Source organism: Niastella yeongjuensis (genome assembly GCF_900110245.1).
In the GTDB taxonomy this organism is placed as follows: Bacteria; Bacteroidota; Bacteroidia; order Chitinophagales; family Chitinophagaceae; genus Niastella; species Niastella yeongjuensis.
Genome location: NZ_FOCZ01000013.1, coordinates 57,672 through 173,014 on the forward strand (window position 1 = coordinate 57,672; position 115,343 = coordinate 173,014).

Here is a 115,343-nt window from a genome sequence, read left to right on the forward strand (position 1 = left end):
GCAAGCCGCAGGCTTACAAACCCACATCGATAATATTGGCAACGTAAGGGGCCGCCTGCCTGCACGGTCACCGGAAGCCAAAACGCTGGTCATTGCTTCGCATATCGATACCGTGATCAATGCCGGCAAATTCGATGGCCCCCTGGGAGTACTTATTGGAATAAGTTTACTGGAGCAATTGATTCAGCAAGGCACATCCCTGCCCTTTCATCTTGAACTGATCGCCTTTTGCGATGAAGAAGGCTGTCGCTTTCACACCACTTACCTGGGTAGTAAAGTAGTAGCGGGTAATTTTGATAATAACCTGCTTCTAAAACAGGATGCTGTGGGAACCAGCCTGCAACAGGTGATACAAAGTATGGGTGGTAACCCGGCAGTACTACCACAGGATGCCATTGCAGCCAAAGACTGGCTGGGCTATTTTGAAATTCATATAGAACAGGGACCGGTACTATTCGAAAAGGATATACCCGTTGGCATTGTTACCGCTATTTCCGGGCAAAAAAGAGTTGCCATCACTTTCAAAGGTGAAGCCGGACATGCAGGCACTGTTCCCATGGATATGCGCAAAGACGCCTTGTGCGCCGCTGCAGAATTTATTCTGGAAGCAGAACGTTTTGCTGCCAGCCATCTGCAACCCGTAGTAGCAACGGTCGGTACCCTGCAAGTAACACATGCCGCCAGTAATGTAATCCCCGGCGAAGTGTTATGCACCCTCGATCTGCGCAGCGCCAATCAACAGGTATTGAACTCTTGCTACACTTACCTGGAACAACTGGGCTCCGCTATTTGCCAGCAACGCCATGTTGAATTCCTGTGGCAGCCAATTCAGGAAAGCCCGCCTGTTACCTGCAATACGGCCCTGAACTATTTACTGGCGCAGTCGGTTCAGCAATCGGGGTATGAAGTGATCAAACTGATAAGTGGTGCCGGTCATGATGCAGTGGCCGTAGCACCCGTGGCGCCGGTCGCCATGCTGTTCGTTCGTTGTTATAAAGGGATCAGCCATAACCCACTCGAAAACGTTGAACTAAAAGACCTGGCCGCCGCAGTACAGGTGTCGGCTGCATTTATACATTCGCTCATTCAAAAACATAACCGCGGTTAATATGGAAATTTCAGCGCTTACAAGATCGGTCGTAAAACAGAACCATGCCGTTATTTGTCCTGATGGCTATGTAAACAGCCAGGTACCCGGCTGGACGAACTGCACCGTCAATGTGATCATCAATGAACAAATGGGCGCTCAGTTATGCCAAACGTTGATCACTTTACAAAAGGAAGGCACACTCACCGGAACAACCAACCAATCGCAAATATTCTTTTATGTAATAGAAGGCAGTTGTCGGGCTACGGTAAACGGGGAAACGAAAGTATTGTCCAATGGACAGTTTGTGTATGTGCCCATTCAAAAGGAATATGTCTTTGATGAAGCCAGGCCCGGCACCAGGCTCCTCACTTTTCATAAAGTGTACGAACCTTTGCAGGAGGCGTCGGTACCAGTGACCCTCTTTGGCGATGCTGCCAACATACCTGGGCCCGCTTATCTCAACGATCCGGCACTGCGATTACAGGTACTGTTGCCCGACAACCTGTCGTTCGACATGGCCGTAAATATATTTACGTACGATCCCGGGGGACATTTGCCATTTGTAGAAACCCATATCATGGAACATGGTTTGCTGTATTTACAGGGGCAGGGTGTATATATGCTCGATCATCAATGGTACCCGATTAAAAAAGGAGATTCCATTTGGATGGCGCCCTACTGCCAGCAATGGTTCACAGCTATGGGCAAAGAACCGGCCGTATACATCTATTACAAGAACGTGAACAGGTTTCCAACGGTTATATAACAACCAAAATCATTGTCTATGACCATCGCCGAATTTGATCACCTCGATTTAACAGAAAAGAAAGCACTGCTGCATGCCTGTTGTGGAAGTACTACCTGGGTACACAATATGCTGTCTGCACTCCCTGCCGAAGACCTGGTAGATCTGCTCGAAATTGCCGAAGAACAATGGTACCTGTGCCACGAACCCGATTGGCGGGAAGCCTTTTCCCATCATCCAAAGATCGGCGACATAGAAACGCTAAAAGAAAAGTTTGCAGCCACTGCCCAATGGACTGAAGGAGAACAGGCAGCGGTAAAAGAAGCCTCACAACAAACCCTGCAACAACTGGCAGCAGGGAACCAGGCCTACGAACAACGGTTTGGTTATATTTTTATCGTTTGCGCTACCGGCAAATCTGCCGATGAGATGCTGCAACTATTACAACAACGATTGTACAACAACCCCGAAGTAGAGATCCAGATTGCCATGGAAGAACAACTCAGGATCACCCAATTGAGGCTGGAGAAACTATTTGGCATCACCGAATAAATCTTGATTGCACCATGAGCCAGTTAACCACTCACATACTGGATACTACCCACGGCCAACCTGCAGGCGGTGTACTGATCGTTTTATACCAGCAGCACAACAATGACTGGAAGGAAATTGTGCGCGGCATTACCAACCAGGATGGCCGCATCAACGACTGGCTGCCCAAAGAAGAGGTATTACCTGAAGGTCAATACAAACTCAAATTTGAAACGGGGGATTATTACAAACAGTTTATGATTGCTTCATTCTACCCGTTTGTGGAAGTGATCTTTTCCATTACCGATGGATCACACTACCATGTGCCGTTGTTGTTGAATCCGTTTGGTTATTCCACCTATCGTGGATCTTAAATCTACCTAATAAACAATCACATGAAATTGTCCATACCGGAAAAAGAGAAACAGGCGCTGTTGGATCAATTGCAAACGGCCAATCTCCAATTCCAGCAAACTTATCCGGGTGATAAACCCGACCGCCAGCCAGTGCATACCGTTTATGGCGGCGCCAATTTGTTTAAAGCAGACACCTGTACTAAAATGGGTGAAATAGCCTTAAAGAACCTGCAAACCTATGCACCCAATTTTGTAGTACTGGCGAATGTATTGCAACTGGCAGGCTGTGAACAGATGCCCCGGCATCAGAGCGAGATTGAAAGCCTTATCAACAAGCTGAATAAAATGCCTGCAGCCGATCTGAAGCAGGAACCAGCCTGGCTTTCCTATACCGTGTATAATAAGATCATTCAAAAGCTGCAAACGGAAGCAGTGGAGGATTTCAGAATAGACTTTGAAGATGGCTTTGGCAACCGGCCCGATGCCGAAGAAGATGCCACTGCCGTGCAGGCGGCGCAGGAATTGGCCACCGGGATGCAACATAAAACCATTTCCCCTTTTATTGGCATTCGCATAAAACCATTTACAGAAGACCTGAAGCAACGAGGGGTACGTACGTTAGATCTCTTTCTTTCTACCCTGCTTGAAAAAACACATGGGGTTTTACCAGCCAATTTTGTGGTTATGCTGCCCAAAGTAACCATCCCCGAGCAGGTGATTACCCTCGTACGTTTGTTTGAGTTGTTTGAAAAAACGCATCAATTAAAACCAGGTACCCTGAAAATGGAAACCATGGTGGAAGCCACCCAAATCATCATGGATGAGGAAGGACGCAATCCCCTATTACGGATCATAAAAGCCAGTGAAGGGCGGTGTATAGCAGCACATTTCGGGACCTATGATTATACGGCTTCCTGTGGAATAACGGCTAAATACCAAACCATGGCACATCCGGTTTGCGATTTCGCCCATCATATGACAAAAGTGGCCCTGGCTGGTACGGGCATCTTTTTATCGGATGGCGCTACCAATATAATGCCTATTGGTCCGCACCGGGGCGACGCCCTTAGTTTTGAACAACTGGCAGAGAACCGGGAATCGGTACACCAGGCCTGGCGAACCGGGTTTCATCATACCATGCATTCACTCATCAATGGCTTTTACCAGGGTTGGGACCTGAATCCCGCCCAATTGCCGATGCGATATGCAGCCACTTATAATTTCTTTTTGAACAGTTATGAAGAAGCCGTTTTCCGGTTAAAGACATTTGTTGAGCGGGCTGCCATTTCAACCCTAACCAAAGACATTTTTGATGATGCAGCCACCGGTCAGGGTTTGTTGAATTTCTTTTTAAAAGCCATGAATTGCGGAGCCATTACGGAAGAGGAGGCAACCGCTACCGGACTCACCGTCGATGAAATCCGCAGCCGGTCGTTTTACCGGATCCTGGAAGGCAGAAGAAATGCCAAATAGTAAAATACATAAAGCCGAATCAATGTCGTTTAATTAATTAAGCGAAAGGAGAGCTAAATCCCCTCCACCGGAGGGGCCGCAGTGTGCAGCACATAAAGACTGATGATAGGGGTGGGTATTGATTCGATTAACCGGAATGAAACACAGTAAATAATAACACTATAAACCCACCCTTACCCCTCCGAGGATTCCGAGGAGGGGATTTAAAAGCCGAATACCCATCGCAAACAAGTAGTTGCGCGATGGGTATTCGGCTTTTTTAGTTTGCCTTATTACAAAATTGGCACTAATTCTTCGCGAAAGGAGAATCTGTTCCTGATTAAATGCACGCCCCTGTTTTTTTGATTACGCACGGTATGTACGGAGAGCTGCATGCGCCGGGCAATTTCATGGCAATCAAGGCCTTTGCCATAACTCAGCACCATTACCTCTTTGCATTTTTCCGGCAGTCCGCCCACGATATGGTGAACCTGGCGTACTACTTCGGCATGGATAGCCTCATTCATTTCGTGCACTTCAATCTCATTCAATTGCTGGCGGATGTTTTCCCTGATCCGCGATTGGTAATGCACCTTATGGTTATGGTTAAGGCAGGCATTACGGGTGCTGATGTACAAAAAGGCTTTTGCTGAATAGATCGTAGGGAAATCACCTTTTTTTTGCCAAAGCTTTACAAATACATCAGTTACAATATCCTGGGCAATAGCAGCATCGTTAACCAGGCGGCGGGCAAAAAAAACCAGCGCCGGATGAAACAAATGGAACACTTTTTCGAATTCAGGAACCTGTTGCTGTTTAAGGCGCTTACTTTTCTCAGTCGCTAAATTGTCTGTATTCCTCATGATCATGTAGTTTTTGAAATGTCGCAAACGTTATATGTTCTTTCTATTAATGGTACCAATGGCATAAGCGGATATATGGAGGTTGATACAGTTTTCCTAAAAAGGCCCAGGAGAAATCCTGACAGGGATCAAATTCCCCCTAAAGGTTTTCCAATATGGCCTCTATAAATAAAAACACCAAGAGAGGCACATTGTACTAAATACAAGCAAAATATTTTTATTGTAATAGTTGCAACTCTAACTATTTATGTATTAGTCAAATTAATGCTGGTGGAGAAAAATAATGGTGGATTACTATTAAGAAATGGAAGCGGGAGGTGTTCTATTTAACGCTGTATGGTACCAGCAGAGGTGACTTTTAAGAAGATTCTAATTAGTAAGTGCATGGGGGTGAATACGCTAATAATAAACATTAATATTTTTACCAAGTCATACTTCACACCGGTTCATCCAATAACCAATAACGAAAATTTTTTATAAAATATATTATCTTTCTCCTACCTTAGCGCAGGAGCTGAAAGTGAGATCATGTTTATACCTCTATAATCTACATTTCCTTACTTCTATCCTTATTTCCTACTTACCTCCGGTTACATCTCAATAACCTTTCAAGAAAGTTTACTATTTACCTATTTACCTGTCTTATCGTTTAAGCCTGTCCGTGCCTAGATAAAAATTCGCCAATTGCGTTACTGTTCCTCTTTTGTCTTTTCTGGTGCAACAACCGGAACGGAACACTTATGCCTCACTGTGATCGGGTACAATCATCATTCTATACACTCAATGTTTTTACTGCTTTTTGAATAATAAAAGCAGCCAACATTATGAAACAAACGAAACCAGCCTTGCTGCTGTTGGCATTCGTAATCATGCTCACTGCCTTCTCTGTGGTAACACCCGATCTTAGATCCAAACCGACAATCAGACAGACAAATTATTATTGGTTTGATGCCTCTACCAACTGGCTTGGCCGGCAAGCAACCCTTGCCAGTGAAATTGCATTTACCGGCTATGATGAAGGCACATCAAACCCGAAGACCTTACAGGAAAAAGGATGGACGCCCGGTAACGTATCTGTAGACTCATGGGGCGTGCCTCATCCCCTCAATGGAACTCCTGACAAATTACTTTATTCTCACCCTTAATCCTTAGACTGAGCAGGCGTATCATGTTTCAGACGCAACAGAAAGCGGTTGCTCGCAGGACATGATACGCTTTTATTTTAGTCGCAGTCGATACACTTATTCATAACCGGGGTTTTGTTTCAGGTTAGGGGCATATTCTAGTTCGGATTGTGGGATAGGATACAACTGATCTTCACTTTGCCAATTACTTTTTCCACTTAGTACAGTATTTGCCCGGTTGGTTCGTTTCAGATCGAACCAGCGATGGCCCCATTCAGCAAATAATTCAATCCGCCGCTCCTGTGCAATTTTCTGTAAACATGTATCCACGCTGAGGCTGGTGGAAAACTCTGGTAAGCCGGCACGGCTACGGATGGCATTTAAATCCGCTACAGCTTCGGGTACGCGGTCCAGTTTCACCAATGCTTCGGCACGAATTAGGTATAACTCTGCCAGCCGCAATACCACATTATATTCTGTAGAAGGAGGTGGGGAAGAAAATACTTTAAATTTATTGGGATAATTATAAGTAGTGGTTCCTATTGTTACCGAATTTACCCATTTTGTTTTGCGCAGATCACCCACTTCAAAGGCACCGAGCAACTCTTTCGTCAACGTATAGCTGGGTCTCCCTCCAGGTGGCACAAACATGAATCCCTCTGGAGAGTTCATTTTGTCCTGCACAGGTACCCATTGAAAAATAATTTCATGGCTGGTATATTTAAAAACCTGGTCCAGGTCAATTACCAATGCAAATTGACCCGAACTAATTACTGCCGACGCCAACTCGGCGGCCTTACTCCAGTTTCCCTTATATAAATATACCCTGGCCAGCAACGCCTGGGCGGCATATCTGGTAGGCGTGGTGTTTGGCTTATCAGTCATCAACATTTCGATTGCAGCAGTAAGATCAACCACTATCTGGTCTAACACCTGGTTCATAGGTGTCCGGGGCAACATGGCATTTACATCAGCATTGGTCCCTAATGCCAGGGGCACATCCCCATATACATTTACCAGATAATGATAACATAATGCCCGTACAAATTGCACCTCGCCCAATAATCGGCTTTTCAATGTTTCACTAACGCCAGTAGATCGTTTCAATCCTTCCATACAGATATTACATTGGTAGATATAAGTATAGGCTGCTTTCCAGAGATTTACGTTGACTAATCCATTGCCTGGAAGAATTGAATTATTAGTAAACTGATCTTCCAAAATAAGTGTAGAAGTCCGCACAAGCTCATCTGCAGATAAGGCTGGAAACAAACTCATCCCACCGTTTAAGAAGACCTTGGGAGATTTCATAATAATTAGATACAACCCGGTTACAGCAGCCTGAGCCAGGGAATCGTTCGAAAAAACAGCCCCAGTAGTCAACGAGGCATCCGGTTCATCCACATGAACGAACTTTTTGCATCCGGCTGTAAGCAGACACAACAAACTGACGATACAACAGCATTTACAAATATTTAACCAGATCCGTTTCATACACAATATTTTAAAAACCTATTTCTATGCCTCCTGTAATGGTTCGCAATGGAGGTAGCGTAAGCATGTTCCGGGTTTCGGGGTCTGTTCCTTTATACGGGGTGATGGTAAACAGATTCTGGGTCTGCAGGTAGACCCGGCAATTTTTTAAGGAAACACATCTTAACCATTGGGTTGGCAACCGCCACGATAATTCGATATTCCGTACCCGGCAAAAGAAGGCATTATCGATGGTTCCATCAGAGACTATAAAATTATTGCTCGCGTTATTGATCTCATCATTCCCTCCTGTGGTCAGTTTTTGCACCGTTGCCTGATCAGGATGTAACTGCCAGCGGTCTAACACCAGGGTGGGTTGATTTACTGACATGGTTCCGGGTTTTAAAAGATAACCATTATTATATATGGAATATAAGTAGCCGTAGGCCCGCTGTTTCCGGAACTCTAAAAAAACATCCAGTTGCCAGCCCTTAAATTGCAAATTGTTTTGTATAGAGCCATACCAAACAGGATCAAAATTGCCAAGAATCCGATAATCTTCCGGGGAACTAATGTCTCCGCTACCATCCAAATCATTAAACTCAAATAAACCAGTCGATTTGTTAACCCCAGCGTAAGAAAAACCTCTTACCACCGAAAGTGACTGCCCAATGATCAGGTTCGAATAAGATGAAGCTTTCAGGTTAGGAAAGGCAATTAATTTATTGCGTGGAATTGTCAACAGCACATTACCAGACCACTGCCATTGTTTATTAAACTGTTTCTTAGCCTGTACTTGTATTTCCCAACCGGTATTTTGTACCACCGCCGGGGAATTCTTGGCAGCATAACTGTTAAACCCGGTAATCCCTGGTAATTTATAGGCGATCAGTTGATTGCTGGTACGGTTTCGGAAATAAGCCAAAGAGATCATCAACTGGTCCTTAAACAAACCCAACTCGAGGGCTGTCTCCAATTTATGGCTTACTTCCCAGCTGTAATTGCTATCAGCCAACTGCAACGGATTAATCCCTCTGTTACCCAAATAAGATCCCGGCAAATCCTGCCATTTATCCAGGTATTTATAATCACCGATCTGGTCATTGCCGGTAACCCCATAACTTGAACGCAATTTACCAAAGCTTAGAAATGGAATACCCGTCTTCAAAAAGGGTTCATTGGAAAAGATCCAACCCAGACCGGCGGACCAGAAATTGCCCACCTGTTTACCTGGGCCAAACCGGCTGCTGCCATCTGTACGACCTGTCAAGTTTATTAAATACCGATCACAAAGAATGCTGTTCAACCGCGCAAATATCCCGCCATACCGATACTCAGTTTTACTATCAGTAGGAATTATGGAATCAGCTGCGTTTATATTCCGCAATTGTGTATCGTCCGGAAAATTAAAGCCATCGATCTTTTTGATAGAATGCGTTTGTACCTGCATGGTGGTACCTACCAGGGCTGAGATTTTTCCTATACCCATATACCGGTTATACTCCAGTTGCGGTTCTGCGATCCAGCTGTTGTAAATTATTTTTCCAATATTAGAAACACCCTTGGCGCCTGGTGTAGCAATCGGGCTTTGACTACTGCCGGGTTGTATACTGATCTCATCTAACTGCAGCCGGTTATAACCAATACTTGTTTTAAAAACCAGGTTCTTTAAAAGCCGGTAGTTTATATCCAGATTTCCCAATAAATTATTCGTCTTCGATTCATACGTTTTTAATAAAAAAGACATGGGGTTTACAAAATCTAGATCACCTTGTGCCCAGTTCAACTTACCAGCAGTGTCATACAAAACCGGGGTATTAGGCGCCAGGTTTACCCAGCTAGTTAGATCGCTTATTATTGACTTATTTTTGTCGTTCATTGCAATAACAGACAAAACAATATTCAAATTCGAGTCCCTGTTTTGATAATGAAGGTTCACATTGCCTGATAACCTGTCATTCCTCAGATCACCGGGAAATACCGTTGTTTCCCGATGGAACGCAGTACCAATAAAATATTGTAATCGTTTTGAACCACCGCTTACAGAAAGCTGCGCATTACTGGTAACCGCTTCACCCCCGATCAGCATTTTCTTAAAATCGGTATACCGCGTAGTATCCCATACTACCAGGTCAGGTGCATTGATACTGTCTATCGCCAACCCATCATTCTCCAACGCTTCTTTTCGCATTTGAATGTACTGGGAAGTATTCATCATCTTAGGATATCGGGTGATCCTACTGAAGCCATGATTAATATTAAAAGTAAAAACAGGTTTGCCTGTTGCGCCCTTTTTTGTAGTGATCAGGATAACACCATTGGAGCCCCGGCTACCATAAATGGCTGTGGCGTCGGCATCTTTCAGCACCTCAATATGATCTATATCGCTGATATTAATAAAAGAAAGCGGGCTTCGCCCTGCATCACCCAACGCTGAACCAGAACCTACAGACTGCAGCAGATTATTATTGGGCTGATAAGGCACGCCATCTATAATATATAAGGGATCATTGGGTGGCAACTGGCCGGGGATTACACCAATGGAACTTTGCCCGCGTAACTGCACTTTGTAAGAAGAACCGGGTAACCCATTGCTTTGCGTGATCAGCAACCCGGGTACACGCCCTTGTAAGGAGGCCAGTGGATCAGATACCGGCTGGCGGGCAATATCAACACTGCTTACTTTATAAATGGAGCCGGTATTATTCCGTTTTGACGTTTTACCATACCCCATAACAAGGGTTTCATCCAGGCCCTGGATCTGCGGTGTTAAACGAATGGTAATAAAGGTGGGATCTTTTATTAGTTTTTGAACTGGTTCATACCCAACACTGCTAAAGGTTAACAGGGTATTGGGGTTCAGCGTGAGATTAAATTGTCCATCGTCTTTTGAGGCAATGGCGGTTTTGGTGCCACCTACCTGTACCGTTACTCCTTCTAACGGTTCACCGGATTCGTTAGTCACTACACCCGCTACCGTCCATTGTTCCGGTTTTCGATAACGGGCAGCAGAAGAATCTTCCGCCAGCGTGATCATATTGGTTACGATCACATATTTCAAATCAAGCCCTTTCAGCGCCTGCGCCATCACCTCATGAATGGTACCATTTTGCACATGTACAGAAACCCGGTCGGCATTTTGAGCGATATCCATTCTGTACACAAAAGTGAATTTACCGTACTGTTCCACCTGCTTTATTACTTTCTTAAGTGGAACATTATCCATTGAGATCGTATACTGCGCTTGCGCATGCTGCTGAAGACACCCCACGAAACAAAGCATAAACAAAATTCTTGTCATGTCTTTAAACTTGTGATTAGCTGTTGGCTAGTATTACAAATACACACTATTTAGATCCAGTTTAGAACCAGCCCCTGCCGGTTCAAAGGGCTTTAAAAGACACGTATGCTACGGAGTAACAATAATAGTCCGCCCTTCCACTTTAAAATGTACTCCGCCTGCAAACTCAAGCGCCTCCAATATCTGACCAATCGCTGTTTGTCTCATAACGGATAATGTATAATGACCTGTAACAGGTTCTTTGAACACTATTTCACAATCATACTGCCGGGCAAGTTGTAGCATAATCAATTTTATATCTAGATCATTAAATATTAAAAGATCTTTACGCCAGGCCATTACGTCCTGTAGATCTGTATACATTTCTACTTCAAGGTGGCCATCCCCGTTAACCTGCGCCTGTTGTCCGGGCGATAATATGGCCGTTTGCTTAGTCAACCCGGGTTGTAACCGATTGGCCACTTTTACCTTTCCTTCCAATAAGGTTGTTTTTATAACCGGTTCATCGCCATACGCATTCACATTAAAGTGAGTGCCCATTACTTCAATGGCAGCGCCGGCTCCTTTGGTTCCCGGAAGGGAGGTTACATTTACCACAAACGGCTTCCTTTCTACGCCGGCACCCAATTCCATAGCCAGGTGGCTTACTTCAAAATATACTTCTCCTGTTATCTGTACGATGCGTTTTTTACCAATAAACGCAGTGGGAAAGGTGATGCTTGAAGCAGCATTTAGCCAGGCTTTGCTTCCATCGGGTAATTCCACGGCAAATTTTCTTGCCCGCGGGGTAGTGATCGTATTGTATTCCAGCTCAGGTTGTGCATCCCCGGTTGACCATTCATACCGCACTTCATCCCCTCGTTTATATATAACTGATCTGTATTGCAAGGCAATATGACCATTTATGTTACTATCAAGGTACACGATGCGGCCATTGGCCAGCTTGAGTTCAACCCGGTGTATATCAGGAGCCAGGCTGTCGCCCAATCCATCTTTTGAAGGGTTGTCAACAGAAGTGATTTTTTTATCACGGTTTCGGTGCAGGAGTGAATATACGGCTATGCCGGTAAGCAACAGGCCCATAATAATGGCCACCAATTGCAGGGCCCTTAAAAAAGGTCGCTGTTTTTTGTGCGGAAACATCAACCTGATCTTTGCCCCTTCTTCGTTTATACCTGTACTATATAATTCAAGCAGGATATTAGAAACCAGGCACTGATTGCTCAAACGTTCAAACAACATCCGGTTCTCATCACACAGATCGCACCACGCCTGTAACTCACGTCGTTCGCGTTCGTTCAAAGAATCATTACGGTGCCTGCCAATGAGCTTAGCAATATGTTTAAGGGTTGCCACTGAGAAGGGTTTAATGCACAAATATGATTAACCGTTAGATATAACACATTGCCATACGTTCAAATACACATTTAACTGCTGCATACATCCATTGGTAAAATCGGGAAACGAGCTTTCATGTTTGAGCTGCCTGATCAGTAAACAGAGCCACCTTTTTGAAACATTATCTGAAGTTTATACCAGTGGTATTATAAGCCAGAACATTCAGTAAACATATGTACGGTATTGTAATGACTTAAAATACATATTCAGGACAAGGTTGATTGCATCGAACTTGATGGGACATAATAACAATGGGCAATCTCTGTATTCGTTTGGTTGGGGCGCTGCACGAGGATCAAATGTGCAGGCGTATACGAAAGTAGTAAAATTCTGGATTGGCGAAAAAAAATATGAAGAGCGGGTAAAGGTAAACATGTACCGGTTTACATTTTGTTGTTACTATTGTTGTTATCACCACCCAACATTTATGATTGTGTGCCATTTACAATTTGCATCCTGTCGCTATATTTTATTATCTCCTGCCTGCCATTCCCCGCGTACAACTTACCTTTTTCTTAAATTGCGCAAAATTCGTACATGGCTACAGATATTAAATGCCCGAGTTGTGGACACAAGTTTGCCATTGAAGATGCTGTTTCTGAAGATATTAAAAAAGAACTGCGCGAGAAGATGCAAGTCTTCTTAAAACAGAAGGAGGATGATTTTGCCAAAAGGGAAAAAGAGCTGATCCAACAGGTACAACATAAAGATGCAGAATATGCCAAAAAACTGCAGGAAGAAACGGTAAAACTGCAACAGTCGCTCGAAGTAGACCTTCGCAAAACCATTGCCACGGACTTCGAAACCAAATTGCAATTGCTGCAACAAACCAATAAAGACCAGGAAAATAAACTGGTAGAAGCCCGGCAAAAAGAGATTGAATTCCTGCAAAAAGAGCAGGTACTGAAAAATAAAGAAGCCGAACTGGAATTATCGGTTCAACGAAAACTGCAGGAAGAACGGGTGAAATTGTCTGAAGAACTGCGCAAGCTGGAAGAACAAAAAACGGCCACCCGGGAAAACGAATACCAGTTACGGTTGCGGGAACTGGAAAAGCAACTGGACGACCAGAAAAAGCTGGCCGAAGAAATGAAACGCAAGGCTGAACAGGGTTCCATGCAATTACAGGGTGAAGTACAGGAACTGATCCTGGAGGAAATGTTGAAATCAACCTTCCCCTTCGACCTGGTAAGTGAGGTAGGAAAGGGTATCCGTGGTGCCGACTGTACCCTCACCATTCGCAACAACCTGGGACAGGAATGCGGCAAGATCATCTTTGAAAGTAAACGCACCAAACATTTTGATAAAAACTGGATCGAAAAGCTAAAGGCCGATATGCGCAGCACGTCTGCCGATATAGGTGTGATCGTAACACAAGCCATGCCTGAACAGATCTCTACCTTTACCCAGCTCGATGGAATCTGGATCTGTTCTTTTACCGACGTGCTGGCCCTGGTGCATGTACTGCGGGATGGTATTATGAAAATTTTCATGGCTGCCAAAACGCATGAGAACAAGGGCGACAAAATGCACATGTTGTATGGTTATTTAACCAGCAACGAATTCAGTGAACAGTGGAAAGCCATCCGGGAAGGGTTCCAGGCCATGAACCAGTCCATTCAACGGGAACGCGAGGCCATGGAAAAGCTATGGAAGATGCGTCAAAAACAACTTGAAAAGGTGTTATTGAATGCAGCCCATATCAAGGGTTCCATTGAAGGCATAGCTGGGAACGATAATATTCAGTTAGATCTTATCGATGATACAGATACATTATTGGTAGACGAGTAGCTTCCGTGGTAGTATGAATCCGACGTCAGAGGTATGAGGTATGATGTATGAGGTACGAGGTATGAGGTATGAAATTTCACGAGCTTCTTACCCTCCTACTTCCTACTTCTTACTTCCTACTTCTTACTTCCTACTTCCTGCCTCCTACTTCAGTATTCCCCTCCGTCATAACCCAGGCCAGTGCCAGCTGATCAAATATTCTTGCTTCCACGGTCAGTTGAACGGGCTCCCGTTTTTGAAAAACAAAGGGGCATACAATGGTTTCATCTGCCTTGAAGGTAATGGGACCATTTAACTGCATGTGTTGCTTAAAATCGAGCTCCCCATGACCATACCATTTATAAATGGCTTCCTTGGCGCTCCACAACACGGTGGTTAGTTCCAGGTGAATTTTGGGCAGGTGTGTCCACGCGTTCAGGAACACCTTTTCATTATAATGCAGGAATTTATGCGAAATGGCTACTATACGGGAAGAAACCAGCTCGATATCTACCCCCACCCGGCTGTGACTGCTGACGATGGCCGCAGCAAAATTACCGCCATGGGAAATGGAGAAGTGGTATTGCTCGCTTTCCAGAAAAGGCTTACGGGTATCGGCTACCAGGATCTCTTCCAGGGGAAAATCAGCATACAAAGTAGGCAGTAAAAACCGGCCGGCCAGGTGCTGCAGCCGCTTATATGGATGGGAAACTCCCTTCTTCAGCGGTACTTTTTCCAGATAAAACGCCTCCGGCTCTTCTATACGCCAGATGCCCAATTTTGTATTTTCGTTAATATTATGTTGATAAAACAGTGCCACAGTAGCGTTTTAGATTTTACATTGCACCAATTTTCAAGCGGCAGCAAACAGTCGGCTAAATAACAATCAAATATAAACTAATCACATCACATGATCTTGTCGGATAAACGCATACTGGAAGAAATTGAGAAAGGCAGCATCCGCATTGAACCCTATAATCGTGAATGCCTGGGGAGTAATTCGTACGATGTGCACCTGGGTAAATACCTGGCTACCTACCGGGAACACATCCTGGATGCCAAAAAACACAACGAAATTGAGTATTTCGAAATACCCGACGACGGTTTTGTGCTGTATCCCCATGTATTTTACCTGGGCGTAACGGAAGAATATACCGAAACCCATGCCCACGTGCCGTTCCTGGAAGGAAAATCCTCTACCGGCCGCCTGGGGATCGACATTCATGCCACTGCCGGTAAAGGCGATGTGGGTTTTTGCGGAAACTGGACCCTGGAAATCTCCGTAAAACAACCCGTAAAGATCTACAAAGGCATGCCCATCGGGCAATTGATCTATTTCCCGGTTGAAGGGGAAATTGCCGTTAAATACAATCAGAAGAAAGACGCCAAATACAGCGGTCAACCCGACAAACCGGTTGAAAGTATGATGTGGAAGAATAAATTCTAGATCGCTTCTTTCCCAAACTTTTTGTAATAAGCCACCAGCCAGGCTACCACTTCATTGTAAGTTAATTTACCGCCTGGCTGATTATTGGCCTTCAGATACTGGCCATACAGGTGGTCGATGACTTCCTCAATGGGGTTCCGGTATTTCTTTACAAACTCCCTCAATTCGCGGTAGTCGGTTTTAATGCCCGGTGGCAGTTGCGCATCGAGCAGTTTGGCAGCTAACGAATCCTGGGCATACAAATAATACCTTGAATAGCTGTACAGGTCAAAATACACCGAGTACCTGAACAAGGCATCCTGCGAAGAACGGGCAGATAAATACCCCGCAAAATTGGCTTCATTTTCCTTGGCATATCCCAACTGGTGCCCAATTTCATGACAGGTGGTAAAAGGCTGAACAAACAAAGGCACTGTAGTATTTACCTGCGCCTCCCCGCTGAACGGGTTATAATACCCGGTATATCCCAGATAATTTCCCAGATAGCTGTATAAAGAAGGTTTTACCGAACTGAATGAATAAGTGAATTGCCCTTCCTTGCGCGCCAGCTGATCATATGCCGCCGTGGCTCCATTGAATAAATTCCTCTTGCGCAGCAAGCCTTCGCGGTTCACGCGGGAAGGGGAATCCAGTGCATTCAACCGCACCACTACCTGTTGCATAACATGAATCAGGTCTTCCTTGGAATAACGTTCTACTTTTAATCCTAACTGATAGGCCACCCCGCGGCGGTTGTAATTCATTCCCCATAATAAATTAAAAGCTACATATACCACCAGCACTATAAATCCCAGCTGTGCCAGGGCCTGTAACCAGTATTTCTTATTTGTTTGTTTTTTTACTACGCGCCGGATGGTTCTATACAGTGTTCTTATCAGCCATATAATGATCAGTGCGTAAAAAATATCCCCTACACTAAAAGGCAGCCAGCCAAATAAAATACGTTGAACCTTTGAAATAACAGGATAGAATCCTGATGCATAATATCGCTCTACTGCATCAGGGAATAAAGAAAAGATTTTAATGAAAATAGCCAGGCCCAATAAAACTAACCAGGCAGTTTTTTTCCTCCACATAGAATATTATTTTGCTATCAATAGCCCTCCGTATTACCCTTCCTTCCCCTTAAGTTATAAAATATTAACAACGCTACGAACCAGCTATTTACCACATTTTCTTTAAATTCACCACAACAATAGTACTATGAAAAGTTTAATTATTGTTGTTTGCCTGTTCGTAACCTGTTCAGTAAGCGCTCAGGATTATCCATTTATCAAAAATTTTGTGGATGGCACCATTATTCTGAAAGACGGAGCCCGCAAAACAGGATTGATCAGATGGTTTCCAGACCCATCTGAAAAACTCCGGTTTAAATTGAGCCCTGCTGACATCGAGGAGAAGTACCAGATCCCCGAACTACAGGGGTTTATCACCGACACCCTGCATTTTAAAATGTTATCGAACCTGGAGATCTACGGCGAAAATTATCCCCTGCTAAATAAGATGTCGAAACTGAAATACACTTTCGCTCAGATCATATATGCCGGCAAAATCAATGTTTATTACGTGTTGTACAATGGGTACGATGCCCTGCAGGGTGGTTTCGCCGCTTATCCCAATCTTATTTTCGAAAAAACGAAAGACGATAAACCGGAGTACGCCGCCTTTCCCGTATATACAAGAATGCGGGAAAAGCGATACGACCAGGCAAAAGAAAGGCTGCTGCCCTTCTTCTCGGAATACCCGGCCATACAGGAAAAGCTAAAGACCTTTAACCGGACAACCAGTATGTCGGGCTTTGTGGACATTTTAAAACAAATACCGGAAGTAAAAAATGAATAATCAAATTTTTGAATCCGTTGACCACTATATCGGCGATCTATTAGGACAGGAAGACGACGCATTGCTTGCCGCCACCCATTCATTAGCCGAAGCAGGCATGCCTGCCATCAGCGTATCGCCCAACCAGGGCAAGTTCCTTCAGTTGCTGGCCCAATTGTGTAATGCAAAAAACATCCTGGAACTGGGCACCCTGGCCGGGTACAGCACTATTTGGATGGCCCGGGCTTTGCCAAAAGACGGTAAGTTGATCACAGTGGAATATGACCCCAAACATGCTGCCGTTGCACAAAACAATATAAAACGGGCCGGCTTAACATCCCAGGTTGAGATCAGGACGGGTAAAGCGATTGAGATCTTACCGCAGTTGGCAGAAGCAGGTGCCGGGCCTTTTGATATGATCTTTATCGATGCCGACAAACCACCTTACACCGAATACTTTCAATGGGCGCTTCGGTTATCACGCCCCGGTACGCTCATTGTTGCCGACAACGTCATTCGCGATGGGAAAGTGCTGGATGAAAATAATACAGAGCCCGCCGTACAAGGCGCCAGACGTTTCAATGCCATGCTGGGCGCCAATGCCGCCGTTTCCGCCACCATTCTTCAAATGGTAGGTGTAAAAGAATACGATGGAATGGCCCTGGCGATAGTAAAATAAAAGCATATTAACTACACAACTACTACATGAATCTTGAGTTTAACCGCAACGAGGACGTTATAAAACGGGCCCTCAGCGAAATGAAACAACGTTTTGCACAAGTGGCCCTGGGTGGTGGTAAAAAAGCGATTGCCAAACAGAAAGAAAAAAACAAATTAACGGCCCGCGAACGCATCGATTACCTGCTTGACCCGAATACCCCATTTGTTGAGATCGGCGCATTTGCCGGCTGGGAAATGTATGAAGAACAGGGCGGCTGTCCCGCCGGTGGCACCGTTGCCGGTGTAGGCTATGTAAGCGGCCGGCAATGTGTTATCCTGGCCAATGACCAAACTGTAAAGGCCGGCGCCTGGTTTCCCATCACCGGTAAAAAGAACCTGCGCCTGCAGGAGATTGCCATGGAAAACCGCCTGCCGGTAATTTACCTGGTCGATAGTGCCGGCGTGTTCTTACCCATGCAGGATGAGATCTTTCCCGATAAAGAACATTTTGGCCGGATATTCAGGAACAATGCCCGCATGAGCGCTATGGGTATTACGCAAATTGCGGCCGTAATGGGTGCCTGCGTAGCCGGTGGTGCCTACCTGCCCATCATGAGCGATGAAACACTGATGGTAGAAGGCAACGGTTCTATTTTCCTGGCTGGCCCTTACCTGGTAAAAGCTGCCATAGGTGAGAATATCGATGCAGAAACGCTGGGTGGTGCGGTAACTCATAATGCCATCAGCGGTATTGCCGATTATAAATTCGAAACGGAAGAAGCCTGTCTCGATCAGGTAAAAAAGATCATGTCGAAACTAGGTCATACCACCAAGGCTGGTTTTGATCGCAGTACGCCAAAAGCGCCCAAAAAGAAAGCGGAAGACATCTATGGCATTATTCCCGCCGACCCTACCCGCCCCTACGATATGCTGCAGATCATTGAGCAAATAACCGACGACTCGGTATTCGAACAATTTAAACAGGATTACGGCAAAACCATTTTGTGCGGGTATGCCCGGATAGATGGTTGGGCCGTGGGCATTGTGGCCAATCAGCGCACCATGGTAAAAAGCGCCAAAGGCGAAATGCAAATGGGCGGCGTTATTTACAACGACAGTGCCGATAAAGCAGCCCGCTTTATTATGAACTGTAACCAAAAGAAAATACCGTTGGTGTTCCTGCAGGATGTGACCGGTTTTATGGTGGGCTCCCGCAGTGAACATGCCGGCATTATAAAAGACGGCGCTAAAATGGTGAATGCAGTCGCCAACTCGGTAGTGCCCAAGATCACCGTTATTGTAGGCAATTCTTATGGCGCCGGTAATTATGCCATGTGTGGCAAGGCCTATGATCCACGATTTATTTATGCATGGCCCAATGCAAAGATTGCCGTAATGGGCGGCGAACAGGCCGCCAAAACCCTGTTACAGATACAGGTAAGCGCCATGAAAGCCAAGGGCAGCGAAGTATCGCCCGAAGACGAACAAAAGTTACTGAACGATATAAAAGGCAAATACGAGAAACAAACCACGCCTTATTACGCAGCAGCCCGCCTCTGGGTAGATGCTATCATAGATCCGGTGCAAACCCGGGAAATTATTTCAGAAAGCCTGGCGGCAGCCAATCACAATCCGGAGATCCCACCTTTTAATACGGGTGTCATTCAGGTATAGTATCTTGCCGCCTCAAATAATAATCTGTATTCATTTTGGCAACTTCGAATAAAGAACTGGTTATTTATACTGATGGCGCCTCCCGCGGCAATCCGGGTCCGGGTGGCTATGGGGCTATATTGCAATGGGGCAGTAGCCGCAAGGAATTGTCTGGGGGTTACCGCCGCACAACCAATAACCGTATGGAGTTAATGGCCGTAATTGTAGCCCTGGAAGCCCTCACCAAGGATGGTTTGCACATTACCATTTACTCCGACAGCCAGTATGTAGTGAAAGCAGTTATGGAGGGTTGGTTAAAGAACTGGATCGCCACCGATTTTAAAGGGGGCAAAAAGAACAAAGACTTGTGGACCCGCTTTTATAAATTGATGCAAAAACACCAGCTTCGGTTCGTATGGGTAAAAGGCCATGCCGATAACCCATTCAACAATCGTTGCGATCAGTTAGCCACCGCCGCCGCAGATGGAGGAAATTTGTTGAATGACGTAGGTTTTGAGGGGTAGGTTGACCTGTTAACCTGTTAACACGTTGACATGTTAACAGGTTGATTGAGTTGAAGAACGAAGTAGGAAGTAAGAGGTAGGAAGTTGACAGGGTTGACGGAGTTGATAGGGTTGCCCCGCCTACGCCAGGGCTTCGGCCGGCGATGCGCGCAGCAGTGTATTTCTTTCTGCCTTCTGCCCTCTGCCTTCTGCCTTTTTCACGTTTGAAGTTTCACGTTTCACGATTCACGACTATGAGCGACTTTCAACAGCTATTGCCGAAGGAGGAGCCATCAATACCGGTAAGCATTACTGATTCGGGCAATGCCCAATTGTTTGTTGTTTTAAAACAATATAAGTTCCATAAACAATTATGCATTGAATTATACCAGGCGGAAACCACACAGGCGGGTAAAATAAAAAACCCGTTAACAGGTATCAACCCGCTGGATCTGACATTGACAACAACTGACCTGGCAGCGGTTAAATTCTTTTCTGCTGTAGCCCGTTTTCAAAACAATCCAACAGCAGCAAAAACAGCAGGTGATCTAGACGCGTTAAAAACGATCATCAAAAACCCATTACAGTTAGCTTTCTATTATCACAATCCAGCGTTTTCAGAAAATATAGTAGCCGGTTCCATTCAACCGGTAACCATGGGGCCACTGGCGCAGCATCTTTCCATATGGGTGCAATGGGCCGAACCTTTTTATGAATTAACCCTGCAGGCAACCATCGATGGAAAAGAATACAACTGGAGCGACCTGCGTATTAAATACGATTACTTCTTCCACCTGGGCGAAACGTTATACGCCATCGGAAACTTTCATTTGATAAATGTGGTACGTTTTTTTGCCCGTACCAATGGCCTTATTCGCATTCATGAATCGAAGTTCAAATCATTTCAGGAAACCATCTTAATTCCACTAGCCGATTACCTGCCCATTATGTATCCGGATACCCTCGCTCCCCTTCCGGAACAGATCATACAACCGGGTACCGGTGAGGGCCTGGAGAAAGTAATTTATTTAAGCGAGCTGGGCAATTATGTAATAATAGACCCGGTAATGAAATATGGGAATGTAGAAATTCCGGTTCGTACAAAAAGACAACTATACATAACCGATGAGGAGGGCAAAGTACAAACCATGTATCGGAACGAACCGGCCGAAACGGGTTTTTTGGCCCTGCTGATTAAACAGCATCCCGATTTTCTGGAACAGCTCGATAATGACCTGCGACATTTCTACCTGCATAAAAGCCGCTTTCTGGAGGAGGCATGGTTCTTTACCGCTTTTGAGGTATGGGAAAAGGAAGGCATTACCATTTATGGCTTTAACCAGATAAAAGGGAACAAATTAAACAGCCACCGTGCGAAGGTGAACATTAAAGTAACCAGCGGACTGAACTGGTTCTCTACAGATATAAAAGTAGGTTTCGGTAACCAAACCGCTTCGCTTACCCGGCTGCAACATGCGGTTCGAAATAAAAACAAATACGTACAACTGGGAGATGGTACACTGGGCATTCTGCCAGAAGAATGGATAGAAAAACTGGCTGACTATTTTACCTCAGGGGAAATAATCGACAACAACCTTATCACCCCTAAAATAAATTTCAGCGAAGTAAGAAAACTGTACGAAGACCAAATGCTCGATTCGCCGGTGAAGGAAGAGCTGGCTTTGTATACCGACAAAATAAACACCAACGCAACCATACAGGAAGTCTCCGTGCCTGCTGCGTTGAATGGATTGCTGCGCCACTATCAGCACGAGGGTTTAAACTGGCTGAACTTTATCGATGATTTTAACTTTGGCGGCATCCTGGCCGATGATATGGGTTTGGGTAAATCCATCCAGATCATCGCTTTTATTTTATTACAAAGAAGTAAGGTAAAACAAAATACCAATCTGTTGGTAGTGCCCACCTCCCTGTTGTTCAACTGGCAGGATGAAGTGCAAAAGTTTGCCCCTTCTATAAAAATATTAACGCTGTATAATGCAGACAGGCAGAAGAACACCAATGCATTCAATGAGTATGAAATAATACTCACCTCGTATGGCACACTGATCTCAGACATCACCTTCTTACAGCATTATACGTTCAATTACATTTTCCTCGATGAATCGCAGAACATTAAAAACATTGAATCGCAGCGGTACCAGGCTGCCCGCCTGCTGAAATCAAGGAATAAAATTGCCATCACCGGTACACCCATTGAGAACAATACGTTTGATGTGTATGCCCAGTTGTCATTTGCCTGTCCTGGTTTACTAGGCAGTAAACAGCACTTTAAACACATTTACTCAACACCCATAGACACCTTTAAAGTAAAACGACGGTCAATAGAGTTACAAAAGAAAATAGCGCCTTTTATTTTAAGAAGGACCAAAGCCGAAGTAGCCACCGAACTGCCCGATAAAACGGAGATGATCTGCTACTGCCCTATGGGTGAAGAACAACGTAACGCCTATGATACCTGTGAAAAGGATTTGCGCGATTTCCTTACCGATATCACCAATGAGGAAATCTCTAAAAACTCCATGCATGTGCTGCGGGGCCTTACCCGGTTACGACAGATCTGTAATTCACCGCAGTTGCTGAAAGATGAAAAACTGCAGGGTGACGGTTCAGCCAAAATAGAGATGTTGCTGGAACAGATTGAAAGCAAATCGCGTCAGCATAAGATCCTGGTCTTTTCACAGTTTGTAGGTATGCTTAACCTCATAAAAAACGAACTGGAGGCCAGGAACATTCCCTTTGAATTGCTGACCGGCAAAACAAAGAACCGGGAAACTGCCGTACATAATTTTCAGAACGAAGCCAGCATAAGGGTCTTCCTGATCAGTTTAAAAGCCGGTGGAACGGGTTTAAACTTAACCGCCGCCGATTATGTGTATATCGTTGATCCCTGGTGGAACCCGGCCGTAGAGAACCAGGCCATCGACCGCAGCTACCGTATAGGCCAGAAAAAGAATGTGGTAGCGGTTCGCCTCATTACCCCCGGCACCATCGAGGAAAAGATTGTAAAACTACAAAACACCAAAAAAGAGCTGTCGGACAAACTTATTAAAACAGCCACTTCCTACCTGAATGGCATTTCCAAAGCGGAAATACTCTCTCTGCTAAATGTTTAAGATGTACCTATAGTGGATTGCCTGGTGATTGCCTAAGTATTGCCTAAGTATTGCCTAAGTATTGCCTGGATATTGCCTTATGCACCAGGCAATACCCGTAGGGTCCTCAGGCTGTCCTCAGGCTGTCCCCCGGCAATCCCTGGGCACTACCCAGGCCATAATGTTACCATTCAACTACTATCAGGCTAGTATTGAATACCAACAGCTATACCCGAAGCACCGGGGATAGGGTCAAAATAACTGAAAACAAACTGACGCCTCACCCGGACCTAATTGGGAGAAAATCCCTTTGAGGTCCTTGTCAGGTCCCTGTTAAGTCCCTGTGATGTCCTTGTTAGGTGAAATTAGAACCGGGAACTGTCTCATCTACCAGCCATAAAAAAGCCCCCCGATACATCGGGGGGCGAATCAATATTTTATGCTAGTTATTTAGTGTACCGCAACAACCGGTTTAAGCGAACGGTGGTTGATAAAATACCAGCTGCCAAACAGCACGCCGCTGAACAAAACCGTACTTAACACACTGTATGGATAGAATGGTAACCCGGCAGTATAAGCGGCCATTAAACCACCAAACGTTTTGGGATACATATCATAGCCATTTAACCCGGTCCAGGTTAAGAAATTACTCAACAGGAAGAAATAAGTAGGTGCAGCCAGAGCGGTCAGTAATACATTCAACACAGTGATCTTTCTCATTAAAAATCCAAAGATGGTTACTGAGGCATAAGCCATATAATCGATCCACATGCCGGGATAAAAACCCCAGATGGGTGAAAGGCCCGCGGAATGCAGCCTCTGGTACAATACATCAGAAATAAACATACTCAGCAACGGCAATACGAAAGCCAGTGGTTTTCTGTCTTTCAAAATAGCACCGCTGAAAAATGCCAACGCCAGTTGCGGGGCAAAACCAAACGGACGGCTGGGAATTGCCCGGTATAAAGCAGCCACTATCACCATTATTACCAGTACCCAGATATCTGATTTATTGATTTTCATATCTATAAGAATGTATGTAAAGTTACATAAAATATAATGTGTTGCAATACCGGATTTATTGCGGCACGGTTGCCCTGAAAATCACGGCATTCTGCGATGGCTGCAGGGTAAACATGGCGCCTGCAGTGGCGAGCAATGTTTCGCCTTTGCCCAGTGCGATCTCACTGCTGCCGTCCGAAGCCTTTACAGCTCCTTCATACACGAAATAGATCTCGGCAGTAGCAGCGGTCAGGGATACCGGGATACCCGCTTTTTCTTCCAGCCGGCGCAATTCAAAGTCTGCGGCAGGTGTAGGAAATACGGTTTCACCCGTTACCGTACCGGCGATACCCTTTAAAACATTTGGAATAACCGGTTCAAACTTTGTATGGTGCATCAGCTCCGGAACATCGATGTATTTGTTGGTAAGGCCGCCCCGTAATACGTTGTCGGAATTGGCCATGATCTCCATGTTCTGTCCTTCCAGGTAAGCATGTGGAATGCCGGCATCCTGAAAAATAGCTTCCCCGGGTTTCAGGTTCACCAGGTTAAACAGGTAGATGGAGAAAATGCCGCGGTCAATTTTATTGGCATCGCAAAAAGTTTTAGCTGCCCGCGCTGCCCAGAAATCTTCCTGGCTTCTGTTTAAAAATCCTTTTTCGTATAAAGGCACAATGCGATCGAGCAAGGGTTGCAGATGCTCTTCTACTTCGTGCTGGTCCATGGTCATCACCAGTTCATACAACGCATGGTAATTCTTACCATCAAAAACCGGTACCAGGAACTGCAACTCGGGTGTTTGCATGAGTATGGTCACCAGGGCCTGGGGCGCTTTAAAGCCATGTAACAGCCAGAAATCGCTCAGCGCCAGCATCAGTTCAGGCTTGTGGTTATCGTCTTTATAATTGCGATTTGATGCGTTCAAAGGCGTGCCCTTCATATTCTCTGCCGCAAAAGCCGATTCAGCCGCTTTTTTGGAAGGGTGCACCTGAATGGACAACATATCTTTTACATCGAGCACTTTAAACAGGTAAGGCAACCGGCCGAAACGCTGGTTAACGGGCGTGCCCAATACAGCAGCCGCATCCTGCTTAATAAAGGCATTCAGCGGTTGTTTGCTACCGTCAGACAGTACTACTTCTGAAGGTACATTATCGTGAGCCCCCATCCAGTATTCGGCAAAGGGCTTTTTATCGGTATTGGTCAGGTGCAACAGGGCAGGAATAAAATCCATGCCACCCCAGGTGTAATGTTGAACCCTGCCTTCGAGTTTGAATATTTTAGTGTTATTCGACATAGAACTTCAGTAATTTGCAATTATACAAAAATGCGATGAGCTATCAGCATCATGACACCGGTAAAAAAGGGGAAGACATGGCTGTTGATTACCTGCAGCAGCTGAACTTTACCATTCTGGATCGCAACTGGCGTTATGCCCGGTTCGAGATCGACGTGATTGCACACAAAGAACAGGTGCTGCACATTATTGAAGTAAAAACCCGTACCAACCTCTTATTCGGTCATCCCGAAGAAAGCGTATCGAGGAAGAAAATAAACAACATGATCAACAGCGCCAATGCCTATATGCGCAAGAACCCGCAATGGCGGCAGGTACAGTTTAATATCTTATCCATTACTTTGTTAAAAGACCAGCCGCCGGAATTCTTCTTAATCGAGGATGTTTTTTTGTGATCCCTTCAACCGTTTTACGCCTTTGTTTCGCCCTCACCTCCGTTCACTTTCTCCATCATTCTTTCTACCAGCCGGAAGGTAGCCGGGCAATATTCAATGTTCTGTTTGAACACGTGCATGTAATCGACCATATGGCGGCGGGTATGGTGTGGAAAGCCGGAACAATCTTTTGGCCGCACTTCATAAATGGAGCACTTGTTATCTTTCAAATTCAGGAACTGACAGGGTTGTTTGGTGTTTATCCAGTCACCGGCCCGGTCTTTCTTCAACCATTTCTTTTTAAAGGCATCTTCCGTCATTTCCAGATGGGCTGAGATGCGTTTAATATCGGTATTGGTGAAGGTGGGCGTCATGGTTTTACAGCAATTGGCACAGGCCAGGCAATCGGTTTCTCCCCATACCACCTTATCAATTTCCACTGCCATATTATCCAGTTTTTTTGGTGGATTCTTTTCCAGTTTGGTCAGGAACCGTCTGAAAGCAGGGCGGTTAGCCTGCATTTTACGTTTCATCTTGAGAAGACTCATCAACATAGTGGCAATTGATTTTTAAAAGTGGCCAATGAACGGGATGCGTTATTTTTGAGCAACGAATATAGCAAATTTTGTTACGGGCCAACAGCGTTGTTGATGTGGCACAATTTTGCTTCAACCTGATACTATGTGGGACCCTTATAAAAAAGGATTCAAAGCTTTCTTACAACTGGAGAAATCGCTATCCGATAACTCGGTAGAGGCCTACCTGCGCGACATTGACAAATTGACCCAGTTTTTGGTGGAGAAGGACAATGTGCAAAGTCCGGCCAATATAACCCTGCCCGATCTGCAACAGTTTATCCGCTGGATAGGCGAGCTGGGCATGACGCCTACTTCACAGGCACGCATCATCTCAGGCATCCGTTCGTTCTATAAGTATTGTCTTATCGAGAATATTGTTACCAGGGACCCCACTACCCTGCTGGAAACGCCCAAATTAAAACGCGCCCTGCCCGATGTACTCACGTTCGATGAAATTGAAGCCATCATTGGCGAGATAGACCTGAGCAAACCGGAAGGCGGCCGCAATAAAGCCATTCTGGAAACCATGTACAGCTGTGGGTTGCGGGTAAGCGAGGTAGTGAACCTGAAAATCTCGGCCCTGTACCTCGATGTAGGGTTTATTCGCGTAACCGGAAAGGGTGATAAAGAGCGGCTCGTTCCCATTGGTGAATCCGCCATAAAATATATAACGATCTATAAAAGGGATATACGCGTGCATATGCCGGTAAAGAAAGGACATGAAGACATTCTGTTCCTGAACCGCCGTGGCGCCACACTTACCCGGGTTATGATCTTTTTGATGCTGAAAGACCTGGTTAAAAAAGCCGGTATTACCAAGAACATTTCCCCACATACTTTTCGCCATTCATTTGCTACGCATCTGGTAGAAGGCGGCGCCGACCTGCGCGCAGTTCAGGAAATGCTGGGACATGAAAGCATAACTACCACCGAAATATATACGCATTTAGATCGGGAGTTCCTGCGCGATACGCTGCAACAGTTTCATCCTGCATTTAAGGGGTGAGTTCAAAATTGGACGCTGCCGGCACCAATGTGTACTCACTATTTTTTTAGAGTATATATTATGGTTATAATTAAAGTATTTCTTAATTTAACGGTACAGAAATACAATTGCCGGCCGTATGAATTACGAGAAATATACTGAACTGTTTGTTTCAAGTGACTTTCTTGAGTATGAGTTTAAGAGTGTCGGACCAAAAGGGTCCATTCTCAAGATCATTCGCTTTACTACTTCCAGCAACGATGAAGCCATTTTTGATCTGGCATTGGGAAATAAAATGGCAGATGGAAATTTAGATGACCTGGCAAGGGATAACAATAAAGATAGAAATAAGATACTGGCAACCGTTGTAGCCGTTCTAAAAGTATTTTTTGATCAATATCCCGATAAATGGGTGTTTTTCAGAGGAAGCACTCCTGAGAGGACAAGATTGTATCGCATGGCGATCACGCTTAATTTGGAAGAATTAAATACTGATTTTGAAATAGTTGGAGCACTTACTGAAAACAGTTCCTATAAAGATGTTTCATTTCAGAAGGGAATAAATTATTATGGCTTTTATGTTCAGGGGAAAAGACGTAATTTTAGGAGAGAGTACAAAATATCGTTGTATGAAGAAAACAGAAGTACAGAAAGCAGAGATTGAAAAAAAACGGATTATTGAATTCGCCGCATCAATGGGAATTAAATTAACCGTGCAGAACAGACCTTCTGAAAAAAGGCCGATTCCCGAAAAATACAGAGGGGTCGCACATAATGTTAGCCCAACTGAATCTTAGTTTTTTAAACAGATAATCGCTTCACAAAGATATTTGAGCCATCCGCCACGGCGTGATGGCTTTTTGATTAAATGAAAAATACCGGCCTTTCGGCCGGTACAGAACCATGTAATAGAAAATAATCACTACTCATTGCATCCTGAGAAAACCCTATATAATGAAAAACCTGTTATTGTATTGATACCTTACACTGATACACATTTTTGATACCTGGCGCTGAGATCCGTACGCAATAAACACCAGGCGCCCAGTTATTTCGTGTGGGAATGGTAACCGTTTGTTCCTTTGTTGCCATTGTTAATGGCTGTACAATCATTACTTCGCCCTGCACGTTCAACAACTCCATTTTATACTCACCTGCCTTTTTTAAGGAAAGATCTGCTTTAATATTATTTCCTTTCACAACCGGGTTTGGATATATTTTGATATCATTTTTAAAGATCGCCGGCTTCCAGTCGTTTATTATTTTCTTTTTGGGTTTCTTATGAACAACAGAATATCCGCCCACTATTACTACATCGCCAAGGGTTGCCGTGATCTCCTTTAATTTTATTTCCTGCCAGTTTGTACTACTATCTATTGTCACCATTTTCATTTCATAACCAATATAAGAGACCGTTAATTCAACCGGTGTATTTCTATCAATCAATAAATTGAAACGCCCCAATGAATCAGTGTAAGAGCCTTTAGTTTGTCCCTTTACATGGTAATAAACACTGGCGCCTGCCAGCGGATTGTTAGCACTGTCAAGTACAATTCCTTTAATTTCTCTGGGAGGCGGCACAACAACAACTCCTATACCGCCCATCATTTCCGGTGCCCTTTCCGGAATCAGTACTTCCTGCTTTTTCTTCTTCACCGGTTTTACCTGCGCATTTGCTTCTGTGACCAGCAGGGTAGCCAGCATGATATTCCACACATAAGCCCAGGTAAAACGTTTTTTAATTACTGTTGGCTGCAGCTCCTTATTCAGTTGGTCGTTCGAGAAACGGCCACAGGTATGCTGAGATGCTTTTGAAAAATAATCCAGGAGCTCTTTATCGGTCATTAAGGTAAAATCAACTACTGTTTTCTGACACGAACCACAAAAACGCCCTTGTTCATTTGGGGTCATGTTCTGCCAGTTCTCGTGGCAGGGTTCGGATATCCGTATTTGTATGGATTTGGACATAAGGCACGCTTTTAAATTAGATGAAGATGGGTTTATAATTCCATAAAAGAAAAACGGCTTATTGTAACAATACCCGCGCTTCAAACACATTTTTCATTTTGGTTGACGAGATCCGGAGCCAGTATATACCAGCACTCCAATTCGTTTGTGTATACAAGTCGATCAGTTGCCCTTTTGTTTGTATGTACAAAGGTTGAGTAAGCATTACCTGTCCGGCTGTATTCAGCAATTCCAGGTTATACTTACCAGTCAGGGGCAAATTCAATTTTGCCTGAATGTTATTGCCACGCATAACGGGGTTGGGATATACCTTAATATCATTCTTAAGTGCAGCTGGTATCAAGGTATTGACAGCTCTTTTAATTTTTTCGACGTTTGTCAAAGAGTAGCTTTTGCTAACCGCTCCACCCCAAAATACACGTTTCGTTGTGGATGCATATGCAATAACAGTGGCTGTTTCCAATTCCTCAATAGCCGGCTTAATTAAGATCTGCACATTTTTCAAGTCAGCGATTTTATCCAATTGCATTGTTTGTTTCTCGTAACCAACACGGCTGACCTCCAGCTCTAAACCATTCTTATTGTCAACCTGCAATTGAAAATTACCTGAAGCATTGGCACTTGAGCCAATTTTGGTTCCTTTTATAGTGACACTGGTGCCCATTACCGGCAGGTTAGTCTGGGCATCCAGCACTACTCCTTTTACAGTAACCGGAATAACTGTTTCAACGGGATCTAACTTTGTGCTTGTCCAGCCAACAACCTGGGATCTTTCATTAATGGTAGTGTCAACCGGTTGCTTTTTGATCTGGGGTTTGCCCTGCGCGTATGTTTTGGTCACCAGCACCGAGGCCACCAATACATTCCACACATACGCCCAGGTAACCCGTTTCTTTGTGGGAGTTATGGTCATTTCCTTATTCAGCTGGTCGTTCGAGAAACGGCCACATACGTGCTGACTGGCTTTTGAAAAATAATCCAGCACTTCTTTATCGGTCATAACACTAAAATCCACCACTACTTTTTGGCAGGAACCGCAAAAACGGCCCTGTTCCTGTGGCGTCATGTTTTGCCAGTTCTCGTGGCAGGGTTCGGGTATGTTCAGGAGTAAAGATTTTGGCATACAGCAAGTATTTACAGGTAGATGTAGCCGCTGAAAGAATTACACACGCGAATTTGAAAAAAATGTAACCAATGCCTCCTGTAATCGTATTATTAAATACCTACGCTACTTACTGTATCTTTTGTTAATTTTAGCCGGCGGTGGCATTCATAAAGAACATACCAACCAATGAGTTACCAGATAAAGAGCTGGTGAACCTGTATCGCACTTCGCGCAACATGGAGGTGCTGGCTGTTCTTTTTCAACGGTATATGGACCTCCTGTACGGCGTTTGCCTGAAGTACCTGAAACAGCCTGAATCGGCCAAGGATGCCGTCATGCAAATTTTTGAGGAACTGGTGGCGAAACTGCCCAAACATGAGGTAGACAATTTTAAAAGCTGGCTGTACACCCTGGCTAAAAACTACTGCCTCATGCAGTTACGTACACCCAAAAACCTGAAAACAACGGAATTTAATCCAGACAGTATGCAATTAGAAGAAGAAATGCATCTGAATGGCATACAGCTGAAAGAGGAGAACCTGCAAAAGCTGGAACGTTGTCTGGAAACCTTATCAACAGAGCAAAAGAAAACAGTGGAATTGTTCTACCTGCAAAATAAATGCTATAAAGAAATTGCCGGTGAAACGGGTATTGAATGGAATAAAGTTCGCAGCTTTATCCAGAACGGGCGGCGCAATTTGAAAATATGCATGGAAAAGGGCGTGGAATTGGAAATGAAGAATGTGAAATGAGCAATTAAAAAGTAAAGCATGTATCTGGCACAATATAATGAGCGACCATAAGGAACATATCACCTATTCGGCAGCAGATATCCAACGATATGTGAAGGGGGAATTATCTGCCCGGGAAATGCACGCTATGGAAAAGGCGGCGCTGGATGATCCGTTTTTGGCCGATGCCATGGAAGGTATGCAGCAGGCTTTTGAGGAACACGATGAAAGCCAGGTGATAGGTCAGCTGCAGCAATTACAACAACAATTCCAAACCCGCACCACCCCGGCCGCCAAAGTAGTGGCGTTTAAGCCATTCCGGTACTGGCAGGCAGTAGCTGCTGCTGTGGTGGTGATCATCACCGGGGTTTGGGTCTATAGCCTGTTGTCCGATTCTTCCTCAGAAAAAAGTGCGGCAACCGTAATTGCCAAAACAGAAGAGAAGAAAACACAGGCTCCCGTACCCGCACCTGCTGTACAGGAGGAAAAAGAAACTGCGCCCCCAGAAAGTACCAATTCAGCACCGGTAAAAAGTGAAGAAGCAAATACTAAAAAAGAAGCAGCACCAGCGCAGGGGTTCCGTAATGCATCTGCCGATGCTCCCGTAACTGCCCAGGCAAAAATGCCGCCAGCAACACCTGTTGCAGAACAAAAAGAAGTTGCTTTATCCCGCTCCACATCCGCTGATACGGCTAATCAGGATGTTTCCTATTGGGGAAGAATGAAAGATGCAGATAAAGCCGATGCCTATGCAAAACAGGAAACGGCTGCATCACCGATGGCAGCAGCTGCGGCACCTGATTTGAAAAGAGCCCGGAAAGAATCGGTTTATAATAACAACAACGTATTCAGAGACCGGGAAACAGAACTGATCACGATCCCCAAAAACAATAGCCCTAAAAAAGCGGTAGGTATTAACAACGAGCTTTCCGGCATTATCAAAGGGGTGGTAACTGATCAAAACAGCAATCCGATTCCCAATGCCTACGTGCAGATAGCCAAAAACAATAATAATTTTGTTACTGATAAAGCCGGTTTCTTTAAAATACCGGTATCCGATTCAATAGTGGATGTGGCCGTTAATGTAACAGGTTATGGCACCCAGAATTTCAGACTGGAAAACAATGCCACCATAAACCAGTTACAATTACAACCGGCCAATGCAGCCATTTCGTCAAATGAGGCCGCCCGGTATAAAAACAGCCGATATAAAGCAGCCATTGCCAATAAATTGCCCAACAATATTGTACACGATGCAGAACCGGTTGGCGGCTGGGTAGCTTTTGATCAGTACCTCGAAAAAAACAAAAAAACAACGCTCAGCAAGAGTGCTTCTGTTGGTCAGGTGATCGTTTCTTTTGAAGTAAACAGAAAAGGGGTATTATCCGACTATAAAATTGAACAATCACTCTCAAAGGCATACGACGACGAAGCCATCCGGCTTATTTTGCAAGGGCCGGGCTGGACGTTATTAAAAAAAGTACGCAAAGCCAGGGTAACCGTGATCGTACGATTTTAATGCTCCGTTCATCCAACATTCCTCCTGTATATTTCTATTATAGCTTACTTTCGCGGCAAATTCATTCGTCATGAGAAAGACATGTTTGATTGTATGCTTGCTTGCATTTGCTATTGCTACCAACGCGCAATTAAAAACACCCGCTCCTTCGAGCACACAAACCATTAAGCAGGATTTCGGTCTCGGTTCTATTGAATTGTCATATAGCCGTCCCGGTATGAAAGGCCGCAAAATTTACGGTGACCTGGTGCCATTTGGTAAAGTATGGCGTACCGGTGCCAACGGTGCCACCACCCTTACCTTCACAGATGAAGTGATCATTGGTGGACAAAAAGTACCTGCCGGCAAATACGGTTTATTAACCATTCCCGACAAAGGTGCCTGGACCATCATCATCTCCAAACAGCTGGATGTTACGCAACCCGCTGCCTACAAACAAGAGAGTGATGTAGTGCGTGTACAGGCCAAACCCGTGGCAGTAAAAACAAAAGCGGAATCATTCACCATGCAATTCGCCAATGTTAAATCAAACAGCATTGAATTGCATATCATGTGGGACCTTACAGATGTAACTTTACCCATCACCAATGACATCGATTCCAAAATAATGGCTCAGATCGATGACGCCATGAAAACAGAAAATGATAAAACGCCTTATTTCTCTGCCGCCATGTATTATATGGAAAACGGTAAAGACCTGAACAAGGCTTTGGATTGGTTCAATAAAGCGGTTGCACAGAATCCCAAAGCTTTCTGGGCCTTTTATCAACGCGCTAACTGCATGGCCAAACTGGGTAAAAAACAGGAAGCCACTGAATCAGCCAACAAGTCAATTGAACTGGCCAAAGAAGCCAAAAATGATGATTATGTAGCCCTGAACACAAAATTATTGGCTACACTTAAGTAATTCTTTTTCATACTCTTAAAAGGGCCTCCCGGATACCGGGAGGCCCTTTTTTTTGGCTGGAATAAAACAATGTCCTAAATTACGTAATCAATTACATAATTAATTAAACAATGGACTTTTATAACAATGCCGGAAAGATGGCACTCGGCAGCCGGTTACGCCGGTTAAGTGATCAGATCACAGAGGATGCCGGCCAGGTGTACAAAATGTACAATGTATCATTACAACCTAAATGGTTCCCGGTTTTTCATGCGCTTTCGCAGGGCACCGATAAAACCATTACTGCTATTGCAGAGGAGATCGGTCACTCACACCCTTCCGTAAGTACTATTATCAGGGAAATGGTAAAACAGGGTATTGTACTTGAAAAAAAGGATAAACAGGATGGCCGGAAGAATGTGATTGGGCTTTCCAAAAAAGGAAAAGAGATCGTAAAAGATATTACCCCCCAATACAAAGATGTGACGGCAGCCATTGAAGACGCGCTGGCACAAACCCACTATGATCTTTGGAAGGCTATTGAGGAATGGGAGTTTTTATTAAACCAGAAGTCATTACTACGCAGGGTGCAGGAACAAAAAAAGCGACGCGAAAGCCAGGATGTACAGATCGTGGATTACACCGCTGCTTACCAGGAGGCCTTCAAACAATTGAATGAAGAATGGATCTCGAAATATTTTAAGATGGAAGCGGCCGATCATAAAGCGCTGGACAATCCACAAAAAAACATCATCGACAAAGGCGGATACATCCTGGTAGCCTTGTATAACAACGAACCGGTGGGCGTTTGCGCCCTGATAAAAATGGATGACCCCGATTATGAATATGAATTGGCCAAGATGGCGGTATCACCTGCTGCACAAGGTAAAAGTATTGGCTGGCTATTGGGCAAAGCAGGAGCCGAAAAAGCCCGTTCACTGGGCGCTAAGAAGCTCTATCTCGAAAGTAATACCATTTTGCAACCTGCCATTAGCCTCTATTACAAATTAGGGTTTCAGAAAGTGGTAAGAAGGGCAACACCTTATGAACGGTGTAATATTCAGATGGAGTTGGTTTTTTAGTTTATTAGTTATTGCGTTTTTAGTTTGGGTTGCGTTGGCGCTGTTTTATTTTTCGCAAAAAATAATATATGCGCCAGGCTTGCATATACCACCACGCAAACAGCGCCGACTACATTCAACCATAAAAACGAAAACAGGTTAAGGCTATAGACAACAATTACCGTTATTTCAGCTAAGATAGCACCGGTAAAAACAGCACTACCGCCTACCCTTTTCAGATAAAAGGCAACCAGAAAGATACCCAGGATAGTACCATAAAACCAGGAACCAAGGATGTTCACGGCTTCAATTAAACTGTTACCCAGGTTATAGCTGAACTGGGCTACCACAATACAAAACAGCCCCCAGATCAACGCATAGGTTTGCGACCAGCGGTATTCCTGCAAAGGCGTAGCTGCCTTCTTTCTAAGGCGTTTATGAAAATCAACCATAGTACAGGATGCCAGCGCATGTAAGGCCGCAGCTATACTACTCCAGGAGGCCAGAAAGATAATGGCTATGATAAGTCCTACCAGGCCATTGGGCAAATAGTCGCCTACAAACCGTAAAAAAATGTAATTGGTATCATTGCCTTCACTATCGGGAATGGTTTTCTTTACAATGTTCTGAATGGAATCACGCACCACCTGGGCCTGCTGTTGCTGCTCCTGTAATTTGGTACGCAACTGATCAACCGCCGGTTTATTATCCTGCTGTAACGCAGTTCCCAGGGCGGTTACTGTTTTTCTTTTCTCATCCTGGATCTGCTGGAACTGCTGGTCAGCAGCTGCAAATTCCCTGGCATTCACACTTTGCTTAACTGTTTTTTCCTGCGCCAGGTTAAAATAAGCCGGAGCTTTATTGAACTGGTAAAAGGCAAATAAAAAAACACCAATAAGCAGGATGCAAAACTGTAATGGTACTTTTACCAGTCCATTCATCAACAGGCCTATCTTGCTTTCCTGTTCGTTACGAGCCGTTAAATAGCGGCCTACCTGGCTTTGATCGGTACCGAAATAACTCACGGCCAAAAAGAACCCGCCTATTACACCACTCCAGATATTGTATTTGTCTTTCCAGTCGAATCCTTTATCGGTAACGCCCGTTGTAATTACATTCAACCGGCCCGATTTACCCCCTATATGTAATGCCTCTGTTATGCCTATGCCCTGTGGTAACATTTTCAGCGCCCACCAGGCGGCAATAAACATGGCAGCATAGATAATAATAAACTGCAGCTGCTGGGTATAGGCTACTGCCTTGGCGCCACCGCTTACGGTATAAATGATCAGCAGGCCACCCATGAATAAATTCGTAAACAAAATATCCCAGCCAAGCATGCTGTGCAACACAATCGCAGGGGCAACAATACTGATACCGGTTGAGATGCCGCGTGATAACAGGAATAAAAAAGAGGTCAGCAAACGGGTCTTTACATCAAACCGTTGTTCCAGGTACTCGTAGGCTGTAAATATCTTTAATTTGTGAAAAACGGGGACAAACGCTATACACACCACCACCATGGCAAATGGCAGCCCGAAATAATATTGTACGAACCGCATTCCATCGCTGTATGCCTGACCGGGCGCCGTTAAAAACGTGATGGCGCTTGCCTGTGTGCCCATGATACTGAGCAGCACGATCCACCAGGGCATTTGCCGGTCGCTTAATAAATATCCCTCCAGGTTTTTTGACGTACGGCTACGGTATACCCCATACACAATAATGAGTGTAAGGGTAAGTATAAGCACCGTCCAGTCTAACCGGGAAAAATTCATGCGAAATGTTTTGTGAACAAATAAAATAAAACCATCAGCAACAACAGAAACCCAATCACCAGCCAGTACCAGTAACGCCACTTTTTAAACACGGGTATTTTTTCCTGTTGTATGGGTGACATATAAATACGTTTTACTTGCTATTCTTTTTATTGGAAAAGATCATGACCACCATCATTACCAGTAATATGCCTAAAGCCAGTCCTATCGTTACTCTTTTGATCAGTTTGCCGAGAATAAGTCCTACGATAATAGCTATAATGAAAAACCATTCACGTTTTGATAATGAAGTCATCTAAAAACCCTTCTTTTTATTTAATGCAATAATATTGGCCAGTAACCTGTATGCACCGGGTACGCCAGCCGGCAACTCCCGAAAGAACACCAGACCGGTATACACAAATTTACCTTTACCATAATTGGCAACGATCAGGCTGCCTTTCTGTTCTTTTTCATTCGGATCGGCCATTGACAAAGGTGTCTCATAAGCGGAGTCTAACTGTTCGGCAAAGTAAATACCTCTTTCCTGTACCCAGTTCTCAAAATCCTTAGCGGTGATCTTGTTAGGATAGTTCAACACCGCATGATTGGGTAATTCGAAGTTAACAGTTGCTTTTTCATCGGTAACCCGGTTACGTGTAATGGCAAATTGATAAGGCCCTATTTTTGAAGTTACTGAACTGATATTGTTGGCGGTATTATACTGTACGATCAGGTTACCACCATTTTTTACATAATCCATCAATACCGCATGTTTTCCTTCCAGGTAGTCGTGTACATTGTAAGCACGTACCCCGGTGATCACGGCATCGAACTGACTTAATTTAAATGGCGTAAGATCTTTTTCTTCCAGTACGGTTACTTCATATCCCATTTGCCGTAAGGCAATGATCACCTTATCACCAGCGCCTTCAATATAACCGATCTTTTTACCAACCGTCTTGATGTCTATATTCAACACCTTAACGGCATCCTGATAAAAGTAATGGATATAAGGGATATGGTCGTACCGGATATTGTTCAAATTCAAATAAGCCGGTTGTTCTTCCGTTCCGTTTTTCAATTCAACAAAAGCCTGCACAAAATCCTGTTCTTTCTCTTTCAACATGCCGTTATCGATATTGAACATATACTGCCGTTGCATACCGGGTAACATATTAAAGTTACTATCGGTTTTGGTAGTGTTGTTATATGTAAGCCGTTTTGAAATGCGGGCCTTGTAGTCGGTAAATTTTTTATTGGCAGTTACTGTTACCTCCACCTCGGCAGCCTGTTTCTCCCCTTTTCTGAAAATAATAATGCTGGGTTCGGTAGTAACAGTCGAGGAAGGCACAACCACCAATGGTTCGTACAGCTCGCCTTTCACCGGGTCGGCGTGTTTATACAGAACAGGTTTTGTAAAGGAAAAAGTTGTTCCGGCTATTACTACATCAAACCGGGCCTGGTAAGGTGCATCGTTCTGCGGTTTGCCTATTAACTGCTGGTCATCTACAGTAAAAGAGCCATCGCCCATTTTATGTTCCAGCCAGTAGGGCTGTGAAACGGGCTTGGTAGTGAACACATAGAACGTTCTTTGCAGATTAATATTCCGGTTCTTGTCGAGGTCCATATTGATGGTAGTGTCCAGCACATCGAGGTTGATCTTACTCAATTGCATGGGCACACCCAGGCGGTTGTTGATGGCGATGCTGATCCTTACCGAATCACCTTCCACTGCCATTTCATTACCGGTGCTGGCTTCCAGCCACAGGCCGCTGCAGGCTTCTATCAGGCGTTGCACTTCTTCCGTCTTCTGTTTTTTCCAGTAGCCCTCTTTCAATGCCTGCAACGATTTGTATAAATTCACCAGGGCAGGCACCGACTTTTGCGGTTCCGCCAAAGAATAGTTTTTTAATAGGTCATCGATCTGTGCTTCTATGGCTGCGCCGCCTTCCACTTTCGACCAGCTCACATTAACGCCATCCATCAGGTCATTTTGTATCGGCTCTCCTTCCGTTAAGGAAAAATATTCCAGCTGGGTACCCCGGCTGCCTGGTACACCAAAGCCCTGGCTTTTATGCATACTGCGGCTTTCGGCTGCTATTTCACCATAACTTTTTCCTACCAGCGCATTGTAACCACCTACATCTATTTTCAGTTGATCGTTGCTGGTGGTATTGGTTCCACTGCCGAAGTTGAATGTGTTCCAGAAAATGCGTTTTACCTTCCAGGGTTGAACGCCATATTTAAATTGTTCGGGAAAGCGATTGGGATCAGCTGCTGCCTTGAAAGCTTCGTGGGCAATCACTGCTGAAGCGGAGTGATGGCCGTGTCCCGCCCGGCTGTCTTCGGGGAAACGGGTTATAATAATATCAGGTTGAAATTTCCGGATGATCCATACGGCATCGCTGAGCACTTTTTCTTTCCCCCATTTTTCCAGTGCCTCATCCGTGCTTTTGCTAAACCCAAAATCAAAAGCCCGGCTGAAGAATTGTTCAGCGCCATCGGTACGGCGGGCAGCCAGTAATTCCTGCGTACGGATCAACCCCAGGTCAATGCCCTGTTCGTCGCCAATGAGGTTTTGTCCGCCATCGCCGCGGGTCAACGATAAATAACCGGTGCGGTACAATCGTTCACGGGCCAGCCAGGCCAGTAAACGGGTATTTTCATCATCAGGATGGGCGGCCATATAGAGCACCGACCCTAATACTTTCAATTTTTTTAACTGCAGAAAAATATCGGCCGAAGTATAGGAAGGGGGCGTTTGTGCTGATACGGGTAAAACATACAGCAATGCCAGTAAAATCAGGAAACGCCCTGAGTAAAATTCATTCATTCTTATTGTTTTGAGCTGAAACCGGGGGCAAAATAACATAATGCAGATGAGTGTGCCAATCCGTTGGTAAATTTTAACAAACGGGTTACTGTCCTACCATAAACACGGCGTTGCTGAATAACAGTTTTCCATTTTCCCAAAAGCTTCTGAACAGCGGGTCATCGGCCAGGTAAATTACTTCTCCCTGCCCCATTTCCTGTACGCCAAACAACAACCCGTCTTTTAGTTGATCTTTCAGTTTTGAACCTACAAAACCCGCTACCTGGTTGTCTTTCCTGATCACGCCCACGTTCCAGCCCATGTCTTTAAAAAACTCGTAAATGGTGTTATCCTGTTTAAGTGTATAATACGTTTCATCGTATCCAAATGCCAGGGGATGGGAGTTATCCAGCTCCACTTTGTAAATGGAACCGGGATTGAACCCGGGTATAAAATCGCGCTCCCGGTTTTCATAGCGGCGGAGCATACTGTAATCATCTTTTTTGTCATCAGGCTTATCGCCTTTATCATCATCACTTTTCTTCATTTTAATGCCCCAGTCGGCAGCTGACAATTGGCCCACTGCACTTTCCAGCGCTATCAGCCGGCCTCCGCTGCTCACCCAGTCTCTCAGGGCGTCGTTCATCATTCTGTCTGCTAAAAAGCGATAATTGCCATCAGGCATGATCAGCACATCCAGCTCCCGCAGTATGTTCTTATTTAAGTCATTTGCCCAAATGATATTTACGGGATAGTTGATCTGCGTATCGAAATAATGCCACACTTCGCCCATGCTTAATGGCGATACGCCATCACCAGCCAGCAATCCGATTTTTGGAGCCTGCATGCCATGCACTTTTTCTGAACCAAAATCAAAACCTTTGTCAACAAAAGAGGAAGCAACGGCTGTATACCCGATACCTGCTTTTTGTGCAGCGTTGCTGATGATGCTGCCCAGCGATTCACCCAATGACTGATTACTGGTACGGGTGATAATGAGGGTGCCTTTATCAAAATCTTCATTGCCCGCCTTAAACGGTTGTTCGGCATAACGCACTTTTACTTTTTTCTGCATAATGGTACTTAAGAACTGTACACTGTTCAGGCCATTCCAGCGAATAAGCCAGGCAACGCTGTGCTCACCATTCAATGTTTTTATTTGCGGTTTATTTATTTCCGTTGTTTTTGTTAAGCCGGCAACATAGGTACTTAGGCCGTAGGTGGTAAGTCCATATACAAAGGGAACCGACCAGGCGGTAATATCATAGGTAACAGAGTCGCTCAGGTGAGAATTTCTTTCAAACAGTACTTTCAGCAAATTGGCATTGGGTTGATTGGCATTGATCACGATATCGAGGCTGTCTGTTTTTACCGGTCCTGACTTACCGGTAAAATAATTAATACCGGTATAGCTGGCGTTAACGGCCCTGCACCATTCTATGTTATTGCGGTTCAGCAATTGTTGCAGCCTCACTATCTTACACCCTTCATCGGCTTTTATTACATACGCTTTAAACTCGCCGGGCGGTGATGTGCGTGCTTTATCGTAATATCTTTTAAACTCCTGTACCAGTTTTGTCGCATTTTGCGCCGAAGCTTCAATGGTGCTCATACCGGTGGTGAAGTGGTGGTACAGGCGATCCCACAAGGTAAGGGTGTCGCCATCGCGGTTTATTACGGCAGCGCCACCGCGGCTGTGACCGCCTTGTTCAAAGGTCATCCCCACGCCGCCCCTATATAAGGGATAGGTATCGCCATAACTGGGGTAAAAAAGATCGAAGCGCTCTTTGGTAAAGAACAGCCAGCCGTTCTGGTCAAAATAATGGGCGTTGTTTTTTCCAATGATTGTTTGAAATTCCCGCTGCCAGGGTGTGATCACCTCGTGATAGGGCTCTGCCGCCGGGGCGAAATAATATGGATTGTTATACAATTGTTCATGATAGTCAACATGCACCTGTGGCAACCACATATTGTATTTTACAATTCGCTGCTGCGTTTCCAACTGTGTTTGCCAGGCCCAGTCGCGGTTCAGGTCAAAATAATAGTGATTGGCCCTGCCGCCGGGCCAGGGTTCTGCATGTTCGCGGGTAAAAGGCTGCGGATTGGGATTTACGCCAACCACTGAGTTGAACCAGTTTACGTATCGGTCGCGCCCATCGGGGTTAATACAGGGATCTATGATCACTACCGTATGCTGCAGCCACTCTTTTGTTTTTGTATTGGCCGGGTTTACCAGTTCGTACAAGGTGAGCATGGCGGCTTCTGAGGAAGAGGTTTCATTGCCATGCACATTATAACTCAGCCATACAATGGCCGGATTTTTATCATCAGGTGCGGTTTTATCTGCCGTGATGCCTGTCAGCCGCAGGTTATTCTGCCTGATCTCTTCCAGCCGAGCCAGGTTAGCGGGTGAGGTTACATATAATAAGAGCAGGGGGCGCCCTTCATTGGTAGTGCCATATTGTTCCAGCTTTACCATATCGGGGGCTGCTTCTGCTACCTGCCTGCAGTAATTAACGATGTTAAAATGGGGGGTATACCGGGAGCCTAATTTGTAGCCCAGGAACTGATCGGGCGATTTTACCTGTGCCAGAGCCAAACCCGAAATCACCAATAACAATACTAAGCAAGCAGGAATTTTCGTCATAATTGGAAGAATGTTCTGTGAAAATAACTAAAACGGGATTAAAAGAAAAAAGCACCTCACCAGTGGTGAAATGCTTTTATTTTCTCATGTGACCACTAAAAGTTTATAATGAACGCAAATTTCTTGCGCTAGTGATCATTGTGAATAGCAGATGTCACTAACTGACTTGTCTGCAGTATATGGAAGCGTCTGCGTAAATATTAGGGTTGAAAATATCCTTAGCCTGTCTGAAAAACATCATGATTGCAAAAACCCGCAAAACACATGGGAGATGAGATAACTGAGATATATGGAAGAATACTACACGCCGTGAACGATTGCGTTTTCTCATAAGCTCCTGTGGTTTGGACCCCGTAAACAGTTTTTGTTAGTGTTCTAAAATTAGAACATTTAACTCAATAATAAAAAAAACCAGTAGCTAATTTTGGTTTGTTAATTTTAGCTACTCAACTTTTTCTCAAATATGAAAGCTTCTTATTTATACACATTCCCGTTAGTATTGTTGTCCACGGCCTGTTTTGGGCAGCGAACTGCAATAGCAGCCGCAGTTAACCCATATGAATACACTATACAAAAAAAGATAACAGGTTCAACCGGCGCCGTTGTTTCGGCCCATCCGCTGGCCAGCGAAATTGGCATTGTCGTTATGAAACAGGGCGGTAATGCCATCGATGCCGCCATTGCCACCCAACTGGCCCTGGCAGTAGTTTATCCGGCAGCAGGGAATATAGGAGGCGGTGGGTTTACCGTTATCAGATTGGCAAACGGTTCAAATGTAACCATCGATTATCGCGAAAAGGCTCCGGCTAAGGCCAACCGTGATATGTACCTCGATAAACAGGGTAATGCACAAACCGAATTAAGCCAGAATGGCCATTTATCATCGGGTGTTCCCGGTACTATTGCGGGTTTATTCGACTGTATGAAATATGCCAGTCTGCCTTTTAAAAAATTGATACAACCTGCCATTGACCTTGCTGAAAAAGGATTTGTAATAACCGAGGCAGAAGCCAGAAGCCTGAATAGTCACCAGGCAATTTTTACAAAATACAATACCGTTACTCCTGTTTTTGTAAAACAAACCAACTGGAAGGCGGGTGATACCCTGGTTCAACGCGATCTGGCCAATACGTTAAAACGCATTCGGGACAAAGGTAAGGCGGGATTTTACGAAGGAGAAACCGCCCGGCTTATTGTAGAAGAAATGAAACGGGCCAATGGGATCATCAGCTACGATGACCTAAAAAAATACGAAGCCAAAGAACGCGAACCGGTTGTTTTTGACTACAAAACATATAAGATAATAACCATGCCGCTGCCAAGCAGCGGGGGCGTTCTGTTACCCCAAATGATGCATATGATCGAAGACAAACCGGTGAAAGAATATGGATTCTTATCGGCCCAGGCGGTGCAGTTGATGACGGAAATTGAACGCCGCGCTTATGCTGACCGCGCTAAATTTCTGGGTGATGTTGATTTTTACAAAGTGCCGGTAAAAAAACTCACCAGCAAGGCATATGCGGCAGAAAGAATGAAAGATTATAACCCGCAAATGGCCGGCACCAGCCAGGCAATTCAGGCCGGTACAATACCCGAAAGCGAAGAAACCACCCATTTCAGCGTATGCGATAAGAACGGGAACGCGGTATCAGTGACTACTACCCTAAACGGAGGTTATGGTAGCAGTACCGTAGTGGGCGGGGCCGGCTTTTTCCTGAATAACGAAATGGACGATTTCAGCATAAAACCCGGGGTACCCAATATGTACGGGGCAGTAGGCGCCGATGCCAATGCGATAGCTCCGGGTAAACGGATGCTCAGCTCCATGACACCCACTATTGTTTTGAAAAATAACAAACCCTATGTGGTGGTGGGCACACCGGGCGGTACCACTATTACCACTTCTGTGTTTCAAACGCTTGTTGATATCCTTGAATTTGAGATGAGCGCAGAAGATGCAGTGAATAAACCCAAATTCCATCACCAATGGCTGCCCGATCAGATAGATGTAGAAGCTGCCGTTCCGCAAGCTGTACGGCAACAGCTACAGCAAATGGGGTACAAGGTTATACAACGCGGTAATATCGGCCGTACAGAAGTGATAAAAATGGAGAACGGTCAAATAGAAGCCGTGGCCGATGGCCGTGGCGATGATTCTGCTGCCGGCTACTAGATTCGTACCTTACATCAAATTGTCATATATGAGCCCTTCATTAGGAACAGAATACCTGCAAACAACCATCAGGCGGCTACGCTATTACAAAATGCTGGGTGAAAAAACATTTGAACAGTTAACAGATGCCGATTTTCATTATGCCCCCAATGAGGCATCAAACAGCATTGCCGTTATTTTACAGCATGTATCGGGCAATATGCTCAGCCGCTGGTCCAACTTTCTTACCGAGGACGGGGAAAAGGCATGGCGGAACCGGGATGAAGAGTTTAAAGTGCACAATTATTCCAAACAGCAATTGCTGGAATTGTGGGAAAAAGGCTGGCAATGCTTTTTGGACGCCCTTACCGCCCTGACAGAAAACGACCTGCTAAAAACCATATACATCCGGGAAGAACCGTTGCTGGTAATAGATGCCATCAACCGCCAGCTGGCGCACTACCCGTATCATGTAGGGCAGATCCTGTATATTGGTAAGCTTATAAAAGATAACAACTGGCAAAGCCTGTCGATAGAAAAAGGCAAATCAGAAGACTATAACAAAAGTGATGGGATAAAAGATCCGGCGAAGAAGCATTGAAGCAAGTTTCAGGTTGCAGGTTGCAGGTTTCAAGATTCAAGTTTCACGGGCCGGACACCGGTTGCCAGTTACCGGTCTATGCATAATTCCCCAGAATTCGGAGAAATTAAAGGTCAGGAATCCGTTACCTTTAAACCCCTCGAATTCGATTAATTTAAACGCATCTATTCAAATAGAAGCATAAAGCCTGGAACATGCAGCATGGAACCTGGAACTTGCAACTTATAACCAGTAAGTAACCTTAATAATTTACCACTAACTTACTAGGAACCCAGCCTTTTTCTTTCTATCTTACCCACCTGATCCGGTCGTATCTCCCCGACCTGTACCATCCATTTACCCCGTTTACCTTTTTTGAACCATTTGGCCCAATTTTCGGTTAAAAACCAGTAAAATAACCAACCTTGCCAACCATTTTACGTATGTACAGTACTGCAATTGACGCAATGCACGTTTCCAGGTATGTTAAAGGCGCTGAAAAGTTGCTTAAAAACAATTCATTGGTATTGATTTTGCGCCATTTAGAAAACGGTTTTATTATTTTTACATTTAATAAGCTCCATCCCTGAGAAAGTTTTGGAAAATATCCCGGACCGTGCTGCTGGTACTGATCGCCCTGATCATACTGGTATGGCTGTCCATACAGACCACTCCGGTTCAAAACTGGCTGGTTAAACAGGTCACGGGCAAACTTTCCAAAAACCTCCACGCTACTGTACGTATCAAACACGTCGATTTCGCTTTATTCAATAAAATGGTGTTGCAGGGCACCCTCGTCAACGACCAGCACAACGATACCCTGTTGTATGCCGGCGCCGTAAAGGTGAACCTTACAGACTGGTTCTTCCTGAAAGACCGCGTAGTCCTCAGCTATATCGGGCTCGAAGATGCGTTCATTCAATTAAAACGCAGCGACAGTACCTGGAACTACCGATTTCTGGCAGACTATTTCAGCAGCCCGCAAAAAAAAGAGCCTAAAAAACAGGATAACATTGACCTCGACCTCGAAAAGGTAGAATTACGCAATGTGCAATTGAAACAGCTCGATGGCTGGCGCGGGGAAAACATGACCCTTCAACTTGCGTCCATGGATGTGAACGCCGACAAGATCAACCTGAAGAAAAAGATCGCCCACATCAACACCATCCATATCGAAAAACCGGTTTTCGCCATTTACAACTACGATGGGAACCGGCCCGATTCACTGCGACCAAAGGACGATACCACCGCCATCATAAACGATCCCAAACACCTGCGCTGGAACCCGGGCAACTGGGATATTGCCGTTAACCGGCTTACCCTGAATAAGGGCACGTTCTTTAACGATGTTTATACTGACAGAAAGCCCTATAATTACTTCGATGGCAACCACATCCAGTTTTCCGATATCAACGCCACCTTCGATAAAGTAGCTTTAAAACAGGATACCCTTTCGGCTGTTTTACGCCTTGCCACCAAAGAGCGCAGCGGATTCGTTGTTAAAAAACTCGCAGCCCGGGTTAAATGGCATCCGGAAGCTATGGAGTTTGCCCGGCTCGATATTCAAACCAATCGCAGCCACCTGCAGAACTTCTTTGCCATGCGTTATACCACCTTCGATGACATGAGCGACTTTGTTGACAAGGTGCGCATGGAAGGTGACTTAACAAATGCTGTAATAAACAGCGACGACATCGCCTATTTTGCGCCCGAACTGCAAAACTGGAAAAAAGAGATCCGGCTCACCGGTAAAGTAAAAGGTACCATTGAAAACCTGACTGCCCGCAAACTGATCATAGAAGCAGGAAAGGATACTTACCTCAATGGAAATATCCGACTGAACAGCATGACCAATTTCGATAAATTCTATATCGACTTTGAAGCAAATGAGTTCCGTACTACCTATCGCGATGCAGTCTCTATTATACCCGATCTTAAAGACATTACGCAACCCCGCCTCGATAAACTTGAATTCGTGCGCTTCAAGGGCAACTTCACCGGTTTTATAAAAGACTTTGTAACCTTTGGTACCCTTGAAACCAAACTGGGCGTAGTGGTAACCGACGTAAACATGAAATTCCCCGACAATGCGCCCACCATTTACACCGGCGGTATTGAAACCAGGTCTTTTGCCCTGGGCGAATTTCTGGATGCCCCCCAGGTAGGCAAGATCGACTTTAAAGGTTCGGTAAATGGACATGGGTTGAAGTCGAATTCACTCAATGCCAAACTCGACGGGTTTATCCGTTCGCTCGATGTAAATAATTACAATTACCAGAACATCATAGTAAAAGGAACGGTGGCCAAAAGGCTGTTCAATGGAGAGGTGATCAGCAACGATCCCAACTTAATGGCCCGCCTCAATGGGTTGATCGATTTCAGCCAGCAGGTACCCACCTTTAATTTCGACGCAGAAGTAAGCAAGGCCGATCTGCATAATATAAAACTAACCAGCGACAGTATTGAAGTAAAGGGTAAGTTCAGAATGAACTTCACTGGCAGCAATATCGATAACTTCCTGGGTACCGCCCGTATTTATGAAGCCTCCGTGCTAAAGAACAGCAAACCCATTTCGTTCGATTCATTAAGCATTGAATCGAAAGCCATGGGCACCAACAAAGCGATCACGGTGGTAAGTAACGAATTTGATGTTGCCCTGGTAGGTGAATTCTCTATCAAAGACCTACCCGATGCAGTAAGGTCATTCCTGAATAAATATTACCCCAGCTACATTAAGCCATCGCGCACCACCCTGAAGAATGAGAACTTCAGCTTTGTTTTCACCACCAAAAAAGTGGATGAATACATGAGCTTTATCGATAAAAACCTGAGCGGGTTTAACTACAGCACCGTTACCGGTAGCATCAACACCAAAGAAAACCTGCTCGACCTGAATGCAGAGGTACCGCAATTCGGTTATAAAAATGTGCTGTTTTATAACCTTAACCTGAAGGGCGCCGGTACTTACGATACCCTGGGGCTCACCAGTTCCATTGCAGATGTATACATCAACGACAGCCTGCATTTTCCGGGAACTGATCTGCGGGTACGGTCGGCGAGCGATATGTCACTGGTGCAATTGAAAACCGCTGCCAACCAAACGCTCAACTCGGCCGACTTGTTTGCCCGGGTTCAAACCATGCCTTCCGGTGTTCGCATCACCTTCAATGAATCGAACTTTGATGTGAACGGTAAAAACTGGACTATTGAAAAGAATGGCGAACTGGTATTGAGTAAGGAACTGGTATCGGCGGATGGCGTAAAAATTTACAACGGCCAGCAGGAAATACTGGTTACCACCCACCCTTCCGATGAAGGCAGTACCAACGATATAAAAGTAGAGCTCACCAAGGTGAACATTGGTGACTTTGCCCCCTATGTAGTGCCTGATAACCGGCTCGAGGGATTGCTGACCGCCAACGTAGACATCATCGATCCATTTGGCAAACTGTTGGTGGATATGCATGGTGATGCCGAACAATTCCGGCTCGATAACGACTCTATTGGCAAGTTGAAACTATCGGCCAGTTACAGCCAGCGCACCGGCAAGGTGAACTTTGGCACCGTTTCAGAAAACGACAAATACAATTTCGATCTTAAAGGCCTGTATGATCTGTCAGACACAGCCAATACAGCTCCGTTAGACATAACCAGCAATTTCAAGGACACTAAAATCAATTTGCTCGACAAATACCTGAACGACGTGTTCACCGACCTGAGCGGGTATGCTACCGGTCAGCTGCGCATTGTGGGGCCGCCCAACAACCTGAAATACCTGGGCCGCATGCAACTGCGCGACGGAGAATTGCGGGTGATCTATACCAACGTATTGTACAAAATACCATCGGCCGTATTTGATTTTAAAGACGGCTCCATCGACTTTGGCTCTTTTGCCTTCAAAGACGAATTCGGTAATACCGCTCATCTTTCCAAAGGCGTTTTACACCACCAGGCCTTTGACGACCTGTTTTTTGACTTTGCCCTCAATACCAATAAATTATTGGTGTTGAACACCAATAGCTCCACCAAGGACCCGTTTTTTGGAACCCTATATGCCAAGGCAAACGCAACCTTCAAAGGCCCGCTGGAAGACATGCGGCTCGATGTGCATGGGGAGCCGGCCGATAGTTCCAAACTCTATATCCGTTCCCAAACCGGCCGGGAAAGCGGACAGGCCAACTTTATTGTGTGGAAACAGTATGGTACAGAAATGAAAGCCGTGCGCAGCGCCGAAGAAAGCAACCTGCATGTATCCCTCGATGTAACAGCCAATAACCTGGCCAACATGTATGTGATCATCGATGAGTTAACCGGTGATATCATTCAGGCTAACGGCCATGGAAACCTTAAAATGGAAGCCAGTACAGATGGGGATTTCACCATCAATGGCGTGTACAATATCGACCGCGGTAATTATAATTTCAATTTTCAATCCCTGCTGCGTAAACCATTTAAATTACAGGAAAACGCAGGTAACTATATTCAATGGCGGGGCGATCCATACGATGCCAATATAAAGATCGTAGCAGAATACGAAGCAGATGACGTACGCTTCAGTGACCTGGCAACAGACGCCGTTTCGTATGCCAACTCAAATGTGAAAAAATACCGCGGTAAGGTAATTGTGGAAGCCGTACTCACCAAGAGCCTGATGAAACCTGATATTGCATTCGACATCCTGCTGCCACCCAACAGCCCGTTAAAAGATGACCCGGATGCCCAGAACATTCTGCAGCTCATCAAACGCGATGTAAACGAGTTGAATAAACAGGTGGCATTCCTGATCGTATTCAACAGTTTTGGCCCGGTATCGTCTGCGAGCAACCAAAGCGCGCTGGGTAATAATATCTTTAGTGGCGTGGTGGTGAACAGTATTTCCGGTGTACTGTCCGGTGCATTGAGTAAACAATTCTCCAGCATCTTTCAGAAACTGTTTAACGATAAAAGCATTAAGGTAAACTTCAATGCCCAGCTGTACAATGGCTCCAACCTGGTTGATAACATCGACCGAAGCGGCAGACTGAATATCGACCGTACCAACCTCAACTTCAATATTGGTAAAAGCTTTCTGAATGAGCGGCTCACCTTTACGTTCGGTAGCGCCGTTGACTTTGGTTTATCGGCACAACAGGTGCAGGCTACCAAAAACCTCCAGTTCCTGCCCGATATTTCAGCCGACTGGAAAATACGCCAGGACGGCAAACTCGTACTCACCTTCTTTTATCGCGACTCCTATAACTACCTCTCCGGTACCGGTGCCCGTCAAAACCGTTCCGGCGCCAGTATCAGCTATCGCCGCGACTTTGAACACCTGAGCGAATTGTGGCGGGCCGATAGAAAGAAAAAGATCAGGCCGCCATTGGTGAATGATACCTCCCGCGCAGATACAGGAAGCAATTAGCAATAAACGAAAAAAGCCATCCCGAATAAACGAGACGGCTATTAAAATGGCGCATTAAATTCAGTTTGGAAGAAATTAATAGGGCATTCGCCAAATCCCTTATCAACTTGTCAACTTATTAACCCTATCAACTATTTTTTCAGAATCTCGTGACCGAGTTTATCTCTTTTGGTAGTAAGGTATTTCTCATTATGCGGATTGGGCACCACCTCAATAGGAACAGCTTCTACAATTTCCAATCCATAGCCCAACAATCCGGCACGTTTTCTTGGATTGTTGCTCAGCAAACGCAACTTGGAGATCCCCAGGTAACGTAAGATCTGGGCGCCAATACCATAATCGCGTTTATCCATCGGAAAGCCCAGGTGCAGGTTGGCTTCAACGGTATCGAAACCGCTTTCCTGCAATTTGTATGCTTTCAGTTTATTCACCAGACCAATACCCCTGCCCTCCTGGTTCATGTATAAGATCACGCCCTTGCCTTCCTTTTCAACCTGTTCCATAGCAGCGTGCAGTTGTTCACCGCAATCGCAACGCATGGAACCCAGAATATCTCCGGTAAAGCAGGATGAGTGAACCCGAACCAACACAGGTTCGTCTTTTTGCCATTCCCCTTTTATCAAGGCCAGGTGTTCATTGGAAGTGCCTTTTTCGTTAAAGGCAATCAGTTTAAAATTGCCCCATTTGGTGGGCATATCAACCCGTACAATTTCTTCTATCAGCGAATCCGTTTTCAACCGGTATTCGATCAGGTCTTTTATGGAGATCAGTTTCAGGTCAAATTTTTTGGCAATTTCCTCCAGTTCAGGTAAGCGGGCCATAGAACCATCATCGTTCATGATCTCTACCAGCACACTCGCAGGCCTGAAACCAGCCAATCGGGCCAGGTCGTTACCAGCTTCGGTATGGCCGGCACGGCGTAAAACCCCACCTCTTTTAGCCCGCAGGGGGAATATATGTCCCGGACGGCCCAGGTCTTCGGGTTTGGTATTGGGGTCAATCAATGCCTGGATGGTTTTTGACCGGTCGTGAGCCGAAATACCGGATGTACAGCCATGTCCCAGCAGGTCTACCGATACGGTAAAAGCAGTTTCGTGCAGGGCCGTATTATTATTAACCATCAGGTCGAGTTGTAATTCCGCGCAGCGGTCCTCCTCCAACGGGGCACAAATAAGGCCCCGCCCGTATTTACTCATAAAATTCACTACCTCAGGGGTTACATTTTCTGCAGCGGTCAAAAAATCACCCTCATTTTCACGGTCTTCGTCATCCACTACAATTACCAGTTTACCATTTTTTATATCCTCTATGGCACTTTCTATGGAATCGAGCATGTTATCAAAATTTCGGCAAAGTTAAACAAAACAGGGAAGCAAACAGCCCGGCCAAATGAGCGGGAAAAAGCCGCCGGAAAACCAGCCTAACCTTTACCAATGCTTATAATCACCTGATTATTTGCTCTCTAGGACAGATATACAACGCGCCAGTGAACGAATTGTTCACTCAATTGGCTTTCATCTTCTTTACGGCTCCCTTCCTTTTGGGGTTGCCTCACCAACAACTGGCAAATAATATTTATTTGACGTTTAGCCTTCATGCAGCCTTTTAAGAATTTGGATTGCCTGTATGTCTTACGGATAAATTTGGGTTACACCATCAAACAGACCGAGCAATCATGGCAACATAGTTATCCGGGTGATGTTCAGTGTAGGTGTTAGCGTTAATGATCTGTCAACTAATGATTCACTTTGCCAATAACGATACTGTTACTTTCGAAGCCATTCATACGAAGCAGCAAAGCGGTGCATTTTTCAGGTTTATCAATTAATAAAAGTTACTACAACAATTATAAAAGGCCATCCAGATGAATCAGGCGGGCCTTTTTATGCGTACATTGTATTACCTAACCAACTGCTAAATGTCAGAATCTAACAATTGTAAGATTCTAACATTTGTAAGATTCTAACTGCTAAAAAGTAATTGAATAACTTCCGGTTAACAAGATCTCTAAAAATGTATATCAAATAGGGAGATTTAATTATTTGGTAATAAGCAGTAATGGATTAACGTAATAGCAGCCATGTTATTTTGCATCTGAATTAAAACCAAACAAGTTCAAAATGAGAAATTCCAAGGTTTTTCTATTAACCCTGCTACTGCTTTGTGCCAGCATGGCCATCAGTTATGCTCAGGTAACAACCAGTAACATGACGGGGCTTATTAAAACTTCAAAAGGCGAGGCACTTTCAGGAGCATCCGTTGTTGCCGTTCACAACCCCACCGGCACCAAGTATACAACATTAACCTCTAAAAACGGACGATTCAATTTAAGTAACATACAACCAGGTGGACCTTACACTATTGATATCAGTTATGTAGGATATTCCACTGAAAAGAGAGAGAATGTATACCTGAGTTTGGGTGAAACAGGTATCATAAATATTGAAATGGGCGAAACCACCAAGGAATTATCTACTGTAACCGTATCAGGTGCGCGGAGAATGCAGCCTGTTGCGAAAGGTGGAGTAGAGTCTGTTATTGGAAGAGATAAAATGCAAAACGCGCCTTCTGTAGGCCGTAACCTTGCAGATTATTTCCGACTGGTTCCACAGGCTAAAACAACCTTTGGCGGTGGTATTTCAATTGCCGGACAAAACAATCGTTACAACCAGTTAATGATCGATGGTGCAACCAACAACGACAACTTCGGTTTAAGTGACCAGGGTACTAACGGTGGTCAAACAGGTGCACCTCCCATTAGTATCGATGCCATTGAAGCCATTCAGGTAGGTATTTCTCCTTACGACGTTTCACTGGGTAACTTTACCGGCGGTACTATCAATGCTATCACTAAAAGCGGTACCAATCGCTTTACCGGTTCAGCATACTATGTTAACCGCAATGAAGGCATAGCCGGAAAGACGCCAACCGGTGATAAAGACAATGCAAAGAAACTGGCTGACTTCAAAAGCAATACTGTTGGTTTTACAGCAGGCGGGCCAATTATCAAGAACAAATTGTTCTTCTTCGTGAGTGGCGAAATACAACAAAATACCACTCCACAACCTTTCGACCCCGGTACGTTTGCTAATAAAAACTTCCAGGATTCTGTTGCACAGATCGTTGCAAAGCTGAAAAATGACTACAAGTACGATCCAGGTGAGTACCTGAACATTCCGGATAAATTAAAAAGTAATAAAATTGCAGGTAAATTAACCTGGAATATCAATAGCAAAAACCGCCTGAACGTTTCTTACCGGTACACTAAATCAACCAGGTATTTAACAAGCGCTACCACAAGTACTAAAGTAAACTTTTATAACGGCGGATATTTGTTCCCCAGTACCACCAATTCAGTATCTGCAGAGTTGAACTCAAACATTACTAATAACATTTCGAACAAGTTACTGGTTACTTATACAAAAGTATTCGATGATAGGGATCCGCTGGGTATGGAACTTCCCCGTGTTACCTTAAACTCAGCCAATGCTACAAGCTATGTGTTTGGAACCGAAAACTTTTCAACTGCCAACCAGTTAAAGCAGAACAACTTCAATGTATATGACGAATTCAAATATACAATGGGAACGCACCAATTAAAGGCTGGTATTGATGTTGAAGCAAGCAAATCTTACAACCTTTTCATCGGTAACTCCTTCGGATCATACACCTATGCCAGCGTGTTGGATTTCCTGACTGATAAGACACCTTCTGGTTACAGTCGTTCTTTTTCATTGTTGGATAACATTAACGGTGATGGTAGTGCAGCAGCGCCAACCTTCAAAACATTGCGTTTAGGTTTCTTTTTGGGTGATGACTGGAACGTAAGCAATAACTTAAAACTGAACTATGGCGTACGATTCGACAATTTCACCTATCTGGATAAACCCAATACCGATACCTTCTTCAACAACATGGCCGTCCCTGCCATTTCGCAATACTACGATATGCAAGGCGCCCGGTCAGGCCAAAAACCAAATTCGGTACTTAGCGTGTCACCACGTATCGGATTTACTTACTCGCTGCCTGCACAAAATATGCGGATAAGAGGTGGTGTTGGTTTGTTTACAGGCCGTGTACCATTGGTATGGCCTGGTGGCATGTATAACAACTCAGGTGTAACTGTAGGTGGTATCTCATTCAGCGCCAGCGCAACCAATCCTATGCCTGCCAAAATCAAATTCCAACCGGACGTAAACAGTCAATATACCCCACTAGATTTTGGGCAAACAGTTAAAGTACCATCAGGAGAAATAGATCTGATTGCCAAAAATCTCAAATTGCCGAAAGTATTGAAGACTTCAATCGGAGTGGATAAAACATTCGGTGATGGTTTTAATCTGTCTGCTGACCTGTTATTCCAGAAAAATATCAACGAGATTATTTACATCAATGCATTGGCTGCACCCGGCGGAAAGAATTCATTTGGCCAGGATGTTTATCTTACCAGTGCGCTTAAATATAATACCATTGATATGGACCCGAACACCGCAGGTGTTCAAAACCCATACAGCACTGGTATCTTTATCATCGAGAATGCCAAGAAGAACAAAGGGTATGCATACAATGCATCAGCAGTACTTGATAAAACTTTTGCCGGTGGCTGGAATGCCAATGTGAGTTATTCATATGGAGATTCTTATGCTCTTTTTGATGGTACCAGTTCACAAAACAGTTCGCAATGGCGCTATATGGAAACATCTACAGGCAGAAATGCCCTGACCAGAAGCCGTTCTGATTTTGCCCAGAAACACCGCATCAACGCATACGTTTCTAAAAAATTCGAGTATGCAGGAAACCTGGCAACAACTGTTACCCTGTTTTACAATGGTCAGTCAGGAACTCCTTTCTCATATGTTTACTCAAGGAGCATGCTATATGATTATGGAGGTATGAATGCCGAAACCAACGATCTGATCTACATCCCTAAAGATGAAGCTGACTGGGACAAATATGCCAAGGATTGGTCAGAGTCTAACGGAACTGTCCATACCGTACAGGAGCAATGGGAAGCGCTGAATTCCTTTATTGACAAGGACAAATATTTAAGCAAACACCGCGGAGAATTTGCAAAACGCAATGGTGGCAACCTGCCTTTCAGCCATCAGTTAGATCTTACTATCCGCCAGGACTTCATATTGAAAACCAAAGAGAGCAAAAACACGCTGTCAGTTCAATTTGACATGTTCAACTTCAGTAACTTCCTGAACAGAAACTGGGGCCGGATCTATGCTACACCTGGTGTAGACCAATACAGCTTGATAAGCATGGATGGATACACGCTTGTTAATGGCGTTTATCAACCTTCACTTTCTTACCGGAACCTTAGTAACAGAGCTCCCTATGATGTGTTGGATGTAAGAAGCAATGCTTACAATGCTTCACGCTGGAGAGGTCAGTTGACCGTTCGTTATACTTTTAACTAATAAGACTAGTTATAAATAAAAAGGGGCCCCGATTAAATCGGGGCCCCTTTTTATTTATAGAGAAAACAATTTCCTGTCTTTGACCTACAAACTATAAACTAAGCACTTTTTCTCCGCCAGCCCCATTTCAAAAATACGGGCAGCGCTTTCGCCCAGGAGCGGATATCGTGTTTGCCATCGGGCAATTGCAGGTAACGCATGTTTCTTCCTTCAAGCCAGCCCTTGGCCATCAGTTCGCGCATTACATCGATGGTATCGTCTATGGAGTCGATCACGTGATTACCATTGCGGTCTTCAGTTTCATCCAGTTCCCCACATTGAAAAAAGAATTTCAGGTTCGGCTGGTATTTTCCCTGCCTGATCTGGCGGTGCATCAACCGGTCGTTCGCTTCGCTAAAATCCTTGTCCTTTCTGTCTTTCGACCGCCACCACAAGGAACCGGAAAAAACGCCCACCCGGGAGAATATGTCGGAATGGTTCCAAACAAGGTCCAGCGCACTTAACCCACCCAATGAGAAACCTGCAAAAGCGGTTTCGCCAAAAACCAGGTGGGCATAACGCGCATGAATATAGGGCAATAATTCTTCTGTTATAAATTGGCGGTATAATCCGGCTTTTGCGCCGCGGCCTTTAAAATCGGGGCTGCTGATCATGCCATATTCCAGCATTCTTTCTTCACCGGCATGAATACCAACACACAACATTGGTGTAATGGCTTCTGTTTGAAGCAGGTAAGCAATCATTTTATCAAAACCCATGGCTTCAATATCCTGACCGTCATTTAACAGTAATAAACCTATCGGCTGATTTCCGGTATGGTTGGTGGGACCATAAAAATTGATCGTGATGGTACGTTGGAGCGCTTCAGATGGCAATTCAATCGTTTCTACCATTATACCCGTACTTACTTCTGTTTGCATAGCGCGGCAAAATTAGGTAAATATGTTTGAGGTGGAACGTTAAATGTAAAGGAATTGTAAATTTGGAAGCAAGGATGAGTGCAACAGCATCTGTATCACCCAAATGTGCTTGATATGAAAAAGATTGGAATTCTATTTGGCCAGGAAAGGACCTTCCCACTGGCATTTATTGAAAGCGTCAACAGCCGGAACACGCCCGATATTATTGCGGAACCTGTTCAAATAGATAAAGTAATACAAGGCGCTGCCGTTGAATATGATGTGATCGTTGATCGCATTTCACACGACGTTCCTTTTTATCGGTCCTATCTTAAAAACGCCGCCATTTGCGGCACCGCCGTCATCAATAATCCTTTCTGGGGAAGCGCTGATGAGAAATTCTTCAATAACTGCCTGGCTACCAGGATCGGTGTTCCTGTACCCAAGACAGTTATTCTGCCCTCATTTGAATTGCCCCCTGATACCAGTCCCGAGTCGTTTGCCAACCTCGTTTATCCATTGAACTGGGAACAGATCTTTGAATACGTTGGCTTTCCGGCTTATATGAAACCTTTTTCCGGCGGCGGCTGGAAGCATGTATACAAACTGCATAACAGGGAAGAGTTTTTTCACAATCACCGCGAAACAGGGCAACTGGTAATGCTGTTGCAGGAAGAAATTGTGTTTGAAGAATACTACCGCTGTTATTGCATAGGGGGTAAGTATGTGCACATAATGCCTTACGAACCGCGAAACCCGCATCACCTTCGATACAATTGTAATTTCAAACCATCACCCGACCGCCTCCACCAGATGTCAGCACTGGTACAACGCATCAACCTATACCTGGGTTACGATTTCAATACGGTTGAACTGGCCATTCGGGACGGCGTTCCCTATGCCATCGACTTTTGCAACCCGGTTCCCGACGCCGACCGGCCAAGCGTAGGCAATGATAATTTTGAATGGGTAGTTGAAACAGCGGCTACCTATGCCATTGAAAGAGCGCTCAGCCATGAACCCGGCAAAGACAACCTTACCTGGGGCGAATATACCCGGCGAAGCATACAACGGGAACTTATTGGGGAAATTTTAGAGGAAAAATTAGAAATAGAGGAATGAAGAAGAGTTAATAAGTTTGTGAGTTATTTAGTTCGTAGGTTATTAGGTTCATTAGCAATCGCGAGCTTAAAATAACTAAATAACTTAAAAACTAATGAACTAAAGAACTAAGAAATGGCAAATATCAACTTATCGCATTTTACGCTTGGCATTGAAGAAGAATATATGGTACTTGACCCGGTTAGCCGTGAGCTGAAAAGTCACCAGCAACGGATAGTTACCGAAGGACAGAAAGTGATCAGGGATAAAGTAAAAGCCGAAATGCACCAGGCTGTTGTGGAAGTAGGCACCGATGTTTGCCGCAATGTTGATGAAGCTTTTAAAGACGTGAGCAACCTGCGCCGCACCATTTCACATATTGCCGGCGACCTGGGTTTTTGGGTAGGCGCTTCAGGCACCCATCCATTCAGCCATTGGGAAAGCCAGTTGATCACCGATCATGCCCGGTATAAAGAAATACTGGATATTCTTCAGGATGCCGCCCGCAGCAATCTTATTTTCGGCTTACACGTACACGTAGGCATGGAAAGCCGGGAAATGGCCAATCATATTGCCAATTCAACCCGGTACTTTTTACCACATATATACGCACTCAGCACCAACTCTCCCTTTTGGGAAGGACGGAACACCGGCTATAAATCATACCGGACAAAAGTATTTGACAAATTCCCCCGCACCGGAATACCTGAAACCTTCGATACCATCGAAGACTATGACAATTTTATAAAGCTGCTGGTAAAAACCAACTGTATAGACAACGCTAAAAAAATATGGTGGGACCTTCGGGTACACCCCTTTTTCAATACCGTCGAATTCAGGATCTGTGATGTGCCATTAACGGTACAGGAAACAATAGCCATTGCCGCTTTATTTCAGGGAGTTTGTGCCAAAATATACAAACTGCGTTTACAAAACCTGAACTTCATTCAATACTCACGCGCCCTCATCAACGAAAACAAATGGCGCGCCAGCCGCTATGGCATCGACGGATTACTGATCGATTTTGGAAAAGAAGAAGAGATCAATACCCGGGTACTTATATATGAGTTACTCGATTTTGTTGATGACGTAGTAGATGAACTGGGCAGCCGGCATGCCATCAATTATATCACCAAGCTGATGGAAGAAGGCACTGGCGCCGACCGGCAGTTGAAGGTTTTTCAACAAACCAACAGCCTGGTGAATACGGTAGATTACATCCATAGCCAGTTTCTGGCAGGGATATAAACGCTGCCCAATTGCATTGTGATTTTATATAATAGGTAACTATACTACAATAATTATGCACAAACAGGCGTTAAAAGCGCCAATCCCGTCCCCAGACTCATAGGAAATTCCCGAAAAAAAATATCTTTGGTCAAAATCTGTTCCAGTATGAAAAGATTCCTGGTTAGCTGGCCTGTGCTGCTATTGGCAGTATTTGTAGTATCGTCGTGCGGTAAAGAAAAGAGTGTAGAAGAAGACGTATCGCAATACTATATCAAATGCAAAATAGGAAGTGTAGACAAGACATTTAAGTATGCCCTTACCGCTCAAAAGGTGGCCGTGAGTAGCACCGAAACAAATTATACCTTTTCCGGACAAGCGAATAAAGATCCCAACAACCTGGAAGGTGTGGGCTTTACCATTCGTTTCCAAATTCCGCCTGCAACGGGCACCACATACAAAGAAACCGATCCCACAAACGATTACTTACTGGCATGTATTTATAATCCTAATACGAATGACCAGAGTAAGATGTTTTCAAGTGATGGTGCTGAAGATAATCCTTTTCAGATCACCTTTACAGAGATCACTGCTACCAGCATAAGTGGTACTTTTTCGGGAAAGTTGTACCCCCTGACCAGCAGTGACCACACGGGCGATTCTGCCGTTCTTTCAAATGGTCAGTTTAAGCTGAAACTTCAATAGCAGAGAACAGCCTTAAGCCGTAAGCTATAAGTCGTTGCGGCAACGCCTACGTTATCAACCCTATCAACCTGCCGCTCCTTTTTTATCTACGCTAATATCCTATACTTAATCCTCCATTATCCTTTAATCCAACACCGGATAGCTGCAAGCGCAAGGATTCATTTATCAGAAAGAATATCTTTTCCGCAGCAGCCTGGTACTGTAATCCTTCCGGTCTGATGTTGGAAATACAGTTGCGTGACTCATCGGTTAGCCCCGGTGCAGGCCGGTAGGTAAGGTATGCCCCTAAACTATCGGGTGAACTCAAACCCGGCCGCTCCCCAATAAGCACCACAACCAGTTTTGCCTTTAACAGATGTCCGCATTCATCACCAATAGCCACACGCCCTTCCTGTACTATGCAAACAGGTGCTACCGATAACCGGGCGCTTTGGAAAAGCGGAAGTAATAATTTCAATACCGGCATGGCGTGTCTATTAATAGCAGTGGCAGATAAGCCATCGGCCAGCACCACACAAACATCATAACCGGTACTGTTGAATTCATGCAACTGCGTTATGGCAGTTGCATGCAGCCGCCGGCCCTTATCGGGGTATTGCAGGTATTCACTGCGGCTGGCAGCCTGGGTAGTGAAGGTAAATGCAGCCAGCTGCAACGATTGCAGCTCCTGCAACAAAACCGGTTGATCCAATACGGCGTATACAGCATCCCGTGCATTGGCATGCGCCAGCCTGAATGCCAACAGCGATTGCAATGGCTCTGCCGTTCCGGTTCTCCCCAAAGCAATACGAGCTGCTGTAAAAGTCTTCAATTCGCTCCAGGGATCAGATTGTACTATCGTTTTTTGAATGTCCATTCGGTCCAGTTCAAAGTTTAAAGTTTAAAGTCCAGAGTTCTTAGTTCTGGGTTCCTTGTTCTTTGTTTTCGGCTGGTCTCGTCCGCGAAATCCGCCTGCTGGCGGATTATGACTGTATTTCTTTCTGCTTCGCTCACCGAAGCTTTGGCGTAGGTGAGCCCTCTGCCTTTTTCCTACTGCCTACTGCCCTTCTAACAACTGCAACAATGCATGACGATCTCCCACCGAAATCAGAGCCCCTTCCTTATTCATAATACCTTGTGTCATCAACCACTGCTCAAACTCCGGTGCAGGCCGCAAGCCCAATGCTTTGCGTATATACAAAGCATCATGAAAAGAGGTGGACTGATAATTCAACATGATGTCGTCGGCGCCTGGAATACCCATTATATAATTACAACCCGCTACGCCCAATAAAGTAAGCAGGTTATCCATATCATCCTGGTCTGCTTCGGCATGATTGGTATAACAAACATCTACGCCCATGGGCAGTCCAAGCAACTTACCGCAAAAATGATCTTCAAGCGCCGCCCTGATGATCTGTTTGCCATCGAATAAATATTCAGGACCGATAAATCCAACTACGGTGTTAACCAACAAAGGCGAAAACTTTCTTGCTACTGCATAGGCCCTTGCCTCGCAGGTTTGCTGATCAACGCCACCATGCGCATTGGCAGATAAAGAACTCCCCTGCCCTGTTTCGAAATACATTACATTATTCCCCAGCGTGCCCCGCTGCAACGACAAAGCCGCTTCATGTGCCTCCTGCAATAAAGCCAGGTTCACGCCAAAACTTTTATTGGTCTTTTCTGTGCCGCCAACAGACTGAAATACCAGGTCGAGCGGCGCTTTTTGTTGCACCAGTTGTAAGGAAGTGGTAACATGACACAACACACAACTTTGTGTGGGAATAGTAAAACGTTGAATGATCGCATCCAGCATGTGCAACAGCGTTAGCACATGACCGGGTGAATCAGTAGCGGGGTTTATACCTATCACCGCATCCCCACTGCCATATAACAAACCATCCACTATACTGGCAGCAATACCTTTAGGATCATCTGTGGGGTGATTGGGTTGCAACCGCACCGACAAACGCCCTTTTAACCCCAGCGTATTGCGAAAGGCAGTAACCACTTCGCACTTACGGGCCACACTGATGAGGTCCTGGTTGCGCATTAGTTTTGAAACGGCCGCTGCCATTTCAGGGGTTAACCCCGGCGCCAGTTGTTGCAGGGTAACCGTATCAGCCGCATCGCTCAACAACCAGTCGCGAAACTGGCCCGTGGTAAAATGAGCGATGGGTGCAAAGGCAGCCGCATTATGCGAATCGATAATGAGCCGGGTAACCTCATCAGCTTCATAAGGAATAACAACCTCGTGTAGAAAGTTCTTCAACGGAACATCGGCCAGCGCCAGTTGGGCCGCCACCCGTTCCTTATAGTCTGCAGCAGCCAGTCCCGCCAATGCATCGCCCGATCTGAAAGGACTGGCTTTTGCCAGCAACGTGGTTAATGAATCGAATGTGTAAGTGTGGTGCTGTATGGTATAGCGGTAACTCATGTGTTAATTAGTTAAAGTCATTTCCTAAATACCACAAACAGGATCATTAATATGGCTAGTGCACCAAAGAAAATCAAAGACAACAACAGGTTGTACCAGACAATAGCTATCAAACAAACGAAGGCCAGTATCAAAGCAATCCAGGGAAACCAGGGATACAAAGGCACTTTGAAAGGCCGTTCCAGGGCCGGTTGTTTATGGCGCAATACAAATAAGCTGATCATACTGATGATGTACATGACCACGGCACCCAGGGCGCTTAATGTAATTACATCGCCGGTATTGAAAATACACAAAGCAATGATGCCAACAATACCGCCCACGATCATTGCCACATGCGGGGTTCTGTGCCGCGTGTTTACCCTTGCCAGCACCTTTGGCAAATACCCATCGCGGGCCACGGCATATAACTGGCGGGAGTAACTGATAATAACACCATGGAAGGATGACACCAGGCCAAACAAACCTATACCGGCAAATACTTTCGTCCAGCTGTTATGCTTTCCCAACACCGCGCTGATCGCTTCCGGCAACGGGTAATCAATGCGGGCCAGTTTATGCCAGTCGGTAACACCCCCGGTAAAGAACATGACCCCAAATGCCAGCAACACCAGGGTTACAATACCATAAATATAACCGCGGGGTATGGTACGCTGCGGGTCCTTCACTTCTTCGGCCACCATGGCTACCCCTTCAATGGCCAGGTAAAACCAGATGGCAAACGGCAATGCGGCAAAAACGCCGGCCCAGCCAAAAGGCATGGAATCGCGGTTAAAGTTCTCCCATTTAAAACCGGGCGCTACCACTCCCATAAACAACAGCAGTTCAGCCACCGCCAGGATGGTAACAATGAGTGAAAACACCACTGATTCCTTAATGCCCCAAAAGTTAATGATAGTAAACACAACATAACTGCCGATGGCTACTGCCAGTACCGGCAGGGCCGGTACCAGAAAATGCACATAGCTGCCAAGCGCAAAGGCAACTGCAGGCGGTGCCAGTAAAAATTCAACCAGCGTGGCATAAGCAGCGATCAGTCCGCCCATAGGGCCTAATGCCTTGTAGGCATAAGCAAAGGGTCCTCCCGCATGTGGGATGGCTGCGGTTAATTCTGTAAAGCTGAAAATAAAGGTTACGTAAAAAATGGTGACCAGTACGGTGGCAATCAAAAAGCCGCCGGTGCCGGCTACATCCCAGCCAAGGTTCCAGCCAAAATACTCACCGGATATCACCAAACCAACCGCCAGCGCCCACAGGTGCACTGGTCTCAATACTTTTTTTAATGATGGGTTGCCATGCATGCAATTAGTTTTAATTAGATAGCAGGAAACGTTTGAGGCAGCAACCGTAGATATTACTAAAAATACAAACTTTTGTGATTAGATTCGCTGCCTTAATAACGGACTGACGTTTGCATTCTTTTACTCCTTCAAAATATATTATCTATGAGATTGCTTCTGTACATTTCTTCATTCATCGCAATTACTTTAGTAAGTTTTACCAGTATGCAGCAGAAACAAAAGATCGTCTTTTTTGGCGACTCCATTACCCAGGCCGGGGTATCACCAACCGGTTATATAACAGTGCTGGGCAACCTGATCGCACAAAAAGGCCTGAAAGATCAATATGAATTAACAGGCGCCGGTATTGGCGGTAATAAAGTGTACGACCTTTATTTACGGATGGAAGACGATGTATTGGCGAAAAACCCCAACACAGTAGTGATTTGGGTAGGCGTTAATGACGTATGGCATAAGAAAGGCGGTACCGGTACCGATGCTCCCAAATTCGAACAGTTTTATAATGCCATCATTAAGAAATTACAGGCAAAAAATATAAAGGTGGTGCTGGTTACCCCCGCCACTATTGGTGAAAAAACCGATTTCTCCAACGAACAGGATGGCGACCTGAACAAATATGCCAACATCGTTCGCACCGTTGCAGCCAAAAACAACTGTCCCCTGGTTGACCTGCGGAAAACCTTCCTGGCCTATAACCTGGCCAACAATCCGGAGAATAAGGAAAAAGGCATCCTTACGGCTGATGGCGTTCACCTGAACGAAAAAGGCAATATGCTGGTGGCCGATGAAATGGCAAAAGTGCTGGTGAAATAACCATTCCCCCATTAATTTGTTAATGTATAAGCTGCAACATGACAATCACAAAATACGTTATGTTTGCAGCTTTACTATGAGTAAACCAAACACCATACGGGTGGCTCTTCTCGATCTGTATGAGGGCCACGTAAATGAGGGCATGCGTTGCATCAGGGATATTCTGCAGCAGTATGGTAAAGCCCATGGCATACACCTGGCAGTGGAAGAATTTAATGTGCGGCTTAAATGCGAGTTGCCTGATTTACACCACGATATCTATATTTCTTCCGGTGGCCCCGGCTCTCCCCTGGCAACCGACGCCCAGTGGGAACCTCTCTACTTCAACTGGATCCGCCAGATGGAACAATACAACCAGTTGACCCAGGGCCCTAAAAAACATGTTTACTTTATTTGTCATTCTTTTCAGCTGGCCGTCCGCTATTTTAAGGTAGCCCAGGTTACCAAACGCAAATCCACCGCTTTTGGCGTTTTTCCGGTTCACATGCTGCCCGGTGGTAAACACGAACCGGTTTTCAACAACCTCCAGGACCCATTTTACGCCGTTGACAGCCGCAACTACCAGGTGGTGGAACCCGACGAGGTACAACTACAGCGTTTAGGCGCTGCTGTTCTTGCCATTGAAAAAGAACGGCCGCACGTACCGCTGGAGCGCGCCATTATGGGACTGCGGTTCAATGACTATATGGTAGGCACCCAGTTTCATCCCGAAGCCGATGCACCCGGTATGAGCCGCTATCTGCAACGGGAAGACAAAAAACAAATGGTCATTAAAAATCATGGGTTCGAAAAATGGCAATCCATGATTGAGCAATTGAATGATCCCGATAAGATCCTGTTTACGTATTCGAATATTCTTCCAAACTTCCTAGATCTGGCTATTGAAACGATCAATGCAGGAAAGGCAGTGCGCAGCAGGCAGTAGGAAAAAGGCAGAGGGCAGAGGGCAAAGGGCAGAAGGCAGAAAGAAATACAGTGACAAGCTTCATCCGCCAAAGGCAAACACGCGCTGCCTCATGCAATTGTAGTAACCGAAAACTTAGAACCCAATAACCTATAAACCCAATAACATAAACTCGGAACTAAGAACTCAGAACTTAAAACCCAGAACTTCGTAACTTCAACGGCAAAACAGTTGAGTTATGGTTCCCGGAATACGGAAAGCGTTTAATGAGTCATTCACCGAGCAACAATACGAAGCCTTCTTAAAAGACCTGCACAGTAAATATCCCGGTGCCATTGAATTCAGGCTCTCAGAAACACCGGTATTTGTAGATAAGGAATTTGCTGCTAAAATGATCGATGCCTGCGAGCACATCATCGATGTGATCACCGATCCGGACTACAAAAAAATGACCGACGCCGCCATCCCACCCAATGAGTATGTTCCCAATGAAACCGATCGCTGTGAAATGCTTTGTTTTGATTTTGGCATTTGCTGGAACGAAGACAAACAACCTGAACCCCGCTTAGTTGAAATGCAGGGCTTCCCTACCCTGTTTGGCTTCCAGGTATATTATCCCGATCTGTTCAGGGAATATTTTCCCATACCGGAGAATTACAGCCAGTACCTGAATGGACATACCCATGATAGTTACCTGAAGCTTTTGAAAGAGGTGATTGTTGATGATGTACCGGTTGAAAATACCATTCTGCTGGAAATAAAACCTCATGAACAAAAAACCCGCATCGATTTTTACTTAACCCAGGAATATACCGGCATACAACCTGTTTGTATTACCGATCTGATCCAGGAAGGAAAAGACCTGTATTACCTGCGTGATGGTAAAAAAACAGCAGTAAAGCGCATTTACAACCGTGTTATCTTCGATGAACTGCTGGCAAAAAAAGAGGCTTTAGGAAAGTATTGCGATATTACCCAGCACCTGAATGTACAATGGGTGCCGCATCCCAACTGGTTTTACCGCATCAGCAAATACACACTGCCTTTTTTAAACCATCCTTATGTGCCCACTACCTACTTTTTGAACGAGATAAAACAGATTCCTTCAGACCTGGAAAATTATGTATTGAAACCCTTGTTCTCTTTTGCCGGACAAGGCGTTTTGATCGATGTTACCAAAGAAGATATTGAAAAAATAAACGATCCGCATAACTGGATCCTGCAACGAAAAGTGGAATATGCCGCAATCATTGAAACACCCGATGAGCCCGCAAAAGCCGAGATCAGGATCATGTATGTTTGGAAAAAAGGCTGGGACCGCCCCCAGCCCGTTATTAACCTGGCCCGTTTAAGCAAGGGCAAAATGATTGGCGTAAACTATAACAAAAACAAACAATGGGTGGGTGGTAGTACCTGCTTTATCGAACGATAAAAAAATAAATATGCAACACCTCTCTGCCATTAAGGGAAAAGAAATTGTACCAGGTTTATACGGCCGGTTTGTACATGGGGAAACCATGACGTTATCATTTGTAGATATTCAACAGGGTGCGCAGTTGCCTGAACACAGCCATCCGCACGAACAAATAACATATTTGATAGAAGGCGAACTCGAAATGGTGATCGGTGGCGAAAAAATGCTCCTGACACCCGGTATGGTACATGTTATACCCTCTAATGTACCGCATAGTGCTGTTGCCCTTACTTTTGTGAGAGTATTAGATGCCTTTTCGCCAGTAAGAGAAGATTACAGAGTTTAAGAAAAGTTATTAAGTTATTAGGTTCTTATGTTCTGAGTTAACCCAGGAACTTAAGAACCTAATAACATATGAACCTGATAACTATTCCTCTTCAGAAGCATTCTTCATCTTCCCCAACACCGCATACGCATTTTTCGTAACCACCTGCATATCTTTCAACTCAACAGCCTTTGAACTAATGGCAACCAGCTCCTTTTCACGAATTCCTGTTTCTACATCAACCAGTTGAAAATTGTTTTTGCCAATGGCCTTTACAATGTATTGCTGATTGCCATACCGCACTACGGCTTCTTCGGGCACAGTAAGTGCAGAAACGTTTTCTATATGAATGGTGGCATTCAGGAACATACCTGGCAACAGGTTGCCGGGTCTTTTAATAAAATGACAATGTATAGTTCCGCTGCGGTTAATATCTACATTACGGGTAACCAGTATCACTTCGCAATCGTACTCCCTGCCCGGCTCATCAACAAACGATACTTTCACCCGCTGCCCTGTTTTTATTTTAGGCATATCCTTTTCAAATACGGTAAGGGCTGCATGAATATCATCGGGGTTGATCAATTCAAACAGAACATCTGTGGCATTTACAAACTTGCCGATATTTACATTCACCTTCGACACAAAACCATTGATGGGCGAATACATGGGAACGCTGCGGGAAATGTTGTTCTCATTCAACGAACCCGGATTGATGTTGATCAGCCGCAGCTTTTCAGCAAATCCCTTCACCAGTACTTTTTGAGCAGTAAAATCAGCCTGCACCTGTTGAAAGGTTTTGGCCGCACTTACCTGTTGCTGGCTCAATTCTTTCTGGCGGTCATATTCCTGTTGTAGAAATCGCAGGCGTGCCTGCGCCATCAGGTAATCCTGTTGCAGTTGCACCAGGCCCTGGTCTTCAATAACACCAATTACCTGTCCTTTATTTATATGCATACCAGGTAACAACGTGGTATGTTTAAGATAACCACCCAGGGGAAAGCTTACTGAAACTATATTTTGCGGCGGCACATCCACCAAGCCGTTTACTTTCAATACATCGTTCAGATCTTGTGTTTGCACTGCGCCAATTTCAATATCGGCGTTTTTCATTTGCGCATCGGTTAAGGTAACGGTATTGGCGGCTGTTTCTTTTTTTGTTTCCGCCGGTTTATCAGCGGAAGCACAGGATGCACAGCACAATAAAACGCTTATATATAAAAACAGGTTCTTCATGTAGTGATCATTTTCCGGTTAGGTATTCCAATTCTATAATCGTGTTGTTCAGGGCATGTATCGCCTGCAGGTACCCCAGTTCAATATTAACAGCGTTGTTCATTTGCAGGGTCCATTCCACATAACTTACATCACCTTTTTCAAAACCCAGGCGGGCATTACGGGTAATCAAAGCAGCCTGTTGTAAACCGGCTGTTTCGTAATACTGTACCTGTGCCCCATATTTTTTATAAGCTTCCTGCAGTTGCTCCCATTGATTGGTAAGGTACTGACTGGTTGCATCTACTTCCAGGCGGGTAGTTGCTTCCTGCAACTGACCGGCCCTGATGCGCGCCTTTACAGCCTTATTAAAAATGGGCAGCCCTACACTCAGCTGGTAAATATTAAAGCGGTCACCGCCACTATAATATTTTTGATTAACGCCATCCTTTGTTTGATAGCCAATGATAGACTGATTGCTATACCCCACGGTGAACTCAGGGTTCAACCGGGCCTTTTCAATATTGGTTTGCGCAGCATTTACTTTTACCTGCTGTTGTTGCAATTGCACCGCAGGGTGGCTAATGACTGCCAGGGTATCTATCAATTGATCCTGTTCTTTTTTCAAAGCATGGTACTCGGGTAACAGTAGATCCTTTGTATTCAACAACCATTGCAATTGCTGTTGGTCCATTCGCAGATCGGCTTTTACCTGTTCCTGTTGCAATTTCAATTGCTGGATCTGCGTTTCGGCATTGCTTTTCTCCAGGATGGTGCTTTCGCCGGTCTTTAGCCGCAGGTTGGCAGCATCCAGAAACCTGCTGTAGATGGAGTCGAGCCGCAATAACAGCTTTTGCCGCTCCAGCAAATCGACCATATTATAAAACACGGTCTTTACTGCTTTCTGCAGTTCCTGTTGTTTCAACGCCACCTGTGTGCTGGCCACCTGTTCCAGCGCGCCATACAGTTCCTTTTGCCGCCGGTATACAACAGGCAGTTCAAACGATTGGTTAATATAGAACCGGGTATCGTTGTTCATACTGTTGATACCGCCATATTCCCCGCCTATCTGCGTGCGTGGCAGCTCGGTAGTAGCGGTTTGTAATTGCTTCCAGTACCCAATGCCCGAGCGGCTGGCCTTTAACGATAAGTTATTGGTACTGGCCTGTTGCAGCATTTGTTCCAACGGCATTGAGCGTTCTGTACCGGTTTGTGTAAATGCCGACTGGCACACCAACAATGCGATGATCATTCCGGCAACCTGAAGAGCAGGTTTTATTCGTTTCCGGTTTTCTACCCACAGATACAATACCGGCAACACCACCAGTGTAAGAAAGGTAGCAGTGAGCAATCCGCCAATAACAACCGTTGCCAGCGGCCGTTGTACTTCAGCTCCGGCGCCCTCGCTCAATGCCATGGGTAAAAAACCCAATGAGGCAACTGATGCGGTCATCAACACCGGACGCAATCTTATACGCGTTCCTTCCATAATAATTTGTTTTATATCCTGTATACCGTGCTGTTTCAATCGAATGAACTCGGCAATGAGCACAATGCCATTTAACACCGCCACGCCAAACAGGGCTATAAAACCAATACCAGCAGAAATACTGAATGGCATGCCCCGCATCCATAAGAACAGAATACCACCAATGGCAGACAGGGGAATTGCCGAGAAAATAAGCAGTCCGTATTTCACCTTACCAAAGGCGAAGTACAACATCACCAGTATCAGCAACAAAGCCACTGGTACCGCAATGGACAACCGCTTCCGGGCTTCGGTGAGATTTTGGAACTGCCCGCCATACACGATGTAATACCCGCTTTTCAGTTGTACCTGTTGCTTTATTTTTTTATCCAGCTCTGTTACCACACTTTCAACATCACGACCGCGTACATTAAAACCGGTTATGATCCTTCGTTTGGCATCCTCCCGTTGTATTTGATTGGGGCCATCTTTTATTTCAACCGCAGCTACCTGACTGAGTGGGATCTGGGCGCCGGTCGCAGTGGGGATCAACAGGTTTTGTACATCGCTTACATCCTGCCGTTGCAGGTTCTCCAACCGTACTACCAGGTCAAAGCGACGTTCTCCTTCATATACCAGTCCGGCGCTTTGTCCGGCAAAAGCCGTATTCAGCACCCGGTTGATGTCTTCAATATTCAATCCGTAATGAGCAATAGCCGTTCTGTTATAGGTAACCAGGATCTGTGGCATACCGGTAACCGTTTCAATATAGGTATCGGCAGCGCCTTTAACAGTATTTATAATGGCGCCCACTTTATTGGCATATTGAGCCAGTGTATCGAGGTCTTCTCCAAAGATCTTGCACACCACATCCTGCCGGGCACCGCTGATCAATTCATTAAACCGCATTTGTACGGGATACTGAAAACCGAACGTGGCTCCGGGAATTTCCTGTAACGCCTGTTGCATCTTTTCTGTCAGTTCATCAAATGTATGGGCGCTTGTCCATTCTTTTTTGTCCTTTAGAATGACGATCAGGTCACTGGCATCTATAGGCATGGGATCGGTAGGTATTTCACTACTGCCATTTTTACCCACCACTTTTTGCACTTCAGGAAACCTGCTTTTCAAAATACGGGCTGCCTGGGTTAATGTGTGTACCGAAGCATTGATATTACTTCCCGTAAGCAACCTGGTTTCAATGGCAAAATCACCTTCTTCCAGTTTGGGAATAAATTCTCCGCCAAGGCGGGAAAAGATAAACAGGCTGATCACAAAAGCAACTATGCTTCCTCCTATGATCAGTTTGGGAAAACGAAGCATTCTTTCCAGCACAAACTGATATGCCCTTTCAAAACGCTCCATCATGCGGTCGCTGAACGTTTTTTTGTGCGACAGCTTTTTACTGATGAACAGCGATGTGATCATGGGCACATAGGTAAATGACAACAGAAAGGCGCCTAATAAGGCAAAGGTTACCGTTTGCGCCATAGGCCTGAACATTTTCCCTTCAATGCCCTGCAATGAATAAATAGGCAGATAAACCACCAGGATGATGATCTGCCCAAAGATGGCGGCATTCATCATTTTGGAGGCGCTGTGCTGTACCTCGTCATCCATGCTGCTTTGGGTAAGCTTATTGATGGAGGAGAAATGTTTTGAATGGCTCAGGCGGTGCATCACTGCCTCTACAATGATCACCGCACCATCTACTATCAGCCCAAAGTCGATGGCACCCAAACTCATCAGGTTGCCGCTTACCCCAAATACATTCATCAATATAATGGCGAATAACATCGACAAGGGAATAACCGATGCTACCACCAGTCCGGCCCGCAGGTTGCCTAAAAACACCACCAGCACAAACACTACAATAAGCGCCCCTTCTATCAAATTTTTTTGAACCGTACCTATTGCATGGTTCACCATTTTTGTACGGTCAAGAAAGGGTTCTATCACCACGCCTTCGGGCAGGGTTTGTTGTATCTGTGCTACTTTGTCTTTCACGCGTTTTATTACTGCCGACGAGTTCCCGCCTTTCAGCATCATCACCACAGCGCCCGCCACTTCTCCTTTATCATTATACGTCATAGCCCCATACCTGGTGGCATTTCCCAAACTTATGGCAGCTACATCCCGCATCAGTACCGGGATACCGGCATCCATTGTTTTCACTACTATATTACCAATATCCTGTTCATTGGTGATCAATCCCTCACTGCGAATGAACAAAACCATAGGCCCCTTTTCAATATAGGCGCCACCTGTGTTCTGGTTATTTTTTTCCAGGGCAGTGAATACGTCATCGATAGTAAGGTTATGCGACTTCAGTCTGGAGGTATTTACAGCTATTTCATACTGTTTTAGCCGGCCGCCGAAACTCGATACTTCCGCTACGCCCGGGGTACCCAGTAATTGGCGGCGAATGATCCAATCCTGCATGGTACGCAACTGCATGGCATCATACTTCTGTTCGTATCCTTTTTTGGGTCTTACTACATATTGATAAATTTCCCCCAGGCCGGTTGTTACCGGCGCCAATTCAGGTTTGCCCAATTGTGGCGGGATCAGGCTTTGCACCTGTTGCAGCCGTTCGGCAATTTGCTGCCGGGCCCAGTATACATCAGCCTCTTCATTAAAAACAATGGTTACTACCGATAAGCCAAAACGGGAAATGCTTCGGATCTCTTTAAGACCCGGAATAGTACTGTTAGCCTGTTCAATGGGAAAAGTGATCAACCGTTCTACATCGGGTGCCCCCAATGAAGGCGAGGTAGTGATCACCTGTACCTGGTTATCGGTAATATCTGGAACAGCGTCTATCGGCAACTTTGTTACCGCATAGGTGCCCCATAATAAAAGCGTTAAAACAAATAAACCGATTACCAGCTTATTCTTTATGGAAAAACGAATAATTGCCTGGATCATTAAATACATTTTTATTCGGCAATCGTGAATCGGCAGTGGATACTGTACATGCAGTATTAACACTGACAATAGCCTCACGATTTACCCAATCGTAATACGATTGAACACATTGTTCAACATGAATAAAAAAACTGCTATGGAATTAAGCGCAACGGGGAGGTTGAAAAATGTCTGCTATCGATAGTAAGGTATGACTGTCTTCATCGTGCAGAATAAACTCATTTTTTATTTCGGTAGTGCGAACCGGCAGTTCAATAAATGGTATAGCCGGGCACTCACAGTTAAGGGCAGTGGTAACGGCACAACAATCGGCATGACGGAAGGGCAATTGATTGTCGCGCTGATAATCAGCGTCTATTATATATTGATGGATGTAATGTTCATTTAAAAAAGACAGCAGGGAAACAGATGGGTCCAGTTGCCGGTGCTCCACAAAATGTTGTATCAATACCGGTATTCGCAGAAACTGATGCATTTCTGAAAACGACAGCATATAAATACACATAAAAAATATGGCCACGGTCTTTTTCACTGGTCAAATGTACAAAACACCCGGCCATTTACGCTATCGCTAATTATTTTTTAACCTGGGTTAACGTCCACGTATCTTTACCATTAAGAACGTTTTATGCTATTAAACCGACCGTTTCCTTTAGATGCACCTTCCCGTCAATCGTTCCGGTATATTTTTTATGCCGCTCTTTGCGTATTCCTGATATTGGTATTATTAAAACCTTTTGGGCTTGATGAAATAAAAACGCCCTTATTACTATTTCATACTGTTTTGTATGCAGGGGTTACATTCATTTGTGTTACGGCCAACACGTTTCTGCTGCCCCGCCTTTTCCCGACTATATTTCGCGAAGAAAAATGGACTGTAGGAAAAGAACTGATACGTATGTGCTGGCAATTAATTCCCATTGCCATCGGTAACTGGCTGTTGACACATTGGCTTTACAAAAACTATTTATCGTGGCATAACCTGTTCAGCTTTTTGTGGATCACCCTGGTGGTAGGCATCTTTCCACTCTGGCTCAATATATTGTTAAAGCAGCAGCGGCTGTTAAAAAAATACCAGGCCGGCGCCTCCCGGCTCGATGAACAATTGAACCAACCGGTAATTCTCCCCCAGCCCGTCCTTTCTGTGCCGGAGCAGATAGTATTCACCAGTGAAAACGGGAAAGAGCAATTGTCGCTGCCGCCCGGCGAAATCAGATACATTACAGCTGCTGACAATTACGTGCGGATCTATTTTATAAAAGACAATCACCCCACCTCCCACCTGTTACGAAATACCCTGCGAAAAGCAGAGGAGGTATTATCAACCTTTCCCCAGTTTTTCCGGTGCCATCGGGCTTATATCGTAAACCTGAAAACCGTACAACATGTAAGCGGCAATGCCCAGGGCTATAAGCTGCACCTGAAAGATGTGGAGGAACTGATCCCGGTTTCACGTAACTTAAATACCCAGCTGACTGAAAAAGTGAGTCGGCAATAAACCCACCCCAACCTCCCCGGGGGGATTTCTTAAAACAAGCAGACTGCTGCACTTTCGTGAGCCCACTCACAACTAACAACTCACCACTCACAACCCCGCATTCCGTCCCAAACCACCCCAATTCATCCCTTGCATTTGGAAAACGCACTGATTTACAGCCATTTTTGTGAAGGTAACAAGGGCGTTGCCTTTCCCATTAAAACACACAATTATGACCAGCCTGTTTAATATTATGCTCATCCTGCACATCATCAGTGGTTTTACGGCACTGACCTGCGGCCTGTTTTCCATGCTTAACAAAAAAGGCGCACGGAACCACCGGCTTACCGGTAAGCTGTTCTTTTATGGCATGACCGGAGTATTTGTTACGGCTACTTATCTTTCTATTGTCAGAAATATTCCGTTCCTGTTTATGGTGGGCTTTTTTAGCTATTACCTTACCTGTTCGGGATACAGGGCCTTGTATCTGAAAAAACTGCATCTGCAACAGCAACCGGCCCTGCTCGACTGGACCATCAGCAGCATCGGCATGGCAGCAGGTTTAGCCCTGGTTGCATTCAGTTATAGCTGGTTCACCCAACGGGGAATGTGGGGAACCGTGCCGTTGTCTTTTGGTATTTTTTGTTGTATGAGCGGCTGGAAAGATATTCGTCGTTTTTACCAGCGGCCTGCTGATAAACAACACTGGTTCTTCACCCATGGCGGTAGAATGGGCGGCGCTTTTGCCGCAACCGTTACCGCGTTTATTGTTGTAAACGTAAAGATCGGTTCACTGACCTGGTTATTATGGATCTTACCGGGTGTTTTGATCGGCATTTGGATAAACGTCATTTTAAAACGATACCGCAAACTATTTACCGGAAAGAAAGCCGTTCCCCCTGCAACCCCGGCAGTCAATTCCTAGTTTACAAAACTCCAGAAGATACCTACCCGTATCTGCAAACCGGGATAGGGGTAGCCTGTGGTAGGCATGTTATTCAGGGTAAACCCACCGCCGTTTGCGATGTTGATGGTGTTCAGGTTTTCGGCCCGTAGGTAGGCGTTAAAGCTTTTGATCCGGAAGTGCATATAAGCGGCGATATCCGGACGCTCTAACCTTATCGTACTCACATTCTCATTGTAAAAGTATTGTCCAAGCAGCGGAGAGTACTCAGGTGCTTTATAGGGAGAAAAATAACGCAGTTCACCACCGAAACTGATACGCAGGTTTTTAAACCCAAGGGAACCATCATAACCAACCTGGTTACGGGTAGTAAAGAGCGGCAGGTTAACCGGTCCGTCACCTAACCGTTGCTGTAAGGTTACCCATGTTTTCCAGTTCCAGCCGCCACCAATGGGGAAGATCTTTTCACCCGATACCTGCAGCACGTTAAACAAAGAAGATGCCTGTGCTACCTGCATATACCCACTGTAATAGGTATAATTGGTAACCAGGAAGTATTTACCTGTTAACTTCAGTTTCAACTTGGGTTGTTCAAACTCTCCAAATAACAGGGTGGTATTCTCTTTTTTCAGATCGAGTTGTGTGGCAGTTGTATCCAGATAAAAAGTACTGAGCGGATTGAACATCCAGGACGGCGTACGGTTGGTGTTTTGGAAACCTACCTGTAAATAACCGATCTGTTTGCTGATCAGCCGGCGCAAACTGACGTACGCATTATAATCCCCGGCATTATTTCCGGCAACATAAAAATTGCCATATGCCAGGATGTCCCATTTCTTATTACGGCTGAGGTTGCGGTATTCGCCATGCACAAAGGTGTTGAAATAGCTTCTGGAAAAAACGCTGTCCTTCGTATAGATCGAATCCATCATTTCCCCCTTCAGCGTTTGCAAAGAGGCACCCAGTTTCAGGTATTGCTGCGCGTTCTTGGCATCAGGGAAAGTGTAAAATGAAAAATCATTCGTTAGATCCTTCCAGTATTCTTTGGCATAAATTTGTTCTGTGGTGGAGTCTGAACTTGACAGCTTCAAAAAATAATTGCTATCATAATAGGCACTGTCGGCATGCGTATCCTGGTAACGATTGTGATAAGTACTGTAGGCGATGGTATGTTCCAGTCGTAACCGCGGATAGAACAAAGGAATAACCGTGGTATCATTTACAACAAGGGAATCTTTCTGCCCAATATCGTACTGCTGCCTCATCATATAGGTAGCGTTGGTATACAGCCTGCCCGTAGCGATGGTAGTACTGAAAAAGTTACGGCTGCCGGGGTTATCCAGCCCCAGATTGGTGGGAATGTTCGACCGGTCATCAAAACTACCACCAGCCTTGTTTAAAAAGGAATCAGATACAATACCGCCATTTTCGCCGGATTGCAATTTGTTACCAACAATGACGATAAAGTTATTGTACCGTTTGTTTTTCGACTGGTACCAGGATGTAAAGCGGTAATTATTATGATTGGTATTCTGGTTCTGGTAAAAACCGGGTGAGTTAATAAGCCGGTATTCAAAACTCATATTCCAGTTAGGCTTCAGGTTCTGCGTGTGCATGAGCCTGATGAACTGTTCCGACTTCGAACCCAACAGGTAATTCAATTCCGCATATGGTCGCGTGGTATTATAAAAACGGGCGTCTTCTACTGTTAAGTTATAATCATCGAGGGAGTGAAAGCCATAGTCCCAGCCGGATTTCATTTGCGGTTCAAACAACAGGCTGCGGGAAGCATTTCCCAGGTTACCCAGGGTTACATGATACCAGGGCAAGCCAACCTTTTTTGCGAAATCGTACAGGGTGGAATCAAAACCCCGCATCCGGCTTGTATCGAGGTAACGGAAAAAGATAGTGATGGAATCTTCCAAACCGGTACGGTGCCCAATTGAATCACTGCCGCCCGATCCCATACTCATACCACTGAACCTGCCCTGCGCCTGTTGAAAAACACCACTCTGCGCTTTTGTAGAAGTTACAAAGCAGGTAAGCATGAATACAGTTCCCAGAAATATGAAAAGGACCCTTAACAAGTATGAACGATTATTAAACAAGGCGACAAATTAATAATTAAAAAACCGTTACCGGTTATAAGAAAGTTAATTGTGCTGACGAAAGCCAGGCGGTCAGCAAACCGACAGCGTCGGTATGTTATAATTCTGCTACCAGCTGTTTGAAGATAGTGGTCAGCTTTGGTTCAGCTTCTTTGGCAGCCTGCAACACTTCTTCATGCGTTATTATATTATCTTCTTCCCGTATACCAATATCGGTAATAACACTCACGGCAAACACCGGCAGCCCCATATGCACGGCAATGATAACCTCCTGTACGGTGCTCATACCAACTGCATCGCCGCCCAGGCGGTGAATCAGTTTATATTCTGCCCTTGTTTCAAATGTTGGGCCGGTAACACCATAATATATACCTTCCTGGACGTTGATCTTTTGATCAGCTGCAATCCGTTTGGCTTTCTTTATGATCTCCTTTGTATAGGGTTCGCTCATGTCCGGGAACCGGGGTCCCAGTTCAGCATGGTTCTTCCCTAACAACGGATTTATTACATTAAAACTTATGTGGTCGGTGATGATCATCAGATCGCCTACTTTAAATCCCGGGTTTACACCACCTGCTGCATTGGATAACAGTAAATGTCCTATACCCAGTTGCTTCATTACCCGGATAGGGTACGCAACCGCATCGGGGGTATATCCTTCATAAAAGTGGAAACGACCCGCCATTACCACTACTTTTTTACCGCTTAATTCACCAAATATCAGCTTGCCCTGATGGCCTTCTACCGTAGAAACCGGGAAATGGGGAATTTCATTGTAAGCTAATTCTTCTTCTATCTTTAATTCCTGTGCAAAATTTCCCAAACCGCTTCCTAAAACAATGCCCACCATGGGGGTGTGCGCATACCTGCTTTGGATAAAGGAAGTAGTCTCATGCAATTGCTGAAGTAAATCGGGCATAATGATTAAATAATATTAATGGCGTGATTACTGGTTGAAAATGCGTGCAAATCTAACTAAAAACTAAACACTTCGGCCCTTCCGGAAACGTTCCCGGAACTTTGTACACCGAACTGAGAACTAAGAACTCAGAACTTAATAACTTTTTTTACTACTTTCGCTAAAATTTTTTACGGCATGAATCTTCACGAATACCAGGCAAAGGAATTATTGAAAAAATACAATGTACCGGTGCAGGAAGGAATACCGGTTGACAGAGCCGACGCGGCCGAAGAAGCATATAAGAATTTAAAGGTTCAATTTGGCAACAACTTCGCGGTTGTTAAGGCACAAATCCATGCCGGTGGTCGCGGAAAGGGTAAAATTCAGGGAACCGAACAACGCGGTGTGGCAGTAGGTAAAAGTGCCGAAGAAATCAAAACTATCGCCTCCAATTTGCTGGGTGGTACCCTGGTTACCATTCAAACAGGCCCTGCAGGTAAAGTAGTGAACAAAGTACTGGTAGCTCAGGACGTATATTATCCTGGCCCTAACCCGGTAAAAGAGTTCTATTTATCAATTCTGCTCGATCGTACAAAAGGTCAGAATGTGATCATGTACAGCACTGAAGGTGGTATGGACATTGAAGAAGTAGCTCACAATACCCCCGACAGAATTTTCAAAGAGTGGGTTCACCCAAGTGGTGGTTTACAGGCTTTCCAGGCACGTAAAATAGCTTTCAACCTGGGTCTGAAAGGCGAGGCCTTCAAAAACTGCGTAAAATTCGTTACTAACTTATACAATGCATACGTTGGTTTAGACTGCGCTATGCTGGAAATCAACCCATTGTTCAAAACATCTGACGAAAAGATCATTGCCGTTGACTGTAAAATGGGTCTCGATGACAACTCCCTGATGCGTCATCCCGAACTGGAAGCCCTGCGCGATATCAGCGAAGAAGATCCTACAGAAGTAGAAGCTGGTAAATACAACCTGAACTTCGTAAAACTCGATGGTAACGTAGGTTGTATGGTAAATGGCGCCGGTTTGGCCATGGCAACCATGGATATGATCAAATTAAGCGGTGGTGAGCCTGCTAACTTCCTGGACGTAGGTGGTACTGCCAACGCTACTACAGTAGAAGCTGGTTTCCGCATCATCCTGAAAGATCCTAAAGTAAAAGCGATCCTCATCAACATCTTTGGTGGTATCGTTCGTTGCGACCGGGTTGCACAAGGTGTTATCGATGCCTATAAATCTATCGGCAACATCACTGTACCTATCATCGTTCGTTTACAAGGTACTAACGCCGAAGAAGCTAAAAAGCTGATCGAAGAAAGCGGTCTGAAAGTACAATCAGCCATTCTGTTGAGCGAAGCTGCTGCCCTGGTGGGTAAAGCGGTTGCTTAGTAGTAAACTGGTTAAACATATAAATAGAATCCCGTTTCGAAAGAGGCGGGATTTTTTTATTAGCAGCAAGCTGTAAGCCGTAAGCTTTAAGCTTTAATCAATACACCTCTCCCCGGCTACTGAACTTGTCAACGTCCTACCGCTTAATCCCTACTTCATACTTCTTTCCTTTATCAACGCTATCAACCCTGTCAACGTGTTAACTTATCAACTATTCTTCCTGCAAATGATGCTTCATAAACCCTATAACAAAACTCATCCATTTATGCGTTTTTTGCAGCAACTGTTGGTAAGCCAATGATTTAACTATTTCAGGCTTGTCTTCCAGGGGGTAGTGTGAATTGTGTTCTTTATCAATTACTTCAAAATGATTGACGATATAGCGATAATGTCCATCCACGATCTCAATGCTCATGTGCAGCCCCACCGGAACAATGGAAGGAGTTCCTATATCATGTAGTTTGGCCTTTATGGTGATGTAGCCCTTGCCGCTTATTACCACATTGGCAAGTTGCTTCACACTGGCCACCGTATCCCAATGCACCAGAAAGGGTTGGTTAAAGAAAGATTTAGCCCGCGCTATAGTGTAGTCTGTATTTTCGGCAAGGATCTCGCCATAGTATTGAAATTGGCCTGTTGAAGAACGCGGAATTTGGGCTACCGCATCAGATACCAGTATTATGGATAAACATATAGTAACTATACGCCGCATAATTCTTATACAAGTTAACATATTGTACGGATTGATGAAAGCCATTCAACACAATTGTGCCTCCCTCGCCCCGCAGCGCAAAGTCAGAACATCAGGCCCTCTATAAAAACAAATGTCCCCGCAACGGAAAGCGGGGACAATTTTTTGAGAGACGGTTTCTGTTCTCACAGGATAACTGGACTAGTTTTCAAGAGGACTCTCGGATCTTTTTGGTTTTTTCAAAAGGAACAATGGACTTTGGTTTTTCGGACTTTGGACTTTTGAATGGTTTAACACAGGAATACGGTTCGGTTTTTCGGACTTGGACTTTGGATTTTTACTTTGGTTTTTCTATTGGACGTTGGATTACATTTATAAATCTTAAATCATTTGCTTTGACTATGTAAAGATCGAAATATAATCTGCTTTTTCTTTCTTTTAACTCCTCTTATTCACTCAACTGCTTGGTTAACTTATCTGCATCTAGGAATATACCCTTACTACTATACGCACTTTACAAACTTCCTATCACTAACGGTTATGGGCATAAAAAAACCCACCCTTAACCAGGCGGGAAATATTGTTGATTCCAATACAATATACCTCAGCATTGCTGGTCTTCATAGATACAGGACTATTATATGTTCTTTGGTTTTCGGTTTGCATTGAACGTTGGATATGCAAAAGTAGCAAAATCGTTTGTTTCCACAATTGCGGGGTAAATATGTAACTATTTCTTCAAATTCGGAAGCATTTTATAAGATAAACTTAACAGTATCTGCGATTATTTTAGAACCTGCTAGAATGAAACCTTTATACCTCGTACATTCACAACAATGCCGCCTCGTACATTTACTAACTTTTATAATTCATTCATTTACTATCATCAATACATTACATCGTGGATATCTAATTTAACAACGAGACTAATAACATCATTAAGCAAGCTATATCTTTGACTCCGCCCTATAATTGTAAAGAAAACACCTTTGCCGCTGCCAGGATCATTGAACTGATAAGTGTTTTCAATAACTGCCCGCTATAACCTCTTACCCAGGCACTGGTGTTGTTACGAACAACACACCGTATTTTCTGTATTTGTGAAATATAGTAGAACCCAAATGTGGATAACCGTGCATTTGGCATAGTATTTTGTCCATATAAAATAGTAACCAAATCAATCACCTGATTAATCTGTAGCAAATGAAAAATCCTATTCGGCTCTTCTTTGGATTCCTCTTTGTAGCCTATGTGATCGTTTATAGCCTGATGGCGCTGCTGGCATAGTTTCTCCCCGTTACAAAGAACACTTCCCCACCCCTGCTTATTTATCCTTTTACGCGTAGATGCTTACCCGTTGATCATTCCCATTGGTGTTTGTTTTAATTAGTCCCGATAGGCATCGGGAAGGATGCGTCTTGTGACATTTATCTTGTTACCTTCGTTCCATGTCACCTGTTACCATCAGAACCATACAACCAGCCGATAACCCGGCATTGGCTATCATTATCAGAAATGCACTGGCTGAATTTGGCGCCAACAAACCTGGCACAGTTTATTACGATGCTACCACCGATGCACTCTATGAGTTGTTCCGGCAGCCCGGAAGCATTTATTATGTAGCAGAATTGGATGGCGTGCTAATTGGTGGTGCCGGCATTTTCCCTTCACCGGGTTTACCCGATGGCACCTGCGAACTGGTAAAAATGTACCTCGCTGCTGCCGCGCGGGGAAAAGGTATTGGCAAATTGCTCATCGATAAAGCCCTTGCCTTTGCTGGTGAGGCCGGCTATCGCAATGTGTATATTGAAACCATGCCTGAGTTACGAAAGGCAATGTCGGTTTATGAAAAGTTTGGGTTTAAATACCTCGATGGACCAATGGGAAATACCGGTCATTTTGGATGTGATATCTGGATGCTTAAAGAGTTGTAAGTTGAAAGTTTAAACAGCACTTAACTAACGGCCTTCACTTCATATATAGGACTAAACAAATAAAGCTTCCCGGTATCTACTTCAATACATTGAAAGCGCTTGCGCAGCTTCTTTCCTTTTTTAAATATGCGGCCCTCACCAATATCGAACAGCTGGCCTTCGGGTAACTGTTCAACCATTACGAGCCCGTTATCCCGGTCAAACTTTTTCAATACCCGCATCAGGCCTTCATCGGCACAACTGCTGGCTGGCAGGTCGTGCATCGATTGTTTAAGCGTCTGTTCTACCACTGGTGGAAAGATCTCCTTACCTAAAAAGTCTTTCAGCAAATGGGCATAACAGTCTTTCCATTCGCGGCCATGCGGCGAAACCTGGTGTTTGAATTGAATAAAGGTAACCAGGTGAGCCAGTTCATGCACCAGTGTAATAAGGAAAGCGTAAGGGTTCAGATTGCCATTGACGCTGATCCGGTGATTTTTTTCGGTAGTGGCGTGGCGGTAATCGCCCAGGATTGATTTTCGCTCCCGCGTAATGGTTAAATGTACTTTATATTGATGCAGGTATTCCAGCACCCGTGGTACGGCTGCTGGAGGAATAAATTTACTGAGGTATTCTAAAGGCGCTAGCTGTTTAGACATTCTTTTTTTGCTTGCTCAATTTCATCAGGATAACCACTTCAAGAGTAGTATACAGCACGTACAGGAACATACATCCTATAATACCTGCTTTATTAAAACCCTTGCCTACTATGCTAAGGTAAATAATCACGGCGATCAAACAGATCATCATTTTCGAGAACATACCACCATACACGGTGCGCAAAATGGCCTGGGGGTTCCTGGAATTCCATGACCTTGAAAACAAATAAAACGAAACCGCTGCGGCAGCAAATAAAACCAGGTTGCCAATGATCAATACATCCGCATCAACATTCCACCGGGCAAACCGGGCCCGGCTGGTAATAAACAAAGCAGTAGTAATTACAAACAATAATAACAGCGGACGAAATGATCTGGAAACCGAAATATTTGACATCGTGTAAAAAATGGATGGCGAAGGTAAGTTGAAAAATTGACAGTGCCTGCCCCGTCTTGCGGGGTGAACCTGGCCTCGCTTAACCCGGCAGAAAAAAAGAAAGTCCCACCTGTTGGGCGAGACTTCAAATAAGTTTAAGGGGGGCGGGCAGGTTATTGATTTCCAGACTAAACCAACCTACGTTCTGGGAAAAACATACCTTTTCCGGTAACAAAGAGGTTATCGAATAGGTGCGTTCAACTAGTACATAGGGGGCGTAACCGGGGATCTGCTTACTCTACCAGGCTTTCAGCTTTTTTGCCTTTTTTATCGGCAACAACTTCGCTTGCCTGGCCATTGGTGGCTGTTGTCATGTGACACTGGCCATTGAAATTGGCGCTGGGCTCTATTTGCAGTTTGCCTGCATATAAATTCCCGTTCACATAGCTACCGCCTTTTAACTGCAATAACTCTTTTACTTTGATAGTGCCGGCTACTTTGCCCATGATGTCGGCCTGTTGTCCGGAAATATCGCCTTCTACAGAACCATTGGAGCCAATAATTACTTTTGCCTGGCATTGAATGTTGCCCTGCAGGGTACCATCAATACGAATATCACCGTTGCTGGAGATATCGCCTTTTAATGTAGTCCCCGCTGCAATAAGCGTGGCGGCTCCCGTTCCAGGCGCTGATACTTCGCTGGAGGTTTCGGATTTGGATTTCTGATTGAACATACGGAAATGTTGGTTTATTCTTCAATATTCTCTGTCTGGGGAATAGACAACGTTGACGTGTCTAACTTAACGCTGATATTCCCCTGTAAAACACTTTTAACATTATCAAGATACTTGTCCTTATTCAACATCGCCTGCTCCAGTGAATCGGTACGTACCTTCAATTCACGCAACTCACGCATGGTGTTTACATCGCCATATCCAGGAATATACATCCGCAACGGGGTGAACACAATAAGAGCCACAGTTAAACCCGTCAACAACACAAAAATGGTGCTAAGTGTGATATAAACACTCAGTCTGGATAATTTAAACGTCACAACCTCTTCGTAAGTATCATCATTCATCACTACCAGCCGGTACCGGTTTTGCAAGCGCTTCAGGGTAGATTGGGCATCGAATTTAGCCATAGAGAGAGTTTCAAAACGCTAAAGGTAATAAGTTATTTTAATTCATCGCCATGAGTACAAAAATTAACGTACCAACAAAATATTTTTCTTGAAAATCAGTTTATAAGATTTTAGTTTGTGGTAGAAATTCTAAGGACTTGACGAGGATAATTGCATTAATCATAATTTTAATCTTTTCGCTGCCGAAATTATTTGCGCAGCCAACGCTCTCCTATGACCTGAAAAAGCCTAAAAAGTTCGAGAACCGAAAACTGGCTTCTGAAAAAACTGAATCCACCAAGTTCCACGCGTTTCGCGCCTTCACCCAAAACGGTACCACCAAGTTCAACTTTCATTATAACGCTTATAAAAAACTGGCAGAAGTAATTGCCCGGGGCAAATCCCAGCATAAAGATGATTACAGCCGCCTGCTTTCCTTTTATAATTACGATCTTACCATAACTGCAAAAGACAAAACCGAGCTCGATTCGGTTATCTATAAAGCTAATGCCGCCATCCTGTTGCATGACCTGCGTAACAGCTGGGTAGATAATATGTATATGCTGATGGGCGAAGCCTATTATTTCAAGAATGTACTCGATTCGGCCTATTACACTTTTCAATACCTCAACTACGCGTTTTCACCTAAGGAAAAAGACGGGTACGATAAACCGATTGGCTCCAATGCCAATGCCGATGAAGGAGGCAGCGTATTTACTATTTCAACCAAAGAAAATCCCAGCATCCTGAAAAAGGCGTGGGCCCGCCCCCCCAGCCGCAACGAATCGTTCATCTGGCAAATAAGGACCTTCCTGGCAAAAGATGAAACGCCCGAAGCTGCCGGTTTAATAGAAACGCTGAAACACGATCCCGCATTTCCCGACCGGCTAAAAACCGATCTGCGTGAAATGCAGGCCTGGTGGTTCTATAAACAACAATTATGGGACAGCGCCGCTTTCTACCTGGAACAGGCGCTCGACAATGCAGAAGGCCGTGAAGAAAAAGCCCGCTGGGAATACCTGATCGGTCAAATGTACGACCGGGCCAATAACCCCGCAGAAGGCGCCAAATGGTTCGAAAAAACGGTTAGCCATACCCTGAACCCCGTACTGGAAATATATGCCCGCCTGAATACCATTCACGACCATAAAGGCGACGATAAAATACTACAGGAAAACATTAAGGAACTGGAGCGAATGGCGCGGAAAGATCGCTACCTGGTTTACCGCGATATTATATATTATGCCGCAGCCGAAATGGAGCTGGAACGGAACAATATCCCCGGCGCCAAGGCCCTGCTGTTAAAAGCAAGTAGCTATCCCGGTGATGACGCCGCCATGCGGTCAAAAGTATTTTTATTACTGGGCGATCTGTGCTATAAAGAAAAGAATTACCCCGACGCCAAACGCTTTTACGATAGCATTACCAATTTAAATCCCAGCCTGGTTGACGCCAAATCGTTCAATAAGCTGAAAGGAACGCTCGCTAAGATCGTAGCCTATCAAACGACCATTCACCATGAAGACAGCCTGCAACAACTGGCTGCCATGCCCGAAGACCAGCTGACCGCTTACTTAAAAAAGCTGGCTAAACAACTGCGTAAAAAGCAGGGTATCAAGGAAGATGATTCGGGCGAACCCTCCGGCGGCCCCTTGTCGTTCAACGATAATAGTGGTCCCAGCGACATGTTCAACACGTCTAACCAAAAAGGTGACTGGTATTTTTACAATGCTACCCTCAAGGGCAAGGGTTATACCGAATTTAAAGGCCAATGGGGCAACAGACCGAATGTTGATAACTGGCAACGGATGGCCGCCATTAAACAGGCCACCCCTACCACCGTTCTCAACGATGACGAAGCTGCAGCCGCAGGCGGCAAAGCAGGTAATGCCGGCCCGGTTACATATGAAGACCTCTTAAAATCGGTGCCACTTACGCCTACGCAGCTTGCTACGTCGAATGACTCAGTAGAAAAAGCCCAGTTCTTATTGGGCAAAACATACCTGGAAGGGTTGGAAGATTACCGGTCTACGATCGATACCCTGGAAGCATTCCTTACCCGTTTCCCAACCAGCAAGAACCGGCCCGAAGCCCTGTTCATGCTGGCTTATTGCTACTCCAAAATTGGCGAGGAAGCTAAAGCTGCCGCAGCACAAAACGAGCTGAAGCAGAAATATCCCGGCACCAACTTCGAAAAGATCCTTTCAAGCCCTAACGGCGTTACACCCGATAGTTTGTCAAGACAGGAAATGACCCGCCGGTACGACAATATTTACAACCTGTTTATTGAAGGCAGGTTCGATGAGGCAGAGGCAGAAAAGAAAATGGCCGATAGCCTGTACCATGAAAATTACTGGACACCCCAGTTGCTGTACATCCAATCGGTATACTATATCCAGCAGCGGCAGGATGATTCGGCTAAGAAATCATTACAGAACATCATCCGCGTGTTCCCCGGTACGGGAATGGCGGCCAAAGCAAAGACATTGATCGATGTATTGGGCCGTCGCAAACAAATAGAAGATTACCTTACCAGGTTACAAATAGAACGCCCCGCAGAAGACAGTATGGCTGAACCCGTTGCTATTGTAACGCCTAAACCGGTGATGCAGCAGCAACCTGTAGAGGTTACCCAACCGGCGCCTGCACAGCAACAGCCTGCGGTTACCCCGCCGGCGCAGCAGCCGGCCAAACCACCGGTTACCCAGCAACCACCGGCCACGGTGCCTGTTACCCAGCAGCCTAAACAGGAGGTGGCCAAAACCGAAAAACCAGCTGTTACGCCACCTGCGCAGCAACCAGCCAAACAGCCCGTAACCCAGCTGCCGCCACCGCCGGTTCTTGCGAAAAAAGATTCCGTAAAGGCAAAAGTGGAACCTCCCAAACCATTGGTGCTCACTCACAATGCAGAAATACCGCATTATGTGGCCATTGTGCTGGATAAGGTAGACCCCGTTTACATAAACGAGGCCCGTAACGCCTTTAACCGCTATAACCGCGAACAATATTCCGCCAAAGGCTTTACCGTTAACAACCAGACTGTTAGCGATGACATAAAACTGGTACTTATTGGCACTTTCCCTAATGCCAATGAGGCCATTACTTACATCGATAAAAGCAAAAAACTGGCAGCTACCGAAATCATCCCCTGGTTGCCTGCCGCCAAATACTCATTCATCATCATTACCGACAACAACCTGCAGGTATTGATGAATACCAAAGACGTAAATGGGGTTAAAAACTTCCTGAATCAGAACTATCCGGGTAAATTTTAAATTAGAATTTAGTTAGAATCTGCGCACGCCTAAATTATTAAGAATACTTTCGTAGCCATTCCTGGTTTTATCGGCTATAAAGCATGATTTTTGCAATCGTAAAAATCCGGTAGGTAATCCCGGTTTACAAAACACCCAACTATGACGCGCGCCACTAAAATATTCTGGAAAATATTTTTGTTTGGTTTCCTGGTAATTGCCTTGTTTCTCACCCTTCTAAGCTTTGGCTTATTTGGGAAAATGCCTTCGTTGGCCCAGTTGGAAAATCCTTCCATTACACTGGCTACCGAGATATATGGTGACGACGGCACCATGCTGGGGAAATATTATAAGGAGAAGGGAAACCGCAGCTTTGTACAATACAAAGACATTTCAAAACATGTGGTAGATGCCCTGGTAGCTACTGAGGACGAACGTTTTTACGATCACTCAGGCATCGATGGCAAGGCGCTGGCCCGTGCAGTTTTCTTTATGGGTAAAGAAGGGGGCGGTAGTACCATTACCCAACAGCTGGCGCTGAATATGTTCGATGAAAGAGCGGATAACAAGTTCACCCGCATGATCCAGAAGTTAAAAGAGAACATCATTGCCGTTAAACTGGAAAGAAATTTCACCAAACAGGAAATTCTGGCCCTGTACCTCAATACGGTTTCTTTTAGCGATAACGTGTATGGCATCCGCAACGCCTCGCGTACTTTCTTCTCAAAAGAACCCGACCGGCTGAACGTGGAAGAAGCCGCCGTACTCATCGGGATGTTGAAAGCAACCGGAACCTATAACCCCCGTACCAACTACAAAGCATCATTCGAACGCCGCAATACCGTGCTTGATCAAATGGCACGTAACAATTACCTCACGGAAACCGAAGATGCCGATCTGAAGAAACAACCCATTCGCCTCAATTATAAAAAGCTCAACGAGAACAATGGTATCGCCCCTTATTTCCTCGATGTGATCCGGGACGATGTAAAAAAATGGTGCAGTGAACACAAAAAACAGGATGGTGAAAATTACGACATCTACGAAGATGGCCTGCATGTGTATACCACTATCAACCCCAGAATGCAGTTGTATGCAGAGGAGGCGGTAGCCAAACACCTGCCCGTACTGCAACGCGCACTGGCCAGTCAGGCAGCATTAAAAACCGACCAGGTTTGGAAAGACCATGAGAATGTACTGGAAAGCAATATGCGCAACTCCGACCGCTGGCGCAACCTGAAAGCCGAGGGGTTAAGCGAGGCAGAGATCAGGAAATCATTCAAACATAAGGTGCACATGAAAGTGTTTGCCTGGAACAGCAAACGCGAGAAAGACACCATCATGACGCCGCTCGATTCCATCAAATACCACCGCGAAATGCTGCAAACCGCCTTTATGGTTACTGATCCTATGAACGGTCAGGTGAAAGCGTGGGTAGGTGGTATCGATTTCAAGAACTATAAATTCGACCATGCCAACCTGAAAACAAAACGTCAGGTAGGTTCTTCCATAAAACCGTTTTTATATGCACTGGCTATTTCAGAGTATGGCTTTACGCCCGAAACCATGTGCGAAGCTACCCAGCAATACTTCCCCGGTTCTGGTTATGTACCGGCTAAACCAAACCCTAAAATAAGCGGTACGCGTTCTATGGCTACCGGTTTGGCTTACTCTATCAACGAAGTAGCGGCCTATATCATCAAACAAACCACTCCCAAGCGGTTTGCCGAGTTTATACATGAGATCAATATCCCCACCAAAGTGCAGCCCTACCCTTCTATCAGTCTGGGTACCTGCGAGCTGTCGTTGTATGAAATGATGTGGGGTTACAGCATGTTCCCAACAGGCGGCTTTAGCATAAAACCTGTTTACATTACCCGTATTGAAGACAAAAACGGGAATGTACTGGCCCGTTTCGATACCGAACGCAAAGAAGTGATCAGTCAGCCAACAGCTTATACCATGGCCCGCATGATGCAGGGAGCAGTTGATTTTGGTACGGCAGCCGGTTTACGCGACCGCCTCGGTGTAGCGCAAATGGGCGGTAAAACCGGTACCACCAACGATAACTCCGATGCCTGGTTCTTTGGTTTTACCCCGCAATTGCTGGCCGGTGTCTGGATCGGTTGCGACGACCGGTTTATTCGCCTCGAAGGTGGCCTCGGTTATGGTGGCGCTGCGGCAAGACCAATCTGGGAATCCTTCTTTGCACGCGCTTTTGCCGATAAAACATTGGGGCTCGATAAAACAGCCAAATTCGTAGCACCTGAGAACATGCGCAACGAATCGTATGAAGATGCCGGATTTGCCGGTGCGGCACCCCCACCCGGTGCCGGCGGCGAAAATGTGGGCAATGGCGCTGCCGAGGATTACCTGGGCAAACCCGATACCCAGAACATTCCTACCGAATCTAAAGAGGCCATGGAAGAACAAAAGGTGTTGAAAGAAGCTACCAGCACAAAAAACCAAATACCCAAAGACTCCGTAATACCGGCCGATGAAAAGAAGAAGAAAGGCTTCTTCAGAAGATTGTTTGGCGGTAAGAAGAATGACGATTAACAAATAAGCTTTTTATATAAAGCCAGTTCCGGTACCGGGACTGGCTTTTTTTTACACCATCCGACGGTATAACCACATATATAAAATCCATGTCGGGGCTTTAAAATACTACGTAGCTTATATTTTAAACTTAACTGACATGAAAAAGATACTGATTGCCTGTTTAGCATTGACATGCTATATCGTTTCTTACTCACAGTTATCAATGCCGCCTTTTGGTGGCAATAAAAAAGCCATGGTAGGCGAACGCATCGGCATTACCGATGTTACCATTCATTACGACCGCCCAGGCGTTAAAGGACGTGAAGGGAAGATCTGGGGCGAACTGATTCCTAAAGGTTTCACCGATCAGGGCTTTGGCACCAGTAAAGCAGCCCCCTGGCGGGCAGGCGCCAATGAGAATACCACCATTGAATTTTCAACCCCTGTAAGCATTGAAGGACAGGCCCTGCCTGCCGGCAAATACGGTTTCTTTATCGCCTACGATCCGGCTGAATGCACGGTCATCTTTTCAAAGAACGCTACCTCATGGGGCAGCTTTTACTACAATGAAAAAGAAGACGCCTTACGCGTAAAAGTAAAACCTCAGCCAATAGATAAAAGCGTAGAGTGGTTGACGTATGATTTTGAAAACGAAACAAACACCGGTGCCACCGTTGCGGTAGTATGGGAAAAACTAAAGATCTCATTTAAAATTATAACAACCTGCAGCTGGAATCATTCCGGCGTGAACTGCGCAGTGAAAAAGCATTCAACCCCGGCTGGCAAAGTTTTAACCAGGCAGCACAATTCTGTCTGCTAAACAACATCGACCTGGAAGAAGGTATGCAATGGGCCGATAACGCCATCAACCTGCCCTTTATAGGTCAAAAGAATTTTGTTACACTTTCTACCAAAGCCACCTATTTAAAAAAGAATGGTAAAGATGCGGAAGCCGATGCCCTGATGAAAGACGCATTGCCCATGGGCACCGTAACGCAATTGCACAATTATGCCCGCCAGTTATTGCAACTGAAAAAGAACAAGGAGGCCTTCGACGTCTTCAAAGCAAACTACGACAAAAACCCAAATGACTTTACCACCCAGGTAGGCATGGCAAGAGGCTATTCAGCAGTAGGCGATTATAAAAAAGCATTGGGCTTTGCCCAGAAAGCTCTGCCCTTATCACCCGACCCTTCAAATAAAATGAATGTGGAGAAGATGATTGTGACGTTGAAGGAAGGGAAGGATATTAATTAGAGTTAACAGGTTGACAGGTTGACAGGTTGATACGTTGACAGGTTAACAGGTTGACAAGTTAACAGGGATTGAAGTATGGAATATGTGGTAAAAAGTTAAAGGTTGATAGGGTTGATGTTGTTGAGAGAGAAAAACGAGTAGCAGCTGAGTAGTGAATGGTGAGTAGTGAGTGGGCTCGCGAAAATGCAGCTGTCTGAAAAATCGGGAACCCACTCACCACTGACAACTCACCACTCACAAAAAAGCCACTGAATACTCAGTGGCTTTTTTTATAAACTATATGATCTTATTTACATCCTAACAACTCACACAACTTCGCATCCAACTCATGACCACGAAGATTTTTACCAACGATCTTTCCGTTGGGGTCGATGAGGTAATTCTGTGGAATGCTTTCAATTTTATACTTGCGGGCGGCTTCGTTATTCCAGTATTGCAGATCGCTTACCTGTGTCCAGGCAAGGCCATCGGCTTTTATAGCCTGAACCCAGGGCTCACGGGCTCTGTCGAGCGATACACCCAGTACGGTGAAGTTTTTGTCTTTAAACTTGTTATAGGCGGTTACCACGTTAGGGTTTTCCATGCGGCAGGGTTTGCACCAGCTGGCCCAGAAATCAACCAGCACATACTTACCTCTGAACGAGGTAAGTGATACGGGTTTACCGGTGGTATCGGTTTGGGTGAACTCGATGGCCTCGCTGCCTACGGCACCAACCTTGCTATCGGCAATATTTTGCGCTAACAATTTACCGTAGAATCCATCTTTAGAAGCGGGAGTCAATTGGTTATACCGTTTTTCCAGTAAAACAGGGTCTTGTTCCAGTTCGCGGGTAACAACCAGTAAGAAGGGAGTCACGGGTGAATTCTTTTTTTCTGTAACGTATTTATCGATCGCGCTCACGGCCGCATCATATGTATTTTTATAAGCCATTTGCACAGAATCGCTGGGTTGTTTGCCGTACAGCTGCTGGTTTAACTGGGTAAGGGTTTGAAACAGGGGGTTGAATGTTTTCTGGAACTCCGAAAAATCAGCTTGTGTAGGCGAACCTTTTATCTCCAGCTGTTGCAGGTTCTTGACATCGCCTTTTATGGTCACGTTGTCATTACCAATAAACAATACTGTTTTTTTACTGGTAGCATCAAAGTTCAGCTGATGCAGGTTGGGTTCACCTATGGTCCCTTTCAGCACAAAGGTGCCTTTTTCAACCCGGCCTTTGGCCAGGGTATCAGTAGGCTTATTCATATCCACCAGGGATATTTTGGAATTTTCAGCCAGCCCGGTGATGGTGCCGGTGATCACAAATCCTTTTTGCTGCGCCATTACCGCAACTGGTATCAGAAATAGCACTGCTAACAGCTTCTTCATATTACTTTTTATTGGAATGTCGGTTTTGTAAAATACTTACTACCTGTTGCAATGTATAACCTTTTGCGTTAAGTAATACCAAATAATGGAACAGCAGATCGGCCGCCTCGTTCATAAACAGGTCCTCATTATTGTCTTTCGCTTCGATAACCAGTTCCACTGCTTCTTCGCCCACTTTTTGGGCGATTTTATTGATCCCTTTGTTAAAAAGCTGTTTTACATACGATTTCTCGTCCTCGCTTTTCTTACGCAACTCAATGATATCCTGTAAGTAATACAAAAAGTCATCGGAATGGTTGCGCTCGCTCCAGCAGGTATCGGCACCGGTATGACAGGTAGGCCCCAATGGCTGGGCCTTAATAAGCAGGGTATCATTGTCACAATCGCTCAGAATTTCCTTTACCAACAGGTGATTACCGCTTTCCTCGCCTTTTGTCCACAGTCGTTTTTTGCTGCGGCTGAAAAAGGTCACTTTTCCTTCGCTCATGGTTTTGTGCAGGGCTTCTTCGTTCATAAAACCCAACATCAATACCTTGTGTGTGACAAAATCCTGAATGATGGCTGGCACCAGGCCATCGATGTATTTATTGAAATCTACTTTCATTATTGTGAATTGTGAGTGGTCAGTGGTAAATGCTAAACCGGACGAATATCAATATTTTTCCCCTGCAAATATCCTTTTAAATCGGGAATTGCTATTTCTTTAAAGTGAAATATGCTGGCAGCCAGGGCGGCATCGGCCTGGGACTGCTCAAATACATCCACAAAATGCTCCATGGTACCACCGCCGCCGGATGCAATTACCGGTACGGGCAGCTGCGTAGCCAACTGACGCGTGATATCTAAAGCGAAACCCTGTTTGGTACCATCGTGGTTCATGGAAGTAAGTAAGATCTCGCCGGCGCCCAAGTCAACTGCCTGTTTTGCCCAATCGAAACAACGGGCTTCGGTTTTGGTACGGCCACCATTCAGGTATACATACCATTCGCCATCTTCCTCCTTCCGGGTGTCGATGGCCAGCACCACACACTGACTGCCAAATTCCTTCGACAGCTCCTGGATCAGCTGTGGATTTTTAAAAGCCGCTGTATTTACCGAGATCTTATCGGCACCGTTCTGTAACAAAGCACTTACATCATCGACACTGCTGATGCCACCACCTACGGTAAATGGAATATTGATGTGGTGCGCAATGCGGTTTACCAGCTCACGCAACGTTTTACGTTTTTCAACGGTAGCCGTTATATCCAAAAACACCAGTTCATCGGCACCCTGTTGTGCATATAACGCACCCAGTTCCACCGGATCACCGGCATCACGAAGATTTACAAAATTAGTCCCCTTCACTGTGCGGCCATCTTTTATGTCTAAGCAGGGGATGATTCTTTTACAAAGCATGCTTAATATTTTATTCGTGAATCGTGAAAGGGCAGAAGGCAGAGGGCAGAAAGAAATACACTACTGCGCGGCGGACTTTATCAACCTTATCAACTCCGTCAATCTATCAACCTTTACGTCTATTACTCCTAACCTTCTTCCTGTTAACTTGTCAACCTGTTAACTCGTCAACTTGTTAACTCGTCAACCTGTTAACTCAACCCTATCAACTAAATTTCTTCAATTCATCCAATGATATTCTATTCTCATAGATCGCCTTACCCACAATCGCTCCGGTACAACCAATTTCAGCGAGTGCTTCCAGATCACTCATGTTGCTCACGCCCCCACTGGCAATAAAATGCAGCGATGGAAAACGTGCTATGATCTTCTTATATAAATCCACCGACGGACCGGCCAGCAACCCATCCTTGCTTACATCGGTACAGAATACCTGTTGCACGCCATGATCAATATATTTCTGCAGAAAATCGTAGATGGTGATGTCAGTGGTTTCGAGCCAGCCGCCTACGGTGATCTTTTCTTCTTTTACATCGGCACCTAACAGAAACTTCTCTGCACCAAACTGCAGTAACCATTTTACAAACTCGGCTTCATTTTTTACAGCCAGGCTGCCTATGGTAGCCAATGCGGCGCCCGATTCAAAAACAATGTTTACATCTTTTTCGGTTTTTATACCGCCGCCAAAATCAATCACCAGCGAAGTTTTGCCGGCAATGACTTCCAGTACTTTCCAGTTCTTTACAGCCCCCGCTTTGGCCCCATCGAGGTCAACCAGGTGAAGGCGTTGCAAACCGGCGTCTTCAAATTCCCGGGCTACTTCCAATGGGTTCTCATTATAAATTTTCTTTTGCTCATAATCGCCCTGCGTTAACCGCACGCATTTTCCATCAATAATATCAATAGCCGGAATGATCTGCATATGCTTTGTTTGCACGAATTGTTTTTCCATTTTAATAAAATCGAGCCCGTGCTGCTGCCAGGTTTTACCCGTGGCCTGCATCCCGAACTTTTTGTATATACCGGTAGCTGTAAGGCGGGCATTACACCAGATGCTTGTTTTACCCTGTTGATTTGCCCAGTTCATTACATGTTGTAACAGTTTGGTCCCATAGCCTTCGCCCTGCCAGTTGGTTTTGGTGGCGAACTTCCTGAATTGTACAACACCGTTCCTGTCGAATACCGAGATCACGGAAACCAGCTCACCATAGTCATACAATCCCAAATGCAGGCCTTTTTCGTCATCTTCCAATTGCACAAATGAAATGCTTTCCTGTGGGTACATCACTGCCTGCCGCATGGCCCACACTTCGCTTAGGGAAACCGGTTGTATCGACATATTACAAACTCAAAAAGTTTTTCAGGATCAGTTCACCTGCTTTGGCGCTTTTTTCGGGATGAAACTGCACCCCATAAAAATTATCCTTGTGCAGCGCACAGCTATAGGGTTGCACATAGTCTGCCGTAGCAATGGTGTGTTCACCCAAAGCAGCGTAATAACCATGTACAAAATAACAATAACTGTTCTCCGGCAAATCCGAAAACAGTTTTGTTTTTAAATTAAAGATGTTATTCCAACCAATCTGAGGCACTTTCAGGTCGCCCGTTTTGGGGGTGAACTTCTTTACATGCTCATCGAATATCCCGAGGCAGGTAGTATCGTTCTCCTCGCTGTAGGCGCACATCAGCTGCATGCCCAGGCAAATACCCAGTACAGGTTGCTGCAGGTTTTTGATAACGGTATCGAGCTTATGTTCTTTCAGGTACCGCATGGCGCTGCTTGCCTCCCCTACTCCCGGGAAAATGACCTTACCGGCACGTTGGATCTGCTCTACATCATCGGTTACAACGGCATTCACGCCAATACGTTCCAGTGCATACAGTACCGACTGTATATTCCCTGCATTATATTTTATGATTACCAGGTCCATTCTCTTTTATATCAGCTTTTAATATCGGTTATAAACTTTTTGGTAGTCCCTGCTATATCGCTGGTGTTCTCCAGTGCTTTGATAAACGCAGTGCCAATAATGGCGCCATTGGCGTGTTCACATGCCTGTTGAAAGGTTGCTTTGTCTTTGATGCCAAAGCCTACCAATACCGGATTTTTCAGCTTCATGTCCTGCAGCTTTTGCAGGTAGTTGTTTACCGCATTCATATCCTTATCCTTTCCGGTGGTAGAAGAAGAAGAAACGGCATACAGAAAACCGGTGCTTAAACTATCCAGCCTGCGAATACGTTCCTCAGAGGTTTCGGGTGTAACCAGGAAGATAAAATTCAATCCATAGCGCTGCATAATAGGACCGTACTCCGTTTCAAATTCATACTCCGGAAGATCGGGCAATATGAGGCCGTCGATCGGCATATCTGCCGCATCCTGGCAAAACCGTTCAAACCCGTATTGTAATATGGGATTCATATAGCCCATTAAAACAACGGGAACATATATCTGCTGACGAAAACCTCTTAATTGTTCAAACAGGGTGGCAATGGTCATGCCATTAGCCAGGGCCTGGGTGCTGCTTGCCTGTATCACGGGGCCATCGGCCAGCGGATCACTGTAAGGCATGCCCAGCTCAATCATGTCAACCCCGCTGTCCTGCAATGCTTTCATAACCGGTACCGTGCTATTCAATTGCGGATAGCCGGCTGTGCAGTATACGTTAAGTATGTTGTTCTTTTTCTGTTTAAATAGCTCCTGAATTCGATTCATTCTTCTGTTTTTGAAACTTTATGTTACAGGTTTCAAGTTCCAGATTACAGGGTCCATGAAACCTGGAACCTGTAACTTGTAACGGTATTTATTTCCCTTCCATTGCTTTCATATAAGTAGCCATGTCTTTATCTCCTCTTCCACTTAAACAAACTACCACTGTAGACTCTTTAGTGAACATAGCTTTTGCCGGTATAGGCGCTTCTGATTTTTTTGCAGTAACCGGGCTCAGCATTTCCAGGCCGGCCAGGGCATGAGAACTTTCCAATGCCGGTATAATGCCTTCTTTTTTAGCCAGGTTGAAAGCTGCCTGTAAGGCATCTTCGTCGGTAGCGCTTAAAAACAATCCGCGGCCAGAATCGTACAGGTTGGCGTGTAAGGGACCGATACCGGGATAATCCAATCCGGCAGAAATACTATGCGGCTCTACTACCTGTCCGTCTTCGGTTTGCATTACCAGGCTTTTACTGCCGTGTAATACCCCGGGTTTGCCTAACTGCGTGGTAGCGGCGCTCATTCCACTGTGTACGCCATGTCCGGATGCTTCTACAGCAACCAGTTGTACACCTGGTTCCTCCAGGAAATGATAGAAAGCACCGGCTGCATTGCTGCCACCGCCTACACAGGCTATTACGTGAGAAGGTAATTCACTGCCTGTTTGTTCTTTTAACTGCCATCTTATTTCTTCACTGATGATACTTTGAAAACGCGCTACCATATCGGGATATGGATGCGGGCCTACCACGCTGCCAATGATATAGTGTGTATCCACGGGATTGTTGATCCAGTCGCGGATGGCTTCGTTGGTGGCATCTTTTAATGTTTTGCTGCCGCTGACAGCGGGGATCACCGTAGCGCCCAGCATTTTCATGCGGGCCACATTGGGTGCCTGCCGTTCGATGTCTTTCTCCCCCATATACACAATACACTCCACCCCTTTCAGCGCACATACGGTGGCGGTAGCCACACCGTGCTGACCGGCACCGGTCTCGGCTATAATGCGTTTTTTGCCCAGGCGTTCTGCCAGCAGGATCTGACCCAGTGCATTATTCAACTTATGGGAACCGGTATGACACAGGTCTTCGCGTTTCAGGTAAATTTGTGTACCGTATTGTTCACTCAGGCGTTTGGCATAATACAGCGGGGAAGGCCGGCCCACATAATCGTGTAACAGGGCCTTATATTCTTTCTGGAAAGCAGGATCGTAAATGATGTCGAGGTATTTTGACCGCAGTTCTTCCACATTGCGGTGCAGCATTTCGGGAATGAATGCGCCACCGAATTTTCCATAATACCCGTGAGTATTGGGTTGTTGATATGTTGTTGTCGTCATTTGAAATTTGTTTAAGTATTATCCTTCTTCTGGTTGTGCCGGCGTTTTTAGAACCAGCTGCATAAAAGTGAGATCGAGCCAGCGGCCAAACTTGTACCCTACCTGTGCAAAATGCCCCACTTCCTTAAATCCAAACCGCTCGTGCAATTTTATACTTACTTCATTGGTAGAGTCGATACCTGCAACAATGGTATGCAAATCCAATTCGGCTGCTGCTTTTATCAACGGTTCCAGCAACAGTTTGCCAATGCCTTTACCCCGTTGACCGGCCGCTACGTAGATTGAGTTCTCCACCGAATATTTATAGGCTGCCCATGCACGCCACGGTCCAATTGAACTAAAACCTATTACCTGGCCGCCTTCTTCGGCAACAAATACCGGGAAGCCCTGCGCCTCTTTTATCCGGAACCATTGCCTGCGCATTTCCAGGGTATGCTTTTCATAATCATAAACCGCCGTAGTGTTCAATACGGCATCATTGTAAATTTCCAGAATAGCCTCCAGGTCATTATCGTTGGCCGTTCGTACTTGGATCATAGAATAAGTTTAATACTTGCTGTTCAATTTGGTGACAAACTCTTTTACTTTCGCCATGTCCTTTATACCCGGACTTATTTCGAATTTACTATTGATATCTACTGCAAAAAGGCCTTTACCTATTGGTAGGGTGGCAAACTCATTCAACCTGTCTTCATCACCCGGTTCAATACCGCCGCTCAGGAAAAAAGGTTTGCCGATGGTAGCGTCCTTTAACATGTTCCAGTTGAACTTAACACCCGTGCCGCCGTAGCCTGCACCCATGGTATCGAACATAAACATGTCGCACACATCCATATAATTCTTCACCATCCACTCAATGTTCTCATTTTCACTGATGCGGAATGCTTTTACCACCGATACATAATCTGCGATCTTTTCACAATACTTGGGTGATTCATCGCCATGCAGCTGTACCATGTGTAAACGGCATTCATCTACCATGTGCAGCACTTCTTCAATGGAGGCATTTACAAATACGCCTACCTTGTTAATGTTGTTCTCTTTTCTGATCTGGCTGGTGGTAAGGCCTTTGAAAACATAGCGTGGACTTTTTGGATAAAAGATAAATCCCGCAAATGTTACGCCCAGGCCTCCTAATTGTTCCAGCTGTTCGGGCAGTGTCATACCGCAAACTTTTACTCGCATAGCGTGGTCAGATTTTAAGTGTTAGGGTGTTGGCCATGCAATCGCCGTATTATATTGTTTCCAGTTGCGCTATGAATTTTTGAAAGGCAGCGCCAGGTTGCGCCTCTTTCATAAAATTCTCTCCGATCAGGAACCCACGAAAACCGTTTTCTTTAAACAGCCTGATGTTGGCTACAGAACTGATACCGCTTTCGGCAATTTTGATTTTGCCGGCAGGAATGCGTTCTGCCATCCGCAGGCTGCGCTCGATGTCTACTTCGAAAGTTTTCAGGTTGCGGTTGTTGATGCCTACCAGTTTTGTTTCGTCACAAATATGTTCCAGCTCTTCTTCGGCATGTAATTCCAACAATACTTCCAACTGTAAGGAAGCCGCAAAAGATGCTAACCGTTTAACTTCAGCTGGTGTCAGACAGGCTGCAATTAACAGGATCACATCGGCCCCCATGGCCCGGGCTTCCACGATCTGGTATTCATCGATCATGAAATCCTTACGCAGAATAGGCACCTGGTTAACTCTTGCTTTTATAAGGTCGGCTGTACTGCCGCCAAAAAATTGTTCATCGGTAAGTACGGATAAGCCCGAAGCACCATAGCGGGCATAGGCGGAAGTAACTTCTACCACGTCTGCTGCCCCATTGATAATACCTTTGGAAGGCGATTTTCTTTTAAACTCGGCAATGATGCCGGTTTTGGCGTCATCGAGCAAAAACTGCCCTAGTGATAATACAGAACGTTTAAACCCTTCCTGTTGTTCCAGCTCCTTTACGGAAGTCTGTTGTTTCCGCTCAGCTACTTCTCCTCTTTTGTGCTCGATTATTTTGTCAAGTATATTCATTCTTTAATTGTATTGTTCAAATTTCTGAGCAATTGCAAGCTGGGCCATTATTCAGACTTCTAAACAACCGGGAACCCACTCACTACTCACTATTGTAACGCAATTAATTTCGTCAATGCTTCATTTGCCTTGCCGCTTTCCAGGCTGTCTACTGCGGCGCCATAGGCATCTTCGTAGCTTTTATAGTTACCGGTGCAATGCAATGCCATAGCGGCGTTGGCCAGTACTACTACATTCTGTGCCCAGCTTCCTTCACCCTTCAATATTTTGGTGAACAGCTTAGCGGCTTCTTCCACGGTATTGCCTCCATAGATATCGGTGGGATTAACCATGCGTTTGCCCAATTGCTCAGGCGTCATGATCTTTTCACCATTGTTGGTGATCACCTTGGTATCGTTGGTCAATGAGATCTCGTCGTAACCGTCTAAGCCATGAATAATGGTAAAGGCCCTGTCGGTCAATTGCAGCAGGTAATTATAAATGCGCGCCATCTCCAGGTTATACACCCCTACCAGTTGAAAAGGTGGAAACGCCGGATTTACCATGGGGCCTAACATATTGAAGAAGGTGCGCATGCCCAGGTTCTTCCTGATTGGTCCTACGGTTTTTAATGCGGGGTGAAACAACGGCGCATGTAAGAAACAGATATTGGCCTGGTCCACTTCTTTCTTCAGCCTGTCCTGATCATTCTTCATTTTATAACCCAGTTGCTCCATTACATTCGAAGCGCCGCTGATGGATGAAGCACCATAGTTACCATGCTTGGCCACCTTTTGACCGGTACCGGCAACAATGAAACAACTAAGGGTTGAAATATTGAAGGTATTCTTTCCATCGCCGCCTGTACCAACGATATCGATAACGGGGAAACCGTTCAGGTCTACTTTTACACACAATTCCAGTAAGGCATCCTGAAATCCCTGCAGTTCCTCGATGGTTACACTGCGCATGAGGTATACAGTCATAAAGGCCGTTACTTCATGTTCATTGTAAACCCCTTTGCCAATGTTCAGTAAGGCATCTTTCGCCTGCTCGCGGCTCAGGGTCTTATGTTCGAATAAAAATTGTAAAATCTTTTTCATATGCTATGATTTCAACCAGTTACGTAATATTTCTTCCCCTCTCGGCGTCAACACACTCTCGGGATGGAACTGTACGCCCTGCACATCGAATGTTTTGTGCTGCAATGCCATGATAAAGTTGTTGGCATCGCGGGCAGTGATCTCCAGCTCTTTGGGAAAGCCTTCTTCATTGACTACCCAGCTGTGGTAACGGCCTACTTCAAATTCATCGGGCAGTCCATTGAACAGCGGTTTATCACGATTGATGATCTGCACCGGCGTGGCCACGCCATGATATACCGTACTCAGGTTGGTGAGTTTACCGCCAAAAGCCTGACCAATAGCCTGGTGGCCTAAACACACACCCAGTATCGATTTAGTGGCCGCGTATTCTTTTATCAACGGCAGTAACAAACCGGCTTCTTCGGGGATACCAGGACCGGGCGATAAAATGATCTTATCATACGCCTTTACATTTTCCAGGGGTATCTGGTCGTTGCGATATACATCTACTTTCTGATGCAGGATCTTTTCAACCAGGTGTACCAGGTTATAAGTAAAAGAGTCGTAGTTATCGAAAACAAGAATTTTCATGATCAGTAATGTTAAGGACGATACGGATGCTGATTAAATGATCTCCTGGGCAAATACAATGGCTTTTTTCAAAGCGCCCAGTTTGTTATTTACTTCCTGTAATTCACTTTCGGGTTTGCTGGCTGCTACCACACCGGCGCCGGCCTGATAGATCAGTTTGTTCTGCCGGCTTATGAACGTGCGGATCATGATGGCATGATTGCATTGCCCATCGAAACCCATGAACCCGATAGCACCGCCATAGTAACTGCGGGAGGTGGGTTCAAATGCATCGATCAACTCCATGGCCTTGAATTTTGGCGCTCCGCTTAACGTACCGGCCGGGAAAGTTTTAGCCAGCAGGGAAAACGGATTGCTGCCCGTACGTATTCTGCCGCTCACTTCACTTACCAGGTGTATTACGTGCGAATAGTATTGTACTTCGCGATAGTGATCTACTTTTACTTCATCGCACAAACGGCTGAGGTCGTTACGTGCGAGGTCAACCAGCATTACATGCTCCGCATTTTCTTTGGCGTCCTGCAACAGGCGTTCCGCTTCGCGTTGATCGGTTTCATCGTCACCGGTTCGTTTAAAGGTGCCCGCTATAGGATGCACTACTGCTTTGCCATTTTGCATAATCAGCTGTGCTTCGGGTGAAGAACCCATCAGCTTGTAATCGCCATAATCGAAAAAGAAAAGATAAGGCGACGGATTGATGCTGCGCAGGGCGCGATACACGGCAAACTCATCGCCGGTAAAGCCCTGTTCAAAGCAACGGCTCAGTACGATCTGAAATACATCGCCGCGCAAACAACTTTGAATGCCTTTCTTCACCATATCCATATAGTCGTTGTCGGTCATGTTCGATGCTTCGGGTCCTTTTGTTTTAAAAGGATATACCGGCACATCTTTACTGCGGATCAATGACTCCACTACCTGTAAATCGCTTTCAATACCAGGCATGGTGTTTTCGCAGATGTACAGTTCGTCTTTATGATGGTTGATAGCAATTACGTATTGATACAGGCGATACCGCATAAGAGGGATAACAGGCAGCCCGTTGGGAGATTTGCGATCGATGCCGAGGTGAATGGTATCGAAGAATTGAACGGCATCGTAAGTGGTGTAGCCGTATAAGCCCTGGGCGAATTTTGTTTCGCGGCCGCTGCCGGGGGTAACCTCAAAGCGTTGCATAAATTCCCACAGCTTTTCAGGCACTTCGGCGCTGTTGGTGATGGACGCTTTTTCAGGCGGCAGGCCAGGCAGTTTAAATTCAATGCTTTTGGAAGAAGTGATCTCGATGCCCGCAATGGCATTGATGCAAATGAAAGAGTAACTGTTGTCTGCTGCATGGTGATCGGTACTTTCAAGCAGTACAGTATCGCGAAAGCGATCACGCACCCGGAGGTAAATGCCTACCGGCGTGAACACATCAGCCAGCAGCTTTTTACAATTGGTAGTAATATTTATCTTTTTCATTAATCAGCCGCATTAAGAACAGTCAAAAAAAAACCCCGACGTTACTGTCGGGGCTGAATATGGTGTTAATAAACATCAATCAATAGCTTACACGCCCCTTGTAGAGTTTGTATGCCACCACCAATGATTATTTTGTAATTGCTTATTCATTATGTTTACAAAAGTGCTATGCAAAAATGATTTGACCAAATTTATTTTAATAACCCTACAAATTTTGTGCGGAAGGTTGAACCAACAATTTAAATAAAAATACGATTTTTACCCCTGAATGGCAGACAGGCCCGAATAAGTTGAAAATGATCAACATAAGACCGCTGCAATAACAACACCCCAAAACCGTTTGCTGTAATTACGTATCGCTTTATTCCTGTTTACTATGGTAATACAACACAAACAATTACACGGAAAAGGCATGTTTTATGTAGGCCAGGACGGCGCTATACTCGCCGAAATGGTATACACCATGACCACTCCCAACAAAATGACCATCGAACACACTGAAGTAGATGATTCATTAGCTGGAAAAGGCGTTGGAAAACAACTGGTGTTCACCGCCGTTGAATACGCCCGCACCCATAACATCAAGATCGTACCACTCTGCCCCTTTGCCAAATCGGTATTTGACAAGGTGCAGGAGTGGCAAGACGTTCTGGTGTAAAGCGTATCAACCCTTCAGCTGCCGTTTGTACAACTGGATCGCATTCTCATAACCCAGGTACAACGCATCGCTGATCAGGGCATGTCCTATCGACACTTCCAGTAACCCGGGAATGTTTTGCGCAAAATAAGCCAGGTTGGTGAGGTCAAGGTCGTGACCGGCATTGAGGCCCAATCCCAATTCATTGGCCCTATTAGCAGCTGCTATATAAGGAGCAATGGCCTTTTCCTTGTTGCTCGCATATTCGCGGGCGTAACTTTCGGTATACAGTTCAATACGATTGGCACCGGTTTCTGCAGCGCCATCTATCATTTCAATCACGGGATCAACAAAGATAGAGACGCGAATGCCGGCCAGTTGAAAGGTCTGGATCATATCCCGCAGGTAATCGCGGTGTTGAATGGTGTCCCAGCCATGGTCACTGGTGAGCTGCCCCTGGGCATCGGGTACCAGCGTTACCTGATCGGGCTTATTTTCCAACACCAGGTCAACCAAACTGTCTTCACTGCAATTGCCTTCAATATTAAATTCGGTAGTGATGATCTTCTTAATGTCCCGCACATCGCTGTAGCGGATATGCCGTTCGTCGGGCCGGGGATGAACCGTTACGCCATCTGCGCCAAAACGTTCTGCATCGATGGCTGCTTTTAATACATCGGGATTATTTCCACCGCGGCTATTGCGCAACGTGGCAAACTTATTGATGTTTACACTGAGCTTTGTCATGCCCAAAATTACTGAACTGACAATAAAAAAGGAGTTGTTTTTACAAACAACTCCTACGGGGTTAGGGGTTAAACTATGCGTTAGCCTTTCGAAATATGGGTGCTATATAATACGTCGCCTTCCAAATCAACAATATCCAGCGAGTAAACGCCAGATGGCAAAAATTCTACTTCGCTAATATTGGTTATGTTTATTCCTTTTACCAGGAACCAGCTGAACATTTTTACGATCTTATCGTCTTCGTCGAACATCCGCACAATTACATGTTTTCCTTGTGCACACGTTACATCAAGCGTTATGGAAGTAAAAAACGGGTTAGGGCGGACAACAACTTTAGGGATCATAATTTCTGGATTTGGAACTTTTGGGGTACCATCGTTACCACCTGATCCGGTTTGGTCAATTTGTAATATCCTGTTTAGTTTTTGCCGCATAGAAACAGCGTTTTTTTCTGCTTTGTGACTCTCTGAGTTCTGGTTATGGTTTAATGGTATCACAAGTATCGTTTAATAAGAGGTTACTAAAGAAATGCCACATTTCAATACACTCATAATCAGTCAGATATCTCATAAGCAAGCAACTCGTTGTCTCAGTTTGGGATAAAATTTTATTAATTTGGGAATAGATAACCGGGGCACTACACATTTTCATTTTTTTAATAAAACATTTTATACATGTTTCTCTGCCCAAATTGAAAAAAACACTTACTTTTCTACTCTTGTGCTGCACAAAATCTGACCGGTTTGGTCCATTACATCGAGCAAATAAGATCCATTGCCCAATTTGTTCAGATTATTAATATTGCTGATATTAATTCCTTTTTTCAGTTTCCATAGAAAAAGACTGATTATCTTTCCGGTAGTATCAGCCATTCTTACCACACCGGGCTGATCTTCTGAAGCAGTGATTTCCAGGGTAAGGGATGAAACGAAAGGGTTGGGACGGGTTGAGATCACACTAACTGCCATCATATGCTAATCTTTTAAGGGGTTTTAGAGTTGTTGCTGTAAGTTCTTGTTCATGATAAGGCATTCGATAAAAATGCCAAAAAACAAAACCCTGTAAACCAACCACTTACGAACCTATAGCAGTCTGCTTCATTCTCATTTTAGGAAAACCAGTTGGAAAACGGGAATCCTTCAACCCTAATCAGGGCCATTTTCTTACCATTTTACCGCCCATTTTTAATGCAGTCAGAACCTCTTCAGATTCATGTCGATATAAGAGATATCCCACAGATATCCCACAGATATCCCACAAATGACTCACTGATGTCCCACCTCTATTTAGAAGCGGGATATCTATAGTTTATGGCTGATAAAATTCCAGGTGAGGTACATCATGTCTGTATTACTTATATGACTTATACCCAAAACAAAACCGGGTCACCCTTATGGATAACCCGGCGTAAAGTAGATACAGTTATAATGAATCTCTCCCTTTCTAAAATCTAGCTACCAGCTTCAAATTCAACAACCGGGGGGTAAGCCGGTTAGGCATGGCGAAAACGGTGTTGGAGAAATCCTTGATCAACATATAGGAAATGGTGTTGTCCCGGTCAATCAGGTTGAACACTTCGAGTGTGGCCCAGATGTTCTCAAAATTACGAAATGGATTGTGGCTGCGGCGGTTGCTTTTTTCACTATCCAGCAGCAGGGCACTAAACCCGAGGTCGATACGAATGTAAGGATCGATGATCAGCGCATTGCGGTATTTTACACTTCCCGGAATGTTGTAAGGCAGGTTGCTGCCATACAGGAAGTTGAGGTATACTTTAAAGTTCTTGTTGGTGCTCAGGTAATCCTGCAAAAACATGCCAAACGTAACCAGCCGGTCGGTGGGGCGGCGTAACCAGCCCATCTCTTTTTGCGTACTGTCGGTGATGGCACCCTGGTCATTGATGGTATAATCGTAATATTTATCGCCTTTCAGGTTTTCGCGGGTGCGCATAAAACCGAGGCTGATCCAGCTTTCGGCATCTTTAACCAGCTCGCCGAACAGGCGGGTTTCCAAACCGGCCGCGTAGGCGTTGGCCATGTTCTCGCCAAAATAACGCAGGCGAACATTGTCGATGTCGTAAGGCACCACATCCCACATGTTTTTGTAATAGGCTTCCACCGTCCAGCGGAAGGGACGATTGCCGGAGCGGAAATTATAATCGTACCCGGCTGAAATCTGCCAGCTCTTCTGGGCTTTCAGGTCTTTGTTCAACGAACCATCGTACCGGCGTAATTCTCGGTAAAATGGCGGCTGGTTATAAATACCCGCCGCACCACGGAATATGAAATCGCGTTTCCAGTGGCCTGGTTTCCAGCTAAAACCTATCCGGGGTGAGATCAGCAATTCATTATTGAGGTCGTTGTAGTTATACCGAACTCCTGGCGTTAATACCACACCCATGGAATCGTGCAGAATGATATTATCCTGAATGTATCCGCTGAGGCGGGTGATGGTTAAATCGGCTTTTGAATTCAGTACACTATTCAACCCCAGGCTATTGGGGTCAGCGGGCAGGCTGTAACCGGCCGAATCCTGGTATTCCCATTCGTGGAGTTTATCGTTCACCGTTTGGCGTTCGGCGCTTTGTCCCCATTGCAGGTAATGGTGGCCCAAATCGAGCATCCCTTTGTGTGAGGCGTTCCAAACCTGGATATTGAGTTTATTACGCGCATAGTTTTGATACAGTCCTGCTCCCAGCGGGTTATTGATCAGTCCGAAATCGGCTTTTGTTTTATCAAATTCGCGTTCTCCAAAAATATAAGCACCGGTTATGTCAATGCCTTCGCGTTCATCATTCTCAAAACGGCTCAGCATCCATTTCAACCGCAGGTTCTTTTTTGGGTTCTGTATGAATGACAAACCCACCATATTGGTGCGGTACCTGTCTTCCTCCCGCCCTGAGAAATAGATGTCCATACCCAGGTTGGCGCTGAAATAGGGTGAGAACACGGAGGAGGTAAGCTGACTGAACTCAGGCACCAGCGTGAACTTGGTTTGGGAGATATTTCCCAGCAGTTCGATGCTGTTCTTTGCGTTGATCTGGTAGGTCAGCAATGCCTGCAGGTCGTTGGAAGAAGGCACATAATTACCCTGTGTTTCCTGGCTTTTAAACAGGTTGCGCATACTGCGGTTACGCACGCCTATGAGGTAAGTGAACTTGTTGTTTTTGGTAATGCCTTCCAGGTGCAGCCCTTGTTCCAGCAATCCTGCATAAGCGGATCCGCCGAACTGCTTTGGCTTTTTGTATTGAATATCCAGCACCGATGACATTTTATCACCATACCTTGCCTGGAAGCCGCCATTGTAAAAGCTTACGTTGCGCGTCATTTCAGGGTTGATAAAACTTAATCCCTCCTGCTGGCCACTGCGTACCAGGTAGGGCCGGAACACTTCAAAGTCGTTTACATATATGAGGTTCTCGTCATAGCTGCCACCCCGTACGTTGTACTGGGAGGTTAATTCATTGTTGGAACCGACGAATACTTTTATCAGGCTTTCTATTCCGCCTACGGGAGCAGGGATGTTGATGGCATTTTTGGGGTTGATGACTACCAGGCCGGCCTCGCGCCGCTGCCGTTCGTTGGTGATTACTACCGGCTCCAGTTCGCGGGCGCCGCGTTCGAGGCGGATAACCATCGCTTCTTCTTCATTCTCGTTCAACAGGAAATTACGTTGTTCGGTTTTATAGCCGGTATAACTGAATACGAGGGCAAATGCTTTATCGGCAGGTACTTTTAACCGAAAGGTGCCGGAATCGGAAGTGGTGACGCCTTTTAACCGGCCTAAGATCACGATGGACACATTATCCAGGGGCTGCTCATTTTCACCTACCACCCGGCCCGAAACCCAGGCCGCCTTTTTCTGTGCTACCACGCTACCGGAGATACAAACTGCCAAGAAGACCAGTAAAAAAGGAACAAATTTCACCCGGGTATGTTTTTGTTGCGGTCGAAATTAACTGAATTTGACGTCATTGTAAACTGAAATTGGGCAATTTTATTGTACGAAAGGCCCTCCTACGCCAAGGCTTCGGCGAGCGATACAGCGGGAAAAGGCAATAGGCAATAGGCAAAAGGAAAAAGGGGAAAGTGCAGAGGGCTCACCTGCGCCAAGGCTTCGGTGAGCAAAGCGGAAAAAAAATACAGCCACAATCCGCCAGCAGGCGGATCCCGTGCGCGAGACAACCGAAAACAAAGAACAAAGAACCCAGAACTCAATAACCCAATAACCTATGAACCTGAAACTTTAAACTTTCAACTTTGAACTTTCAACTTAAAACTTTGAACTTTAAACTAGTTTGCCATTCAAACATTATATTGCGTTATATAAGCGCACCCACCCTTTCACCCATTCCCGGAGCAAAGTTTTTTCCTTAATCAAATACTAAACAAAAATTAGCCAATGAGCAATCCAGCTTTTCAATTTACGTCGCCCGAAATTATGACCAAGCTTGCTTCTATTAAGCCTTATGTACTGGTGGTATTGACCAAGGGTGAAAACTATGGGTTGAGTGATACACCGCGCATTATTCAAAGCGAACACCTGCCGTATATCTTTGAACAACGCCGCGATAATGATATGGTATTGACCATGCCCGTTATGGACAACGAAACCAACCTGGCCGCCGTGGCCATTTATAATACCAAAGATAAAGAAGAAGTGAAACGACTGATGGATAAAGACCCTGCTATTATTGCCGGTGTATTCAATTATGAAATTGTAACCGGCATGGGTTTGCCTGGTGATAAATTACCGTAGTAATATAAAAGTGAAAGCTTCAAACCGCAATAGCCTTATTTGCAGTTTGAAGCTTTTCTTTTTTGGTTTTTCATTTATTCCTTCTCACGGGTCCTGCAGTTGCCAGGGCTTCTCAGATTTAATATAAAAAACCGGTAGATAATGCGGGTGCGGTTTATAACTCGGTTACTATTATCTGCCGGTTAACGAAAACGGAACGAACTTCTATTACAAATTTAGTTCAAAGGTTTTTTGGATCCAGCCTGTGGTGAATCCCACTACAACCAGTACAACAACTATTAGTAAAATAATTGCCCATGCCGGCATCCCCCGGCGATGAACAGCCGTACGCCTTGTACGGTTATTATGATTTGTATTTGTCGCTAATTCATTATCTCTAACCACACGTGCTTCAATAACATAACCGGCATACCGGGTACTGAACGCATCTACTTCAGCCTGATTTCTCACCATTTGCTCGGCCACAAATAATTCTCCACTGGCGCCAGGCTGATAAGCCTGCACTACTACAGGAAACTCTTTTTCATTTATTACCATAACAAAAAGTTTGAGTTCAATAATATTTATGCAATTCCGCTGCCATGGCCACTTTCAGCTTACTATCTGATAATTAATACAATTGGTGGCTGAGGGTGGAATTTGCAAAAAATTGTTACCGCAGTAAAAACAGGTTTTCTGTAGACATTTTTTCTCAGGAAGCTGATAATTATTTACAATGGCCAGCGTATGGGTTGCCGTTCTTTGGTTGACCGGTAAATAGCCGTGAACAGCTCTACTGTTTTTCTTCCTTCTCTTGCGGTTACCAGTGGTTCCCGGTTCTCTCCTATAGCCAGTATAAAGTCGCGGTTTTGCTGACGAACATAATATTCAACGGGATCGTTAGTGGCCCTGAATTCGTCTCTGTCGGCCTTATGAAAGGCGTCTAACTGTTGCTCTTCGCCGGGCACCGTCCAGATATCATTTAACGGTGGTTCCAACACTGCCGGCTGACCGGGCAGGAACATAGCGCCGCCATCGGTTTGTACGCCGGCCGATGCGCCGTTAGAGCCATGAATATGTACTTTGCCGTATAACCCTGGCTTTTGTGCATTGCTTACAATGATGTTGGCCACCGCGCCATTCTTAAACCGGATAATGGCGGAGGCGGTATCGTCTACTTCTATGTACGGGTGGTTGATATTCTGCCAAACACCATACACTTCATCCATTTCACTACCCATGTACCATTGCAACAGATCGAGCTGATGCGGCGCCTGGTTTACCAGCACGCCACCACCTTCTTTGTCCCAACTGCCACGCCAGGGGTCGCTGTTGTAATATTTTTCATCGCGCCAGCCATACATCACTACCGAACCCAGCATGGGCGTACCCAGCTTTCCGGCATCGATGGCCTGCTTAATGCGATAACACGCGGGGTAGAACCGTCTTTGGCTTACCATGCCTACCTGTTTGTTGTATTTGGCAGCTGCTTCCAGCATAGCGTCACAATCGGCCAGCGAAACAGCCAGGGGCTTTTCTGTAAGTACATGGGCGCCGTTCTGTAAGGCAATCAGGGCACCCTCGGGGTGAGCCGGATGCGGCGTGCAAATAACTACCACCTGCACCTGCTCTTTTTGGATCATCTCTGCAATATCAGTATAAGCTTTTACGCCAAAGCGGGCAGCTGTAGCCGTGGCTTTTTCTACACTGCGGCTTTGCACCGCTACCAGTTCTGTTTCTGCAATATTCTTTAAAGCCTGCGCATGAACCTGCGCCATCTTTCCGCATCCGATGATTGCTGACCGTAATTTCTGCATTTGATACTTTTTATTGCTTTCTTAGAATATGAGGCAGGGGAGTTGTGAGTTGTGAGTTGTGAGTGGTGAGTGGTGAGTAGTGAGTGGGTTCCCGATTTTCGTAGTTCCCTAATTTCCGCGAGTTCGCGAATAGTCAGATTGCTTAAATTTCGCGAGCTCACTCACCCTCACTACTCACTACTCACTTCTCACTTCTGCACCTTACCTATCTTTAGAAACAAAGGAAAATAAAAATTCTTAACATCCTCCCCCGGCCACATGTTAGTAATCGCCTTCGCCAGTTCATCAACGGGGTTATACTGGTGTGCTTTTATAAAATGCTGTACGCTTGACCAGGTATTGAAATAACCGATCAGCTGCTGCCGGTTCCATTGCACGTTTATTTGAAATTCTTTGGATGGCAGCGCTTCGTACGGGAAGGGCACCGTTGTATATTGGTCGTCGATGTACCTTCTTTCTTTGTCCCAGTACGGGCCTACGGTATCGCGGTAGAATGTTTTGATGAGGGTATTCAGCGTTTCGTCTTCACACACTACCAGACTATAGCCCCAGATAGCAACCACAGCACCTGGTTTGGCAATGCGTTTTACTTCTTTTTCAAATGCTTCAAACTGAAACCAGTGGTAAGCCTGCGCTACAGTAATACAATCGAAACTGTTATCGGGAAAAGGGGTTTGCTCTGCGGTTGAAACGCTGTAGATGATCTTTTCGTTTGGGATAGCCTGTTGTAACTGCTTTTCGCTGATGTCTGTAGCTATTACCTTGTCAAAATAGCGGGCCAGTTCAATGGCTGCCTGTCCATTACCGGTAGCGCAATCCCAGGCCTGCTGCGGATGGGACACATGCTGCAAAATGTATTCATACAATTCACCGGGATAACCGGGGCGGTACAACGCATACAGCGAAGCCTGGTTACTGAAAAGGTCTTTTGCCATCCCTTTTACATTTATCTGGTTATTTTTTTCAGTTGTGCGATGGTGTCTTTGGGGTCTTTTGATTTGAACACGGTATTACCTGCGACGAGTACATCTGCACCTGCTTTTATGATCGAATGGGCATTCTCCAACGTTATGCCGCCATCGATCTCTATTTTGGTTGCCAGTCCGCGTTCATCGATCATGCGGCGCAGGGTCCTGATCTTGTTCAGGGTGTTGGGAATGAATTTCTGTCCGCCGAAACCGGGGTTCACGCTCATGATCAGTACCATGTCGAGATCATCCAGCACTTCTTTCACTGCCTCTACAGGTGTACCGGGGTTCAATGCCACGCCGGCCTGCATACCCAGCGATTTGATCTGCTGTATATTCCGGTGTAAATGCACACAACATTCTTCGTGAACAGTAAGCATATCGGCACCAGCCTTTTTAAAATCCTCTACATATTTTTCCGGCTCCACTATCATCAGGTGCACATCAAAAAACCGGGTAGATGCTTTTCTTATAAACTCAATGATCATGGGACCAAACGTAATATTGGGCACAAAACGCCCGTCCATTACATCCAGATGAAACCAGTCGGCCTCACTCTCATTGATCATTTTAATATCTGCTTCGAGATTTAAAAAGTTAGCTGACAGGAATGATGGTGCTACGATAGCCATGCTAGTTCAAAGTTTTAAGTTCAGAGTTGAAAGTTCAAAGTTTAAAGTTGAAAGTTCAAAGGTTCCTGGGTTATTGGGTTCTGGGTTCTATGTTCTTAGTTCTTTGTTTTCGATTGCTTTGCCAGGCAAATCCGCCTGCTGGCGGATTATGGCTGTATTTCTTTCTGCCTTCTGCTTTGCTCACCGAAGCATTGGCGTAGGTGAGCCCTCTGCCATTTTCGTATTGCTCATTGCCTATTGCCCATTCCCTACTTCTTCAATCTTTTAATTCCCTCCCGGGCTTCTTCGAAATCTTTATCAAGAGCGAGGGCGCGTTCATAATTTACCAGGGCCAGGTCTTTTTTGCCCAGTACTTCATAACAACGGGCCATCCAGTACCAGGCATCAGGGCTGGTATTGGTAACTGTGGCTGCCGTGGTAAATACCTTTAATGCACTGTCATATTTTTTCAGGTCATGCAACACAATGCCTTTTTCAATATAGGCATCGGTGAATTTCCAGTCGCGGCTGATGCATTCATTGAATGTATGGATAGCCTTGTCGTATTGTTTGGTATCTGAATAATAACTGCCTTTCAGGTACAGCACATCGTTGGTAATGTCTGAGGTGTCCTTACGCAACAGCTGGTCGCAAATGGTGATCACTTTCGGGTTCAGGGTAGCGCCATATAAACTGGCCAGGGCCAGTCCATTGTAATTGATGGGGGCTATGCGGTATGAATGTTCCAGCGCTGTTATGGCAGCGGGAGTATCTTTTAACTGTGCCAGCAATACGCCTTTTTCATACCAGATCTCAAAGTTGGTAGAATCCTGCTGTGCCCATTCATCGTATTGATCAATCGCTTTTTTTGTTTCGCCTACCTGTGTATAGATCTCGCTTAACCGGCGATGCAGGTCGGGATTGGCGGGCCATTTGGCTATACATTCTTTTAACAGGTCAACTGCAGAAGCAGGCCGGTTTACCAACATGAGGTTGGATACATATTGCAGCGCGATGTGTTCTTCGGGTTTTAATTCCCAGGCTTTTTTATAATCGGACATGGCCAGTTCATGGCGATTGTTTTGCGAAAGCAGTACTGCTCTTTCCAGGTACAGGTCCTGGTTTTGGGGGAACCGTTTAATACTATCGGTCAATCCTGCATAGGGTTGTGAACCTAACACTTTCTCCGGCGATTCCTTTTCTTTTTTGGAATTGCAACTGCATAACCAACATAATAAACCTATCAACAAAAAACTCTTTAAAAAGAACCATCTTTTCATCTGCGTTATATATGTTTTTTTCAGAGGCCGGCACGTATTAAAAATATTTGCAACGGGGTCGCCTTTGTAACGGGTCGCCTACGCCAGGGCTTGCACCTTCTCCGCCGCGGCGGATTCGGCGCACACGGTCGGCGACCGAGGATCGCCTACGCTAAAGCTTCGGCGACCGAGGCAAAACTAACCGATTTTTATCTAGTACTTATGACAATATTCTGACATGCAAACTATTTAACAAAATTATCTTCATTTCATGGCTATTCAAAAATGCATCCCAATTATTCTGCTGGTTATTTTGCCTTTGTTGGCCACTTCGCAACAGACCGACACTTTACACTATCCTGAAGAAAAACATTTCAGGAACATTCAACAGCTAACGTTTGGTGGCGATAATGCTGAAGCTTATTTCAGTTATGACGGTAAATGGCTCGTTTTTCAACGCACCAGTATTAAAGACGGCATCCCCTGCGATCAGATCTTTGTTGGCAAGATACCTGCACCGGGCACTCCTTTCACTTATAAAAGGATAAGTTCCGGTAAAGGCAGGACCACCTGCGGCTTTTTTACCAGGGACGGCAAACACGTTATATATGCATCCACTCATTTGGCAGGTGACAGTTGTCCGCCCCTGCCCGACCGGTCGAAATACGGTAATAAGTACATATGGCCGCTTTATAGCAGCTATGATATTTTTATGGCCGATCTCGATGGCAACATCGTTAAACAACTTACCCATAGCAAGGGTTATGATGCAGAAGCAACACTTTCACCCGATGGCAAAAAAATGATCTATACCAGTGTAAAGGATGGCGATATCGATCTGTATATAATGGACCTGCAAACCGGCAAAGAAAAACGCATCACCCATACACCGGGTTATGATGGCGGCGCCTGGTTCAGCCCCGATGGTAAAAAGATCATCTGGCGTGCTTCACGACCGCAAACACCCGAAGCCCTGCAATCGTATAAAGAACTGCTGGCTGAAAACCTGGTAGCCCCTACGCAAATGGAAGTATTTATTGCCGATGCCGATGGCAGCAATGCCCGCCAGGTAACCCAGTTGGGACAAGCCAACTGGGCGCCCGCTTTTTTACCCGATAGCAAACGGATCATCTTTGCCTCGAATCACGAATACAAAAGAGGGTTTCCCTTCAACCTGTATATTATGCAGGCCGATGGCAGCGGATTGCAAAAGATCAGCCGCGATAAGGGGTTTGATGCCTTTCCCATGTTTAGCCCCGACGGTAAAAAGATTGTGTTTTGCAGTAACCGCAATAACGGAGGCACCCACGATACCAACATTTTTATTGCCGATTGGGTAGATTGAGGCCATATTATTCAGGAATCAAATTTGAGATTTCAACCTGTCGCCATTAGCTTTGCCGGCAAATCCCACATTATGAATTTTTTAGTTGCACTACATAGCTGGCTCCGGTGGATACTGTTGATCTTATTGTTGGTTTCCATCGTAAAGAGCTTATCAGGTTTCATTGGTAAAAAGGCATTATCTGCAGGTGACAAGAAATTATGGTTGTTTACCATGATCACAGCCCACACTACCCTGCTGGTTGGTTTAATATTGTTGTTCTTTGGTACATTCGGTATTACGAAAGGGGTGCCTGAAGGCGTAAGTGTAATGAAAAATGCCACCTATCGTTTTTATTGGGTAGAACACCCGTTGATGAT

The 115,343-nt window shown here is 45.1% G+C and carries 97 protein-coding genes (2 of these 97 cut by a window edge); 44 read left to right on the forward strand and 53 right to left on the reverse strand.

Annotated features, from left to right (window positions below):
• The 5 genes in view from BMX95_RS27070 to BMX95_RS27090 are tightly spaced (at most 21 nt apart) and all read left to right on the forward strand, a layout consistent with a single transcriptional unit that may run on beyond the window.
• Positions 1 to 1,108: the 3' portion of an allantoate amidohydrolase gene (locus BMX95_RS27070; protein ID WP_081198193.1), read on the forward strand. Its footprint begins 146 nt before the window's first position; the window shows 1,108 of its 1,254 coding nt (coding positions 147–1,254); its start codon lies off the left edge, out of view; the stop codon is at positions 1,106 to 1,108.
• A gap of 1 nt (position 1,109) precedes the next feature.
• Positions 1,110 to 1,856: a (S)-ureidoglycine aminohydrolase gene (gene allE / locus BMX95_RS27075; protein WP_081198194.1), complete on the forward strand. Its 747-nt coding sequence runs from the start codon at positions 1,110 to 1,112 to the stop codon at positions 1,854 to 1,856.
• Between the two features lie 18 nt (positions 1,857 to 1,874).
• Positions 1,875 to 2,387: a 2-oxo-4-hydroxy-4-carboxy-5-ureidoimidazoline decarboxylase gene (gene uraD, locus BMX95_RS27080; protein ID WP_081198195.1), complete on the forward strand. Its 513-nt coding sequence runs from the start codon at positions 1,875 to 1,877 to the stop codon at positions 2,385 to 2,387.
• 14 nt (positions 2,388 to 2,401) lie between these two features.
• Positions 2,402 to 2,740, forward strand: coding sequence for a hydroxyisourate hydrolase (uraH, locus tag BMX95_RS27085; protein ID WP_081198196.1), 339 nt, complete (start codon positions 2,402 to 2,404; stop codon positions 2,738 to 2,740).
• A gap of 21 nt (positions 2,741 to 2,761) precedes the next feature.
• On the forward strand, positions 2,762 to 4,195 hold the full coding sequence (locus BMX95_RS27090; RefSeq protein WP_081198197.1) for a DUF6986 family protein: 1,434 nt from the start codon (positions 2,762 to 2,764) through the stop codon (positions 4,193 to 4,195).
• Between the two features lie 272 nt (positions 4,196 to 4,467).
• Here the strand turns inward: BMX95_RS27090 and BMX95_RS27095 are convergent, their stop codons facing one another.
• Positions 4,468 to 5,037 (reverse strand): RNA polymerase sigma-70 factor, encoded by a 570-nt coding sequence (locus BMX95_RS27095; protein ID WP_165758834.1) that lies wholly within the window; start codon positions 5,035 to 5,037, stop codon positions 4,468 to 4,470.
• An 824-nt stretch (positions 5,038 to 5,861) separates the two neighbouring features.
• Here BMX95_RS27095 and BMX95_RS27100 point away from each other — a divergent pair.
• Positions 5,862 to 6,182, forward strand: a complete 321-nt coding sequence (locus BMX95_RS27100; protein ID WP_081198199.1) for a hypothetical protein — start codon at positions 5,862 to 5,864, stop codon at positions 6,180 to 6,182.
• Positions 6,183 to 6,278: 96 nt separating this feature from the next.
• Here the strand turns inward: BMX95_RS27100 and BMX95_RS27105 are convergent, their stop codons facing one another.
• The 3 genes from BMX95_RS27105 to BMX95_RS27115 form a co-directional block, all read right to left on the reverse strand.
• Positions 6,279 to 7,655, reverse strand: coding sequence for a RagB/SusD family nutrient uptake outer membrane protein (locus BMX95_RS27105; protein WP_081198200.1), 1,377 nt, complete (start codon positions 7,653 to 7,655; stop codon positions 6,279 to 6,281).
• 10 nt (positions 7,656 to 7,665) lie between these two features.
• On the reverse strand, positions 7,666 to 10,935 hold the full coding sequence (locus BMX95_RS27110) for a SusC/RagA family TonB-linked outer membrane protein (RefSeq protein ID WP_081198201.1): 3,270 nt from the start codon (positions 10,933 to 10,935) through the stop codon (positions 7,666 to 7,668).
• 108 nt (positions 10,936 to 11,043) lie between these two features.
• Entirely contained in the window at positions 11,044 to 12,291 is a 1,248-nt protein-coding gene (locus BMX95_RS27115) for a FecR family protein (protein WP_081198202.1), read from the reverse strand.
• A gap of 579 nt (positions 12,292 to 12,870) precedes the next feature.
• Between BMX95_RS27115 and BMX95_RS27120 the strand changes: the two genes are divergently transcribed.
• A complete protein-coding gene (locus tag BMX95_RS27120) occupies positions 12,871 to 14,124 on the forward strand; it encodes a DUF2130 domain-containing protein (protein ID WP_081198203.1) in 1,254 nt (417 codons plus the stop codon).
• Positions 14,125 to 14,254: 130 nt separating this feature from the next.
• Here the strand turns inward: BMX95_RS27120 and BMX95_RS27125 are convergent, their stop codons facing one another.
• Complete coding sequence (locus tag BMX95_RS27125; RefSeq protein WP_081198204.1) at positions 14,255 to 14,923, reverse strand: 4'-phosphopantetheinyl transferase family protein; 669 nt, start codon at positions 14,921 to 14,923, stop codon at positions 14,255 to 14,257.
• Between the two features lie 90 nt (positions 14,924 to 15,013).
• Here BMX95_RS27125 and dcd point away from each other — a divergent pair, with 90 nt between their 5' ends.
• A complete protein-coding gene (gene dcd, locus BMX95_RS27130; protein WP_081198205.1) occupies positions 15,014 to 15,550 on the forward strand; it encodes a dCTP deaminase in 537 nt (178 codons plus the stop codon).
• Here the strand turns inward: dcd and BMX95_RS27135 are convergent.
• Positions 15,547 to 16,626, reverse strand: coding sequence for a DUF3810 domain-containing protein (locus BMX95_RS27135; RefSeq protein WP_081198206.1), 1,080 nt, complete (start codon positions 16,624 to 16,626; stop codon positions 15,547 to 15,549). The genes dcd and BMX95_RS27135 overlap by 4 nt on opposite strands.
• Before the next feature lie 127 nt (positions 16,627 to 16,753).
• Between BMX95_RS27135 and BMX95_RS27140 the strand changes: the two genes are divergently transcribed.
• From BMX95_RS27140 to BMX95_RS27160, 5 genes are all read left to right on the forward strand, one after another.
• Positions 16,754 to 17,392: a hypothetical protein gene (locus BMX95_RS27140; protein WP_081198207.1), complete on the forward strand. Its 639-nt coding sequence runs from the start codon at positions 16,754 to 16,756 to the stop codon at positions 17,390 to 17,392.
• Positions 17,385 to 18,050, forward strand: a complete 666-nt coding sequence (locus BMX95_RS27145) for an O-methyltransferase (RefSeq protein ID WP_081198208.1) — start codon at positions 17,385 to 17,387, stop codon at positions 18,048 to 18,050. The genes BMX95_RS27140 and BMX95_RS27145 overlap by 8 nt, the downstream gene beginning before the upstream one ends.
• A 26-nt stretch (positions 18,051 to 18,076) precedes the next feature.
• On the forward strand, positions 18,077 to 19,705 hold the full coding sequence (locus BMX95_RS27150; protein ID WP_081198209.1) for an acyl-CoA carboxylase subunit beta: 1,629 nt from the start codon (positions 18,077 to 18,079) through the stop codon (positions 19,703 to 19,705).
• A gap of 35 nt (positions 19,706 to 19,740) precedes the next feature.
• On the forward strand, positions 19,741 to 20,208 hold the full coding sequence (gene rnhA, locus BMX95_RS27155) for a ribonuclease HI (protein WP_081198210.1): 468 nt from the start codon (positions 19,741 to 19,743) through the stop codon (positions 20,206 to 20,208).
• 233 nt (positions 20,209 to 20,441) lie between these two features.
• Complete coding sequence (locus BMX95_RS27160; protein ID WP_081198211.1) at positions 20,442 to 23,324, forward strand: DEAD/DEAH box helicase; 2,883 nt, start codon at positions 20,442 to 20,444, stop codon at positions 23,322 to 23,324.
• Between the two features lie 429 nt (positions 23,325 to 23,753).
• Here BMX95_RS27160 and BMX95_RS27165 read toward each other — a convergent pair whose 3' ends face one another.
• Entirely contained in the window at positions 23,754 to 24,326 is a 573-nt protein-coding gene (locus BMX95_RS27165) for a DUF6580 family putative transport protein (RefSeq protein WP_081198212.1), read from the reverse strand.
• Positions 24,327 to 24,381: 55 nt separating this feature from the next.
• Complete coding sequence (gene manA / locus BMX95_RS27170; protein ID WP_081198213.1) at positions 24,382 to 25,602, reverse strand: mannose-6-phosphate isomerase, class I; 1,221 nt, start codon at positions 25,600 to 25,602, stop codon at positions 24,382 to 24,384.
• A gap of 14 nt (positions 25,603 to 25,616) precedes the next feature.
• Here manA and BMX95_RS27175 point away from each other — a divergent pair, with 14 nt between their 5' ends.
• Positions 25,617 to 25,997, forward strand: a complete 381-nt coding sequence (locus BMX95_RS27175; RefSeq protein WP_242673021.1) for a YraN family protein — start codon at positions 25,617 to 25,619, stop codon at positions 25,995 to 25,997.
• A gap of 14 nt (positions 25,998 to 26,011) precedes the next feature.
• On the opposite strand, the gene BMX95_RS27180 is transcribed toward BMX95_RS27175, so the two are convergent.
• Positions 26,012 to 26,509, reverse strand: coding sequence for a YkgJ family cysteine cluster protein (locus BMX95_RS27180; RefSeq protein ID WP_177193727.1), 498 nt, complete (start codon positions 26,507 to 26,509; stop codon positions 26,012 to 26,014).
• Between the two features lie 148 nt (positions 26,510 to 26,657).
• Here BMX95_RS27180 and xerD point away from each other — a divergent pair, with 148 nt between their 5' ends.
• The 3 genes from xerD (at position 26,658) to BMX95_RS35105 (ending at position 28,336) form a co-directional block, all read left to right on the forward strand.
• Positions 26,658 to 27,560 carry a site-specific tyrosine recombinase XerD gene (xerD, locus tag BMX95_RS27185; RefSeq protein ID WP_081198216.1) on the forward strand — a complete coding sequence of 301 codons (903 nt, stop codon included), beginning with the start codon at positions 26,658 to 26,660 and terminating at the stop codon, positions 27,558 to 27,560.
• A 118-nt stretch (positions 27,561 to 27,678) separates the two neighbouring features.
• Positions 27,679 to 28,203, forward strand: a complete 525-nt coding sequence (locus BMX95_RS27190) for a DUF6934 family protein (protein WP_081198217.1) — start codon at positions 27,679 to 27,681, stop codon at positions 28,201 to 28,203.
• Positions 28,169 to 28,336, forward strand: coding sequence for a hypothetical protein (locus tag BMX95_RS35105; protein WP_165758836.1), 168 nt, complete (start codon positions 28,169 to 28,171; stop codon positions 28,334 to 28,336). Before BMX95_RS27190 ends, BMX95_RS35105 begins: the two co-directional genes overlap by 35 nt.
• A gap of 169 nt (positions 28,337 to 28,505) precedes the next feature.
• On the opposite strand, the gene BMX95_RS27195 is transcribed toward BMX95_RS35105, so the two are convergent.
• Complete coding sequence (locus tag BMX95_RS27195; protein ID WP_165758837.1) at positions 28,506 to 29,507, reverse strand: carboxypeptidase-like regulatory domain-containing protein; 1,002 nt, start codon at positions 29,505 to 29,507, stop codon at positions 28,506 to 28,508.
• Positions 29,508 to 29,565: 58 nt separating this feature from the next.
• Positions 29,566 to 30,630 (reverse strand): carboxypeptidase-like regulatory domain-containing protein, encoded by a 1,065-nt coding sequence (locus BMX95_RS27200; RefSeq protein WP_081198219.1) that lies wholly within the window; start codon positions 30,628 to 30,630, stop codon positions 29,566 to 29,568.
• A 140-nt stretch (positions 30,631 to 30,770) separates the two neighbouring features.
• Between BMX95_RS27200 and BMX95_RS27205 the strand changes: the two genes are divergently transcribed.
• The 4 genes from BMX95_RS27205 to BMX95_RS27220 all read left to right on the forward strand — a co-directional run bounded on the left by BMX95_RS27205 (position 30,771) and on the right by BMX95_RS27220 (position 34,830).
• Positions 30,771 to 31,364, forward strand: coding sequence for an RNA polymerase sigma factor (locus BMX95_RS27205; protein WP_081198220.1), 594 nt, complete (start codon positions 30,771 to 30,773; stop codon positions 31,362 to 31,364).
• A 37-nt stretch (positions 31,365 to 31,401) separates the two neighbouring features.
• Entirely contained in the window at positions 31,402 to 32,862 is a 1,461-nt protein-coding gene (locus BMX95_RS27210; protein ID WP_081198221.1) for a carboxypeptidase-like regulatory domain-containing protein, read from the forward strand.
• 70 nt (positions 32,863 to 32,932) lie between these two features.
• Positions 32,933 to 33,769: a DUF2911 domain-containing protein gene (locus BMX95_RS27215; RefSeq protein ID WP_081198222.1), complete on the forward strand. Its 837-nt coding sequence runs from the start codon at positions 32,933 to 32,935 to the stop codon at positions 33,767 to 33,769.
• A gap of 110 nt (positions 33,770 to 33,879) precedes the next feature.
• Entirely contained in the window at positions 33,880 to 34,830 is a 951-nt protein-coding gene (locus BMX95_RS27220; protein ID WP_081198223.1) for a bifunctional helix-turn-helix transcriptional regulator/GNAT family N-acetyltransferase, read from the forward strand.
• A gap of 8 nt (positions 34,831 to 34,838) precedes the next feature.
• Here the strand turns inward: BMX95_RS27220 and BMX95_RS27225 are convergent, their stop codons facing one another.
• The 5 genes from BMX95_RS27225 to BMX95_RS27235 all read right to left on the reverse strand — a co-directional run bounded on the left by BMX95_RS27225 (position 34,839) and on the right by BMX95_RS27235 (position 42,028).
• Positions 34,839 to 36,587 carry a sodium:solute symporter family protein gene (locus BMX95_RS27225; protein ID WP_081198224.1) on the reverse strand — a complete coding sequence of 583 codons (1,749 nt, stop codon included), beginning with the start codon at positions 36,585 to 36,587 and terminating at the stop codon, positions 34,839 to 34,841.
• Positions 36,584 to 36,709 (reverse strand): hypothetical protein, encoded by a 126-nt coding sequence (locus BMX95_RS35720; protein WP_262493556.1) that lies wholly within the window; start codon positions 36,707 to 36,709, stop codon positions 36,584 to 36,586. Before BMX95_RS35720 ends, BMX95_RS27225 begins: the two co-directional genes overlap by 4 nt.
• 11 nt (positions 36,710 to 36,720) lie before the next feature.
• Positions 36,721 to 36,882 (reverse strand): hypothetical protein, encoded by a 162-nt coding sequence (locus tag BMX95_RS35110; protein ID WP_165758838.1) that lies wholly within the window; start codon positions 36,880 to 36,882, stop codon positions 36,721 to 36,723.
• Positions 36,883 to 39,402: a PIG-L family deacetylase gene (locus BMX95_RS27230; RefSeq protein ID WP_081198225.1), complete on the reverse strand. Its 2,520-nt coding sequence runs from the start codon at positions 39,400 to 39,402 to the stop codon at positions 36,883 to 36,885.
• Positions 39,403 to 39,487: 85 nt separating this feature from the next.
• The gene (locus BMX95_RS27235; protein ID WP_081198226.1) at positions 39,488 to 42,028 is read right to left on the reverse strand and encodes a M14 metallopeptidase family protein; all 2,541 of its coding nucleotides are present in this window, start codon (positions 42,026 to 42,028) and stop codon (positions 39,488 to 39,490) included.
• Between the two features lie 463 nt (positions 42,029 to 42,491).
• On the opposite strand from BMX95_RS27235, the gene ggt reads away from it, so the two are divergent.
• From ggt to BMX95_RS27255, 3 genes are all read left to right on the forward strand, one after another.
• Positions 42,492 to 44,201, forward strand: coding sequence for a gamma-glutamyltransferase (ggt, locus tag BMX95_RS27240; protein ID WP_081198227.1), 1,710 nt, complete (start codon positions 42,492 to 42,494; stop codon positions 44,199 to 44,201).
• 28 nt (positions 44,202 to 44,229) lie between these two features.
• Entirely contained in the window at positions 44,230 to 44,781 is a 552-nt protein-coding gene (locus BMX95_RS27245; protein ID WP_081198307.1) for a DUF1572 family protein, read from the forward strand.
• 595 nt (positions 44,782 to 45,376) lie between these two features.
• Positions 45,377 to 50,161 (forward strand): translocation/assembly module TamB domain-containing protein, encoded by a 4,785-nt coding sequence (locus tag BMX95_RS27255; protein ID WP_133053867.1) that lies wholly within the window; start codon positions 45,377 to 45,379, stop codon positions 50,159 to 50,161.
• A 131-nt stretch (positions 50,162 to 50,292) separates the two neighbouring features.
• Here the strand turns inward: BMX95_RS27255 and BMX95_RS27260 are convergent, their stop codons facing one another.
• Complete coding sequence (locus BMX95_RS27260; protein ID WP_081198230.1) at positions 50,293 to 51,495, reverse strand: bifunctional 3,4-dihydroxy-2-butanone-4-phosphate synthase/GTP cyclohydrolase II; 1,203 nt, start codon at positions 51,493 to 51,495, stop codon at positions 50,293 to 50,295.
• A 786-nt stretch (positions 51,496 to 52,281) separates the two neighbouring features.
• Between BMX95_RS27260 and BMX95_RS27265 the strand changes: the two genes are divergently transcribed.
• Complete coding sequence (locus tag BMX95_RS27265; RefSeq protein WP_081198231.1) at positions 52,282 to 55,587, forward strand: TonB-dependent receptor; 3,306 nt, start codon at positions 52,282 to 52,284, stop codon at positions 55,585 to 55,587.
• 98 nt (positions 55,588 to 55,685) lie between these two features.
• Here the strand turns inward: BMX95_RS27265 and BMX95_RS27270 are convergent, their stop codons facing one another.
• On the reverse strand, positions 55,686 to 56,507 hold the full coding sequence (locus BMX95_RS27270; protein ID WP_081198232.1) for an alpha/beta hydrolase: 822 nt from the start codon (positions 56,505 to 56,507) through the stop codon (positions 55,686 to 55,688).
• A 114-nt stretch (positions 56,508 to 56,621) separates the two neighbouring features.
• Between BMX95_RS27270 and BMX95_RS27275 the strand changes: the two genes are divergently transcribed.
• The 3 genes from BMX95_RS27275 to BMX95_RS27285 all read left to right on the forward strand — a co-directional run bounded on the left by BMX95_RS27275 (position 56,622) and on the right by BMX95_RS27285 (position 59,519).
• Positions 56,622 to 57,608 carry an ATP-grasp domain-containing protein gene (locus BMX95_RS27275; RefSeq protein WP_081198233.1) on the forward strand — a complete coding sequence of 329 codons (987 nt, stop codon included), beginning with the start codon at positions 56,622 to 56,624 and terminating at the stop codon, positions 57,606 to 57,608.
• A 114-nt stretch (positions 57,609 to 57,722) separates the two neighbouring features.
• A complete protein-coding gene (locus BMX95_RS27280; RefSeq protein WP_081198234.1) occupies positions 57,723 to 58,835 on the forward strand; it encodes a carboxylate-amine ligase in 1,113 nt (370 codons plus the stop codon).
• Positions 58,836 to 58,982: 147 nt separating this feature from the next.
• Positions 58,983 to 59,519, forward strand: a complete 537-nt coding sequence (locus tag BMX95_RS27285) for a hypothetical protein (protein ID WP_081198235.1) — start codon at positions 58,983 to 58,985, stop codon at positions 59,517 to 59,519.
• Between the two features lie 91 nt (positions 59,520 to 59,610).
• On the opposite strand, the gene eutC is transcribed toward BMX95_RS27285, so the two are convergent.
• The 3 genes from eutC to eat form a co-directional block, all read right to left on the reverse strand.
• A complete protein-coding gene (eutC, locus tag BMX95_RS27290) occupies positions 59,611 to 60,375 on the reverse strand; it encodes an ethanolamine ammonia-lyase subunit EutC (protein WP_081198236.1) in 765 nt (254 codons plus the stop codon).
• Positions 60,376 to 60,555: 180 nt separating this feature from the next.
• A complete protein-coding gene (locus tag BMX95_RS27295; RefSeq protein ID WP_081198237.1) occupies positions 60,556 to 61,938 on the reverse strand; it encodes an ethanolamine ammonia-lyase subunit EutB in 1,383 nt (460 codons plus the stop codon).
• A gap of 17 nt (positions 61,939 to 61,955) precedes the next feature.
• Positions 61,956 to 63,239: an ethanolamine permease gene (eat, locus tag BMX95_RS27300; protein ID WP_081198238.1), complete on the reverse strand. Its 1,284-nt coding sequence runs from the start codon at positions 63,237 to 63,239 to the stop codon at positions 61,956 to 61,958.
• A 144-nt stretch (positions 63,240 to 63,383) separates the two neighbouring features.
• On the opposite strand from eat, the gene BMX95_RS27305 reads away from it, so the two are divergent.
• From BMX95_RS27305 to BMX95_RS27320, 4 genes are all read left to right on the forward strand, one after another.
• The gene (locus BMX95_RS27305; protein WP_081198239.1) at positions 63,384 to 64,052 is read left to right on the forward strand and encodes an SGNH/GDSL hydrolase family protein; all 669 of its coding nucleotides are present in this window, start codon (positions 63,384 to 63,386) and stop codon (positions 64,050 to 64,052) included.
• A gap of 76 nt (positions 64,053 to 64,128) precedes the next feature.
• Positions 64,129 to 64,977: a type 1 glutamine amidotransferase gene (locus tag BMX95_RS27310; protein WP_242673022.1), complete on the forward strand. Its 849-nt coding sequence runs from the start codon at positions 64,129 to 64,131 to the stop codon at positions 64,975 to 64,977.
• A gap of 217 nt (positions 64,978 to 65,194) precedes the next feature.
• Positions 65,195 to 66,388: an ATP-grasp domain-containing protein gene (locus BMX95_RS27315; RefSeq protein WP_081198241.1), complete on the forward strand. Its 1,194-nt coding sequence runs from the start codon at positions 65,195 to 65,197 to the stop codon at positions 66,386 to 66,388.
• 10 nt (positions 66,389 to 66,398) lie between these two features.
• Positions 66,399 to 66,716, forward strand: a complete 318-nt coding sequence (locus BMX95_RS27320; RefSeq protein WP_081198242.1) for a cupin domain-containing protein — start codon at positions 66,399 to 66,401, stop codon at positions 66,714 to 66,716.
• An 81-nt stretch (positions 66,717 to 66,797) separates the two neighbouring features.
• Here the strand turns inward: BMX95_RS27320 and BMX95_RS27325 are convergent, their stop codons facing one another.
• The 3 genes from BMX95_RS27325 to BMX95_RS34670 form a co-directional block, all read right to left on the reverse strand.
• Positions 66,798 to 67,931: an efflux RND transporter periplasmic adaptor subunit gene (locus BMX95_RS27325; RefSeq protein ID WP_081198243.1), complete on the reverse strand. Its 1,134-nt coding sequence runs from the start codon at positions 67,929 to 67,931 to the stop codon at positions 66,798 to 66,800.
• 7 nt (positions 67,932 to 67,938) lie between these two features.
• Entirely contained in the window at positions 67,939 to 72,306 is a 4,368-nt protein-coding gene (locus BMX95_RS27330; RefSeq protein ID WP_081198244.1) for a CusA/CzcA family heavy metal efflux RND transporter, read from the reverse strand.
• A gap of 142 nt (positions 72,307 to 72,448) precedes the next feature.
• On the reverse strand, positions 72,449 to 72,838 hold the full coding sequence (locus BMX95_RS34670; RefSeq protein ID WP_133053868.1) for a hypothetical protein: 390 nt from the start codon (positions 72,836 to 72,838) through the stop codon (positions 72,449 to 72,451).
• 96 nt (positions 72,839 to 72,934) lie between these two features.
• Between BMX95_RS34670 and BMX95_RS27345 the strand changes: the two genes are divergently transcribed.
• The gene (locus BMX95_RS27345; protein WP_081198247.1) at positions 72,935 to 73,804 is read left to right on the forward strand and encodes a LytR/AlgR family response regulator transcription factor; all 870 of its coding nucleotides are present in this window, start codon (positions 72,935 to 72,937) and stop codon (positions 73,802 to 73,804) included.
• A 211-nt stretch (positions 73,805 to 74,015) separates the two neighbouring features.
• A complete protein-coding gene (locus BMX95_RS27350) occupies positions 74,016 to 74,708 on the forward strand; it encodes a hypothetical protein (protein WP_081198248.1) in 693 nt (230 codons plus the stop codon).
• Here BMX95_RS27350 and BMX95_RS27355 read toward each other — a convergent pair.
• Both BMX95_RS27355 and BMX95_RS27360 read right to left on the reverse strand, forming a co-directional pair.
• Positions 74,705 to 76,735, reverse strand: a complete 2,031-nt coding sequence (locus tag BMX95_RS27355; protein ID WP_081198249.1) for a putative porin — start codon at positions 76,733 to 76,735, stop codon at positions 74,705 to 74,707. The two genes, BMX95_RS27350 and BMX95_RS27355, sit on opposite strands and share 4 nt — an antisense overlap.
• A gap of 157 nt (positions 76,736 to 76,892) precedes the next feature.
• Positions 76,893 to 77,714, reverse strand: a complete 822-nt coding sequence (locus BMX95_RS27360; RefSeq protein ID WP_081198250.1) for a purine-nucleoside phosphorylase — start codon at positions 77,712 to 77,714, stop codon at positions 76,893 to 76,895.
• A gap of 177 nt (positions 77,715 to 77,891) precedes the next feature.
• Between BMX95_RS27360 and sucC the strand changes: the two genes are divergently transcribed.
• A complete protein-coding gene (gene sucC, locus BMX95_RS27365) occupies positions 77,892 to 79,103 on the forward strand; it encodes an ADP-forming succinate--CoA ligase subunit beta (RefSeq protein WP_081198251.1) in 1,212 nt (403 codons plus the stop codon).
• Positions 79,104 to 79,314: 211 nt separating this feature from the next.
• Here sucC and BMX95_RS27370 read toward each other — a convergent pair whose 3' ends face one another.
• Positions 79,315 to 79,815: a hypothetical protein gene (locus BMX95_RS27370; protein WP_081198252.1), complete on the reverse strand. Its 501-nt coding sequence runs from the start codon at positions 79,813 to 79,815 to the stop codon at positions 79,315 to 79,317.
• Between the two features lie 1,427 nt (positions 79,816 to 81,242).
• Between BMX95_RS27370 and BMX95_RS27380 the strand changes: the two genes are divergently transcribed.
• On the forward strand, positions 81,243 to 81,728 hold the full coding sequence (locus BMX95_RS27380) for a GNAT family N-acetyltransferase (RefSeq protein ID WP_081198254.1): 486 nt from the start codon (positions 81,243 to 81,245) through the stop codon (positions 81,726 to 81,728).
• A 20-nt stretch (positions 81,729 to 81,748) separates the two neighbouring features.
• Here the strand turns inward: BMX95_RS27380 and BMX95_RS27385 are convergent, their stop codons facing one another.
• The 4 genes from BMX95_RS27385 to BMX95_RS27400 all read right to left on the reverse strand — a co-directional run bounded on the left by BMX95_RS27385 (position 81,749) and on the right by BMX95_RS27400 (position 83,886).
• Positions 81,749 to 82,366 (reverse strand): SprT-like domain-containing protein, encoded by a 618-nt coding sequence (locus tag BMX95_RS27385; RefSeq protein ID WP_081198255.1) that lies wholly within the window; start codon positions 82,364 to 82,366, stop codon positions 81,749 to 81,751.
• The gene (locus tag BMX95_RS27390; RefSeq protein ID WP_081198256.1) at positions 82,359 to 82,763 is read right to left on the reverse strand and encodes a hypothetical protein; all 405 of its coding nucleotides are present in this window, start codon (positions 82,761 to 82,763) and stop codon (positions 82,359 to 82,361) included. Before BMX95_RS27390 ends, BMX95_RS27385 begins: the two co-directional genes overlap by 8 nt.
• Before the next feature lie 272 nt (positions 82,764 to 83,035).
• Complete coding sequence (locus tag BMX95_RS27395) at positions 83,036 to 83,476, reverse strand: bactofilin family protein (RefSeq protein WP_081198257.1); 441 nt, start codon at positions 83,474 to 83,476, stop codon at positions 83,036 to 83,038.
• 14 nt (positions 83,477 to 83,490) lie between these two features.
• Positions 83,491 to 83,886 carry a hypothetical protein gene (locus BMX95_RS27400; protein ID WP_081198258.1) on the reverse strand — a complete coding sequence of 132 codons (396 nt, stop codon included), beginning with the start codon at positions 83,884 to 83,886 and terminating at the stop codon, positions 83,491 to 83,493.
• A 137-nt stretch (positions 83,887 to 84,023) separates the two neighbouring features.
• On the opposite strand from BMX95_RS27400, the gene porW reads away from it, so the two are divergent.
• The 4 genes from porW (at position 84,024) to BMX95_RS35350 (ending at position 90,917) form a co-directional block, all read left to right on the forward strand.
• Positions 84,024 to 87,140: a type IX secretion system periplasmic lipoprotein PorW/SprE gene (porW, locus tag BMX95_RS27405; protein ID WP_081198259.1), complete on the forward strand. Its 3,117-nt coding sequence runs from the start codon at positions 84,024 to 84,026 to the stop codon at positions 87,138 to 87,140.
• Positions 87,141 to 87,281: 141 nt separating this feature from the next.
• A complete protein-coding gene (locus tag BMX95_RS27410) occupies positions 87,282 to 89,678 on the forward strand; it encodes a transglycosylase domain-containing protein (protein ID WP_081198260.1) in 2,397 nt (798 codons plus the stop codon).
• A 139-nt stretch (positions 89,679 to 89,817) separates the two neighbouring features.
• Entirely contained in the window at positions 89,818 to 90,480 is a 663-nt protein-coding gene (locus tag BMX95_RS35345; protein WP_207631513.1) for a DUF2911 domain-containing protein, read from the forward strand.
• Between the two features lie 23 nt (positions 90,481 to 90,503).
• Entirely contained in the window at positions 90,504 to 90,917 is a 414-nt protein-coding gene (locus BMX95_RS35350) for a tetratricopeptide repeat protein (protein ID WP_207631515.1), read from the forward strand.
• Positions 90,918 to 91,203: 286 nt separating this feature from the next.
• Here the strand turns inward: BMX95_RS35350 and BMX95_RS27420 are convergent, their stop codons facing one another.
• From BMX95_RS27420 to BMX95_RS27480, 13 genes are all read right to left on the reverse strand, one after another.
• On the reverse strand, positions 91,204 to 92,283 hold the full coding sequence (locus tag BMX95_RS27420; RefSeq protein ID WP_081198261.1) for a TlpA disulfide reductase family protein: 1,080 nt from the start codon (positions 92,281 to 92,283) through the stop codon (positions 91,204 to 91,206).
• Between the two features lies 1 nt (position 92,284).
• Positions 92,285 to 92,887 (reverse strand): bifunctional phosphoribosyl-AMP cyclohydrolase/phosphoribosyl-ATP diphosphatase HisIE, encoded by a 603-nt coding sequence (hisIE, locus tag BMX95_RS27425; protein WP_081198262.1) that lies wholly within the window; start codon positions 92,885 to 92,887, stop codon positions 92,285 to 92,287.
• 32 nt (positions 92,888 to 92,919) lie between these two features.
• Positions 92,920 to 93,681, reverse strand: coding sequence for an imidazole glycerol phosphate synthase subunit HisF (gene hisF / locus BMX95_RS27430; RefSeq protein WP_081198263.1), 762 nt, complete (start codon positions 93,679 to 93,681; stop codon positions 92,920 to 92,922).
• 205 nt (positions 93,682 to 93,886) lie between these two features.
• Entirely contained in the window at positions 93,887 to 95,020 is a 1,134-nt protein-coding gene (hisA, locus tag BMX95_RS27435) for a 1-(5-phosphoribosyl)-5-[(5-phosphoribosylamino)methylideneamino]imidazole-4-carboxamide isomerase (RefSeq protein WP_081198264.1), read from the reverse strand.
• 1 nt (position 95,021) lies between these two features.
• Positions 95,022 to 95,612 carry an imidazole glycerol phosphate synthase subunit HisH gene (gene hisH, locus BMX95_RS27440; RefSeq protein WP_081198265.1) on the reverse strand — a complete coding sequence of 197 codons (591 nt, stop codon included), beginning with the start codon at positions 95,610 to 95,612 and terminating at the stop codon, positions 95,022 to 95,024.
• Positions 95,613 to 95,623: 11 nt separating this feature from the next.
• Positions 95,624 to 96,394: a tryptophan synthase subunit alpha gene (gene trpA, locus BMX95_RS27445; RefSeq protein WP_081198266.1), complete on the reverse strand. Its 771-nt coding sequence runs from the start codon at positions 96,392 to 96,394 to the stop codon at positions 95,624 to 95,626.
• Positions 96,395 to 96,482: 88 nt separating this feature from the next.
• The gene (gene trpB / locus BMX95_RS27450) at positions 96,483 to 97,727 is read right to left on the reverse strand and encodes a tryptophan synthase subunit beta (RefSeq protein WP_081198267.1); all 1,245 of its coding nucleotides are present in this window, start codon (positions 97,725 to 97,727) and stop codon (positions 96,483 to 96,485) included.
• A gap of 18 nt (positions 97,728 to 97,745) precedes the next feature.
• Positions 97,746 to 98,264, reverse strand: a complete 519-nt coding sequence (locus BMX95_RS27455; protein ID WP_081198268.1) for a GNAT family N-acetyltransferase — start codon at positions 98,262 to 98,264, stop codon at positions 97,746 to 97,748.
• 9 nt (positions 98,265 to 98,273) lie between these two features.
• Positions 98,274 to 98,912, reverse strand: coding sequence for a phosphoribosylanthranilate isomerase (locus tag BMX95_RS27460; protein ID WP_081198269.1), 639 nt, complete (start codon positions 98,910 to 98,912; stop codon positions 98,274 to 98,276).
• Positions 98,913 to 98,961: 49 nt separating this feature from the next.
• A complete protein-coding gene (trpC, locus tag BMX95_RS27465; protein ID WP_081198270.1) occupies positions 98,962 to 99,747 on the reverse strand; it encodes an indole-3-glycerol phosphate synthase TrpC in 786 nt (261 codons plus the stop codon).
• Between the two features lie 89 nt (positions 99,748 to 99,836).
• Positions 99,837 to 100,829 carry an anthranilate phosphoribosyltransferase gene (trpD, locus tag BMX95_RS27470; RefSeq protein WP_081198271.1) on the reverse strand — a complete coding sequence of 331 codons (993 nt, stop codon included), beginning with the start codon at positions 100,827 to 100,829 and terminating at the stop codon, positions 99,837 to 99,839.
• Positions 100,830 to 100,832: 3 nt separating this feature from the next.
• Positions 100,833 to 101,402 (reverse strand): anthranilate synthase component II, encoded by a 570-nt coding sequence (locus tag BMX95_RS27475; RefSeq protein WP_081198272.1) that lies wholly within the window; start codon positions 101,400 to 101,402, stop codon positions 100,833 to 100,835.
• A gap of 33 nt (positions 101,403 to 101,435) precedes the next feature.
• Positions 101,436 to 102,863 (reverse strand): anthranilate synthase component I family protein, encoded by a 1,428-nt coding sequence (locus BMX95_RS27480; protein ID WP_081198273.1) that lies wholly within the window; start codon positions 102,861 to 102,863, stop codon positions 101,436 to 101,438.
• A gap of 376 nt (positions 102,864 to 103,239) precedes the next feature.
• Here BMX95_RS27480 and BMX95_RS27485 point away from each other — a divergent pair, with 376 nt between their 5' ends.
• Positions 103,240 to 103,521, forward strand: a complete 282-nt coding sequence (locus BMX95_RS27485; RefSeq protein WP_081198274.1) for a GNAT family N-acetyltransferase — start codon at positions 103,240 to 103,242, stop codon at positions 103,519 to 103,521.
• Positions 103,522 to 103,527: 6 nt separating this feature from the next.
• Here the strand turns inward: BMX95_RS27485 and BMX95_RS27490 are convergent, their stop codons facing one another.
• The 4 genes from BMX95_RS27490 to BMX95_RS27505 all read right to left on the reverse strand — a co-directional run bounded on the left by BMX95_RS27490 (position 103,528) and on the right by BMX95_RS27505 (position 108,144).
• Entirely contained in the window at positions 103,528 to 104,247 is a 720-nt protein-coding gene (locus BMX95_RS27490) for a pyridoxine 5'-phosphate synthase (protein ID WP_081198308.1), read from the reverse strand.
• A gap of 80 nt (positions 104,248 to 104,327) precedes the next feature.
• On the reverse strand, positions 104,328 to 104,681 hold the full coding sequence (locus tag BMX95_RS27495) for a hypothetical protein (RefSeq protein ID WP_081198275.1): 354 nt from the start codon (positions 104,679 to 104,681) through the stop codon (positions 104,328 to 104,330).
• 270 nt (positions 104,682 to 104,951) lie between these two features.
• The gene (locus BMX95_RS27500; RefSeq protein ID WP_081198276.1) at positions 104,952 to 105,218 is read right to left on the reverse strand and encodes a T9SS type A sorting domain-containing protein; all 267 of its coding nucleotides are present in this window, start codon (positions 105,216 to 105,218) and stop codon (positions 104,952 to 104,954) included.
• Positions 105,219 to 105,690: 472 nt separating this feature from the next.
• Positions 105,691 to 108,144: a TonB-dependent receptor gene (locus BMX95_RS27505; protein ID WP_242673026.1), complete on the reverse strand. Its 2,454-nt coding sequence runs from the start codon at positions 108,142 to 108,144 to the stop codon at positions 105,691 to 105,693.
• Between the two features lie 504 nt (positions 108,145 to 108,648).
• Between BMX95_RS27505 and BMX95_RS27510 the strand changes: the two genes are divergently transcribed.
• Positions 108,649 to 109,005, forward strand: coding sequence for a YciI family protein (locus BMX95_RS27510; protein ID WP_081198278.1), 357 nt, complete (start codon positions 108,649 to 108,651; stop codon positions 109,003 to 109,005).
• Between the two features lie 207 nt (positions 109,006 to 109,212).
• On the opposite strand, the gene BMX95_RS27515 is transcribed toward BMX95_RS27510, so the two are convergent.
• The 5 genes from BMX95_RS27515 to BMX95_RS27535 all read right to left on the reverse strand — a co-directional run bounded on the left by BMX95_RS27515 (position 109,213) and on the right by BMX95_RS27535 (position 113,660).
• Complete coding sequence (locus tag BMX95_RS27515) at positions 109,213 to 109,542, reverse strand: hypothetical protein (protein ID WP_081198279.1); 330 nt, start codon at positions 109,540 to 109,542, stop codon at positions 109,213 to 109,215.
• Positions 109,543 to 109,715: 173 nt separating this feature from the next.
• The gene (locus tag BMX95_RS27520; RefSeq protein ID WP_081198280.1) at positions 109,716 to 110,801 is read right to left on the reverse strand and encodes a Gfo/Idh/MocA family protein; all 1,086 of its coding nucleotides are present in this window, start codon (positions 110,799 to 110,801) and stop codon (positions 109,716 to 109,718) included.
• A 188-nt stretch (positions 110,802 to 110,989) separates the two neighbouring features.
• A complete protein-coding gene (locus BMX95_RS27525) occupies positions 110,990 to 111,736 on the reverse strand; it encodes a class I SAM-dependent methyltransferase (protein ID WP_081198281.1) in 747 nt (248 codons plus the stop codon).
• 11 nt (positions 111,737 to 111,747) lie between these two features.
• On the reverse strand, positions 111,748 to 112,401 hold the full coding sequence (gene rpe, locus BMX95_RS27530; protein WP_081198282.1) for a ribulose-phosphate 3-epimerase: 654 nt from the start codon (positions 112,399 to 112,401) through the stop codon (positions 111,748 to 111,750).
• A gap of 248 nt (positions 112,402 to 112,649) precedes the next feature.
• The gene (locus BMX95_RS27535) at positions 112,650 to 113,660 is read right to left on the reverse strand and encodes a tetratricopeptide repeat protein (protein ID WP_081198283.1); all 1,011 of its coding nucleotides are present in this window, start codon (positions 113,658 to 113,660) and stop codon (positions 112,650 to 112,652) included.
• A gap of 250 nt (positions 113,661 to 113,910) precedes the next feature.
• On the opposite strand from BMX95_RS27535, the gene BMX95_RS27540 reads away from it, so the two are divergent.
• Positions 113,911 to 114,984 (forward strand): TolB family protein, encoded by a 1,074-nt coding sequence (locus BMX95_RS27540; RefSeq protein ID WP_081198284.1) that lies wholly within the window; start codon positions 113,911 to 113,913, stop codon positions 114,982 to 114,984.
• Positions 114,985 to 115,056: 72 nt separating this feature from the next.
• A protein-coding gene (locus BMX95_RS27545) for a hypothetical protein (RefSeq protein ID WP_081198285.1) crosses the window boundary here: on the forward strand, positions 115,057 to 115,343 show its 5' portion. Its footprint extends 178 nt past the window's final position; the window shows 287 of its 465 coding nt (coding positions 1–287); it begins with the start codon at positions 115,057 to 115,059; its stop codon lies off the right edge, out of view.

Coding starts and splice junctions, on each gene's coding strand:
- allE (WP_081198194.1), top strand. CDS start 1,110: ATGGAAATTTCAGCGCTTACAAGATCGGTCGTAAAACAGAACCATGCC.
- uraD (WP_081198195.1), top strand. CDS start 1,875: ATGACCATCGCCGAATTTGATCACCTCGATTTAACAGAAAAGAAAGCA.
- uraH (WP_081198196.1), top strand. CDS start 2,402: ATGAGCCAGTTAACCACTCACATACTGGATACTACCCACGGCCAACCT.
- BMX95_RS27090 (WP_081198197.1), top strand. CDS start 2,762: ATGAAATTGTCCATACCGGAAAAAGAGAAACAGGCGCTGTTGGATCAA.
- BMX95_RS27095 (WP_165758834.1), bottom strand. CDS start 5,037: ATGAGGAATACAGACAATTTAGCGACTGAGAAAAGTAAGCGCCTTAAA.
- BMX95_RS27100 (WP_081198199.1), top strand. CDS start 5,862: ATGAAACAAACGAAACCAGCCTTGCTGCTGTTGGCATTCGTAATCATG.
- BMX95_RS27105 (WP_081198200.1), bottom strand. CDS start 7,655: ATGAAACGGATCTGGTTAAATATTTGTAAATGCTGTTGTATCGTCAGT.
- BMX95_RS27110 (WP_081198201.1), bottom strand. CDS start 10,935: ATGACAAGAATTTTGTTTATGCTTTGTTTCGTGGGGTGTCTTCAGCAG.
- BMX95_RS27120 (WP_081198203.1), top strand. CDS start 12,871: ATGGCTACAGATATTAAATGCCCGAGTTGTGGACACAAGTTTGCCATT.
- dcd (WP_081198205.1), top strand. CDS start 15,014: ATGATCTTGTCGGATAAACGCATACTGGAAGAAATTGAGAAAGGCAGC.
- BMX95_RS27135 (WP_081198206.1), bottom strand. CDS start 16,626: ATGTGGAGGAAAAAAACTGCCTGGTTAGTTTTATTGGGCCTGGCTATT.
- BMX95_RS27140 (WP_081198207.1), top strand. CDS start 16,754: ATGAAAAGTTTAATTATTGTTGTTTGCCTGTTCGTAACCTGTTCAGTA.
- BMX95_RS27145 (WP_081198208.1), top strand. CDS start 17,385: ATGAATAATCAAATTTTTGAATCCGTTGACCACTATATCGGCGATCTA.
- BMX95_RS27150 (WP_081198209.1), top strand. CDS start 18,077: ATGAATCTTGAGTTTAACCGCAACGAGGACGTTATAAAACGGGCCCTC.
- BMX95_RS27160 (WP_081198211.1), top strand. CDS start 20,442: ATGAGCGACTTTCAACAGCTATTGCCGAAGGAGGAGCCATCAATACCG.
- BMX95_RS27165 (WP_081198212.1), bottom strand. CDS start 24,326: ATGAAAATCAATAAATCAGATATCTGGGTACTGGTAATAATGGTGATA.
- manA (WP_081198213.1), bottom strand. CDS start 25,602: ATGTCGAATAACACTAAAATATTCAAACTCGAAGGCAGGGTTCAACAT.
- BMX95_RS27180 (WP_177193727.1), bottom strand. CDS start 26,509: ATGAAACGTAAAATGCAGGCTAACCGCCCTGCTTTCAGACGGTTCCTG.
- xerD (WP_081198216.1), top strand. CDS start 26,658: ATGTGGGACCCTTATAAAAAAGGATTCAAAGCTTTCTTACAACTGGAG.
- BMX95_RS27190 (WP_081198217.1), top strand. CDS start 27,679: ATGAATTACGAGAAATATACTGAACTGTTTGTTTCAAGTGACTTTCTT.
- BMX95_RS35105 (WP_165758836.1), top strand. CDS start 28,169: ATGAAGAAAACAGAAGTACAGAAAGCAGAGATTGAAAAAAAACGGATT.
- BMX95_RS27195 (WP_165758837.1), bottom strand. CDS start 29,507: ATGTCCAAATCCATACAAATACGGATATCCGAACCCTGCCACGAGAAC.
- BMX95_RS27200 (WP_081198219.1), bottom strand. CDS start 30,630: ATGCCAAAATCTTTACTCCTGAACATACCCGAACCCTGCCACGAGAAC.
- BMX95_RS27210 (WP_081198221.1), top strand. CDS start 31,402: ATGAGCGACCATAAGGAACATATCACCTATTCGGCAGCAGATATCCAA.
- BMX95_RS27215 (WP_081198222.1), top strand. CDS start 32,933: ATGAGAAAGACATGTTTGATTGTATGCTTGCTTGCATTTGCTATTGCT.
- BMX95_RS27220 (WP_081198223.1), top strand. CDS start 33,880: ATGGACTTTTATAACAATGCCGGAAAGATGGCACTCGGCAGCCGGTTA.
- BMX95_RS27225 (WP_081198224.1), bottom strand. CDS start 36,587: ATGAATTTTTCCCGGTTAGACTGGACGGTGCTTATACTTACCCTTACA.
- BMX95_RS35720 (WP_262493556.1), bottom strand. CDS start 36,709: ATGTCACCCATACAACAGGAAAAAATACCCGTGTTTAAAAAGTGGCGT.
- BMX95_RS35110 (WP_165758838.1), bottom strand. CDS start 36,882: ATGACTTCATTATCAAAACGTGAATGGTTTTTCATTATAGCTATTATC.
- BMX95_RS27230 (WP_081198225.1), bottom strand. CDS start 39,402: ATGAATGAATTTTACTCAGGGCGTTTCCTGATTTTACTGGCATTGCTG.
- BMX95_RS27235 (WP_081198226.1), bottom strand. CDS start 42,028: ATGACGAAAATTCCTGCTTGCTTAGTATTGTTATTGGTGATTTCGGGT.
- ggt (WP_081198227.1), top strand. CDS start 42,492: ATGAAAGCTTCTTATTTATACACATTCCCGTTAGTATTGTTGTCCACG.
- BMX95_RS27245 (WP_081198307.1), top strand. CDS start 44,230: ATGAGCCCTTCATTAGGAACAGAATACCTGCAAACAACCATCAGGCGG.
- BMX95_RS27260 (WP_081198230.1), bottom strand. CDS start 51,495: ATGCTCGATTCCATAGAAAGTGCCATAGAGGATATAAAAAATGGTAAA.
- BMX95_RS27265 (WP_081198231.1), top strand. CDS start 52,282: ATGAGAAATTCCAAGGTTTTTCTATTAACCCTGCTACTGCTTTGTGCC.
- BMX95_RS27270 (WP_081198232.1), bottom strand. CDS start 56,507: ATGCAAACAGAAGTAAGTACGGGTATAATGGTAGAAACGATTGAATTG.
- BMX95_RS27275 (WP_081198233.1), top strand. CDS start 56,622: ATGAAAAAGATTGGAATTCTATTTGGCCAGGAAAGGACCTTCCCACTG.
- BMX95_RS27280 (WP_081198234.1), top strand. CDS start 57,723: ATGGCAAATATCAACTTATCGCATTTTACGCTTGGCATTGAAGAAGAA.
- BMX95_RS27285 (WP_081198235.1), top strand. CDS start 58,983: ATGAAAAGATTCCTGGTTAGCTGGCCTGTGCTGCTATTGGCAGTATTT.
- eutC (WP_081198236.1), bottom strand. CDS start 60,375: ATGGACATTCAAAAAACGATAGTACAATCTGATCCCTGGAGCGAATTG.
- BMX95_RS27295 (WP_081198237.1), bottom strand. CDS start 61,938: ATGAGTTACCGCTATACCATACAGCACCACACTTACACATTCGATTCA.
- eat (WP_081198238.1), bottom strand. CDS start 63,239: ATGCATGGCAACCCATCATTAAAAAAAGTATTGAGACCAGTGCACCTG.
- BMX95_RS27305 (WP_081198239.1), top strand. CDS start 63,384: ATGAGATTGCTTCTGTACATTTCTTCATTCATCGCAATTACTTTAGTA.
- BMX95_RS27310 (WP_242673022.1), top strand. CDS start 64,129: ATGAGTAAACCAAACACCATACGGGTGGCTCTTCTCGATCTGTATGAG.
- BMX95_RS27315 (WP_081198241.1), top strand. CDS start 65,195: ATGGTTCCCGGAATACGGAAAGCGTTTAATGAGTCATTCACCGAGCAA.
- BMX95_RS27320 (WP_081198242.1), top strand. CDS start 66,399: ATGCAACACCTCTCTGCCATTAAGGGAAAAGAAATTGTACCAGGTTTA.
- BMX95_RS27325 (WP_081198243.1), bottom strand. CDS start 67,931: ATGAAGAACCTGTTTTTATATATAAGCGTTTTATTGTGCTGTGCATCC.
- BMX95_RS27330 (WP_081198244.1), bottom strand. CDS start 72,306: ATGATCCAGGCAATTATTCGTTTTTCCATAAAGAATAAGCTGGTAATC.
- BMX95_RS27345 (WP_081198247.1), top strand. CDS start 72,935: ATGCTATTAAACCGACCGTTTCCTTTAGATGCACCTTCCCGTCAATCG.
- BMX95_RS27350 (WP_081198248.1), top strand. CDS start 74,016: ATGACCAGCCTGTTTAATATTATGCTCATCCTGCACATCATCAGTGGT.
- BMX95_RS27355 (WP_081198249.1), bottom strand. CDS start 76,735: ATGCTTACCTGCTTTGTAACTTCTACAAAAGCGCAGAGTGGTGTTTTT.
- BMX95_RS27360 (WP_081198250.1), bottom strand. CDS start 77,714: ATGCCCGATTTACTTCAGCAATTGCATGAGACTACTTCCTTTATCCAA.
- sucC (WP_081198251.1), top strand. CDS start 77,892: ATGAATCTTCACGAATACCAGGCAAAGGAATTATTGAAAAAATACAAT.
- BMX95_RS27370 (WP_081198252.1), bottom strand. CDS start 79,815: ATGCGGCGTATAGTTACTATATGTTTATCCATAATACTGGTATCTGAT.
- BMX95_RS27380 (WP_081198254.1), top strand. CDS start 81,243: ATGTCACCTGTTACCATCAGAACCATACAACCAGCCGATAACCCGGCA.
- BMX95_RS27385 (WP_081198255.1), bottom strand. CDS start 82,366: ATGTCTAAACAGCTAGCGCCTTTAGAATACCTCAGTAAATTTATTCCT.
- BMX95_RS27390 (WP_081198256.1), bottom strand. CDS start 82,763: ATGTCAAATATTTCGGTTTCCAGATCATTTCGTCCGCTGTTATTATTG.
- BMX95_RS27395 (WP_081198257.1), bottom strand. CDS start 83,476: ATGTTCAATCAGAAATCCAAATCCGAAACCTCCAGCGAAGTATCAGCG.
- BMX95_RS27400 (WP_081198258.1), bottom strand. CDS start 83,886: ATGGCTAAATTCGATGCCCAATCTACCCTGAAGCGCTTGCAAAACCGG.
- BMX95_RS27410 (WP_081198260.1), top strand. CDS start 87,282: ATGACGCGCGCCACTAAAATATTCTGGAAAATATTTTTGTTTGGTTTC.
- BMX95_RS35345 (WP_207631513.1), top strand. CDS start 89,818: ATGAAAAAGATACTGATTGCCTGTTTAGCATTGACATGCTATATCGTT.
- BMX95_RS35350 (WP_207631515.1), top strand. CDS start 90,504: ATGCAATGGGCCGATAACGCCATCAACCTGCCCTTTATAGGTCAAAAG.
- BMX95_RS27420 (WP_081198261.1), bottom strand. CDS start 92,283: ATGAAGAAGCTGTTAGCAGTGCTATTTCTGATACCAGTTGCGGTAATG.
- hisIE (WP_081198262.1), bottom strand. CDS start 92,887: ATGAAAGTAGATTTCAATAAATACATCGATGGCCTGGTGCCAGCCATC.
- hisF (WP_081198263.1), bottom strand. CDS start 93,681: ATGCTTTGTAAAAGAATCATCCCCTGCTTAGACATAAAAGATGGCCGC.
- hisA (WP_081198264.1), bottom strand. CDS start 95,020: ATGTCGATACAACCGGTTTCCCTAAGCGAAGTGTGGGCCATGCGGCAG.
- hisH (WP_081198265.1), bottom strand. CDS start 95,612: ATGGACCTGGTAATCATAAAATATAATGCAGGGAATATACAGTCGGTA.
- trpA (WP_081198266.1), bottom strand. CDS start 96,394: ATGAATCGAATTCAGGAGCTATTTAAACAGAAAAAGAACAACATACTT.
- trpB (WP_081198267.1), bottom strand. CDS start 97,727: ATGACGACAACAACATATCAACAACCCAATACTCACGGGTATTATGGA.
- BMX95_RS27455 (WP_081198268.1), bottom strand. CDS start 98,264: ATGATCCAAGTACGAACGGCCAACGATAATGACCTGGAGGCTATTCTG.
- BMX95_RS27460 (WP_081198269.1), bottom strand. CDS start 98,912: ATGCGAGTAAAAGTTTGCGGTATGACACTGCCCGAACAGCTGGAACAA.
- trpC (WP_081198270.1), bottom strand. CDS start 99,747: ATGAATATACTTGACAAAATAATCGAGCACAAAAGAGGAGAAGTAGCT.
- trpD (WP_081198271.1), bottom strand. CDS start 100,829: ATGAAAAAGATTTTACAATTTTTATTCGAACATAAGACCCTGAGCCGC.
- BMX95_RS27475 (WP_081198272.1), bottom strand. CDS start 101,402: ATGAAAATTCTTGTTTTCGATAACTACGACTCTTTTACTTATAACCTG.
- BMX95_RS27480 (WP_081198273.1), bottom strand. CDS start 102,863: ATGAAAAAGATAAATATTACTACCAATTGTAAAAAGCTGCTGGCTGAT.
- BMX95_RS27485 (WP_081198274.1), top strand. CDS start 103,240: ATGGTAATACAACACAAACAATTACACGGAAAAGGCATGTTTTATGTA.
- BMX95_RS27490 (WP_081198308.1), bottom strand. CDS start 104,247: ATGACAAAGCTCAGTGTAAACATCAATAAGTTTGCCACGTTGCGCAAT.
- BMX95_RS27495 (WP_081198275.1), bottom strand. CDS start 104,681: ATGCGGCAAAAACTAAACAGGATATTACAAATTGACCAAACCGGATCA.
- BMX95_RS27500 (WP_081198276.1), bottom strand. CDS start 105,218: ATGATGGCAGTTAGTGTGATCTCAACCCGTCCCAACCCTTTCGTTTCA.
- BMX95_RS27510 (WP_081198278.1), top strand. CDS start 108,649: ATGAGCAATCCAGCTTTTCAATTTACGTCGCCCGAAATTATGACCAAG.
- BMX95_RS27515 (WP_081198279.1), bottom strand. CDS start 109,542: ATGGTAATAAATGAAAAAGAGTTTCCTGTAGTAGTGCAGGCTTATCAG.
- BMX95_RS27520 (WP_081198280.1), bottom strand. CDS start 110,801: ATGCAGAAATTACGGTCAGCAATCATCGGATGCGGAAAGATGGCGCAG.
- BMX95_RS27525 (WP_081198281.1), bottom strand. CDS start 111,736: ATGGCAAAAGACCTTTTCAGTAACCAGGCTTCGCTGTATGCGTTGTAC.
- rpe (WP_081198282.1), bottom strand. CDS start 112,401: ATGGCTATCGTAGCACCATCATTCCTGTCAGCTAACTTTTTAAATCTC.
- BMX95_RS27535 (WP_081198283.1), bottom strand. CDS start 113,660: ATGAAAAGATGGTTCTTTTTAAAGAGTTTTTTGTTGATAGGTTTATTA.
- BMX95_RS27540 (WP_081198284.1), top strand. CDS start 113,911: ATGGCTATTCAAAAATGCATCCCAATTATTCTGCTGGTTATTTTGCCT.